We start from the raw sequence: 113761 nt of genomic DNA, 5'->3' as shown, positions 1-113761 counted from the left end.
GGCCGCCGTGCTGGTCTTCATCGGCGGCAAGATCTTCCTGGTCAACATCATCGGCAAGATCCCGGCGGGCATTTCGCTCGGCGTCACGCTCGGCCTGATCGCCGCCGGCATCGTCGCCTCGCTGATCCTGACCGCAGAAAAGCGGCAGGCCGGCGGTCAGGCCGGATCGGGACAGCCCGGCTGAGGGCATACGGCGTCGCGCGGCAGTAACAATACTGCCGCGCTTTCGCCCCATTCCTCCGTCAGGCTGTCCGCATGACCAAGGACATGTCCGGATTACCGCCTGGCCCCAGCCGCGAGCCCGCCAGCATCGCACGCGACCTGTCGCGCCTGCGGCGCCATGGCCGCACCGAGGGCCTGACCCTGCAGCAGGCCACCCAGATACTGGCCCACCGTTCGACGCCGCTGCTGCTGCTGTTCCTCGGCCTGCTCGGTCTGCTGCCGTCGCCCGGCCTGCCGCTGGGCACCGTCACCGGCAGTCTGGTGATCTGCGTCGCGCTTGGCATGCTGCTTCGGCCCGGCAGGCCCCTGATCCCCGGCACGCTGGGCCGCCGCCGGCTGCCGCCCGGCCTGCTGCACAAGCTGATGACCTTCGCGATTCCCTTCGTGCGCCGGCTGGAACGTTATTTCCGGCCGCGCCTGACCTGGCTGGTCAGCGGTTTCGGCCTCGTGCTGGCGGTTTTGGGCATCGTCCTGCAGGGGCTTTGGCTCGCCATGCCCCTGCCGTTCGGCAACCTGCCCTTTGCGCTCGGCATCGTGCTGATCTCGCTGGGCCTGCTCACCGGCGACGGGCTCGGCGCACTGGTCGGCCATGCCGTCGGCCTGGCCGGCGCGGCCGGCTTCGTCGTGCTCGGAATCGGCGCCGTGAATGCCGGCGCTTCGCTCACCAGCCTGCTGCCCTGGTACTAGACCGGCCTGGCCCGCTCGGCGATGGCGCGCGCATCCACGCCCTTGGGCAGGGTGCCGAAAGCCTGGCCCCAGTCGCCGTCCAGCCGGCTGGCGCAGAAGGCATCGGCCACCGCCGGCGCTGAATGACGCACCAGCAGGGCGGCCTGCAATGTCACCATCATCCGTTCCACCACGCGGCGGGCACGATGCTCGATCTCCTGCAGGTCGGCGAATTCCGCCTGCACGCCGGCAATCGCCGCATCCAGCCGGCGGTCGCCGCCGCGGGCCGAATTCAGCTCGGCGAAATAGGCGTCCAGCCCGTCCTGGTTCTTCTGCAGGGCGCGCAGCACGTCCAGGCACATCACGTTGCCCGAACCTTCCCAGATCGAGTTGAGCGGGATTTCCTTGTACAGCATGCCGAGCGGCCCCTCGTCGACATAGCCGTTGCCGCCATGCACCTCCATGGCTTCCACCACGGCATTGGGCGCGCGCTTGCACACCCAGTATTTCACCGCCGGCGTGCACAGGCGGCGGAAGGCGGCTTCCTGCGGGTCGCTGTCGGCACGGTCGAAGGCGCGGGCCAGCCGCATGGCCAAGGCCGTCGCGGCTTCCGATTCCACCGCCAGGTCGGCCACCACATTGGTCATCAAAGGCTGGTCGATCAGGTGGCGCTGGAAGGCGCGGCGATGGAACACGTGATGCAACGCCTGACTGACCGCGCCGCGCAGCAGGCCGGCCGAGCCCAGCGCGCAGTCCAGCCGCGTATAGGTGCCCATCTCGATGATGGTGGGCACGCCGCGGCCTTCCTCGCCCAGCAGCCAGCCATGGGCATTATGGAATTCCACTTCCGACGAGGCATTCGACTTGTTGCCCACCTTTTCCTTCAGGCGCTGGATGTGGATGGCGTTCTTCGATCCATCCGGCAGCCAGCGCGGCACGAAAAAGCAGCTTAATCCCCCCGGCGATTGCGCCAGCACCAGATGGGCATCGATCTGCGGGCAAGAGAAAAACCATTTATGCCCGCTGATGATGTATTCCGCGCCTGGCCCGCCCGCACCGACCGGCGCCGCCTTGGTGGTGTTGGCGCGCACATCCGAACCACCCTGTTTTTCGGTCATGCCCATGCCGATCAGCGCGTTGGTCTTCTGCGCCACCGGCTTGTTGGCCGGATCGTATTGCCGCGAATAGATCTTGGGCAGCCATTCGGCGGCAATCGTCGCGTCGCGCTTGATCGCCGGCACGCAGCCATAGGTCATCGTGGTGGGGCATTGGCTGCCCGGTTCGATCTGGGCATGCATGATATAGGCGGCCGCGCGCGCCACATGGGCACCCGCCTTCGGCTCGGCCCAGGGCGCGGAATGCAGGCCTTCGCCGATGATCAGGCTCATGATGCCGTGCCATGCCGGATGGAATTCCACCTCGTCGCGGCGATGGCCGAAGCGGTCGAACAGTTTCAGCTGCGGCGGAAACTTATGCGCCAGCCGGCCCATCTCGATGGTTTCGGCAGCGCCCAGCCGGCTGCCATAAACGGTGAGGCGGTCCTTCGCCCAGGCGGCCCCATTGCGCTCGGCGGCTTCCATCAGGGCGTGGTCGCTGGTGAAGAGGTTGTAGTTCTCCAGAGCTGGCGGCTGGTTCAGCACCTCATGGGTCTCGTAGGCGGCGGCAGTCATGGCGTTTCCTTTCATTCTTATAATTTTCGGCCAGGCATCGGTCCCAAGGCCTGCACGCAGAACAGCGCCAGGCCATGGATCAGCTTCTCCTGGTCGGTTTTCTTTGCCTGCGGCGCCAGCGGGCCGATCAGGGCCTCGTTCAGCGCGCCGACGATGGCCGAGGCGGTCAGCAGTGCATCCTGCTCGGCGATCTCGCCCGCCCTCATGCCATCCTCGATGATGCCGACGAAGATATCGCGATAGGGCAGGCGATAGCGCAGGCGTTCAGCCTCGATCAGCGGATCGACCGGTTCGGCCAGCAGGGCATAGGCCAGCCGGCGGCCTTTCAGGGCGCGGCGGGCAAACACCTCCACCACGCGGGCCAGCCGCTGGCGCGCCGGGCCGGGCTGGCTGGCGGCCTCGGCGCAGACATCGATCTCGCGCTGCGAGCCGCGGCGGAAGACTTCGTCGAACAGCTCGGCCTTGGAGGGGAAATAGCGATACAGCGCGCCGGTGCTCAGGCCGGCCTCGGCGGCAATCGCCGGAATCCCGGCGCCGCCATAACCTTCCTTCGCGACCAGCTTCAGGGCAGCCACAACGATGCGTTCGCGTGTTTCCGCCAGACGCGCCACTACGGTCTCGGTGCGGCGATAGGCCATGCCGTGTTCCTTCCTGCAAAGAAGTGAAACATTTTTCACTTCTTTGAGCAATACCGAAACATCAGAACTTCATCGCCAGATTGAGCCGGGCCTGGGTGAGGAACGGGTCGGCCACGCCATCGGTGGCCTCCTGGCTGAGGCTGTAGCCGGCCATCAGGGTCATGGCGCGGCTGGCGAGCGCCGCCGGCGTCCAGTGCAGTTGCAGGTCCAGGCTTTGTCGGTTGCCGGCAATCGGCAGTGCGCTTCCGGTGCTGAAATCCCGTTTTTCGCTCAGGCCGAATTCGTGGCTGGCCGTGAGCGTAAGATCCTGTCCAAGCGGCACGCCCACCATCAGGCCAAGGATGTTGAGGTCTTTTTCCTGTTGGTAGCCATATTCGGTACGTCGCTGTAGCGAGCTACCCAGGCGCCAGCCGCTGGCGAAATGGCGAGCCAGGGCGATGCGGTGGCGTTCGCTGCTGCTGTCGGCCGCCGGGTTGCCGGGATGGAACTGCGCGTCAAAGCCGGACGACAGCGTCAGCGTCAGATCCTGGGTCAGCGTGGTTGATATCTGGTTGTCGATGCCCACGCGCCGACTGGCGCTGCCGGCCAGCTCGCCCCAGTTGACGGCGGCGGCGGGGTTCACCCTGAAACGGATGCCGTATTCCTCGTAGGCCAGGCCGAGACGGCTGTCGATGGATCTGGCCTGCGGGTCTTCACCATGCTCGTCCTGGCTGACGCTGCTGACATTGCTGAGATGCAGGCCGCCGAAGATCGGCAGGTCATGATCGGCCGTGATGCTGCCCGGTTGCAGGGCAGCCAGCTCTTCGCTGTAGATCCGCAGTTTCAGGTCGCCATCCGGGTCGCGGTCGTAGAAGGGTTGCGGGTTGTCTGCGCGCGCGATGTCGCCCGGCGCGAAGATCGGCCGACGTTCCAGCAGGCGCAGGCCGGCATCGGGATCGAAACGGAGCGGAGAAAAGGCTTCCTGTGTCCCGGCGGGCGATGTCGGCTCGATACTGCAATAGGCCGGCGCTGCCGCGCTGAGGAAAAGCGGGCAGTCGGGCAGGGCAGTTTGCGCCCATGCATCGCCGGCGGCGAAACCGAACAGCAGCACGAGGATGCCGGATCTGCGGGCCAGGACGATGTCCCCTTGTCTTCCGAGGGTTCCGATCATGCAGAGACCTGTGGCAAGATTGCGGCATGCAGCAGCTCATCGCGACAGGCCCATGAAACTGGTCTTCATCTATGGCAAGCCGGCCACCGGCAAACTCACCGTCGCCCGCGAGCTGGCGGCGCTGACCGGGTACAAGCTGTTTCACAACCACATGACGGTGGACTTGCTGCTGCCGGTTTTCGAATTCGGCAGCCCGCCATTCGTCGAGCTGCGCGAGAAAATCTGGCTGTCTGTCTTCGAGCAGGCCGCCAAGGCCAGGCTGCCGGGCCTGATCTTCACCTTCGCCCCGGAGACCACGGTGCGCAAGAATTTCGTCGACCGTGCCATCGACATTGTGGCCGGCGCCGGCAGTCGGGTGCATTTTGTGGAACTGACCTGCCCGATGAAGGAAGTCTACCGCCGCATCGACAACAAATCCCGGCGCAATACCGGCAAGCTCACCTCGCATGAGGAATACGAGAAGCTGGAGGCCGCCAATGTTTTCAGCACCGCCCATATGCCGAAGGCGGACGTAACCATCGACACCGCCAAGCTCAAACCGGCGGAATCGGCCCTGCAGATCGCCAAGGCGCTGGGCCTGCCGCGCGTGACAGCCTGAAAACTACAGCAGCAGCCTGAACGTCCCTTCCGCCACGCTCTGCCCGTTCACCAGGATTTCGACCTTGTGTTCGCCGGCGTAATAGCGGCGCGTGGTGATGGGCTTGAGCGAATGCGTTTTTTCCAGCGTCACGGTTTCGCCCGGGCCGAGCATAGGCTTGGCCAGCTTGAACACCTTGGCCTGCAATCCGCCGCGGGCGTTGCGCCAGTGGATGGCGTAATCCACCGACAGCTTCGCTGGCTTCTTTCCGTCATGGCGCAGGCCGATATGGAAGCTCAGCCGGTCGCCCACGCGGTAGCGCGCCTTGGCGATGGCGAAATCCAGGGCCGTGACGGGCGCCCGGTGATCAAAACCCAGCAGGGCCAGGGCCCGGCGGTCGCCTTTTTTCACCAGGCTGCGCAGACCATGGCGCACCGCATCGGCCGTGCCGTCGCGGTCTTCGGCCTGCCAGCGGCGTGTCGTGGTGATCACGGCATCGGGGTTGTCCTTGGCGATGTCGTTCAGGTTGTTGGCCACCGAGCGGCGCACGGAGTCGTGCGCATCGGCGCGCAGGCTCTCGATGACTTCCAGCACCGGCCTGGGGTCGGCGATGAAACGTTTCAGCCGCAAACCCCAGGGCAGGCGCGGGCGCAGCCCCTCCGAGCATAGCCGCCGCACCGCCCAGTGCGGGTCGTCGGTCCAGCCCCGCACGGTCGTCATGGTCAGGTCGTAATGCCGCTCGATGAAATAACGGATGTCGAATTCCGCACTGAAATGCTTGGTCATCTCGCGCAGGGCGTTCAGCGACAGGCCAGGGTGGTCCAGTCCATAGGCGCCGACAAAATTCAGCAGCGGCAGATGGCGGAATCCGCCCATGCCGTCGATGCCGCCTGTATGGTCATCGCCCGCCAGGCTGTTCAGCAGGATTTCCAGCGCGGCGGGGTAATCCTGCGGCAGATGCTGGCGCAGCGCATCGGCAATGGCCCGCGCCCGCTGCATCAAAGACAGCGGCGGCAGCACGGCCATCACGTGCTTGCGGAAATGATCGGCCGGAAAAGCCGGATGCGCCGCGCTGACGCGCTGCGCGATGCCGGCCACGACGGCGGCGTTGTAGAACTCCTTCAGGGCGTCGGCCATCGGTCGATCCGGTTGATCAGGATGGATAGAGTTCCATATATGTTCCTTGATGGCCTGTCCAGCCGCTTGGGGCTGGCCGGCTAAAATGCGGCAAAACGAGGCAAATTCGCAGAAAACGGAGAGCACACGATGGCCGGCAGCAGCTTCCGCCGCAAACTGTCAGGGAATGCCTGATCACGTCGAAAAACGCCGCAAAAGGGCCGGAATGATATCCATGATATCACTGATATCATTCCGGCCCGGAACGCGCAGATGAATACGCTTGTAGGCTATTCCGCCGCCTGCTTCAGGTCGGCCGCCTTGCCGAAGCCGCCGCCCGAGGGGGTCGAGATCACGAAGACGTCGCCCGGTTTCATCGGCGTCGAGCAGCGTCCTTCCATGGGCTCCTTCGCGCCGGTCGCGGCGCGCTCCACCCATTGCCGGCCGGTCTCGCCATTGCCGCCGCCCTCCAGGCCGAAGGGCGGCACCGTGCGGTGCGAGGAGAGCAGCGTGGCGGTCATGTCGGTGAGGAAGCGCATGCGGCGGATGGTGCCGTCGCCGCCCTTGTGCCGGCCCTTGCCGCCCGAGCCGCGCCGGATGCGGAAGCTTTCCAGCAGCACGGGGAAGCGGAATTCCAGCACTTCCGGGTCGGTCAGGCGCGCGTTGGTCATGTGGGTATGCACGGCATCGCAGCCATCGAAATCCGGCCCCGCGCCGCTGCCGCCGCAGATCGTCTCGTAATACTGGTAGTCGTTGTTGCCGAAGGTGAAGTTGTTCATGGTGCCCTGGGCCGCGGCCATCACGCCCAGTGCGCCGAACAGGGCATCGGTGATGCACTGGCTGGTCTCGACATTGCCTGCCACCGTGGCGGCCGGATAGACCGGATCGAGCATCGAACCCTCGGGGATCACGATCTCCAGCGGCTTGAGGCAGCCGCCGTTGAGCGGGATGTCGGCATCCACCAGGCAGCGGAAGGCATACAGCACGGCCGCCACGCAGACGGCCTTGGGCGCGTTGTAGTTGGTCGGGTGCTGGCCCGAGGTGCCGGTGAAGTCGATCTTCGCCGTGCGGTCCTTGTGGTTGACCGTCACCTTGACCCTGATCTCATAACCGTCGTCCATCGGATAGGTGAACGCACCATCCTTCAGGCGGCTGATCACCCGGCGCACGGACTCCTCGGCATTGTCCTGCACGTGGCGCATGTAGGCGCGCACGACATCCAGGCCGAACTGGTCCACCATCTTGCGCAGTTCCTGCGCGCCCTTCTCGCAGGAGGCGATCTGCGCCTTCAGGTCGGCGATGTTCTGCGCCGGATTGCGCGAGGGATACTTGCCGGATTTCAGGATGGCGATGGTCTCGGCTTCCAGGAACCGGCCGCCATCCACCAGCAGCACGTTATCGAGCAGCACGCCCTCGTCTTCCACCGTCTTGCTGTCGGGCGGCATCGACCCCGGCGTGGTGCCGCCGATATCGGCGTGATGGCCGCGGCTGCCCAGGTAGAACAGCACGTCCTTGCCGGCCTTGTCGAAGACCGGGGTGATGACGGTGACGTCGGGCAGGTGGGTGCCGCCGGCATAGGGCGCGTTCAGCATATACACGTCGCCCGGCTTCATCTGGCCGGCGCGCTTGCGCATGATGGTCTTGATGCTCTCCGACATCGACCCCAGATGCACCGGCATATGTGGCGCGTTGGCGATCAGCTCGCCGTCGAGATCGAAGATGGCGCACGAGAAATCCAGCCGTTCCTTGATGTTCACCGAATAGGCGGTCTTTTCCAGCACGGAACCCATCTGTTCGGCGATCGACATGAACAGGTTGTTGAAAATCTCCAGCATGACCGGATCGACATCGGTGCCGATCGCCTTGCGGGCGGGCAGGGCCTCGATGCGTTTCAGCACCAGGTCGCGGCGCTCGGTCAGGCGGGCCTGCCAGCCCGGTTCGAGCACGATGGTGCTGGTCGGCTCGATCACGATGGCCGGGCCCTTGATCGTCTCGCCCGGCCGCAGGGCGGCGCGGTCGTAAACCGGCGTGTCGCGCCAGGCTCCGGCCATGTAGGCCTTGCGGCTCGCCAGGGTCGGAATTGCCGCCTGATCGCGCGGATCGACGATCCCTTCCACAGCATCCGGCGCGCGTTCGCCCCGGCCCACAACCTCGACGGCGACGGAGGCCGCGATCAGCACCTTCTCCGGGCTGATGAAGCCGAAGCGCTGGCGATGCGCCGCCTCGAAGGCGGCCTTGATCGTGGCCATGTCGCCGAACTCGACCTCAAGGGCAGAGTCCGAGCCGCCATACCGCACATGCAGCTTGCGGATCACCGTGATCTTCTCAGGCGCCACGCCCTGTTTCAGCATGTCGTTGCGCGATTCATCCGCCAGCGCGTCGAGTTCCTTGGCCAGGCCGGGCAGGGCGGCGGGCTCCAGCGTCACCTCGGCCGATTTCTCCTTCAGCACGCGCTGGTCGGCGAGGCCCATGCCATAGGCCGACAGCACGCCGGCCAGCGGATGCAACAGCACTTCCGTCATGCCCAGCGCATCGGCCACCAGGCAGGCATGCTGGCCGCCGGCGCCGCCGAAGCTGGACAGTACGTATTTGGTTACGTCATAGCCGCGCGCCACCGAAATCTTCTTGATCGCGTTGGCCATGTTCTCGACGGCGATGGCGAGAAAGCCCTCGGCCATCTCCTCGATCGAGCGGGTATCGCCACTCTCGGCCTTCACGCGCGCCTGCAGCTCGGCGAATTTCTGCTTCACCACCTCGGCATCCAGCGGCTGGTCGCCATTGGGGCCGAACACGGCGGGGAAGAAATCGGGCTGCAATTTGCCCAGCACCACGTTGCAGTCGGTCACCGCCAAAGGCCCGCCGCGGCGGTAGCAGGCCGGACCGGGATTGGCGCCGGCCGAGTCAGGCCCCACGCGATAGCGCGCGCCGTCGAAATGCAGGATCGAGCCGCCGCCGGCCGCCACGGTGTTGATCATCATCATCGGCGCGCGCATGCGCACGCCGGCCACCATTGTCTCGAAGGCGCGTTCGTATTCGCCGGCATAATGGCTCACATCCGTGGACGTACCGCCCATGTCGAAGCCGATCACCTTGTCGAAACCCGCCCGCGTCGAGGTTTCGACCAGGCCGACCACGCCGCCGGCCGGGCCCGACAGGATGCTGTCCTTGCCCTGGAAGAAATGCGCGTCCGCCAGGCCGCCATTCGACTGCATGAACATCAGCCGCAGGGCCGTATTGGCCGCATCCAGCTCATCGGCCACCTGGTTCACGTAGCGGCGCAGGATCGGCGAGACATAGGCATCCACCACCGTGGTGTCGCCGCGGCTGACGAACTTGATCAGCGGCGAGACCTGATGACTGGCCGAGATCTGTGTGAAGCCCAGTTTGCGCGCCAGTTCGGCCACTTTCGCCTCATGGGCGGTGTAGCGGTAGCCATGCATGAACAGGATCGCCACGCTGCGGATGCCATCGGCATAGGCGGCCTTCAACGCCTTTTCGGCTGCAGCCAGGTCCAGCGGCGTTTCGATGCTGCCGTCGTTGCGCACGCGCTCTGGCACTTCCACCACCCGCTCGTACAGCATTTCGGGCAGCTGGATGTGCAACGCGAAGAGCTTCGGCCGGGTCTGGTAGCCGATGCGGAGCTGGTCGGCGAAGCCCTCGCTGACCAGCAGCAGCACGCGGTCGCCCTTGCGCTCGAGCAGCGCGTTGGTGGCCACCGTGGTGCCCATCTTGACGGCCGCGATCTTGCCCTTGGGCAGCGGATCGCCGGCCTTCAGGCCCAGCAGGTCGCGGATGCCCTGAACGGCGGCGTCCTTGTAGCGCTCTGGATTCTCCGACAGCAGCTTGTGGGTGACGATGCCGCCATCGGGCTTGCGGCCGACGATGTCGGTGAAGGTGCCGCCGCGGTCGATCCAGAATTCCCACTGGCCGGGGGCGGTCGCGGTGGATGCGGGCTGGGTCATGCGGGGCTCCGGAAGGTTTCGGCCAAGACTAGGGCGAGGCCACACGCTTACAAAACGTTGACAAATTGTCAACGTATCCGAGGCGGATCACAGCGAGGCGGCCGCCCGGCTGGCCTGGTCATACATGCCAGACAGGATCCGCATCAGGTCGGCGATCCTGGACAGGTCGGCCTGGCTCTGGGGCTGGCCGATCAGGGCGTAGGCCTCGCCCAGCAGTTCCTCGCGGATCTTGCGGTATTCCATGCATAATGCCCGGCCCCTGGCGGTGGTCGAATAAAAGATCTCCTTGCCGCGCCGTTCGCCGCTGACCAGGCCCAGGCGCACCATCTTCTTAAGACCGTAATTCACCGTGTGGCTGTCCTCGACATTCAGGACCAGACAGAGATCGGCCAGCCGTTTCGGGCGGTCCCGGTGGTTCACGCTGTGCAGCACCATGACGTCCAGGGCGGCAAGGTCGGGCTGGCCCGCCGCCGTCATGCAGCGCACGATCCAGCGCGCAAAGGCATTGCCGCTCATCATCAGGGCGAATTCGAATTCGCTCAGCGCCGTCAGTTTCTCACTGGCCAGATGGGCCGAGGAGACGATGGGGCGGCGGCGCTGCGGCGTTGCGCCGGTGCCGGCTCTGGGCTGTTTTGCGGGTGCTCTGGTTTTCGTCATGGCTTGCCTGTTTGCTGTTCTGCGCTGCCGCAAAGACGGGCATCGCGCGTCGGCTGGAAAGCCCGTGCATACCCCCCTTGCGTCCTGCGCATAACCATATCGGAAAGAAGCGTAGCCCCTGACCGGCTGGGTTTGCTAGGGTCCCCGCCCATGAAGCCCCAGCACCTTGCCCTGATGCTGCTGATCTGCGCCATCTGGGGCTATAATTTCGTCGCCTCGAAGATTGCCGTGACGCAGTTTCCTCCTGTGTTTTTCACGGGGATGCGGTTTCTGGGCCTCGCGCTGCTCATGGCGCCCTGGCTGAAGTGGCAGAAGGGGCAGATGCATCTGGTTTTGCCCGCCGCGCTGTTCATGGGCACCCTGCATTTCGCGCTGATGTTCAACGGTATCGCCCTGGCCGACGATGTGGCGGTGGTGGCCGTGGTGGTGCAACTGGGCGTGCCGGTCTCGACCCTAATGGCGTGGGCGATGCTGGGGGAGCGGGTGCGCTGGAAGCGGGGCGCGGGCATCGCCCTGGCCTTCATGGGAACCATGGTGATCAGTTTCGATCCGAAAGTGATGGGCTACCAGGCTGCGATCCTGTTCTGCATCGGTAGCGTCCTGGCAATGTCCTATGGCCAGATCCTGGTGCGCCGGATCCGCGACGTGGATACATTCTCGATGCAGGCTTGGGTTGGCATGGTCAGCGCGCCGAGCCTGCTACTGATCTCTTTTGTGGCCGAGAACAATCAGGTGGAGAGCGCGCTTGCGGCAGACTGGGTAGGATGGGCTACCGTGGGCTATGCGGTCGTCGGCGTTTCGCTGATTGGCCATGGCGGTGCCTATTTCCTGCTGCGCCGCTATCCGGTCAGCGTGGTCAATCCCGGTTTCACGTTGGCGCCGATTCTTGGCATCCTGTCCGGCATCGTCTTTCTCGACGAGAGCCTGAGCCTGCGCGTGATAGCCGGATCAGCCATGACAATTATCGGCGTGCTGATCGTGACATTGCGCGAGGCCAAGGCGGCGGAAGCACGCGGGCTGACGCCGGCGGAAGCGCCCGACAAGGTCATTGGCAAGGTAGCTGGCGAGTAACGGGTCATGCGTGTGATCGATCACCCTTCGCCGAATTTCGATGAACGCAGCGGGCGGCGGCCTGTCGACATTGTCGTGCTGCACTATACCGGCATGCCGACAGCCGAAGCCGCCTTGCAGCGCTTGTGCGATCCCGAAGCCAAAGTGAGTGCGCATTATCTGATCGACGAGGATGGCGGGATTTATCGTCTCGTATCAGAAGACAAACGCGCCTGGCATGCCGGGGTGTCGTTCTGGCGCGGCATCCGCGACGTCAACGCGCGTTCGATCGGCATCGAGCTGGTCAATCCGGGCCACGAATTCGGCTATCGCGAATTCCCGGTCGCGCAGATCGATGCGCTGCTGGAACTGCTGCGGGATATCGCCACGCGATACGAGGTGATGCCGGGCAATTATGTCGGACATTCCGATATCGCGCCGCAGCGCAAGGAAGATCCGGGCGAGCTGTTCCCCTGGCACCGGCTGGCGGCGGCAGGCTTCGGCCGCTGGCCGGCCTGGGACTTCACCGTGTCGCAGCATGCGCCGGCCCTGCAGCCAGGCGACCGCGGCGGTGCGGTGCTGGAATTGCAGGTGGCGCTGGATCGCATCGGCTATGGCATCGAGGGCAGCGGGGTCTACGATCCGCTCACCGAAGCGGTGGTGCGTGCCTTCCAGCGGCGCTACCGGCAATCCCAGGTCGATGGTGTCAGCGATGCCGAAACCACCAGCCTGATCCATCACATCTCCACGCAGGTCAACATGCGCCGGGCCTGTTCGGACAAGGCTTCTTGATTCATTCGTCTTGACGGCGGGCACGCATGCGCCTACCTGTGCCCGGTGCCAGACGGCTGGACGGCCGCGCCATCTGCCTTTTTGGGCAAGGTGTCGAGGAAAGTCCGGGCTCCACGGAAACACGGTGCCGGGTAACGCCCGGCGGGGGCGACCCCAGGGACAGTGCCACAGAGAGCAGACCGCCATGACGTCTCCGGATCTCATGGCAAGGGTGAAAGGGTGCGGTAAGAGCGCACCGCGCGACCGGTAACGGAAGCGGCACGGCAAACCCCACCGGGAGCAAGACCAAATAGGGATGGCGGCAGGTGCAAGCCTGCGGAGCGGTTTTCGGCTTGCCATCCGGGTCGGTCGCGCGAGGCGTCCGGTAACGGGCGTCCCAGAGGAATGGCCGTCCATCCTGCCCAGGAAGCGATTCTTGGCAGGGGGACAGAACCCGGCTTACAGGCCGTCTGGCACCTTCATTCCGCCGCTAAGACCGCGTTTGTCAGCGGTTCACGCGCAGCAGGAAGGCATCCGGAATCTGCTCCGGGCATTCGGTGAAATGCGGCTCGAAGATCGCCGAGAAGCCCTGCTTGGCCCGGGTGTCGAGGCACCATTTCTTGCCGTCGGTGCCTTTCAGCGACAGACCGCCGCCCTTGATGTCCCACAATTGCGGCAACTGCTCCAGCATCGAGGTGTTGAGCGCGCAGGCCGACACCACCAGCAACTGGCTGCGCGGCTCCATCGCCAGGCAGTAGGCGGGGTTGGCGGCGAAGAAAATCTGATAGCCATCCGGCTGCAGGGGGCGGCTGATGAAAAAGCCCTGGCTCTGGTTGTCGATATTGAATTCGCAGGGCGAGAGCAGGGCGGCGGCCCGAACGCGCTTGGGGTCGTTGTTCACCAGTTGGGCCGTGAAGCACTGGTTGTTGGCGGTGCCGGCGACGATGGCGAAGCGCTTCAGCGCGGGGGCATCGCGGGGCAGGAATTCGTTCACGGCGCCCTGGGCGACGGCCTTGTCGATGGCCGCCAGGCCAGCCAGCAGCATCGAGCATAAGAAGAGAATTGCCCGCATCTAGGCTTTCTTTGGGTTGTGGCACCACGATGGGTGGCCTGCTTGCCGCTGGCGCTCCCTGCATCGATGTGTAAACGGAGCGGCGACGGGAGACAAGCAAAGATCATAAGAATATTAATCGAACAAATCATGATATTTATAGGATCGTATTTCATGCAAGTGCCCGTGATCATTGGCGGGAATCGCCATTCAAAACCGTTAAAATCCATTGACGCCCATATAAACCCATGTTACCCCATCTTATCCCAGGTTATGGCCACCCGAGGGGGGTGTGCGACCAGGGATGCAGCTTTGGGGGCGGCTGAGTGGAGTTATTCCTCTCAACCTTTCGGAACCGGATCGACGCGAAGGGACGGGTGTCCGTGCCGGCGCCGTATCGCGCCCTGCTGTCCCGCAAGCAGCCGGAAGGCGGCCTGATTCTGGGACCGGACATCGCCGCGCCTGCCCTGGTGGCCGGTGGTCGCGACTATCTCGACGGCGTCAATCGCCGCATCGACGAGCTGCCGGACCTGCATCCCGAACGAGAGATGCTGATCGACGGCCTGCTGCCGTTTCTCAGCGAACTGAATCTCGACCAGGAAGGCCGCATCCAGCTCGGGGCGCAATTCCTCGATCATGCCGGCCTGGCCGCTCCGGGCGAGGCGGTATTCGTCGGCCGGCGCCATTCCTTCCAGATCTGGGAGCCCAAGGCCTGGGAAAGCCGCGCCGCCGAGGCGCGCGCCAAGGCAGCCGCGTATCTGCGCGGGGAGGGCAAACCGTGAGTGCGGCGGATGTCTCCCGCACCGCCCCGCAAACCGGCCACGAAAAAGCCGCAAGGACAGCCCATCTTTCGGTGATGTGTGCGGAGGTGGTGTCGGCGTTGAATCCCGGCGCCGGCGATCTGGTAGTGGACGGTACGTTCGGTGCGGGAGGTTACAGTTCTGCCCTTCTGGCGGCAGCGGGGTGCCAGGTGATCGGCATCGATCGCGACCCGAGCGTGCGTGTGCATGCCGACCGGCTCAGTGCGCTGTATCCCGATCGTTTCCGCCTGCTGGAAGGCTGCTTCGGCGACATGGCCGAGCTGCTGGCCGGCATCGGCGTGAAGGCAGTGGACGGCGTGGCGCTGGATATCGGCGTATCGTCGATGCAGCTCGACCAGGCCGAACGCGGCTTTTCCTTCCAGCAGGATGGTCCGCTCGACATGCGCATGGGCGCTGCAGGCGAGACGGCTGCCGATATCGTGAATGGCCGCGACGAAGCCGAGCTGGCCGACATCATCTATCTGTACGGCGAGGAGCGCCGCGCCCGTGCCGTGGCCCGGGCCATCGTTGCGGCCCGCGCCGACGCCCCGATCACCCGCACCCGCCAGTTGGCCGAGATCGTGGCCCGTGTTGTGCGTGCCGCGCCCGGGATCCATCCGGCGACCCGCACCTTCCAGGCTCTGCGCATCGTGGTGAACGATGAGCTGGGCGAACTCAGGCGCGGCCTGGTAGCGGCGGAATCCCTGCTGAAACCCGACGGCCGCCTGGCCGTGGTGTCGTTCCATTCGCTGGAAGATCGCGTGGTCAAGCGCTTCCTCGATCGTCGCAGCGGCAAGCAGGCCGGCGCCTCGCGCCACCTGCCGCAGGCAGCCGGCGCGGCGCGGGCGCCGTCCTTTGCGTTGCTGCACAAGGGCGCGGTCACCGCGGGCGAGGCCGAACTGGCCGGCAATCCGCGCGCCCGTTCGGCCAAGCTGCGCGCCGCAAGGCGCACGGCCGCCGCGCCCTGGCCCGACGATGACATGCGGGAGGCAGCATGAGCCGCGGCCTCTCCCTTATTGCCCTGCTGCTGCTCGCCGCTGTGTCGTTCGGCCTCTATCAGCTGTCCTACGAGGTGCAGCGGCTGGAGGAGGAGCTGATCGAGATGAATCGCGCGCTCAGCCAGGAGCGCGAGACCATCGGCGTGCTGCAGGCCGAATGGAGTTATCTCACCCGCCCGGAATATCTTCAGGACAAGGCCCAGCGCCTGTTGGAGATGCGCCCCGCCACGGCGAAGGATATCGTGGCCATCGAAGCTCTGCCCTGGCGGCAGGAGCGCGGCCAGCCGATGTCGAACGCGCCCGTTCCCGCCCTGCCGCCGATGGCGTCGGCTCCTGCCGCGCCGCCGGCCCAGCCGGCGGCCGCTGCCATTGCGCCGGCGCCGGCCGCGCCGCCGATGCAGGTTGCCGCCAAGCCCGACGCCGCGCCGCCCGCAGCCGCACCGGCCATGAATTTCGACGCCGAGGTTGCCGCCGTGCTAGGCGCCATGCAGCGCCCGGCCGCTGACACGCGGAGGGCCCAGTGATGGCGCTGTTCCGTCGTCAGGCGAAACCCAGGCCGCCATGCACGCCGGCCGACATTCCCGGCAATCCGGCTTTGGTGCGTCTGGAAGGTGCCGCCAAGCAGGCGCTGGAGGCCAGCCGCGGTCGCCTGGTGATTGGCATCGGTCTCTTCTCGCTGGCCTTTATCGTGCTGGCCGGCCGACTGGTGGAACTCACCGTGCTGCGCGGGGCGAGCGAGCCGGCAGTGGCGCGCGGCGTCAACCCGGAGCTGATTGCCAAGACCGCGCTGATGGAGCGTCAGCCCATCGTTGACCGCGGCGGCAATATCCTGGCCACCAATCTGAAGATCGCCTCGCTGTATGCCGATCCGCGCAAGGTGTTGAATCCCGTGGAGGCGGCCACGCGCCTGGCCCAGGCTCTGCCGGAGCTGCCAGCCGGCGAGGTGCAGGCCAAGCTGGCCTCGGGCAAGAGCTTCGTCTGGCTCAAGCGCGGCCTCACGCCGCGCGAACAGTATGAGGTCAACCGTCTCGGCATTCCGGGTTTGTATTTCCACAACGAGCAGCGCCGCGTCTATCCGCAGGGCCCGCTGGCCGTGCATGTGCTGGGCTATACCGATATCGACGGCAAGGGCATTTCCGGTGTCGAGCAGTATTTCGACGAGCAGTTGCGCGATCCATCCCGCACGGGCGATCCGCTGGAGCTGAGCATCGATATCCGCGTGCAGCATGTCGTGCGCGACGAGATCGCGAAGGCGGTCGAGTTCTTCAACGCCATTGGCGGCGGCGGTATTGTGCTCGACGTCCATACAGGCGAGGTGATCGCCATGGTCAGCCTGCCGGATTTCGATCCGGCCGAACCCGGTACTGCCAGCAAGGAATCGCGTTTCAACCGCATCACGCTGGGCGTCTATGAAATGGGTTCGACCATGAAGACGCTGAACACGGCAATGGCGCTGGATTACGGCAGCGTCAAGCTCAGCGGCGGCTATGATGCCACTCATCCGATTCAGATTTCGCGCTTCACCATCAAGGACGATCATCCGAAGAAGCGCTGGCTCAGCGTGCCGGAAATCTTCATGTACTCCTCCAACATCGGCTCGGCCAAGATGGCCGTCGATGTCGGGCCGGAGCGCCAGCGCGAATTCATGCAGCGCATGGGCATGCTGAACAAGCCGGCCATCGAATTGCCCGAAGTGGGCGGGCCGCTGGTGCCGCGCAACTGGAAGACGGTCGAAACCATGACGATCTCCTTCGGTCATGGACTCTCAGTCACGCCGCTGCAACTCGCCTCCGCCACGGCGGCCATCGTCAACGGCGGTGTGCTGCATCCGCCGACCCTGATCAAGCGCCCGCCCGGCATGCCGGCGCCGGGCCGCCAGGTGATCCGGCGCGACGTCAGCGATGTGATGCGCAAGCTGATGCTGCTGGTGGTCGAAGAGGGCACCGGCAAGAAGGCCGATGTCGAAGGTTATCTGGTCGGTGGCAAGACTGGCTCGTCGGAAAAGGTCAACGAGCGCGGCGGCTATAACAAGAAGGCCAACTTCAACACCTTCGTTGCCGGCTTCCCGATGCATAACCCGCGCTACATCGTGCAGGTGATGATCGACGAACCGAAGGGCAACAAGAGCACCTACGGTTTCGCCACCGCCGGCTGGACTGCGGCGCCGGCCGCCGGCCGCATCATCAGCCGCATCGCGCCGCTGCTTGGCGTGCCGCCGGTGGACGAGAGCTCGCCGGCGCTCAAGCAGGCAATGTATGTGCCGGTCCCCGGCCAGCCGATGCCCAATTTCAGCAACCCGAATGTCACTGTCACCGGCCGGACGCAGGAGAAGAAACTTGCGTCTCAGTGATCTCTGCGCCGATCTCAGCCTCGACCCGCGCGCCGCGTCGCTCGACATCGCCGGCCTGACGGCGGACAGTCGCGCCGTGCGCCCGGGCTATGTCTTCGCCGCCCTGAAGGGCACGCAGGCGGATGGCCATCGCTTCATCCCCGACGCGCGCGCCAAGGGTGCCGTGGCGGTGCTGAGCGATCACGTCGATCCGGCCTTCGCCGAGCAGATCGCTTTTGTTACCGATGCCAATCCGCGGCGACGGCTGGCGCTGATGGCTGCCGCGTTTTTCGGTGCGCAACCCCGGCACATCGCTGCCGTCACGGGCACCAATGGCAAGACCTCGGTGGCGAATTTTACCGCGCAGATCTGGCAGCGGTTGGGTCTGAAAAGCGCCAGCCTGGGCACGCTCGGCCTGCATGGCGCCGGCCTGAACGAACCGGTGGCACACACCACGCCGGACCCGGTACGCCTGCATGAACTGCTCGGTATCGCCAGGCAGGCGGGCATCGAGCATCTGGCGCTGGAGGCTTCCAGCCACGGCCTGGACCAGTACCGGCTCGATGGCGTGACGATCGAGGCCGCAGCCTTCACCAATCTGACCCGCGACCACATGGATTATCATCCGACGGTCGAGGCGTATTTCACCGCCAAGCTGCGCCTGTTCGACATGCTGCTGCCCGAAAAGGGCGCGGCGGTGATCAACATGGACAGCGAGTTCGGACGGCAGGTGGAGGAAACCTGCCTGCGGCGCGGGCATCGCGTGATCCGATACGGGCTGCTGGGCAGCGAACTGAAATTGCTCTCCGCCTTGCCGCATGCCGGCGGCCTGCGGATCGAGGCCGAAACCTTCGGCGTACGCCGTTCCGCCGACCTGCCGCTGATCGGCGGGTTCCAGGCCGGCAACGTGCTGGCCGCCTATGGCCTGGTAACCGGCTGCGGGGCGCACCCGGCTGCGGCCTGGGAAACGCTTGCAGGCCTGGAGGGCGTGCCGGGCCGGATGCAGCAGGCCGCCCGTCGCGCCAATGGCGCCAGCGTCTATGTCGATTACGCCCATACGCCTGATGCGTTGGAAACCGTGCTGAAGGCGGCGCGTCCACATGCGGCACGGCGGCTGGTGGTGGTGTTCGGTTGCGGCGGCGACCGCGACCGCGGCAAGCGGCCGCTGATGGGCGAGATCGCGACGCGTCTGGCCGACCGCGTCTATGTCACCGACGACAATCCGCGCAGCGAGCAGCCGGAAGCGATCCGCGCCGCGATCATGGCGACCGCAAAAGGCGCCATGGAAATCGGCGATCGCCGTGCGGCCATCGTTGCCGCCGTGAACGAGCTCGGCAGCGGCGATCTGCTGCTGATTGCCGGCAAGGGGCACGAGCAGGGCCAGATCGTGGGCAAGGAAATGCGCCCCTTCGATGATCTGTCTGTCGCACGCGAAGCCGTGTCTGCGGCAGATGCAGGGTCTGCTTCGGGCAGCGCACCATACGGGGGTAAATATTAATGGAAGCTTTCGCGCTCTGGACCTCCGCCGAAGCCGCCTCCGCCACCCATGGCAACAGCGACGGCTTCTGGACAGCGAGCGGCGTCTCGATCGACAGCCGCAGCGTCGCCTTCGGTGACCTGTTCATCGCGCTGCGCGGCCCGAATTTCGATGGCCATGTCTTTGTCGCCGATGCGCTGGCCAAGGGCGCCGCGGCCGCGATGGTCGACCGCGACCCGGAGACGCTGCAGCCCGGCGCCAACCTGCTGCGCGTGAAGGACACCTTTCAGGCCCTGAACGACCTTGCGGCAGCGGCCCGTCAGCGCTGCGCAGCAAAGGTGATCGGTGTCACCGGCAGCGTCGGCAAGACCTCGACCAAGGAAATGCTTCGCCATGTGCTGGCCGAGCAGGGCGCCACCCATGCCACTACCGGCAACCTGAACAATCATTGGGGCGTACCGCTGACGCTGTCGCGCATGCCGGTTGACAGCCGTTTCGCCGTGATCGAGATGGGCATGAACCATGCCGGCGAGATTCGCCCGCTGTCGCTGCTGTCGCGGCCGCATATCGCCATCATCACGGCAGTCGAGGGCGTGCATCTCGAGAATTTCGCCAGCATCGAGGGCATTGCGGATGCCAAGGCGGAGATCTTCGCCGGCCTGGAGCCGGGTGGCATAGCGGTCATGAATCGCGATAATCCGCATTTCGAACGCGTTGCCGCCGCAGCCATGGCCGCGGGCGCCGCCGAAGTGATCGGTTTCGGCGAGCATCCGCAGGCGCAGGCGAGGCTGATGAAATACGCGCCGCATACCGCCTGCTCCTGCGTCGCGGCGGATATTCTGGGCCATCCGATGACCTTCAAGATCGGTGCGCCTGGCCGGCACTGGGTGCTGAACGCCCTGGCCGTACTGGCGGCCGCCCATCTGGTCGGCGCCGACCTCGCCGAGGCGGGCATGGCGCTGGCCAGCGTGACCGCACCGAAGGGCCGTGGCGAGCGTCATACCATCGACTGGCGCGATGGTGGCCGCATCGACCTCATCGATGACAGTTACAACGCCAGCCCGCCCAGCATGCGCGCCGCCTTCTCCGTGCTTGCGATGGCCAAACCCGGAGCAGCGCGTGGCCGTCGCATTGCCGTGCTGGGCGACATGCTGGAACTCGGCCCCGATGCCGAGGCCGCGCATGCCGGCCTTGCCGCCGACCTGGTGCGCGAACAGATCGACCTGGTTTTTGCCAGCGGGCCGCTGATGCGCGCTCTCTATGATGCCCTGCCCGCGCCAATGCGCGGCCATCATGCTGCCAATTCTGCCGAACTGGTGCAGCCGCTGCGCCGCGCGATCCGCAGCGGCGACGTGCTGCTGGTTAAGGGTTCGCTGGGCAGCCGCATGCGGCTCATCGTTGACGATCTTCTGACCCTGGCGCCGCAGCCGCGCGCCGCCAACGGCTGGTGACAAGGACACCGTAAGAATGCTGTATCACCTGCTGTACCCACTGGCGGACGACTTCAACGTCCTGAACCTGTTCCGCTACATCACCTTCCGCACCGGCGGGGCGATCCTCACCGCCATGGTGCTGTCGTTCGTGATCGGCGAACCGCTGATCAACTGGCTGCGTGCCAAGCAGGGCAAGGGCCAGCCGATCCGCGAGGATGGTCCGGAGGGGCATCTGATCACCAAGCGCGGCACCCCCACCATGGGTGGGTTCCTGATCCTGCTGGGCATCGGGGCCGGGACGCTGCTTTGGGCCGACCTGACCAACCGCTATGTCTGGGTTGTGCTGCTGGTCACTTTCGGTTTCGGCCTGATCGGCTTCTATGACGACTACCTGAAGGTCACCAAGCAGAATCCCAAGGGTGTGCCGGGCAAGCTCAAGCTCGGCCTGCAGGTCGTCATTGCCGGCATCGCCGCCGTATGGATCAACCAGATCGCCGCCGCACCGCTCAATACCAGCCTGACGGTGCCTTTCCTCAAGGACGTGCTGCTCAATCTCGGCTGGTTCATGATCCCGTTCGCCATGTTCGTGATGATCGGCGCTTCCAATGCCGTGAACCTGACCGATGGCCTGGATGGATTGGCGATCGTGCCGGTGATGATCGCGGCCGCAAGTTTCGGTCTGATCTGCTATCTGGTCGGCAATACCGTTTTTGCGAACTACCTGCAGATTCACAACGTTGCAGGCGCCGGCGAACTGGCGGTGTTCTGCGGGGCGCTGGTCGGCGCCGGCATCGGCTTTCTGTGGTTCAACGCCCCGCCCGCGATGGTGTTCATGGGTGACACCGGTTCTCTCAGTCTGGGCGGTGCGCTCGGTACCGTCAGCGTTATCGTGAAGCATGAACTGGTTCTGGCCATCATCGGCGGCCTGTTCGTGCTGGAAACCGTGTCGGTGATGGTGCAGGTGGCGTCCTTCAAGCTGACCGGCAAGCGCGTGTTCCGCATGGCGCCGCTGCATCATCATTTCGAGAAAAAGGGCTGGAAAGAGCCGACCATCGTGATCCGCTTCTGGATCATCGCGGTGATCCTGGCGCTGGCCGGCCTGTCCACCCTGAAGCTGCGGTGATGCTGGCATGATCGCACTCACGCATACTCGCGGTCAGACCTGGGCGGTGTTCGGCCTCGCGCGCAGCGGGCTGGCCACGGCGCAGGCGCTTGTCGCCGGTGGTGCGGAAGTGCGCCTGTGGGACGACAGCGAGGCCTCGCGGGCTGCGGCCGAAGCGGCCGGCTTCCGCGCTACCCCGCTGGACGATGCGGCCCTGACCGGCTGTGCCGGGCTGGCGCTCGCTCCCGGCGTGCCGCTCACCCATCCGGCGCCGCATCAGGTGGTCGCGAATGCCCATCGCGCCGGGGTGCCGGTGCTGGGCGATATCGAACTGCTGCTGCGCGAGTTGAAGCCGGCAGTCTACGGCGTTACCGGCACCAACGGCAAATCCACCACCACGGCCTTGCTGGCGCATGTGCTCTCCAGCGCCGGTCGAAAGGTCGCCCTCGGCGGCAATATCGGCACGCCGGCTCTGGCGCTGCCGCGTTATGCCGCAGGCGAGGGCGTCTATGTGCTGGAGATGTCATCCTATCAGATCGACCTGACGCCGGGCTGGCAGGCGAAGATCGCCATCCTGCTCAACATCACGCCCGATCACCTCGATCGCCATGGCACGTTGCAGAATTATGCCGCCATCAAGGCGCGGATCTTTGTGGGCCAGGGCGGCGGCGATACTGCCGTGATCGGCATCGACGACGATCATTGCCGCGCCATCCATGCTGCGCTGGTGCGCGAGAATACTGCCCGCAGCATCATCCCGGTTTCCATTGAGCGTATCCTGGAGAACGGAGTCAGCGCCGTGGATGGCCGGCTCTACGACAACGGCCGCGAAGTCTTCGCGCTCGATTTTCCGGCCTTGCCCGGTGCCCATAACGGCCAGAACATCGCCTGCGTCTATGCCGCAGCGCGCGCCGCCGGGCTGGATGCGGGCGCGATCCGCGCCGGCATCGCGTCATTCCCCGGCCTCAAGCACCGCCTGCAGCGTGCCGGCGTGGTTGACGGCGTTCCCTGCATCAACGACTCCAAGGCCACCAACGCCGATTCCGCGGCGAAGGCGCTGGCTTCCTTCGAGGCGATCTACTGGATCGCGGGCGGCAAGGCCAAGGAAGGCGGCATCGACAGCCTGCGACCGCTCTTTCCGCGCATCCGCCATGCCAGCCTGATCGGCGACGCGGCCAGGGACTTTGCCGCCACGCTGGGCGATACGGTCTCGCACACGCTGTGCGGCACGCTGGACAGGGCGCTGGACGATGCACTGGCGGCGGCGCGGCGCGAGAGGCTGAAGGGCGCGGTGGTGCTGCTGTCGCCGGCCTGCGCCTCCTTCGATCAGTTCAGGAGCTTCGAGCATCGCGGCGATGAATTCATCCGGCTGGTGGCCGAGCGCGGCGGATCGGTCGAGCAGGGGGCTGCGGCATGATCACCTTCTCGCGCACCGACACGTCGGTACTTGGCCGCTGGTGGTGGACGGTCGACCGTTGGCTGCTGGTCGCCATCGCTGTCCTGATCGCGGTGGGCACGGTACTCACCCTGGCGGCTTCGCCCGCTGTGGCCAACCGCATCGGCCTGGCCAACTTCCATTTCGTGCAGCGTCAGCTCGTCTTCCTCGTGCCGGCGCTGCTGATCATGATCGGCACATCGCTGCTCGATCCCGTCGGCGTGCGTCGCATTGCCACCATCGTCTTCCTCGGCGCGCTCTGCGGCGTAGGCCTTACCTTCTTCATAGGAATGGAGGTGAAGGGCGCCCATCGCTGGATCTCGTTCGGCGGCATCTCGCTGCAGCCTTCGGAATTCGTCAAGCCGGCTTTTGCCGTGGTGGCGGCCTGGCTGTTCTCCGAATGGCGCAAGGGCACCGGTTTTCCCGGCTGGGCGATCTCGACGGGTCTCTGCGCTCTGGTTGTCGGCCTGCTGCTGCTGCAGCCCGATCTGGGCATGGCGGTGGTGGTCTGCGCCGTGTGGTTGGCGCAGTTCTTCATCGCCGGCCTGCCGATCGTGTTCGTACTGGCGCTGGGCGGCCTGGGTTTGGCGGGCATCTTCGGCGCCTATCTGGTCTTCCCGCATGTCGCCAGCCGCATCGACAAGTTCATCGATCCGGCCAACAAGGAGAATTACCAGATCGAACGCGCCATGGAGGCCTTTGCCACCGGCGGTGTCTGGGGGCGCGGGCCGGGCGAGGGCGCGGTGAAAAGCGTGCTCCCCGACGCGCATACCGATTTCATCTTCGCTGTCGCCGGCGAGGAGTTCGGCCTGTTCGCCTGCCTGTTCATCGTCGGTATCTTCGCCTTCATCGTGCTGCGCTGCTTCTCGCGCCTGATGACCGAAAGCAATCTCTTCGTGCTGCTTGCCGCCGCCGGCCTCACCACGCAGTTCGGCCTGCAGGCGGTGATCAATATCGGCGTCAACCTGCATCTGCTGCCCACCAAGGGCATGACCTTGCCTTTCATCTCCTATGGCGGCTCGTCGCTGCTGGCGCTGGCCTTCGCCATGGGCATGCTGCTGGCGCTGACGCGCTGGCGGCCCGATAGCGGAGCGGTGCGATGACGGCGACCTCCGAAACCACGATCCTGTTGGCCGCCGGCGGCACCGGTGGGCATGTCTTCCCGGCCGAGGCGCTGGCCGCCGAGCTGCTGCGCCGCGGCCATCGTGTCGGCCTGGTCACCGACACGCGTGGCAAGGGATTCGGTCAGTCGCTGCCCGAATTGCCGCTGTATCGCATTCCCGCCGGAACGCCGAGCGGCCGCGGCATCATGGGCAAGCTGTTGAGCGTGGTGGAAATCGCACAGGGCGTTTGGGCGGCTTCGGCGCTGCTGGCGCTGACCCGGCCGGCCGCCGTGGTGGGCTTCGGCGGCTATCCCTCGCTGCCGCTGCTGCTGGCCGCACGGCTGAAAAAGATCCCGATCCTGATCCACGAGCAGAATGCCGTGCTGGGGCGCGTCAACCGTCTGGTGGCGAAATGGGCCGCGCGCATTGCCACCTCGTTTCCGGCCACGCATTTCCTGCCGGCCCAGGCGCCCGTTACCGTCACCGGCAATCCGGTGCGGCCGGCGATCCTGGCCGCCGCCGACGTGCCCTATGCTGCGCCGGATCAGGCCCTGCGCCTGCTGGTGATGGGCGGCAGCCAGGGAGCCCGCGTGCTGTCCGACGTGGTACCGGCTGCGCTGGCGCAACTGCCGGCCGAGATGAAGCGCCGCCTGCGCGTGCAGCAGCAATGCCGCCCGGAAGACCTGGAGCGCGTGCGCACCGCCTATGCCGCAGCCGGCATTGCCGCCGAGACGGCCAGTTTCTTCAGCGACGTGGCCGAGCGCCTGACGACCGCGCATCTGGTGATCAGCCGCTCGGGCGCCAGCAGCACGGCCGAGATCGCCGTGATCGGCCGGCCTTCGCTGCTGGTGCCTTATGCCCATGCCACCGACGATCATCAGACCGCCAATGCGCAGGCGCTGGCCCAGGCCGGCGGCGCGCTGGTGATCGCGCAGGACAAGTTCACCATCGAGCGTGCCGCGGCGGCTTTCGCCGAGCTGCTGGCCGATCCGGCGCAGCTTGCCGCCATGGCCGCTCATGCCCGCAGCGTCGGCCGTCCGCTGGCCACCCAGGCGCTGGCCGATCTGGTCGAGCGCGCCATGGCCGAACAGCAGAATGCGCAGCCGAAACCGGCGGCCAAGGATCAGTCCCAGTCAACGAACCTGTCAGTGAAAAGGACCGCGGCATGAGAGCTTTGCCGCTCGATATCGGTATCATCCACTTCGTCGGCATCGGCGGTATCGGCATGTCGGGCATCGCCGAGGTGATGCACAATCTCGGTTACCAGGTGCAGGGCTCCGACCTGTCTGCCAATTATAACGTCAAGCGCCTGCGCGATCTCGGCATCACGGTGTTCGAGGGTCATCGCGAAGAGAATGTCGCCAATGCCGAGGTGCTGGTGATCTCCTCGGCCGTCAAGCCCGACAACCCGGAAGTGAAGGCCGCCCGCGCCCGCCTCATCCCGGTGGTGCGCCGCGCCGAGATGCTGGGCGAACTGATGCGCCTGAAATGGGCTATCGCTATCGCCGGCACCCATGGCAAGACCACAACCACTTCGCTGGTCGCTGCCCTGCTGGAAGCCGCCGGCATGGATCCCACCGTGATCAATGGCGGCATCATCAACGCCTACGGCACCAACGCGCGCCTGGGCGCCGGCGAGTGGATGGTGGTCGAGGCCGATGAAAGCGATGGCACCTTCCTGAAACTGCCGGCTACCATCGCCGTGGTCACCAACATCGACCCCGAGCATCTCGACCATTACGGCACCTTCGACCGCGTGCGCGAGGGCTTCAAGCAGTTCGTCGAAAGCATCCCGTTCTACGGTTTCGCCACGCTGTGCATCGACCATCCGGAAGTGCAGGCCATGATTGGCCGCATCACCGACCGCCGCATCGTCACCTACGGCTTTTCGCCGCAGGCCGATGTGCGCGCCGTGAACGTGCGCTTCGACAACCGGGGCGCCCATTACGACATCCTGATGGCCGATCGTACCCGTGGCGAAAGCGACATCGTGGCCGGCGTGCATCTGCCGATGTTTGGCCGCCACAACGTTCAGAATTCTCTGGTGGTTGCAGCAATAGCCCGCGAGATGGGCTTCGGTGCCGACGTGATCAAGCGCGCATTGAGCGGCTTCCGCGGCGTGAAGCGCCGCTTCACCATCACCGGCGAGGCCGGCGGGATCACCGTGGTGGACGATTACGGTCACCATCCGGTGGAAATCTCGGCCGTGCTGGCCGCCGCCCGGCTGGCGGTGGGCGACCGTCCCGAGGCCAAGGTGATCGCCGTGGTGCAGCCGCATCGCTACACCCGCCTGCGCGACCTGTTCGAGGATTTCTGCGCCTGCTTCAACGATGCCGACACGGTGATCGTGGCCGATGTCTATGCCGCCGGCGAAAGTCCGATCGAGGGCGTCAGCCGCGATGCCCTGGTGGAGGGCCTGCGCAATCGCGGCCATCGCCGCGTGCTGGCATTGCCGTCCCCCGAGCAGCTTGCCGGCATCATCCGGCAGGAAGCCACCGCCGGCGACCTCGTGGTCTGCCTCGGCGCCGGCAGCATCACCACCTGGGCCAATGCCCTGCCGGGTGAATTGCAGGCCCTGCCGGCGAAGGAGCGGGCATGATGGCGGCTGAACAGCTCCGGCATGACGATCTGCTCGCGCGGCTGCCCGCCGTGCGCGGTCGGCTGTCGGCGCAGGCCGGCCTGGCCGATATCACCTGGTTCCGCGTCGGCGGGGCGGCGGATGCAATGTTCCGCCCGGCCGACCGCGACGACCTGATCGCCTTTCTGAGGGCCAAACCCGTCGATGTGCCGGTCACCGTGCTGGGTGTGGGTTCCAACACGCTGGTCCGCGACGGCGGCATCGACGGCGTGGTGATCCGTCTGGGCCGCGATTTCGCCGGCATCACCGCCTGCGACAACAACGAGATCGAAGCCGGCGCCGGTGCGCTGGATGTGAATGTGGCGCAGACCGCGCAGATGCATGGCATTGCCGGCCTGGAATTCCTGCGCGGCATTCCCGGCACCGTGGGCGGCGGTCTGCGCATGAATGCCGGCGCCTACGGCACCGAGTTCAAGGACGTGCTGGTCTGGGCCGAGGCCGTGGACGGGCAGGGTAACCTGCATCGTCTGTCGCCCGCCGAGATGAAATTCGGCTATCGCCATTGCGGCGTACCGGAAGACTGGATTTTCCTGTCCTGCCGACTGAAGGGACGGTCGGGCGACAAGGCCCAGATTCAGGCGCGCATGGACGAGATCCAGGCCGCCCGCGAAGGCAGCCAGCCGATCCGCTCGCGCACCGGCGGCAGCACCTTTGCCAACCCGGAAGGGCACAAGGCCTGGCAGCTGATCGACGCGGCCGGCTGCCGCGGGCTGGTTGTTGGCGACGCCCAGGTCTCCGAGCAGCATTGCAATTTCCTGATCAACCGCGGCAGCGCCACCGCCGCCGATCTGGAAACGCTGGGCGAAACCGTGCGTCGCCGGGTGAAGGAAACCAGCGGCATCGACCTGCGCTGGGAAATCAAGCGCATCGGCAGGACGAAGGAGGCCGCGCATGGCTAGGCATGTCGCGGTATTGATGGGCGGCTGGTCGTCGGAGCGCGAGGTTTCGCTCACCTCCGGCCGGGCCTGCGCCAAGGCCCTGCGCGAGGAAGGCTTCAAGGTCACTGAAGTCGATGTCGGCCGTGATCTGGCCGAGCAGTTGGCCAGGGTCAAACCCGATGTGGCCTTCAACGCGCTGCATGGTCCCTACGGCGAGGACGGCACGGTACAGGGCCTGCTCGAGATCATGGGCATCCCGTATACCCATTCCGGCGTGCTTGCCTCGGCGCTGGCGATGAGCAAGCCGATGGCCAAGGATGTCTGGCGCGCTCATGGCCTGCCGATGGCCGAAGGCCGCGTGGTGCATCGCTCGGCTTTCACCGGCGGCGCCGTGATGCCGCATCCCTATGTGATCAAGCCGCTGAACGAGGGCTCCTCGGTCGGCGTGCATATCGTCATGAACGGCGACAACTACCAGCCGCAGGACGATGCCGGCTGGCATTTCGGCGAGCATGTACTGGTCGAGCGCTACATCCCCGGCCGCGAGATCCAGGTGGCCGTGATGGGCGAGCGCGTGCTGGGGGCCATCGAGATCCGCGCCCATGGCCGCTTCTATGACTACGAAGCCAAGTATACCGATGGCAAGGCCACGCACCTGATGCCCGCGCCGATCCTGAAATCGGCCTACGAGGAGGTCTGTGTCCTGGCCCTGAAGGCGCATCAGGTGCTGGGCTGCCGCGGCGTGACGCGGTCCGACTGGCGTTATGACGATACCGCCGGCGAACCGGGCAAATTTCACCTGCTGGAAATCAACACCCAGCCCGGCATGACGCCGTTGTCGCTGGTGCCGGAGATCGCCGCGCATGCGGGTATTTCGTTCGGCCAGCTCGTGCGCTGGATGGTGGAGGATGCCTCATGCGGTCGCTAGTCGTGCTGCCCGAAGACCGTCCCTGCGCGCCCTGCGAACCCAGCCTGCCGCCGGCGCGGCCCAAAGGCTACTGCCGGCCGCTGCCGCCGGCCCGGCGCAAGCCGAAATCGGTTCTGTGGCGCCGGATCAAGTGGGCCCTGCTGGGTGCTGCCGTGATCGGGCTTTCTGGCGGTGGCGGCTATGCCTGGTTCCGCACCGACCTGCCGGCACAGGCCCGGCTGGCCGTACAGGATTTCGTCGGCGATGCCGGTGCCACCGTCGACATGCGGCTGGGCGAGGTGAATCTGCAGGGACGCGTGCATGCGCCGCTAGAGGCGCTGGCCGCGGCCGTGGGCGTCGAACGCGGCGATCCGATGCTGGCGCTGGACCTGGATGCGATCCGTCGCAATGTCGAGGCGATAGGCTGGGTCAAGCAGGCCACGGTCTGGCGGCAACTGCCCGACACGCTGCATATCGAAATCGTCGAGCGCGAGGCTTTCGCCCGCTGGCAGATCGATGGCCGCGTCTACCTGATCGATGCCCAGGGCAAGGTTCTGGAAGAAGGGGATCGCCCCGATTTCCACCACCTGTTCCTGCTGGTCGGCGCCGGCGCCTCCGACAAGGCGCATGATCTGCTGTCCATGCTGCAGACCGAGCCGAACTTGGCCGGCCGTGTGGTCAATGCCATCCGTATCCGCAGCCGTCGCTGGGACATCGAATTCGATAACGGCACCGTGGCCCGCCTGCCGGAAGAGAATCCGGAGCAGGCCTGGCTGCGCCTGATCGAGCTTGAACGTCAGTACGGCCTGCTGCGCCGCGACATCAAGGCTGTCGATCTGCGGCTCGAAGACCGTCTGACCGTTCAGCTCAACCCGGAAGCCGAATCGCCGGTGCCGCAGGTAGCGCCCGGCAAGAAGCCGGCCGGCAAACGCACATAAGCACGCGAGGGGAAGTAAGCCATGGCTGTATCGCGTAACGGATTGATCGCCGCCCTGGATGTCGGGTCGTCCAAGGTCTGCTGCTTCATCGCCCGCGCCGATGGCGGCACGCTGCGGGTGATCGGCATCGGACACCAGCTTTCGCGCGGCCTGCGCAACGGCAACGTGATCGACATGGACGGCGCCGAACAGTCGATCCGCGCCGCGGTCGAGACCGCCGAGCGCATGTGCGGCGAAACCATCCGCGACGTCTATGTCAGCGTGAATGCCGGCAACCCGCAATCCCACAGCGTCGGCGTCGAGGTCGATCTCGCCGGCCACGAGGTGACCGAACACGACGTTGCCCTGGTCCTGGATCAGGGCCGCCGGCACGAACATCCCGGCGACCGCGAGATCGTCCATTCCATTCCGGTCGGCTACACCATCGACGGTTCACGCGGCATCAAGGATCCGCGCGGCATGGCCTGCGAGCGGCTGGGCGTGAACATGCATGTCATCACCGCCGGCTCCGGCCCGCTGCGCAACCTGGCCACCTGCGTCGCTCGCGGCCACCTGCGCATAGCCGGCCGCATCGTGGCGCCGTTCGCCTCCGGTCTGGCCTGTCTGGTCGAGGACGAGATGGATCTCGGCGTCACCCTGCTGGACATGGGCGGCGGCACGACCAGCCTGGCGGTATTCTATGACGGCCAGCTGGTGCATGTGGATGTCGTGCCGCTGGGCGGCGGCCATGTCACCAACGACATCGCGCGCGGCCTGTCCACCCCGCTGGCCCATGCCGAGCGGCTCAAGACCCTCTATGGCACGGTCCTGCCCAGCCCCTCCGACGACACCGAAACCATCGACGTGCCGCAGGTGGGCGAGACCGACGACCATGCCCACAACCAGGTGCCGCGGTCGATTCTCACCGGCATCATCAAACCGCGTCTGGAAGAGACGCTGGAGCAGGTGCGCGAGCGCCTTGCGCAATCGGGATTCGAGAAGCTGGCCGGGCGCCGGGTCGTGCTGACCGGCGGCGCCAGCCAGTTGCAGGGCGTGCGCGAGCTCGCCGCCCGCATTCTCGACAAACAGGTGCGTCTGGGCCGGCCGATTCGAGTCGGCGGTCTGGCCGAGGCAACCGGCGGTCCGGCCTTCTCGGCCTGCGCCGGTCTTCTCTCTTATGCGCAACAGCAGGCGGCTGAACGCACCATTCGCCTGCCCGAACCCGAGCCCGCACCCAACGGCGCGATTTCACGAATCGGCCGCTGGTTGCGGGCCAATTTCTGACCGCGTGGCCACGATGATGAACACCACATTCAAAACAACCAGCATCCACGCGGTTTTTGCATTGTCGCTTGCATCATGCGGCGACTTTGGTCAAAGCAACAGTTAACCCTGGAGGAGAACATGGGTATCAATCTTACCATGCCGGCCACGCGGGAGCTGAAGCCCCGCATCGTCGTCTTCGGCGTCGGCGGTGCCGGCGGCAACGCCGTCAACAACATGATCGCCGCCCAGCTCGAGGGTGTCGAATTCGTCGCCGCCAATACCGATGCGCAGGCGCTGAACATGTCGCTCACCGAGCGTCGCATCCAGCTTGGCGTCAACCTGACCCAGGGCCTGGGCTGCGGCGCCAAGCCCGATGTGGGTCGTGGCGCGGCGGAAGAATCGCTTGACCAGATCCTGGAGCACATGCAGGGCAGCCACATGGCCTTCGTGGCCGCCGGCATGGGCGGCGGCACCGGCACCGGTGCGGCGCCTGTGATCGCCCGGGCCGCCAAGGAAATGGGCATCCTGACCGTCGGCGTGGTGACCAAGCCGTTCTCGTTCGAGGGCAGCCAGCGCATGAAGCTGGCCGAAGCCGGCATCCGCGAACTGCAGCAGTATGTCGACACCCTGATCATCATCCCGAACCAGAACCTGTTCCGGGTGGCCAACGAGAAGACCACCTTCGCCGATGCCTTCAAGATGGCCGACAACGTCCTGCAGTCGGGTGTGCGCGGCATCACCGACCTGATGGTGATGCCGGGCCTGATCAACCTCGATTTCGCCGATGTCCGCTCGGTGATGAGCGAGATGGGCAAGGCGATGATGGGCACCGGCGAGGCCGACGGCGAACACCGCGCCATCGAGGCGGCCGAGCGCGCCATCGCCAATCCGCTGCTGGACGACATCTCGATGAAGGGCGCCCGTGGCGTGCTGATCAACATCACCGGCGGTCCCGACCTCACCCTGTTCGAGGTGGACGAGGCTGCCAACCGCATCCGCGAGGAAGTCGATCCCGAGGCCAACATCATCGTCGGCTCTACGCTCGACCAGAACATGCAGGGCCGCATGCGGGTCTCGGTGGTCGCCACCGGTATCGATGCCGCCGCGCAGCAGATGCCGCAGCCGCAGGCCAGCCCGTCGCTGCGCCTGGTCACCCCGCCGCAGGCCAAGCCGATCGCCTTCGGCGCCGTGCCGCGGCCAGCTCAGACCGTCGTGCAGGCTCCGGCCGCTGCCATGGCAACCCAGCCGATGACCGCTGGCGCCACCGCGCTGGCCATGCCCGATGCCGCCCCGGCCGTTTCGGATGCCGGCAGCGATCTGCCGGCGCCGGCCGAACTGCCTGAAGTGCAGTTCGCTCCGGTCGCTCAGCCTGTGGCTCAGCCCGCTGCGGCGGTTGCCGCCACGCCGGCAATCGAAGCGGTCGCGATCGAGCCGGCCGCACGGCCCTTCGCCGCTCAGTTGGCCGAAGCCCAGGCTGCTGCGGCGCAATTCGTCCCGCCGGCGGCGCAGCCGCTGCCGGCCCGTGCGCCGGAGGCCCCCCGTCAGCCCGATCCATTCGCTGAAGCCGACATGGTGAACAAGCCGGCGGAGCCGAAGAAGAAGACCAGCCTGTTCGACCGCATCACCGGTGCGGCGCGTGGCCGCTCGGCCGAGGCCGAGATGTCGCCGCTGCGGCAGGCCGAGCCGCAGTTCACCCGTGTCCAGGCGCCGGCCGCGCCGGCCGCGGCCCCGCAGGCGCCGGCCGCGACGGTCACCCGCACCGAGCAGGCTCCGCGCCAGCCCGATCTGGGCCTGGTCACGGCGGCCGAACGCCCTGTGCCGAGCCGTCCGCAGGACGATCTGCTCGACATCCCGGCCTTCCTGCGCCGCCAGGCTAACTGAAGGTTAAAAAACCGAGCTGATACAATGAGTTAAATCGTATCCGCACCGTTACAGTTCGAAACATAGAGTGATTTGTTGTTGCCGGGGGTGGTTGCTACAACCATCCCCGGTTTTATTTCTGCGCGGATCGCCCCGATTCGCCATTTCGGTTCAAGGAGTTCTCTGCGTGCTCACCGCCGGTAAAATTGCCCAGAAGACGCTGAAGAACCGCATCAAGTGCTCGGGCATCGGCCTGCATAGCGGCGCCAAGGTTCACATGGTGCTGAATCCGGCCGCCCCCGATACCGGCGTGGTGTTCCGCCGTACCGATCTGGCCGGCCAGCCGCTGATCCGCGCCCGCTTCGACCAGGTCAGCGATCTGCGCATGTGCACCACGGTCGCCGCCGGCGAAGGCGTGTCGGTCGGCACCGTCGAACATCTGATGGCCGCCTTGGCCGGCATGGGCATCGACAATGTGCTGATCGATATTGACGGTCCCGAAGTGCCGGTGATGGATGGTTCGTCGGCCCCGTTCGTTTTCCTGATCGAATGCGCCGACGTGATCGAGCAGGTCGCCCCACGCCGTTACCTCAAGGTTCTGAAGAGCATCGAGGTGCGCGATGGCAATGCCAGTGCCGCGCTGCACGCCGACGATGGCTTCACCATCGATTTCGAAATCGAATTCTCCAACCAGATGATTGGCCGCCAGAGCGCCGAGTTCCAGCTGGAGCCCGGCCGTTTCAAGGCCGATATCGCTCGGGCGCGTACTTTCGGTTTCGTGCAGGAGGTCGAGCAGCTCCGCGCCATGGGTCTGGCCCGTGGCGGTTCCCTGGAGAATGCCGTGGTGCTCGGCCATGACCGCATCCTGAACGACGACGGCCTGCGTTACGACGACGAATTCGTGCGGCACAAGATCCTCGACGCGCTGGGCGATCTCTATCTGGCCGGCGCACCGATCATCGGCCGCTACGAGGGCCGCCGCTCCGGCCATGCTCTGAACAACAAGCTGCTCAAGACGCTGTTTGCCGACCAGAGCGCTTACGCTTGGACCACCCATGCCAAGGGTCGCGACACCGCCCGCCTGATGCCCGCCGTCGAAACCGGCCTGCGCCAGCGGCCCGCAGTGGCGGCGGAAGCGGCGCTCTGACGCCACCAGCCCGGCTCGAAACAAAAAAGCCCCGCAACCGCGGGGCTTTTTTTATTGGGATGACAGCGGCTGCGCGGCGGATCAGTCGGCTGCGCTGGCGCCGGCGGCGGCCGCTTCTTCTTCGTCCTTGTAGCGGCTGGCGATGCTCTTGATCAGGCCGGCCACGGCGGAACGGATCGTGGTGTCTTCGATGTCGCTGAAATTGCGGACCAGCTCGATGGTGGAGCGGTTCTTGCCGCCATGTTCCATCGGCTTGCTTTCCAGCTTGGCTTCCAGGCCCTCGAAGAAATAGGCCATGTCGACCTGCAGGCGCTGGGCGATCTCGAACAGGCGACCCGCACTGACGCGGTTGGCACCGGTCTCGTATTTCTGGACCTGTTGGTAAGAGATCTTCAGCGAATTCGCGAGTTCTTCCTGGGTCAGGCCGAGTTCGGTGCGGCGGGCGCGGATGCGTTCGCCGACATACTCATCAACACGCGTAGCGATCTTGCCCATCGTCTCACCTCATGGCGGGGCCGGTCGAACCGGCCTTTGATACTCGTACCGGCTGTGCCGGCATTCTTCCTGTCTCACTCGATCATGATTCAGTCCGCCCGGCGGGGCGGGTCAGGGGGGAAGAGACAATTATCCGCACCCTGATTCTACTTTGGCCTATTCTAGCCGTCTTTTGGGCCGGCGCTACTCGCGGCGCGCGATTAAACTCGTACAGAAACTGTCCCATACCGGGTGTTGATACCTCTAATAGGAGAATTTACAGATAGTGGAAATCGTTCAGAAGTATAGGTTGTATTGCACGGGAAAAATCTCAGGAATATTGCATACATACGGGCAGGCGGAGCGGAAGCCTATCCCAAAGGCGTAGCCGGGCAGGGAGTTATCCCGTTGCCGGGCTGCCGAATCAGGCGGCAATCTTGATTTTAAAGGCCCCCCATGCGACAGAATCCGCCCATGCCGATGCTTCGCCGATTGGATTCGTCGCGGGTTGTGCCTTCCGCGCGCCCCGGTCTTGCCGCCCTGGTTCCAGACGGGGGGCGGGACAGGTTCTCTGACGGGGTGCGGAAACCTGGCATGGCGGCCGGGATGCGCTTCTTCCTGCCCCTTCTTTTGATCCTGGCCCTGGCGGCCTGCTCGGCCAAGGATCCGCCCTATGTCGAGCGTCCGGTCGAGGAACTCTATAATTCCGCCATGGATGCCGTGGCAGCCGGCGAATGGGAAGTGGCCGCCCGCGGCTTCGACGAGGTCGAACGCCAGCACCCATACTCGGTTTGGGCCACCAAAGCCCAGCTCATGGCGGCCTATTCCTATTACCAGCGCAACGCCTACACCGATGCGATTTCGGCTGCCGAACGCTTCATCCAGCTGCATCCAGGCAACAAGGAAACCCCGTACGCCTATTATCTGGTGGCGATCTGCCATTACGAGCAGATCACCGATGTCGGCCGCGATCAGAAGGTCACCCAGCAGGCGCTCAATGCGCTTGAAGAGGTGGTGCGCCGCTATCCGAACAGCGAATACGCGCGGGACGCCCGCCTGAAGATCGACCTGACCCGCGACCATCTCGCCGGCAAGGAAATGACGATCGGTCGTTACTACCTGCGTGCCGGCCAGCAGATTGCCGCCATCAACCGTTTCCGCACGGTGATCGAGAAATACCAGACCACCACCCACGTGCCTGAGGCGCTGCATCGCCTTGCCGAGGCCTACATGTCGCTCGGCGTGCTGGATGAGGCGCAGAACGTGGCGGCCGTGCTCGGCTACAACTATCCGGGCAGCGAATGGTACGTCGACACCTTTACGATGGTGACCGGCGAGGCGGTCCCCGATGCCAAGTCGGCCGACGGCGAGAGCAAGGGCTGGTTCAGCCGCACCTGGAAATCGATTTTCTGACGCCATGCTGACCGGCCTGAGCGTCCGCGACATCGTGCTGATCGAGCGGCTCGATCTCGCCTGCGGCGACGGCCTCGGCGTGCTGACCGGCGAGACCGGTGCCGGCAAATCCATCCTTCTCGACGCCCTGGGTCTGGCGCTGGGCCGCCGCGCCGATGCCGGCCTGGTGCGCAATGGCGCATCGCAGGGTGTGGTCTCTGCCGTGTTCGACCTGCCGGCCCGGCATCCCGCCCACGCCATCCTGTCGGAACAGGGCCTCGATGCGGCCGATGAACTGGTGCTGCGCCGCCTGGTCGGCGTCGACGGCAAAAGCCGCGCCTTCGTCAACGACCAGCCGGTCAGCGTGGCCCTGCTGCGCCGGCTGGGCGACACCCTGGTGGAAATCCACGGCCAGAATGACGAACAGGGCCTGACGGACGCCACCATCCATCGCGCCCTGCTCGATGAATATGCCGGGCTGGAAAAGGATGTGGCCGGCCTGCGCGATGCCTATCAGGCCATGCGCGATGCCGAGAAGGCGCTCGCCGATGCCGCGCAGACCGCCGAACAGGCGCGGCGCGAAGAGGATTTCCTGCGCCATGTGGTGAACGAACTGCAGGAGCTGTCGCCCAAACCCGGCGAGGAACAGGAACTGGCGCAGCAGCGCAGCCTGCTGCAGGCGGGCGAGAAACTGGCCGCCGCGATGCAGGAGGCGCAAAGCGCGCTGGAGCAGGGCGGCGGCGTCGATGCGCGGCTGCGGGCCTGCCTGCGTGCGCTGGAGCGGGTTGCTGACAGGGCCGGCGGCAAACTGGATGCCGTTATCGCCCAGGCCGACCAGCTGCTGCTGCAGGCGGGTGAACTGGCCTCGGCGTTGGATCGGACGGCGCGGGAGCTGGATCTCGACCCGCAGCGGCTCGACAAGGTTGAGGAACGGCTGTTTGCCCTGCGCGCCGCTGCCCGCAAGCACAACGTCGCTGTCGACGATCTGGCCGCCATGGCCGACCGCTATGCCGAGCGCCTGGCCCTGATCGACAACCAGGCGGCCAGCCTGGGCAAACTGGAAAAGGCCGCTGCCGCTGCCAAGGCCGCATATCAGGCCAAAGCCGAAGCTATTTCCGCGGCACGCCGCAAGGCAGCCACCAAACTCGACAAGGCCGTGGCGGCGGAACTGGCGCCGTTGAAACTTGGCGCCGCCAAATTCTCTACCTCCGTGGAGGCGCTGCCACCCGAGCAATGGAGCGCCGAGGGCGCCGACCGCGTGCAGTTCCTGGCCAGCACCAACCAGGGCACCGCGCCGGGTTCGCTGGCCAAGATCGCCTCGGGCGGCGAACTCAGCCGTTTCATGCTGGCCTTGCGCGTCGTGCTGGCCGGCCGTGGTTCGGCCGGCACGCTGATCTTCGACGAGGTGGATCGTGGCGTTGGCGGCGCAACCGCCGCTGCCGTGGGCCAGCGTCTGGCCCGCCTGGCCGAACGCGTGCAGGTGCTGGTGGTCACCCATTCGCCGCAGGTGGCGGCCAAAGGCAGCCATCACTGGCGCATCGCCAAGCGCGAGACCGGCCCGGCCAAAAACCGCACCACGCTCACCGAGGTCGCGCCGCTGCAGGCTTCCGAGCGGCGCGAGGAAATCGCCCGCATGCTGGCCGGCGCCACGGTCACCGACGCGGCCAGAGCGGCAGCCGACAGCCTGCTGGCCGGGCAGGAGGCCTGACCATGAGCCGCCAGCGCGCCAAGCCGGTGGCCGAACTGGGGCCGCGCCAGGCCAGGCTGGAACATGCCCGGCTGGAGCAGGAAATCGCCGAACACGACAAGCGCTATCATCAGCAGGATGCGCCGGTCATTTCGGATGCCGATTACGACTCGATGAAGCGTCGCCTACTGGAGATCGAGGCGCAGTTCCCCGATCTTGCGACGCTGGGCGGCGCCTCAAGCCGGGTCGGTGCGGCGCCGGCGGCGGGCTTTGCCAAGGTGCGCCATGCCAGGCCGATGCTGTCGCTCGACAACGCTTTCGCGGAAGAAGATGTGGCCGATTTCCTGGGCCGCATCCGCCGGTTCCTCAATCTGAAGACCAACGATGACCTCACCCTGATCGCCGAACCGAAGATCGACGGCCTGTCGGCCAGCCTGCGCTATGAGAATGGCGAACTGGTGCGGGCGGCGACGCGCGGCGACGGCCAGGAAGGCGAGGATGTCACCGCCAACATCCTGACCCTGAAACATGGCGTGCCACACAAACTTCATGGCAAGGGCTGGCCCGATGTGCTGGAGGTGCGCGGCGAAGTCTATATGACGCGCCACGATTTCCTGAAGTTGAACGAGGCGCAGGAAAAGGCCGGCGCCAAGATTTTCGCCAATCCGCGCAATGCCGCCGCCGGCAGTCTGCGCCAGCTCGATCCGAAGATCAGCGCCCAGCGCCCGCTGCGCTTTTTCGGCTATTACTGGGGCGAGGTATCCGCGCCGCTGGGCAGGACGATGCAGGAGGCCCGCGCGAAACTGGCCGACTGGGGCTTCACGCTGAACGATCCGGTGAAGGCCTGTCACAGCTTCGAGGACCTGATCGCCTATTACAACAAGATCGCCGCCCAGCGCGCCACCATAGCCTTCGATATCGATGGCGTGGTCTACAAGGTGGACCGGCTCGACTGGCAGGAGCGGCTGGGCTTCATCAGCCGCTCGCCGCGCTGGGCCATCGCCCATAAATTCCCGGCCGAGCAGGCGCAGACGATCCTGGAGAATATCGACATCCAGGTGGGACGCACCGGCGCGCTCACCCCGGTGGCCAAGCTCAGGCCCGTGAATGTCGGCGGCGTGTTGGTTTCCAATGCCACGCTGCATAACGAGGACGAGATCGCGCGCAAGGATGTGCGCATCGGCGATACCGTGATCGTGCAGCGCGCCGGCGACGTGATCCCGCAGATCGTAAGCGTGGTGCTGGAGCATCGGCCGAAGGACGCCAGGCCGTTCAAATTCCCCACCCATTGCCCGGTCTGCGGCGCACCGGCCGAACGAGAAACCGATCCGAAATCGGGCGTGGAAGACGTGGTGCGCCGCTGCACCGGCAGCATCAGCTGCCCGGCCCAGGCGGTGGAAAGCCTGCGCCATTTCGTGTCGCGCAATGCCTTCGATATCGAGGGGCTGGGCGAGAAGCAGATCGCCGCCTTTTTCGAATGGGGTTGGTTGAAGGAACCGGCCGACATCTTCCGCCTGCACCGTCATGCGCATGACCTGCAGCGCAAGGAAGGCTTCGGTGAGACATCCGTGGCCAAGCTGATGGCCGCCATCGAACAGCGCCGGGTGATCGGCTTCGACCGTTTCGTGCATGCACTCGGCATTCGCCATGTCGGGCAGGAACGCGCCCGCCTGGTGGCGATGCATTACGGCACGCCGCAGGCCTGGCTGGAAGCGATGGACGCGGCGAGGGAACGCGAGGGCGAGGCCTGGGGCGATCTCAACAGCATCGACAAGATGGGCGACGTGGTGGCCGATGCCATCGTCACCTTCGCCACCCGCCGCCACAGCCGCGCGGTGATCGACCATCTGCTGGCCGAATTGCGCGAGGTTATGCCGCCGGAAAAGCCGGCGCAGGATTCCCCCGTGGCCGGCAAGACCGTGGTGTTCACCGGTTCGCTGGAACGATTCACCCGCGACGAGGCCAAGGCGCGCGCCCTCTCGCTTGGCGCCAAGGTGGCCGGTTCGGTCTCGAAGAAGACCGATTACGTGGTGGCCGGTCCTGGTGCCGGCAGCAAGCTGGCAGAGGCGCAGAAGCACGGTGTGACGGTGCTGACCGAGGACGAGTGGCTCAGGCTGATCGGCGGCTGACCATGCTGGTGCAGCAGGCGATCCCTGCGGTCGATGCCGTTCCCGGCGCCACGGCGATCGCGCTGGATTTCGAAACCGCCAGCCAGAGTCCCGGCAGCATCTGTTCGGTCGGTCTGGCCTGGATCGCGGATGGGCAGGTGGCGCGCACCGCCCATTGCCTGGTCCGGCCACACGATATGCGCTTCGATCCCTGGCATGTCAGCATCCATGGCATCCAGCCGCATGACGTGGAATTCGAGCCGGAATTCCCGTCGGTGTGGGAGGAACTGCTGCCGCATCTGGAGGCCACGCCGCTGCTGCTCGCTCATAACGCGCCGTTCGATATCGGCGTGTTGCGCGCGGCGCTGAAGCATTACGACCTTGCGCAGCCGACGCTCTCTTATCTGTGCACGGTGAAAATCGCCCGTGCCGCCTGGCCCGACCTGCCGAACCACAAGCTGCCCACGGTGGCCGAACACATCGGGTTCGAACTGCGCCATCATGCGGCCGACAGCGACGCGGCGGCCTGCGCCGGCATTGCCCTGCGCGCCATGATGGATGCCGGCAGCAGTGATCTGATGGCCCTGCTGCCGCGGTTCGGGATCAGGCCCGGCCGGCTGGAGCCGGGTTATCACGAAGCCTGTTCGTCAGCGGCGGAACGGCGCACAGCTTTCCGCCGCCATCGTCCGCCGCCCTGGCTGCGCTAGGCGCTCAGCCTTTCTTCATCTCGGCCTCGTAACGGGCCTTGGTTTCGGCATTGGGCGGATAGAGGCCGGGCAGGGGTGTGCCCTTGTCGACCTCGCCCATGATCCAGGTTTCCAGCTTTTCCTGCTCCACGGCCTCGGCCGTCACCTCGGGCACCAGCGCCTGCGGGATCAGAACGGCGCCATCGCCATCCAGCACGATCACGTCGCCGGGAAATACCGCCACGCCGCCACAGCCGATCGGTTCCTGCCAGTTCACGAAGGTGAGGCCGGCTACGCTGGGCGGCGCGGCAACGCCATCGCACCAGACCGGCAGTCCGGTGCCGATCACGCCGGCGCCGTCGCGTACCACGCCATCGGTGACCAGGGCCGCCACGCCCTTCTTTTTCATGCGGGCGCACAGGATGTCGCCGAAGATGCCGGCATCCTTGATACCCATGGCATCCACCACGGCAATGCAGCCTTCCGGCATGTCCTCGATGGCGCCGCGCGTGGAACGCGGCGAGGCCCAGCTTGCGGGCGTGGCGAGGTCCTCGCGGGCCGGCACGAAACGCAGGGTGAAGGCTTCGCCGACGATACGCCTGTCCTGCGGCGTCAGCGGCTTGGCGCCGCGCAGCCAGACGTTACGCAGGCCCTTCTTGAGCAGGACGGTGGTCAGCGTCGCCGTCGTGACCAGTTCCAGGGCCGCCTTGATCCGTGCATCCAGCATCGTCGTCTCTCCTTGCAGGGAACGACAGGCTAGGCAGGGCCGGGCCGGGCTGGCAAGCGGGCGGATGGATTTTTCCAGATCCGCTTGCGCTGAATCAAATCGGCCTTATGCCCCCAACGGGGCAGAGGCCTGTTTCAGCCAGGCGCGCGTCTCGTCGTCCACCAGGGGCGCGATGTCGTGCCATACCAATGCGTGATAGGCATCGACCCAGGCCACTTCGGCGGCGGTCAGCAGACCAAGATCGATCAGGCGGCGGTCGATGGGTGCGCGGGTCAATGTCTCGAAGCCGAGCCAGCGTTTGCCATTCTCCGCTTTCTCGGTCTCTACACGCACGGTGACCAGATTCTCGATGCGGATGCCATAGCCGCCGGTCTTGTAATAGCCCGGTTCGTTCGAAACGATCATGCCGGGCTTCAGCGGCACCGCGCTACCGGCCTTGGCGATGCGCTGCGGACCCTCATGCACCGACAGGAAGCTGCCGACGCCATGGCCGGTGCCATGATCGTAATCCAGCCCGATCTCCCATAACGGCCTGCGCGCCAGCGTGTCGAGCTGCTGGCCGGCGGTACCTTCGGGGAATTTCGCCGTGGCAATGGCGATATGGCCTTTCAGCACGCGGGTGAAGCGGTCGCGCATCTCTTCCGTCGGCGTGCCGATGGCAACCGTGCGGGTAATATCGGTGGTGCCATCGGGATACTGGCCGCCGGAATCGACCAGATAGAGGCTGCCCGGCTCGAGATTGCGGTTGGTGGCCCTGGTGACCCGGTAATGCACGATGGCGCCATTGGGCCCGGCACCCGAGATGGTGCTGAACGACAGGTCGCGCAGGCCGTTATCCAGCCGGCGGAAACTCTGCAGTTTGTCCGCCGCGCCGATCTCGTCAACCATGGTGCCGTTCATCACCTGCCGGTCCAGCCAGGCCAGGAAACGCGTGACGGCTGCACCGTCGCGACGATGGGCGGTGCGGGTGCCGTCCAGTTCAGCAGCCGTCTTGCAGGCTTTCGGCAGCAGGCAGGGATCTTCGGCCCGGATCAGCTTCGCCCCGGCCTGTTCCAGTGTCTGCAGCACGAAGATGCCGCTGGTGGCCGGATCGACCTGCACGGCCTTCTTCGCCCGGCCAAGGGCGGCGAGGGCGGCGGGGAAATCGTCCGGGGCATGCAGGCGAACCTCGCCTAAATGCCGGCGCGCGGCATCGTCCAGCTTGCGGTCGTCGATATAGAGGTCGACCAAGCCGGCGGAGTCCATGATGGCCATCGAGAGCGGCAGCGGCGTATGCGGCACGTCGCTGCCACGGATATTCAGCAGCCATGCGATCGACTCCGGCAGGGTCAGGATCACGGCATCGGCGCCGCGCGCCTTGATGGCGGCGGCGATCTCGGCACGCTTCTCAATCGCGCTGTGCCCGGCCAGTTCGGTCGGCTGTATCATCACCGGGCCCAGCGGTGGCGGCGGCTGGTCGGTCCAGACCGCGTCGATGGGATTGCTGTCGGCCGCGGCCAGTGTTGCCCCCGCTGCCTCGCAGGCGGCGGCGAAACGCTTCACGCCGTCTTCAACATGCAGCCAGGGATCATAAGCGAGGGTCTCGCCGGCCTTCAGGTTGGCCTTCACCCATTCCGCGGGCGGATTGTCGATGCTGTGCAGGCATTCGAACAGGGTGCCGTCCACCTGCTGGGCGAGTTGCAGCGTGTAACGGCCGTCGCTCCAGATCGCCGCCTTGTCCTGCAGCACGATGGCAAGTCCCGCCGATCCGGTGAAGCCGGTGAGCCAGCTCAGGCGCTGGGCGCGCAGGGGCACATATTCGCTCTGGTATTCGTCGGTCAGCGGCACGATTACGCCGGCCAGGCCCCGTCGGGCCAGCTCGGCGCGCAGGTCCGCCAGGCGCGTGGCGATGGCGCCGCGATCCTCGATGGCGGCTGCATACCGCGCGGCCTGACCGGCCACCATGCGTTCAAGTTCGGCATTGCCGAAATCGCCTTTCGCGGCCTCGGGCAGAAGGGCAAGGCCAGGGAATGCGCCGAACACCGCCGGCGCGGCCGCCACGCCTTTCAGCCATGCCGCGAGCGATGCGGGCAGCGAGTCGGGCAGGGCAGGCAGGGCGGTCGGCTGGTGCAGAGTCATGGATTAACCCGTTGCTGAATCTTCGGAATTATGGGGTGGAGAATAGACTTCGTCCAGACAGAGGTATGCAGTTTCTGCAATGCTGCGTAGGCAAACAATCATGGATAAGTCATTGTTTTTTCATATGTGCGGTGCAATATTCCCCTCGTGGACGCGATGCATAGAAGAGCCCGGACCACAGAACGGAGACTACCATGAACACCCTGCGCAACCAGACCGCTTTTGCCCTGCCGGCCAACCTGGCGCCGATGAGCGCCGCCGAGATCGAGGCCTACGCGCGTCGTATCCGCGCCGAAGCCATTGCCAACCTGATCGTTGGCACCTGGACCGCCCTGAAGGGCGCGGTCGCCCGCGTGAAAAGCTACCTCGCCCAGCAGCGCGCGATGGAAGAGCTGAACAATCTCGACGACATCATGCTGCGCGATATCGGCCTCAGCCGCTCGCAGATCCCGGCCGCCGTGGCTGGCCTGATCGAGCGTCCGGCCCCGGTCGCCCATGTGAACGAGAATGTCGCCACCGCCAAGGTGACCCGTCTGGTGCCGCGCGAAGCGGCCTGAGACGGCACAAGTTCCCCCCGCCGGTACCGGGCGAGTATCGCGCCAGCCTCCAAAGTCTCCTCCCCCTGAGCGGAGGCGGCGCACCGGTCACCGACAAGAACGCGCGGTCCAGGGTTTTTCCCTCGGCCGCGCGTTTTTTTATGCATCGGCCCTGCCCATGCCGGCATGCCAAGGCTGCATGGCTGCTTTTCAGGCGGCGCAAGGCCTTCCTGATACGCTGATTAATCAGCAGGCGGAAAAATTAGGCAGCCGGTTATTTTTTGTACATCTTTGAAATTACTAAAAAATTTCATCTTTTCGCTCTTGCAAAATCAATGGTGCGCTGCAATATTTACGGCAGCGATACTGACGTAGTTTCATAAGTTACGCGGGCTCGCTGAGGAACACCCGGGGCGGCTTATCCAACGTGAAGGAGATAGCCATGCAGACCCCGCGCTTGAACAAGATGCCCTCCACCCTCGACAGCTCGGCCTATCACTATCTGGGCCTGACCGATTACGTGCAGTTGGAGCGTGAAGCCCGCCGTGCCCGTGCCCGTCTGATCGCGTCCTATCTGACCCGTGCCTGGAACGGCCTGTTCGGTGCCAAGCCGGCGCCGAGCGAGGCGGTGGATTTCAGCGCCGACGACCTGATTGCCATGGGCGTGCCGCGCAAGGATGTCCGTATCGCCCTGTTCGGCCAGTCGCTCGGCAACCTGATCGCCACCGCTTCGGCCTGGGTCGTGGCTTCGATCCAGCGCGCGGCGGCCGAGGCCGAACTGCGGAACCTGGACGACCGTACCCTGCATGACATGGGGCTCAGCCGCTCGGACATTCCGGCGGCGGTGGCCGGCGACATCTATCGCCCTGGCCAGCCGTCCAACGAGAATGCCGGCGAAGCCAAGGTCCAGGTGCTGAAGCAGAAGGAAGTCGTCGCCGCCTGAGGCGATGCCTGAACGCTGCCTTACGCGCGGCGTTCGAAGACCAGAGTATGCCAGCCTTCGCGCGGGATGCGCCGCGCAAGGCTCAAGCCGGTCGCGCGATAGCGGGCGACGATCAGCCGCTCCTCGCGCGCCAGCAGGCCGGACAGCACGAGATGCCCTCCCTGCGCCACCAGGTGGCTCAGGCCCGTTGCCATGCGGCAGAGCGGCTCGGCCAAGATATTCGCCACTACCAGGTCATAGGGGCCTTCGGCCTTCAAGCGCGGATCATCCGGCCGGCTTGCGGTCAACGCCGTGATTCGGCTGGTCAGGCCGTTCAGGCGGATATTATCGCGCGTCACGGCAACGGCCACCGGATCGATATCGGCGGCCAGCACCCGCTGCGTGCCGGCTTTCGCCGCCGCCATCGCCAGCACGCCCGACCCGGTGCCCATGTCGAGCATGCGTCGCGGCGCATGGACGCGGCACAGGTCGTCGATGGCCTGCAGGCAGCCATAGGTGGAGGGAGCGCGCCCGGTGCCGAAGGCCAGCCCGGCATCCAGCAGCAGGCTTAGACTGCCCGGCGGCACCGCATCGGCGTCATGGGCGCCATGGAGGAAAAACCGCCCGGCGCGGATCGGCGCATTCAGTTTGTTGGTGTGGCGCACCCAGTCCTGTGCGGGCAGGTGCGCGAAACGGATGGCGGCGGGAATGCCCAGCGCTGCGGCGATTTCACCCAGCCGTTTGCGCCACAGTTTCTGGTCCGGCGGCGCATCGAACAGCACCTGCACGCGCCAGTCGGGGCTGACCGCCACGCCGGGCTTCAGCACTTCATAGGACGTGACCGCCAGAGCCTCGTCGCCCAGCATCTCCTCGGCGGCGGCCACCAGGTCGACCGGCACATCCAGTTCGACCGACCAGAATTCAGGGGAGAGCGGCATGTTCAGGCTTTCTCGCCTCAGGCTTTCTCGACAAAGGAGGCGATCACGCGTTTCTCGCCGGCCTTCTCGAAACCGATCAGCAGCTTGTTGCCCTCGATGGCGCGGATTTTGCCGTAGCCGAATTTCAGATGGAACACGCGGTCGCCGAGATTGAACGCGGCATCGTCGGGGCTGCGCTGCACGATATCGTCATCCTCGACACGGCGGGCGCGGCCCTCGATCAGGCCGCTTTTGCTGCGCGGGTATTGCGGCGAAAAATCCCAGCTCGTGCCCTGGTATCCACTGTTGCCGGCCGCGCTCTCGCTGAAGCCGCCGCCGATATAGCCGGTGCGCTGGTTGCCGCGATACAGGCCCGGCTGCGCCCGCACCTCCACATGCTCGGCCGGCAACTCGTCGAGAAACCGCGAGGGGATCGCTGATGTCCACTGGTTATAGATGCGGCGGTTGGCGGCAAAGGTGACATGCGCGCGCTTGCGCGCCCGGGTCAGGCCCACATAGGCCAGCCGGCGTTCTTCCTCCAGGCCCGCCGTGCCGTTGCTTTCCAGCGAACGACGGCTGGGGAACAGCTCCTCTTCCCAGCCAGGCAGGAAGACGTAATCGAATTCCAGCCCCTTCGCGGCATGCAGGGTCATCAGGCTGACCATCTCGGCGTCTTCGGTATTCTCGGTATCCATCACCAGCGCGACGTGATCCAGGAACCCGGCGAAATTCTCGAACTCACTGAGGGCACCGATCAGTTCCTTCAGGTTTTCCAGCCGCCCCGGCGCTTCTGGCGACTTGTCGTCCTGCCACATCTGCATGTAGCCGGATTCCTCCAGGATGATCTCGGCCACCTCCATATGCGGCAGTTCGGCAGCCTGGCCACGCCAGCGTTCGAAATCGCCCATCAGTTTCTTCAGCGTGTTGCGCTGCTTGGGTTTGATCTCGTCGGTCTGCAGCAGCTCATGCAGTGCGGCCGTCAGCGATTTGCCGGCGGCCCGCGCCGCCTTGTGCAGCATCTGCAGCGTGCTTTCGCCCAAGCCGCGCTTGGGCACATTGACGATACGCTCGAAGGCCAAGTCGTCGTCGGGCTGCATCAGCACGCGGAAATAGGCGATGGCATCGCGGATTTCGCGGCGCTCGTAAAAGCGCAGGCCGCCCACCACGCGGTACTTCACGCCGATGGTGAGGAAGCGTTCCTCGAAGGCCCGGGTCTGGTGGCCGGCGCGCACCAGGATGGCGATCTCGTTGGGTGAAATCTTCTCGCGCTCCAGCGCTTCGATTTCCTCGCCCACCAGCCGGGCTTCCTCGTCGCCGTCCCACACGCCCTGCACGATGACTTTCTCGCCCTCGTTCAGGTCGGTCCACAGCGTCTTGCCCAGCCGGCTTTCGTTATGGGCGATCAGGCCGGATGCCGCGCCCAGGATATGCGGCGTGGAGCGGTAGTTGCGTTCCAGCCGCACAATCCTGGCGCCGGGGAAGTCCTGCTCGAAGCGCAGGATGTTGCCCACCTCGGCGCCGCGCCAGCCATAGATAGACTGGTCGTCGTCGCCCACGCAGCAGATGTTGCGATGCGTCTGCGCCAACAGGCGCAGCCACAGATACTGCGCCACATTGGTGTCCTGGTATTCGTCCACCAGGATATAGCGGAACTGGTGCTGGTATTTCTGCAGCACCTGCGCATGCTCGCGGAACAGAGTCAGGTTATGCAGCAGCAGGTCGCCGAAATCGCAGGCATTGAGTTGCAGCAGGCGCTCGCAATACTGGCGATACAGGCCGGCGCCCTTGCCCTCGGCGAAGCCACTTTCGCTGTCGGGGACCTTCTTCGGTCCGAGGCCGCGGTCTTTCCAGCGGTCGAACTGCGCTTTCAACAGGCGGGGCGGCACCTGCTTCTCATCCAGGCCCTCGGCCTCGATCAGCTGCTTGATCAGGCGCAACTGGTCGTCGTCGTCCAGGATGGTGAAATTCGGTTTCAGGCCGACCAGTTCGGCATGGCGGCGCAGGATGCGGTTGGCGATGCCGTGAAAGGTGCCTAGCCACAGGCCGTCGACGGCGTTGCCGACCAGCTTCTCCACGCGCTCGCGCATCTCGCGCGCGGCCTTGTTGGTGAAGGTGACGGCCAGGATCTGGCTCGGCCAGGCCAGCCGCCGGTAGAGAATATGCGCCAGCCGCGACACCAGCACGCGGGTCTTGCCGGTGCCGGCGCCGGCCAGCACCAGTAGCGGGCCGTCGAGCTGGTTCACCGCCGCGCTCTGCGCCTCGTTCAGCCGCGTCAGCCAGTCCGGCGGCGGCAGGTTTGCTGCCATCGCCGGGTCTGCGGGAGGACTATTTTCCGGCTCGAATCCGGACAGGTCGAAGGGGTCGGCGGACATGGGGTCTACATAGCCCAATGGGGCAGGGCTGGCCACCCGCACAACGATGCCAGGCGGCGCCTGCCGATTGCCCCGCTGGCGCCAACGCGTTACCTCTATTGGCATTCCAAGGAGAAAACGCCCATGGCACCCGTCGCCGCCCAGCCCCGACTGACCCCCGCCGCCACCGAAATGGCGCTTGCCGCGCTCAAGCAGTTGCTCGGCGACCGGCTCACCACGGCCCAGGCGGTGCGCGACCAGCATGGCCGCGACGAATCCTGGAACCCGCCATTCCCGCCCGACGCCGTGGCCTTCCCGCATTCCACCGAGGAAGTCTCGGAAATCGTGAAGATCTGCGCCGCCCATGGCCTGCCGATCATTCCCTATGGCGCCGGCACCTCGCTGGAGGGCCATGTCACCGCCCTGCAGGGCGGCATCAGCATCGACCTGATGCAGATGAACAAGGTGCTGCAGGTGAATGCCGAAGACCTCGATGTAGTCTGTCAGCCCGGTGTCACCCGCAAACAGCTCAACGAATACCTGCGCGATACCGGCCTGTTCTTTCCGATCGATCCCGGCGCCAATGCCTCGATCGGTGGCATGGTTTCCACGCGCGCCAGCGGCACCAACGCTGTGCGCTACGGCACCATGCGCGAGAATGTGCTGGCGCTGACCGTGGTGATGGCCGATGGCCGCATCATCCGCACCTCCAAGCGGGCCAAGAAGTCGGCCGCCGGCTATGATCTCACCCGGCTGTTCACCGGCTCGGAGGGCACTTTGGGCATCATTACCGAGATCACGCTGAAGCTGTATGGCATCCCCGAGGCGATGTCGTCGGCGATCTGCTCGTTCGCCACGCTGGAAGGTGCGGTGAACACCGTGATCCAGACCATCCAGGCCGGCATTCCAGTGGCGCGGATCGAACTGCTCGACGACGTGCAGGTCGATGCCATCAACCGATATTCCAAGCTCGACATGCCGGTGCAGAACCTGCTGATGCTGGAGTTCCACGGCACCGAGGCTGCCGTCGCCGAGCAGGCCGAGATGGTGCAGTCCATCGCCTCCGACCATGGCGGCAACAATTTCCAGTGGACCACCAAGCCTGAGGAACGCGCCAGGCTGTGGCAGGCCCGTCATGACGCGGCCTATGCCTCCAAGGCCCTGCGCAAGGGTTGCGAGGTCTGGGCCACCGATGTCTGCGTGCCGATCTCGCGTCTGGCCGAATGCATTCTCGAAACCAAGGAAGATGTGGTGAAGACCGGCCTGACGGCGCCCCTGGTTGGCCATGTCGGCGACGGCAACTTCCATCTCGCCATTGTGCTCGACCGCAACAATCCGGCCGAGATCGAGACCATCGAGGCCTTCAACGAACGCCTAGTGCATCGCGCCCTGCGCATGGATGGCACCTGCACCGGCGAACATGGTATCGGCCGCGGCAAGATGAAATATCTCACCGCCGAACATGGCGAGGCGGTGGCCGTGATGCGCGCCATCAAGAAGGCGCTCGATCCCGACAACCTGATGAACCCCGGGAAGATATTTAGCATCTGAAGCAAATCCGGGCAAAATACTGGCCAGCTTGGCTTTTCCGGCTATTGCCGGGTGCGATCCATGCCCCTTTCGGCCTACGCCTTTGGTGCCGCTGGAAAACCCGCCCCCGCCGACCTATGCTGGAATGCTGAAAACCCGTAAGTCTACAAGCAGTTAGGACACGACAATGAGTGCGCGGAAATGGTCCCCCGATAGCTGGCGCGGCAAGCCGATCAAGCAGGTGCCGGATTATCCCGATGCGGCTGCCCTGGCGGCGGCCGAGGAGAAGCTGTCGAAATATCCGCCGCTGGTCTTTGCCGGTGAGGCGCGCAATCTGACCGCCAGCCTGGCCAAGGTGGCCGAGGGCCGCGCCTTCCTGTTGCAGGGTGGCGACTGCGCCGAAAGCTTTGCCGAGTTCAGCGCCAACAATATCCGCGACACCTTCCGCGTGCTGCTGCAGATGGCCGTGGTGCTCACCTTCGGCGCCGCCCTGCCAGTCGTGAAGGTCGGGCGGCTTGCCGGCCAGTTCGCCAAGCCGCGTTCGGCACCGACCGAGAAGCGCGGCGATGTGGAACTGCCCAGCTATCGCGGCGATATCATCAATGGCATGGACTTCGATGCTGCCGGGCGCCAGCCCGATCCGGGTCGTCTGCTGCAGGCCTACAGTCAGGCGGCGGCAACGCTGAATCTGCTGCGCGCCTTTGCTTCGGGTGGTTATGCCGATCTGCATCGTGTGCATGGCTGGAATCTCGGCTTCGTGGCGAAAAGCCCGGAAGCTGAGCGCTGGCAGGACGTGGCGGCGCGTATCACCGAGGCGCTGGATTTCATGGAAGCCTGTGGCATCAGCCCGGAACGCACGCCGGAAATGCGCACGGTGGATTTCTATACCAGCCACGAGGCCCTGCTGCTTGGTTACGAGCAGGCGATGACCCGCGTGGATTCCACCTCGGGCGAGTGGGTCGACACCTCGGCGCATATGCTGTGGATCGGCGACCGTACACGCCAGCCCGACGGCGCGCATGTCGAATTCCTGCGCGGCGTGCTGAACCCGCTGGGTCTGAAATGCGGTCCCACCACCGATCCGGACGAGTTGATCCGCCTGATCGACATTCTCAATCCGCAGAACAAGCCCGGCCGCCTGACGCTGATCGCCCGCATGGGACACGACAAGGTGCAGAAACACCTGCCGCAGCTTGTGCGCAAGGTGACGCAGGAAGGCCGCAGCGTGATCTGGTCCTGCGATCCGATGCATGGCAACACGCTCACCTCGGCATCAGGTTACAAGACTCGTCCGTTCGACCGTATCCTGTCGGAAGTGCGGCAGTTCTTCGAAGTGCATCTGGCCGAGGGCACCCATGCCGGCGGCATCCATCTTGAACTGACCGGCCAGGACGTCACCGAATGCATGGGCGGCGCCCAGGCCATTGGCGACGACGACCTGTCCAGCCGCTATCACACCCATTGCGATCCGCGGCTCAATGCCTCGCAGTCTCTGGAGTTGGCTTTCCTGATCGCCGAGATGCTCAAGCTCGAACGCATGAACCGTGGCAGCCAGCGCCATGCAGCCCAAGCCTGAGAATGGCAAGTCCGTAACGCCGCTCGTGCCGCCTGCCCAGGCGGCCGAGCTGGAGCGGCAGATCGCGGCGCATACCGACGCCTATTTCAAGAAGACCAAGGAAATCGTCCAGCGCCACGGCGACAAGACGGTCACCTATGCCGTTTTCATGCGCCGTCCGGTGATCTTCTGTCCGCGCCTGATGGTGGAGTGGATCGAGAAGGTGGCTGCCGGGCGTGGCGTCAGCATCAGGATCGATCTGCTGCACGAGGAAGGCACCTGGGTCGGTGCCGGCGAGCCGCTGCTCTATATCACCGGCCCGATGTCGCAGATCGTCGACCTTGAGACGATCTATCTGCAGAAGCTGGGCCCGGCCTGCGTCGCCGCCTACAATGCCTATTCGATGTGCTGCGACATGCCGAATGCGCGGTTCCTGGCGATGGATGCACGCCATTGCGCCGGCGCCGAGATGGCCGAACTGATGGCCTATGCCGCCAGCGTGGGCGGCCGGGCGGCGCGGCGCGATGTGGGGGCGGCCGGCTTCATCGGCAACGCCACCGACGCCACCGCGCATTACTTCGGCAACGACAAGGGTTTCGGCACCATGCCGCATGCCCTGATCGGCTATGCCGGTTCGACCTTGCGCGCCGCCGAACTCTATGCCGAGACCTTCACCGGCGAACAGCTTACCGTGCTGGTGGATTATTACGGCCAGGAAGTGACCGATGCGCTGGCGGTGTGCAACCGCTTCCCCGATGCCGCCAACGAGGGCCGGCTGGCGGTGCGGCTCGACACCCATGGCGGCCGCTATATCGAGGGGCTGGATCCGCAGGCCTCGTATGCCGTGCTGGAACGCCACGTGCCCAACGCGATCCGGCAATATCGCACCGAGCAGGAATTGCGCTGGCTGGTCGGCACCGGCGTATCGGCCGCCGCCATCTATCACATGCGTGCCGCCCTCGATCGCGCCGGCTTCATGAATGTGAAGATCGTAGCCTCTTCGGGGTTCAACGCCGCCAAGTGCAAGGTGATGGCCAGCGTCGCCGCCCCGATCGACATTGTCGGTACCGGCTCCTACCTGCCCGATAGCTGGACGGAAACATACGCGACTGCCGATATCGTCGCCTATGACGGCAAGCCGAGCGTCAAGGTCGGCCGCGAATTCCTGCTGCGCAAATAGGCATGGCACAGGCAATGAAAAAGCCGGGCATTGCCCGGCTTTTTTTGTTTCAGAAGCCGCGTTATTCCGCCTTCACGTTGGCGGTCTTGATCACCTCGGCCCAGCGCTTGATGTCATCCTGCAGGAAGGCGGCAAAGGCCTTGGCGTCGCGCACGTTCACCGTCATGCCCTGCTTGAAGAAGGTTTCGCGCACGGCGTCCTTCTTCATCACGTCCAGCACCAGCGCGCGGTAACGCGCCAGGGCAGCATCCGGCACGGCGGCCGGGGCGAACATGCCCAGCCAGGCATCGGCCTCCACGCCCTTCACGCCGGCCTCGGCCACGGTGGGCAGGTTGGGCAGGTGCGGCGCGCGGTTCGGCGAGGCCACGGCGATGGCGCGCAGCTTGCCGGCCTGGATCTGCGCCAGCACGGTGGGCGTGGTGGCGAAGCTGCAATCCACATGGCCGCCCAGCAGGTCGTTCAGCAGCGGTGCCGAACCCTTGTAGGGCACATGGGTGAGGTCAACACCGGCCTTGGCCTTGAACAGTTCCAGCGTCAGGTGCGAGGCCGAACCCTGGCCGGTCGAACCGCAATTGATCTTGCCCGGCTGTTTTTTCGCCAGCGCCAGCAGGTCGGCCACCGACTGCACCGGCAGGTCGTTCTTCACCACCAGAATATGCTGCAGGTCGGCCAGCAGCGCGATGGGGGCGAAATCCTTCACCGGGTGATAGCCGCCGCCATCGGGCAGCAGCGAGATGTTGGTGGCGTGCGTCTGGTTGGTGGTGGCGATCAGCACGCTGCCATCCGCCGGGCCCTGGGCCACGCGGCGCGAGCCGATGGCGCCGGCGCCGCCGGGCACGTTCTCAACCACCACGGTCTGGCCCAGCGGGCCGGCGATCTCCTGCGCCACCAGGCGGGCCAGGCTGTCGGTCGGGCCGCCAGCCGGGTAGGGGACGACCACGATGACCGGCTTGCCCGGGTTCCAGGCCTGGGCGAAGGACAGGCCGGGCAGCAGGCCGGCCATAGCCGTGGTGCCGGCCAGGCCAAGGAAATGACGACGATGGAGCATGGCAGTTTTCTCCCGCGAGACGGTTTCTGGTTGGAACGCTTGAGGCGCGAGATTACAGCGTCTCGGGGGCGATCCGCACCAGTTGCTTGCCGAAATTCTTGCCCTTCAGCAGGCCGATGAAGGCAGACGGCGCGCTGCGCAGCCCCTCGGCGATGTCCTCGCGGTATTTCAGCTTGCCCTGCCTGATCCAGCCGGCCATTTCGGTGATCGCGCCGGGCCAGTGCCCCATATGCTCGGAGATGATGAAGCCCTGCACCAGGGCCCGGTTCACCAGTACGTGGCGCATGCCGGTGAAGGGGTATGGCTGGCCGTTATACTGGGCGATCAGGCCGCAGATGGCCACGCGCGAGAAGCTGTTCAGGCGGCCGAACACCATCTCCATGATCTCGCCGCCGACATTCTCGAAATAAACGTCGACGCGGTCGGGCGTCGCGGCCTTGAAGGCCGCCTGCATGTCCGGCGACTTGTAGTCGATGCAGGCGTCAAAACCGAGTTCGTTCACCACGTAATCGCATTTCTCCTTGCCGCCGGCGATACCGACTGCCCGGCAGCCCATGATCTTGGCGATCTGGCCGACCACCGAGCCGACGGCGCCCGAGGCGGCCGAGACCACCACGGTTTCGCCTGGCTTGGGTTTGCCGATCTGGGTCAGGCCGTAATGCGCCGTGCAGCCCGGCATGCCCAGCACGCCCAGCGAGGTGGAGATCGGCGCCACCTTGGGATCCAGCACGCGCAGTTCGTTGGCCTTGGCCACGGCATAGGCCTGCCAGCCCAGCATGCCGTTCACGTAGGTGCCGACGGGCAGCGCCCCCACGTTGCTCTCGATCACCTGGCCCACCGTGCCGCCGCCCATCATGTCGCCGGGCTTGAGATGCGCCGCATAGGAGCGCACCGGGTCCATGCGGCCGCGCATGTAGGGGTCAAGCGAAAGGTAGATGTTGCGCACCAGCACCTGGTCGGGGCCGGGTTTCGGGATGTCGCGCTCGACGATTTCGAAGTCGTTCTCCGTCACCCAGCCCTGGGGGTGCTGTTTCATCAGGACTTGAGTATTTTTCCCGGCCATTTGGCCCTCCCTTTCCCGTTTGCGGGGCTATCTAACGTGCCGCCGGGCACTGTAAACTGGTGCCGGTCATGAGATAAACCTGCCGTAGGGTTAACTCAGGCCTTTCATTTCCGGTTTCAAACGCTTTTGACAATGCCCGCCGCCCCCGACCGCCTCAAGATCGCCATGGCCCAGATCAGCCCCGTGATGGGCGATATCGCCGGCAACTGCCGGCTGATCGCGGCTGCCCGCACCCGTGCTGCCGCGGCCGGCGCCAGCCTTGTGGTCTACCCCGAATTGTGCGTGGTGGGTTATCCGCCGGAAGACCTGGTGCTGCGCCCCTCGGTGCAGGAGGCCTGCGAAGCCGCCGTGCGCGACCTGGCGGCCCAGACGGCCGATGGCGGCCCGGCCATGCTGGTGGGTGCGCCCTGGCGCGAGGGCGAGAAACTGCACAATGCCGCCCTGCTGCTGGATGGCGGCACCATCGCGGCCATCCGCTTCAAGCATGAACTTCCCAATTACGGCGTGTTTGACGAAAAGCGTGTGTTCAGCCCCGGCCCGCTGCCCGGCCCGGTACCGTTCCGCGGCGTGCGGCTCGGCGTGATGGTCTGCGAGGACATGTGGCTGCCCGATGTGGCCGAATGCCTGGCCGAGACCGGCGCCGAGATGCTGGTCGTGCCCAATGGCTCGCCCTTTGAGGCCGGCAAGTGGGATACCCGCCTCAATCTCGGCGTTGCCCGCGTGGTCGAAACCGGTTTGCCGCTGCTGTATGTGAATTATGTCGGCGGCCAGGACGAGCTGGTCTTCGACGGTGGCGGTTTCGTGCTGAATGCCGACCGGCGCATGGCTCTGCGCCAGCCGGAATTCGTCGAGCATCTGCAGATCACCGAATGGCGGCGCGGCAATGAGGGCTGGCGCTGCGAGCCCGGTCCGGTGGCCGAACCGCTGGATCGCCTCAGCGCGATCTATCAGGCCATGGTGGTGGGCCTGCGCGACTATGTGACACGCAACCGTTTTCCCGGCGTGGTGCTGGGGCTTTCCGGCGGCATCGATTCCGCGCTGTCTGCGGCCGTGGCGGTGGACGCGCTGGGCGCCGACAAGGTCCGCTGCGTGATGATGCCGTCGCGCTACACCTCGCAGCGTAGCCTCGATGATGCCGCTGCCTGCGCTGCGGCGCTGGGAATCAGGTACGACACGATCCCGATCGAACCTGCCGTGCAGGCCTTTGCCGGCATGCTGGCGCCGATTTTCGCGGGCCGGGCGGCCGACGCGACGGAGGAGAACATCCAGGCCCGCGTGCGCGGCGTTACCGTGATGGCGATCAGCAACAAGTTCGGCCACATGGTGCTCACCACCGGCAACAAGTCGGAAATGTCCGTGGGCTACGCCACGCTCTATGGCGACATGTGCGGCGGATATTCCGTGCTGAAGGATGTCTACAAGACGACGGTCTTCGCACTCTCGCGCTGGCGCAATGCCCATGTGCCGGCCGGTGGCCTAGGGCCCGCCGGCGAGGTGATTCCGGACAGCATCATCGTGCGCCCGCCCACCGCCGAGCTGCGCGAGAACCAGCTCGATCAGGACAGCCTGCCGCCCTACGAGCAGCTTGATGCCATCCTGGAAATGCTGATCGAAAAGGAAATGCCGGTGCGCGACATCGTGGCGGCCGGCCAGCCCGAGGATGTCGTGCGCCGCATCCAGCACATGCTCTATGTGGCGGAATACAAGCGCCGCCAAGCTCCGCCGGGCGTGAAGATCACTGCGCGCAATTTCGGCCGCGACCGCCGCTATCCGATCACCAACGCCTTCCGGGATATCTCCAAATGAGTGCCGTTGCCGTTCGTTTCGCGCCGAGCCCCACCGGCCGGCTGCATGTCGGCAATGCGCGCGCCGCCCTGCTGAACTGGCTCTATGCCCGCAGGCATGGCGGCACATTCCTGCTGCGGCTGGACGACACCGACGTGGGCCGTTCGACCGCGGAATTCGCCGCCGGTATCGAGGCCGACCTGCGCTGGCTTGGCCTGGATTGGGACCGTTTCGCAAAGCAGTCCGACCGTTTCGCGCTTTACCGCGCCGCCACCGAGAAGCTGAAGGCCGCCGGCCGGCTCTATGCCTGCTACGAGACGGCCGAGGAACTGGAACTGCGCCGCAAGATCCAGCTCAGCCAGAAGAAGCCGCCGGTCTACGACCGCGCCGCGCTGAAGCTCACGGATGCCGACCGCGCGAAGCTGGAGTCCGAGGGCCGCAAGCCGCATTGGCGGTTCCGGCTCGAGCCCGGGATTGTTGCCTGGGACGACCTGATCCACGGTCATACCGAGATCGACATGGCGAGCTTGAGCGATCCGGTGCTGGTGCGCTCCGATGGCTATCCACTGTATACGCTCTCATCCGTGGTCGATGACGGGGAGTTCGGCATCAGTCATGTGATCCGGGGTGAAGACCACGTCACCAACACGGCAGCACAGATCCAGCTGTTTCGGGCGCTGGACTATGCCGTGCCGACCTTCGGGCATTTCTCCTGGCTGCTGGATGCCGAGGGCGCCGGCCTGTCGAAGCGCATCGGCTCGCTCTCGCTGGCCGACCTGCGCGAACAGGGTTACGAGCCGATGGCGCTGAACTCGCTGCTGGCGCGGCTGGGATCGGCCGATCCGGTCGAGCCGCATTTCACGCCGGCCGAACTGGTGGCCGGTTTTGATCTCGGCCGCTTCAGTCGCGCGCCGGCCCGGCTCGACCCGCATGAACTGGATCTGCTGAATGCCCGCATCCTGCATGTCACGCCGTTTGCAGCCGTGCGCGATCGCCTGCCCGCAGGGGCCACCGAGGCCTTCTGGCTCGCCATCCGCGGCAATATCGGCAGGCTGGCTGAAGCCGCCGAATGGTGGCCGGTGGTGTCGGGCACGATCAGCCCTGTCATCGAGGATGCCGCGCTGGTACAGGCCGCCATCGAGACTCTGCCGCCCGAGCCCTGGGACAGCATGACCTGGAAGGCCTGGAGCCAGGCGGTGTCGGCAAAAACCGGCGCCAAGGGCAAGGCCTTGTTCCACCCTCTGCGTTTGGCCTTGACCGGACGCGACAAGGGGCCCGAAATGGCGCCCTTGCTGCCCCTGATCGGGCGGGAGCGGGTGTTGTCCCGCCTGCAGGGCATTTAGGCGTTAGGCGTGAGCATCATGGCGAAGGACCGCGTATATCTGTTCGATACCACCCTGCGCGACGGGGCGCAGACCCAGGGCGTCGACTTTTCCGTCGAGGACAAGCGCCTGATTGCGCGCGCGCTCGACAGGCTGGGCGTGGCCTATATCGAAGGCGGCTGGCCCGGTGCGAACCCGACCGATAGCGAGTTCTTCGCCGAGAAGCCGGCGCTGAAGCGCGCGAAATTCGTTGCCTTCGGCATGACCAAGCGGCCGGGCCGCTCGGCCGCCAACGATCCGGGCCTCGCCGCCATTCTGGAGGCCAAGGCCGATGCCGCCTGCCTGGTGGGCAAGAGCTGGGATTTCCAGGTCGATGTAGCACTCGGCATCAGCAAGGCCGAGAATGTCGAGTTGATCGCCGACAGCATCGCCGCGGCACATAAGCGTTTCGGCGAGGCGATGTTCGATGCCGAACATTTCTTCGACGGCTACAAGGCCAATCCCGATTTTGCCACGCAATGCGTGAAGGCGGCGCTGGAGGCCGGCGCGCGCTGGGCCGTGTTGTGCGACACCAACGGCGGCACCATGCCCGACGAGGTGGAGCGCATCGTCGGCGAACTGGTGGCGAAGCTCGGCTCGGGCGACCGGCTTGGCATCCACACCCATAACGACACCGAGAATGCCGTGGCCAATTCGCTGATGGCCGTGAAGGCCGGCGTGCGCCAGGTGCAGGGCACGCTGAACGGCCTGGGCGAACGCTGCGGCAATGCCAACCTGATCGCCCTGATTCCCTCGCTGATGCTCAAGCCCTGGTTCCGCGACCATGTCGATATCGGCATGAGCGATCAGGACCTGACGCACCTGACCGCCACCTCGCGCACGCTGGACGAATTGCTTAACCGCGCGCCGAACCGCCATGCCGCCTATGTGGGTGCCTCGGCCTTTGCCCATAAGGGCGGGCTGCATGTCTCGGCGGTGATGAAGGACCCGCGCACCTACGAGCATGTGCCGCCGGAAAGCGTGGGCAATACCCGCAAGATCCTGATCTCGGATCAGGCCGGCCGCTCCAACCTGCTGGTGCGGCTGACCGAGGCCGGCATCAAATACGATCCGAACGACAGCCGGCTGAACCTGCTACTGGAGGATGTGAAGCAGCGCGAGGCGGAAGGCTATTCCTACGATGGCGCCGAGGCGAGCTTCGAGGTTCTGGCCCGCCGCGCGCTCGGCCAGATGCCGGAATTCTTCCGCATCCGCAGTTTCCGCGTGATGGTCGAGCGCCGCTTCAACGCCAGGGGCGAACTGGTCACGGTATCGGAAGCTACCGTGAAGCTGAACGTCGATGGCGAGACGCTGTTCTCGGTGGCCGAAGGCAACGGCCCGGTCAACGCGCTGGACCACGCCCTGCGCAAGGACCTCGGCCGTTACCAGGCCTATATCGACGACCTGCGGCTGGTGGATTTCAAGGTGCGTATCCTGAACGGCGGCACCGAGGCCACCACGCGCGTGATGATCGAAAGCGCCGACGGGCAGGGCAATCGCTGGTTCACCGTGGGTGTGTCGCCCAACATCATCGACGCGGCCTTCGTGGCGCTGATGGACTCGATCCAGTGGAAGCTGCTGCGCGACGGCGCCCAGCCCTCGAAGTAATCCGATGAGCGGCACCAACCGACCCAAACTCGGCAAATATGCCCCGCCGGGGCCGCTGCGTCGCGGCCCGGTGATCGTGCTGGTCGAGCCGCAGCTTGGCGAGAATATTGGCGCCGCCGCGCGCGCCATGCTCAATTGCGGCATCACCGAGCTGCGGCTGGTCAATCCGCGCGACGGCTGGCCCAATCCAGCCGCCTATGTGCTGGCCAGCAAGGCGGATCCGGTGCTGGATGCAGTCAGCGTGTTCAAAACCACCGCCGAGGCCGTGGCCGACCTGCACCGCGTCTATGCCACCACGGCGCGTCATCGCGACATGATGAAAGAGGTTGTCACGCCGCGCGAGGCCGCCCGCCGCATGCGGGCTGAGGAGGCCGATGGATATCGCGTCGGCATCCTGTTCGGGCGCGAGCGCACCGGGCTGGATAACGAGGATGTGGCGCTGGCCCATGTCGGCATCACGGTGCCGCTCAATCCGGGCTTTTCCTCGCTCAACCTGGCCCAGGCCGTCCTGCTGCTCGGTTACGAATGGTTCACCGCCAATGACGACACGCCGCCCAGCCGCATGGAAACCGTGCGCGGCGGCTTCGCCACGCAGGATGAACTGCAGGGCCTGTTCGACCATCTGACGTCTGAACTCGATCAATCCGGCTTTTTCCACAATGTCGAGGCCAAGCGCGGCACCATCCTGCGCAACCTGCGCAGCGTGCTGCAGCGCGTGCCGCTGGCCAGCCAGGAAGTGAACACCTTCCGCGGCATGCTGAAGGCGATTGCCCAGGGGCGGCCGCGTCGCGCTGCCTATTCGCAGCGGAACAGGAAACCGCCAGCCGACTGAAGGAGGAAGCCATGACCCAGGCCGTACCGACCCAGCAGGTGGATGACGAGCGCGTGCGCGTCACGCGGTGGGATTTCGCCCCCGGCGCCGCCACGGGTTTCCATGTGCATGAATACCCCTATGTGGTGACCTATCTCACCGACGCGAAGCTCAGGATCGTCGACCCACAGGGGGCGGAAAGCTTCGTCGAGATGAAGGCCGGCGGCAGCTATTCGCGGCCCAAGGGCGTGGCGCATGACGTGATCAACGCGGGTGCCGCGCCGATGGCTTTCGTCGAAGTCGAGATCAAGCCGGCGGCTAATTCGTAGCCGCCGTCCCCGGGCTTGTCCCGGGGATCCACGTATTAAAAGAACTCGTGGATGCTCGGGCCAGGCCCGAGCATGACAGTATGAGGTGCAGAAGGCTTAAGCCTTCTTCCCCAGCCCGATGCTCCGCCCGGCCTGGGCCGGCTGCGGCAACCTGCCATGGCCGTCCATCATGCGCGTGAACAACATCTGGTGTTCGGGCGGGAAGGGGCAGGAGCGGCGCGTGGCCAGGTCCACATGCACCAGCACCTGTTCCGAGGTAGCGGCGAGATAGCCTTTCGAAGCGTGGTGCATTTCCATGAAATAGTGGATCCGCTTGGCGTCATGGCCCAGAAGCTGGAAGGTGAAGCGCAGCTCGTCGCCTTCCACCACCTCCTGCAGGTAGCAGACATGGGTCTCCAGCACGAAGGTCGACAGGTTCGTGCGCTGCACATAGCTCCAGTCGAGATCGAAGGGCTTGAAGAATTCGTCCAGCGCCTGGTCGAAGATCACGTTGTAATAGCCCACATTCATATGCCCGTTGGCATCGATATGTTCGGGCTTCACCCGCATGCCTGTCAGTTGCAGGGGTTGCGTGAAATCCAAGACGGCTTGAGAAGAATTCATGGTTTTTCCCTTGTCGTTTCCGTTTCTCCCGGTAGCCTTTCCTTCCATGACATGGGACCCGACGCAATACCTGAAATTCGCCGGCGAACGCCTGCGGCCCGCCGTGGACCTGCTGGCGCGCATCCCGCTGGTGGCGCCGGCCAGCGTGGTCGATCTGGGCTGCGGCGCGGGGAATTTGAGCCCGCTGATCCAGCAGCGCTGGCCGCAGGCCACGCTCACCGGCGTGGATTCATCCGCCGCCATGCTGGAAAAGGCGCGGCAGGATTATCCCGCCGCGACATTCGTGCAGGCGGACATCGCAACATGGCGGCCGGACAGCCCCGTTGACCTGCTCTATTCCAACGCCGCCCTGCATTGGCTGCCCGATCACGACAGGCTGATCCCCGGCCTGCTGGATTGCCTGAAGCCCGGCGGCTGGCTGGCGATCCAGATGCCGCGCAATTTCGGTGCGCCCTCGCATATGTGCATCGTCGACGCCATCGAACTGGGGCCGTGGCGGCCGAAGCTGGAGCCGCATTTGCGCCGGCGCCCGGTGGCCGAACCGCAGACCTACTGGCGTCTGCTGCACGAGCGCACGGCAAGTTTAGAGATCTGGGAAACCGAATACATGCAGGTGCTCTCGGGCGCCAATCCGGTGGCCGAATACACCAAGGGCACCTGGCTGAAGCAGTTCCTCGACCGGCTGGAGGAACCCGAGCGCAGCGCGTTTGAGGCCGACTACCGCCAGCGCGTGGCGGCGGCCTATCCGAAGGAAGAGGACGGCCGCACGCTGTTTCCCTTCCGCCGCCTGTTCATCTTAGGCCAGAAGCCGCTTTAGTCCGAACCGCGCTTCAGGCCCAGCAGGCGGAACACGGCCGGGGCGGCGATCACCACCACGGCGATGCGGAAGACATGCATCGACGACACGATGGCCACCTCGACGCCCAGGCCCAGCGCCACCAGGCTCATTTCCGCCATGCCACCGGGCGACAGCACGAGGATCAGGGCCTCGCGGTTGATGCCGGCCTTCTCGGCAAAGGCGAGGGTGAGGCCCAGTGCCAGCGCGAGCATGATCAGCGTGGCGAAGGCGGCCCAGGCGGCGATGCGGCCCACTTCGCGCAGTGGCGTGCCGACAAAACGGCAGCCCAGCGCCGCGCCCATCACCACCTGGGCGGCGGCCACCAGTTCGGGCGGTGGCGAGGCGCTGGACCAGCCGAGCAGGTGCACGGCTGCCGAAACCAGCATGGGCCCGACCAGAACGGCGGCGGGAATCCGCAGCAGCCTGGCAAGGAACCAGCCGGTCGCGCCGCAGGCGATCAGCAGCGCGCCTTCCAGCGGCAGCATCTGCCACAGATGCGCGCCCTGGGCCATCGGCGGCACGTCGAGCTGCTCGACGAAGCGGAAATAGACCGGCACGGTCATCACCACCAGGAAGACGCGCAGGGCATGGGTGAGGATGATGCTGCGGCCGTCGCCGCCATAATGCTCGCCCACCAGGGTCATTTCCTGCAGGCCGCCCGGCGTGGCCGAGAAATAGCTGGTCACCGGATCGAGGCCGGCGAAGCGGCGGAAGATTACATAGCATAGTGCGGTGGCCACCGGCACATAGACCAGCATCAGCACGACCAGGCCGAGCCATTCGCGCGCGCGTTCGATCATGTCTGGCTTGAAGGCGCTGCCCAGCATCACGCCGATCACCACGATCATGGCGGCGCGCAGATAGGGATGCACGCGCAGCGGCAGGCGTCGATTCAGTCCGCTCAATACGGCAATACCAACAAACACCATGCTGCCCAGCATCCAGGCCAGCGGCATGCGTAAGTAAAGGAAGACCGCGCCACCGGCGGCGCCGATCAGCAGCGCCGGCAGATAGGAGGCGAAGCCGCGCGCCGCACTCACGCCGCGATATAGCGGCCCAGCCGCACGGCGGTCTGACCGGGCTTGAGGCGCTTGGTCGGCATGATCAGCACGCAATCGTCATAAGGCGTGCGGATCGGTTTGTTGCCGTCATGGGCGATCACCGTGCCGGCGGCCGGAATCGATTCCAGTCCGGTGAAGGCCTGTTCGAAACGGAAGCTCTCGGTCTCGATGGTGACGGCGTCGGTCACTTCGACGAAACGCTGCGGCGGCGGCGCGCCCCGCACGCCGTGATGGGCCAGATAGCCCTCATCGGCCATGCCGGTATGGTACAAGAAGCGCAGCATGGTCTCGATCGCCACGCCACGGCTCGATTGCTCCCAATGCTGGCCGCATTCCACCAGCAATGCGTTCCTCTCGCTGCCCGGGTCGCCAAAGCCGCCATAGTCGCGCATGCGCAGGCCGGCCTTGTGGCCCTGGTCGGCCACCACGGTTGCGGGCACGCCGATCTCGGCGGCGAAGCGGCGGCCCTTGGTCAGCGGGCCAGACAGCATCAGCGGCGGCGAGGGCTGCTGCATGGAATGCAGGTCCAGCAGCAGGTCGACCTCGGCAATCAGCGGTTCGATTTCGCGCGCGCGGTCCAGTTCGATGGAACGGCGCGGGTCGTCCAGCGCATCCGCGCCCCAGACGCGGTTCATGTCCTCGTCGATGAAGCGCGAGGCAGTCGGCTCGTTCGGATCGAAGCGCAGATAGGCGGCGACGTTGCAGAAGATCAGGGTCAGCCGGCCGCGGGCGGGGCGGAACTTGTCGCGCAGCAGCAGGTCGAGCGCATGAGCGCCGCAGACCTCGTTGCCATGCACCAGCGCGGTGATTGCCGCATGCGGCCCGGGCAGGCCGGAATCGAAGCTGTGGGCATAGGGAATGCCGGTATTGCCTTCGCGGTACTGGGTGATCGGAATCGGCAGCAGGGGATTGGGCGGCAGGGCTAACATCGGTCCGGGCTGATGAGGAATCGAAACTGTCTGTGAAAGCCATTTATAGCCCCATATCGCCGTCCCAGCCCAGCCGCGCGCGCGGGTTGAGGCCGCGGTTGAGGAAAATTCACCACCCGGCTAGGATGCGGCCATGTCGTCGATCACCTTTTCCAGCGGTGCCGCCATCGCCCTCGATGGCCTGCGTCAGGCCGATCAGGCCATGCAGGTCGCGCTCAAGGCCGTGGGCAGCGGCAGCCTGGACCCGAATGTGATGGCCCAGGCCGCCTCGATCCTTCAGGGCGCCCAGGGCCAGCAGGGCGCCAATGCGATCGCCCTGCGCGCCAGCCTGGCGCAGCAAAGCTACTTCATCGACATCCTGGCCTAGGCCGGCACGCCGCGCCGCATCGCCACGCGGTTGGCCATGTCCAGCCCGGCGGCGCGCTGGCGTTCGATCACCAGGCGCAGATCGGGCCCGACTTCGCCAGCAGACATCGGCGCGAAGCCCAGCCTTGCGTAATAGGGCGCGTTCCACGGCACTTGGCGGAAGGTGGTGAGCGTCAGGGCCGGCAGGCCGCGCCTGCGCGCCATGGCATCCGCCGCCTCGAACAGTCTTGCCGCCAGCCGGTGTCCGGCATGATCGGGATGCACGTCCAGCTCCTGCACATAGAGGCAGCCATCGAGTTCGGCCGCGAGCAGGAAGCCGGCCGGGCGATCATCGCCATCCACGGCCACGGCCAGCATGTCCTCGGCTGCCGCCGCGCGGAATTCCTCCGCCGCCGTGGGTTCGCCGGCTGCCAGGGCGGGATACCCGACGCTGCTGAAGGCCTGGGCGGCGGCGCGCTCGATCTCGCGCAGCAGGTCGGCTTCGTCGGGACGGGCGGAACGGATGCGATAGATCATGCTTCACCATAGCAAAATGGCCGGGGCTAGCCCCGGCCATCGTGTCAATCGCGGATATGCCCGTCGATCAGGCGAAGGCGTCTTCCCAGCTCCCCTGGGTCGAGGCCTTGGAATATTCGGTGGCGCGGTTCTCGAAGAAGTTGGTGTGTTCCACGCCGTTCAGGATCGCGTCCAGCCACGGCAGGGGGTTCTTCTCAATGCGGTACATCGGCTGCAGCTTCAGCTGCATCAGGCGCCGGTCGGCGGTCCAGCGGATGTAATCCTTCACGTCCTGCGCGGTCAGGCCCTGCACGCCATCGATCTCGAAGGCGAGGTCGATGAAGGCGTCCTCATGATCGACGATGGTGGAGCAGGCCACGTAAAGGTCGCGCTGGAACTCGTCGGTCCAGACTTCCGGGTTCTCTTCCAGGAAGGTGTGGAACAGCTTGATGATCGAGTTGGTGTGCAGCGTCTCGTCGCGCACGCTCCACGACACGATCTGGCCCATGCCCTTCATCTTGTTCCAGCGCGGGAAGTTCATCAGGATGGCGAAGCTGGCGAAAAGCTGCAGCCCTTCCGTGAAGGCGCCGAACACCGCCAGCGTCTTGGCGATATCGGCCTTGGTGTCCACGCCGAACTGCTGCATGTAGTCGTATTTGTCCTTCATTTCCTTGTAGCGGAGGAAGGCGGAATATTCCTCTTCCGGCATGCCGATGGTGTCGAGCAGGTGCGAATAGGCCGCGATATGCACCGTCTCGATGTTCGAGAAGGCCGACAGCATCATCTGAACTTCCGTGGGCTTGAACACCCGCGAATAGTTCTTCATGTAGCAGTTGTTCACTTCCACGTCGGCCTGGGTGAAGAAGCGGAAGATCTGCGTCAGCAGGTTTTTCTCGCCCGGCGTCAGCTTCTTCTGCCAGTCCTTCACGTCGTCGGCCAGCGGCACTTCCTCGGGCAGCCAGTGCAGGCGCTGCTGGGTCATCCAGGCCTCGTAGGCCCACGGATACTGAAAGGGCTTGTAGACCGGTTTGGCATCCAGAAGCGACATCGAATCCCCCATTACGGCAGCGAACGGCAGGGTAGGAATATTGCAACATCTTGTGGTCGGGACAAGGGGTTTGTCCCTATATGTTGCGCCTCCACATGGCCATGGGCTGTGGATATCCGCCAGTTCGCCGCGGTCTGTGGATTATTTGCCGGCGCTGGCCTGCAGGCCGGCGGCCAGGCCGCGCAGTTCGGTGCGCAGGCGCGCCAGATCCTGCAGGCCGAGGGGCAGCAGGCAGGCCATGTCGCGCTGCATGGCGGCCACGGCCGCCTCCAGGGCGCGGCCCTTGGCGGTAAGGCTGATGGTGACCTGGCGCTCGTCATCCGCGGCGCGGCTGCGGGCCACCAGCCCGGCCTGTTCCATGCGCTTGAGCATGGGCGTGAGCGTGCCGGAATCCAGATGCAGGCGTTCGCCCAGGCTTTTGACTGTATGCGGTCCGGCCTCTGCCCGCTGCTGTTCCCACAGCACCAGCATCGCCAGGTATTGCGGATAGGTCAGGCCCAGCGGCTCCAGCCGGTCGCGATACAGCCGCGTCATCGCATTCGACGCGGCATACAGCGCGAAGCAGAGCTGATGATCGAGCGTGATCGATTCGTCGGCTGACATGACGGGACCAAGGATAGGCGGCGCCGGATTGGGCGGCAATCCGGCGCCGCGATGGTGGTTCAGGCGCGGTTCAGACCGTGGTTTCCAGCGCCACGTCGATATTGCCCTTGGTGGCCTTGGAATACGGGCAGACCTGGTGGGCGGCGGCGACCAGCGCCTCGGCCTGGGCCTTGTCCATGCCGGGCAGGGCGACGGCGATCTTGGCGTTCAGACCGAAGCTGGTCTCGTCCTTGCCGATGCCGATGGTCACGCTCACCGTGTTGCCCTGGGGCAGGGCGATCTTCTGGTTGCGGGCCACCAGGCCCAGCGCGCCCTGGAAGCAGGCGGCATAGCCCGAGGCGAAGAAGGTTTCCGGGTTGGCGGCATTGCCGGGCCCGCCCAGTTCCTTGGGCATGGCCAGGGTCATGTCGATGATGCCGTCGGCCGAGGTGACCTTGCCGGCGCGGCCGCCGGTTGCGGTGGTGCTGTAAAGCGGGGTGATGGACATGGGCAGCTCCTGTGGTTCAACGGCCGGGTGGCGCGTCGTGAAAAAATAAATAGTGCACAATTTAATTTTAGGCAATTAAAAATGGCGTGATGAAAGTCACGCCCGGGTCAGTCGATATCGCGAGCCCTATATTAATTGCGAATAATTCGCACTCGTAATAAATTGCGCCGGCAAGCAGAAGGGCGAACGGCGTTGTGTCTCCGAAGGATTTGAAACGGTTGTTCCTGGCCTACCGGGCGGAGATCCAGGCCTATCTGGTGCGCCAGTTGCAGGATATCGAAACCGCTGCCGACCTGACGCAGGAAACCTTCCTGCGCTTCGCCCAGCAGCCGGCGACCAGCACGGTGCTGCAGGAGCGCGCCTATCTGTACCGGACTGCCCGGAATCTGGCGATCGATCACATGCGGATGAAACGGCGACAGCAGACCCAGGCCGTGTCGCATGACGGCATGGCCGCCATTCCCGAAAACCGGCCATCACCGGAAGATGCGGCCGACGCGAAGGAACGCTTGATCCTGTTACGCGGCTTTGTCGAGCAGTTGCCGGCCCGCACGCGACAGGCTTTCATCCTGATCCGCATCGAGGGGCATTCCTACGCCGATGCCGCGTTGCTGATGGGCGTATCGATCAGCTCCGTCCAGAAACACATGCACCAGGCAATGGATTATCTGACAAAAAAGCTGCGGCATTAGCCGGGCGCATTTAAGACCTACTACTTCCCGCCGCTCAGACGTCTTATAGGTAGCCCCCGTTCCAGCAGACCAGCCAAGCAGCCCCGTGACGAGCAACGACGACAGGACCGACCGGATCGAGAGCGAAGCGATCGAATGGCTTGCCATGCAGGCGGCCGGTCCGCTCGATCCGGCCGATGCGCTGGTATTTGAAAGCTGGCTGCGGCGCGGCCCGCGCCATCGTGCGGCTTATGAAAACATGCGCCGGACCTGGGATGCCTTGGCCGTGCTGCAGCAGGAACCGGGCGACCTGCTGCGGCATACCGCCGATTTCCATGAGAATGGGCTGCATGGGAAGCCGCGCCTCGCATCGGCATCGGCATCGGCATCGGCATCGGTATCGCCCACGCGACGCTGGCTGGCGCCGGCTTTTGCGATTGCGGCCTGCCTGCTGTTGTTGATCGGTCTGACGACCTTCTGGACCGGTAATCCCGTCATCGCGCTGGTCGCCGATCACCGCACGGCACCCGGTGAAATCCGCCGTATCACGCTGCCCGATGGCAGCCGTCTGGACCTTGGCCCGGCCAGCGCGGTGAGGCTGCATTTCAGCACTGTCGAACGTCGGGTCGAGCTTCTCGGCGGCAGCGCCTATTTCAGCACAGTGCCCGCGGCCGCTGCGGCAGATCGCCCCTTCATCGTCGATACCGGCCGGCTGTCGGCTCGTGCCCTGGGCACGCAATTCCTGGTCGAGCGCCTCGCCGATAGCGATAGCGTGGCCGTGGTCGAACACAGCGTCGCGGTGACGCGGTCGGACGGCGATCACCGCATGACGGTGCTGTCGTCCGGGCAGGCCCTGCGCTACCGCCGCGACCGACGGTCGGAGCCCGCCATGGTCAATGTCGATCCGCTGGAGATCGCGCCGTGGCGGGGCGGCAATCTTGTTTTCCACCAGGTGCCGCTGCGTGACGTGGTGGCCGAACTCAACCGTTATCGCCGCAGCCGGATCCTGCTGGCGAACGACCACCTGTCCGCGCGCGTCGTCTCGGGCGTGTTCCGCATCGGCGATCCTGATGGAGCCCTGAAGGTGATCGCACAGGAACTGGGCCTGCAGGTTGTCACGCTGCCGTTCATTGTCGTCGTTCATAGCTGAGGCGGGGCGGTAAAAAGCCGCCGCACATGAAAGCTCTTGGGCGGCGGGGCCCTGCCGATCCCAACGCCTGCATAAATATTTTTATCAAAATCCTCCGGTGACGCGTCCTATTGGGATCAGGCGCGAATGATTGTCGTTTGCGTAATATCTGGTTGCGTTACTTCAGGGGGATTTCAAGCATGAATGCGACATTGGCGCTGCGGCCTGCAGGGCGGTGCTTCGGCGGTCGTCGTCTGTTCAGTCTTTCGGTCAGCGCGCTGGCTCTGGCCGCAGGTCTCGGTTTCACCACGACCGCAGCGCGGGCGCAGGTCCAAAGTCCGGCCGCACCGGCAGCAGCGCAGCAGCGTTTGACATTCGACATTCCGGCCCAGGATCTCAGCCGGGCCGTGCTTGCGCTGGCAAACCGCGCGTCACTGCAGATCCTGTTCGATGGCAGCCGGCTGCAATCCCTGCGCAGCACGGCGGTCAGTGGCAGCATGACGCCGCAGGAGGCCCTCGACCGGCTGCTGAACGGCACCGGCATGGGCTATCGCTTCACCGGCCCGGCCACCGTCACCTTGTACGAACTGCCGCGCGGCGGCGATGCGGCGGTCCTGCCGCCGGTAACAGTGGAAGCACGCAGCGGCCAGGCAGAAACCGCCACGGATTCGATCGCCGGCTATGTGGCTGCGCGGGCACGGACCGGCACCAAGACCGATACGCCGCTGATGGAAACATCGCAGTCGATTTCGGTCATTCCACGCGACCAGATCGCCGATCAGAATGCACAGACCCTGAACCAGGTGCTGCGCTATACCGCGGGCGTCACGCCGGAGACGCGTGGCGCGGTGGCCACGCGCTATGACATGTTCACCATCCGCGGTTTCGATGCCCATCGCTACTGGAACGGCCTGAAGCAGCAGGACCTATACTATATCGCGCCGCAACTCGATCCTTATCTGCTGGAGCGCGCAGAAGTCCTCAAGGGTCCGAATTCCACGCTCTACGGCCAGGCAGCGGCTGGCGGCCTTGTCAATCAGGTGAGCAAGCGCCCGCTTGATGTGCCGCTGAATGAAGTGGGCATTGAGTATGGCACCAACAATCACTACCGTCTGACCTCCGACTTCTCCAACAAGGTGGATGCCGAAGGCAACCTGCTCTACCGCATGACCATGGTTGGCCTCACCGAAGACGGCCAGATCAACATGACGGAAAACCAGCGTGTCGCGCTTGCGCCGTCGCTGGCCTGGCGGCCCGATGAAGATACCAGCCTGACGCTATTCGGCCTCTATCAGGTCGATCCGAAGGGTAATTCCTATGGCGGTATTCCGCCGCAGGGCACGGTGTTAAGCAGCCCCTTCGGTAAACTGCCGATGGACTTCTACGACGGTGATCCGAATTTCGAGAAGTTCGTCCGTCACCAGACCGCACTGGGTTACGAATTCGACAAGCGACTGAGTGATGTGTGGAGCATCCGCTCGAATGCTCGCTCGCAGCGCACCACGATGGCCTATGACAGCGTGTATGCGAATGGCGTGCAGGCTGATGGCCGCACCCTTAATCGCGGCACCGCGACTTCGCGCGAAGCCTCGACGTTCAACGCGATCGACAACCAGGTCGAGGCGCGGTTTGATACGGGCCCGGTCAAGCATACGGCGCTTGGCGGCGTGGATTACCAGACCATGCGTGGCCATTATGCCGCCGGCTTCGGGACCGCGCCGACCCTGGATATCTTTAATCCGGTCTATGGGCAGACGGCGATCACCGTTCCGACCCGCAATCGCACCAATATCGATGCCGAACAGTATGGCCTGTATCTGCAGGATCAGTTGAAACTGGGTGGCTTCGTGCTCACGTTGGGCGGACGGCATGATACCGCAGAACAGGTTGCCACGACCGCCAATACCGGAGCGCAGGAAAAGCGGCGGGACCAGGCCTGGACCAGTAAGGTCGGCCTGCTTTATGCGTTCGAGAACGGTATCTCGCCGTATATCAGCTACTCCGAGGCCTTCACGCCACTGGGTGGTACCGACCGTCTTGGCAAGCCGTTCAAGCCGGAAGAGGGCAAGCAGTATGAGCTGGGCGTGAAATACCAGCCGCCGGGCACGAACAGCATCTTTACCGCTGCGGTGTTCGAGGTGACGCGCACCAACGTGAAGACGCCCGATCCGGTGAATACGAACTACTCGATCCAGACGGGTGAGGCGCGATCGCAGGGCTTTGAATTCGAGGCGCGTCACAGCTTGTCCAAGCAGATCGACCTGATTGGCGCCTATAGCTATATCGATGCTGAGGTAACGAAAGATACCAATGCAGCGGCCGTGGGCCGGACACTCGGCGCCGTACCGGAGCATCAGGCTGCTGCCTGGGTCATGTATCACATGCCGCGCGAAACCCAGTTCAAGGGGCTGAGCATCGGCGGCGGCGTCCGCTATGTGGGTGATACCCGAAACCCGGACAATTCGATCACGGTGCCAGACTTCACCCTTGTCGATGCGGCGGTGACCTACGATCTTGGCGCGCTGTCGGACCGGTTTGCCGGTGTCGATCTCGCGCTGAACGTGAAAAACCTGTTCGACAAGGAGTATGTCGCGTCCTGCTACTACGGCACCTGGTGCGCTTATGGGTACGAGCGCACGATAACCGCCGGGTTGCGATATCGCTGGTAGCCCGATGCCGCCAAAATGCGGCATCCCGGTTCACGAGTGCGGTCGGCGCGGGCCTGAGCGGCCCTGCGCCGGCTGTTTCGTTCATGCGCCCCTCTGGAGAAAAGGCCGGACGCGCCCTATTTGAAGCATGACGCCGTGCGCCTGCACGGGGGGAACAGTCAACGCCCGGCCTGGATCGCGTCCCGGCTTTGCCGAGAGACCCGGAGGAGGTGCGTCATGGTTCATATCAGTCATCACCCCCATCGCGAGCCCCAGCACGATTCCGAGGCGCGGCGCTGGCAGGACTGGGCGAATATGGCGCTCGGTATCCTGCTGGCCGTCTCGCCATGGCTTTTGGGCTATAGCGGCCTCGATGGCGCGACGATGAATGCCGTCATCGTGGGGCTGCTGGTCTTTGCGCTGTCGGCGCTGGCGCTCACGCTGCTCGACCGCTGGGAGGCCTATATCAGCGCCGCGCTCGGCCTGTGGGCCGCCGCCGCGCCCTGGCTGATCGGCTTTGCCGCCTACGACGCGGCGATGATCGTCCACCTGGCGGCCGGCACGGGCGTCGTGCTGATCGCCGCCATCGAAATCTGGCAGGGCAGCCACAGCCCGTGAGAAAAAACGGCCCGGCTGTTCGGCCGGGCCAGGGGCGGGCGGTCATGCCCACCTGGGGAACGCCACGATGGCTCAGGCGGCGAGGCTGTCTTCCGCGTCGTCGAGTAGCGCCAGGGAAAGCACCCATTCGTCATAGCTGATGCCGCTGCGCCTCATCATGCCATCCAGATGTTCGCGGCTGGCGGCAACACCCTGTTCCCTGCTGCTGGTGTTGTGCTCGATCAGCCGCAGTTCGCGATAGGCTTCCTCGGCGGCTGCGATGCTGCGGCTGGAAACGGCGCGGCGGAAGCACTGGTATCCGTCGATGCGGCGCTGGGCATCGTAATGCGGCGTCAGATGCGACAGCGTCCAGTAATACTCGCCGCTGCAGGCCATGTTCTTCACATAGGCGAAGACTTCCTCGCCGTCGCGGATGCGCTGCCAGATCAGCTGGAATACGGCCGCCGGCATGTCTGGATGCCGCAGCATGCTGTGCGGCTGGCCGATCAGTGCCTTCTCGTCGCAGGCCTGCGCCTGACAGAAACAAGCATTGGCGTAGGTGATGCCGCCCTTGAGGTCGGCATGGGTGACCAGCAACTGGTCGGCGGGAATGCTGCGTGCGCGATTGACGGGGGTAACGGAGGTCATGGCGGCGTCCTTCTTCTTGACGCCCCATCAAACGGCCGCTGCCGCCGAATGTGAAATTAACAGTGTGTAAGACGGTCTAAAGATTTGGCAACCGTCATGCGTTACGGCCATGAAACGCACATGAAAAAGCCCGGCTTATGCCGGGCTTTTCGCATCGCGTCGCTGCTATGCCAGGGTCACTGGCAGGCGAGGCACTCGTCGTAATCGACCGCCTCGCGCGGGCCGCCGCCGACCGCCGCCGCCGCTGCCAGCGGCAATTCCGGCTCATTCATTGCCGGGGCGCGCTGCGGACGCTCGCCTTCGTTGATCTTGCCGACCAGCGGGATCGAGACGACATTGGTCGTCACTTCGGCGGCCGACTTGCCCGATACGGTTTCGGCGCGCTGGATCGAGAGCGAGCGGCAGTAATACAGGCTCTTCACGCCCTTCTTCCAGGCCTGGAAGTGGATCTGGTGCAGATCGCGCTTATGCACGTTGGCAGGCAGGAAGATGTTCAGGCTCTGCGCCTGGCAGATATAGGGCGTACGGTCGGCCGCCAGGTCGATCAGCCAGCGCTGGTCGATCTCGAAGGCGGTCTTGAACACGGCCTTCTCGTCATCCGACAGGAAGTCGAGATGTTGCACCGAGCCGCCGCTGGTGGTGATCGACGACCAGGTCTCGTCGTCGTTCTTCTCATACTGCTCCAGCGTCTTTTCCAGGTAGCGATTGCGCACCGAGAAGGAGCCCGACAGGGTCTTGTGCGTGAAGGCATTGGCCACGTTCGGTTCGATGCCGGGCGAGGCGCCGCCGGCGATGATCGAGATCGACGCGGTCGGTGCGATGGCGATCTTGTGCGAGAAGCGCTCCATGATGCCGTATTCGGCGGCATCGGGGCAGGGGCCGCGCTCTTCCGCCAGCTTGCGCGAGGCGGCGTCGGCATGTTCCTTCACATGCTTGAAGATGGTGCGGTTCCACACCTTGGCCATCACGCTCTCCCACGGCACGCCATTGGCCTGCAGGAAGGAGTGGAAGCCCATCACGCCCAGGCCGACCGAACGCTCGCGCTGCGCGGCATAGCGCGCCTTGGCCATGCTGTCGGGGGCCTTGTCGATGAAGTCCTGCAGCACGTTGTCGAGGAAGCGCAGGCAATCCTCGATGAACAGCGGGTGTTCCTTCCACTCATGGAAGTATTCCAGGTTCAGCGAGGAAAGGCAGCAGACGGCAGTGCGCTGCTGGCCATGCTGGTCGATGCCGGTCGGCAGCGTGATCTCGCTGCACAGGTTCGAGGTCTTGACGCGCAGGCCGGCCAGCTTGTGATGCTCCGGCAGGGCGCGGTTCACATGGTCGATATAGACGATGTAGGGCTCGCCGGTCTCGATGCGGGCGGTGAGGATGCGGATCCACAGCGCGCGGGCCGACACGGTGCGCTGCACGGTGCCGTCATGCGGGCTGACCAGCGCCCACTGCTCGTCATTCTCCACGGCGCGCATGAAGGCATCCGAGATCAGGATGCCGTTATGCAGGTTCAGCGCCTTGCGGTTCGGATCGCCGCCGGTGGGGCGGCGGATCTCGATGAATTCCTCGATCTCCGGATGGTCGATCGGCAGGTAGCAGGCGGCCGAGCCGCGGCGCAGCGAGCCCTGGCTGATGGCGAGGGTCAGGCTGTCCATCACGCGGATGAAAGGGATGATGCCCGAGGTCTTGCCGTTCTGACCCACCTTCTCGCCGATCGAGCGCAGGTTGCCCCAGTAGCTGCCGATGCCGCCGCCGCGGGCCGCCAGCCAGACATTCTCGTTCCACAGGCCGACGATGCCGTCCAGGCTGTCGTTGGCCTCGTTCAGGAAGCACGAGATCGGCAGGCCGCGGCTGGTGCCGCCATTCGACAGCACCGGGGTCGCCGGCATGAACCAGAGCTTGGAGATGTAGCTGTACATCCGCTGGGCATGGGCGGTGTCGTCGGCATAATGGCTGGCGACGCGGGCGAACAGGTCCTGATAGGACTCGCCCGGCAGCAGGTAGCGGTCATCGAGGGTGGCCTTGCCGAAATCGGTCAGCAGGCGGTCGCGGCTGCGGTCGACGTCGATGCGGATGCCGCGTTCGGTTTGCAGAGTGTTCAGCACGGATGGCTTCCCCTCGTTCTTGCGGCCAGACTCCCACATTCGTGGCGCCACATTTTGTGGCTGGCTGGACCGGTCCGTTTCAAAAATCCCAGTATCCCGTCCGCTGGCGACTGTCTGGCGGCTGCGCACCCCGTTTTGCACCTTCGAAAACCCCGGAAAACAGCCCGGCAACCGGAATCCGAAGACGGCGCAGCGTCGACACGAAACAGCTTCAGCGAACACAAGATATGGTACTGACCGTTAAGGGAGCGTCAATACGATGTGTGACATCGGCCTGTAAAAAATTGCCTTGACGGATTCAGCATAGCGTGAACCCCCTGATTTTATGCCGTGTCGCTGACGTTCGCTGCGTTGCAAAAAGTGCCCTGTGGATAGCGTGGATAACTATTTTGGCCACCCTGTGCGCAAGCCGCTGTTAACCATTGTCCCTCTATCTGTTGTGCTACCGGCGCGGGATTTACGCCCTTAGCCGCTCTTTGTGCCCGCGGCATTTGGTGTTTCAATGCGGGCCTTAACGCGATCCGACCGGCCGGATGACAATCTGGCCAGGCGGGGGAGGTTGCGATGACGCTGATTAAACATCCGCGCGCCGATATGGCCGCCAATGCCGCCAAGGCGGCCAGCCAGGCGGCCGTCGACCGGGCCGAGGCGGAGGCCGCCGAACTGATCGGTATGCCGGCGCTGGAACGTCGCCGCCGCATCATGGTCGCGGCGGGTGCGACGATCAGCCTGCTCTGGCTCGGCATCTGCGCCCTCTACATCCAGAATTCCATCGGCTGGCAGAATCTGTGGCACGCGCTGCCGCATGAATTCGGCGCCTTCGTCGCCGGCATGGCGGCACCGCTCGCCTTCCTGTGGCTGCTGCTGCTCAACCTGTGGCGCGGCAGCGCGATCAGGCGCCAGGCCGCCGCCCTGCATCAGGTGCTGCTCGACCTGACCTACCCGACGCCCGAGGCCGAGCGCCGCGTTTCCGCCCTGGCCGGCGCACTGCGTCGCCAGGCCCGCGAGATGGAAGAGGCCGCGCAGTCGGCCACCGACCGGATCGCCGCGCTGGGCGAGACCATGGCCAGCCAGCAGCAGGTGCTGATCAATGCCGCCGCCGGCGCGGGCGAGCAGGTCGCGCTGCAGGCCAAGCAGATCACCGGCAGCCTGAGCCAGTCGTCGCAGGGCCTGCTGGCCGCCGCCGAACAGGTCAATCGCGACCTGGATGCCACCGTGAAGGGGCTGGCCGGCCGCTTCGAGGAGCAGAGCCGCGCGCTGGTCGAGGTCGCCGACAAGGTCGGCACCGAGATGAACGCCAAGGTTTCCGGCATCGGTCAGACCGTGTCGACGCAGGCCCAGGTGTTGCTGCAGGCTGCCGATGTGATCGTGCGCGAAGTGGAAACCGCGCGCGGCATCTTCCAGGCCAAGGCGTCCGAGATTTCCCGTATCACCTCGGCGATCCAGTTCCAGAACGAGCGCGTTGAGGAACTCTCGCGCCGCCATGGCGAACTGATGGACCAGGCGGTGCAGCGCGCGGCCGAGGTGGCGCAGCAGATCGCCGCCCAGCTCGAGCAGAAGATCGTGGCGCTGGAGCAGGCCGTGACGCGGGCCGGCGGCGAGGCCGGGCGCATCGGCATGAGTTTTGCCGAAGCCGCCCAGACCATCACCACCGCCGCCGAAGTCACCGTCGCCCGCGCCACTGCCGCCGGCGAAAGCTTCGGCCGCGAAAGCCTGCTGTTCAGCAATGCCAGCCAGAAGGTGATCGACAGCGCCGAGGCCGCGGGCACCGTGCTGCGCGAGCGTGTACGCGAGATCGAACAGGCCACCGGCACCACCATCGGCCGCATCCGCGATATCGGCGAGACCGTGCGTTCGGAAGTGGGCGCGCTGGACGAGCAGGGTGCCCGCGTGGCCGAGCGGCTGCGTGTCGCGTCCGACGAGATGCGCGGTCGCACCAATGCCCTGGAGCAGGCCGGCGCTTCCGCCACCCGCCAGGCCGATGCCTTCGCCGAAGCGGCTACCCAGGCCGAGCAGCGCCTGAAGCTGACCGGCGACCTGGTCCGCCATCAGGCCGACCAGCTTGGCACGGCGGCCGAACTGGCCGACCAGCGCCTGGCCCAGGCCGGCGATGCCCTGCGCCGCGAAGGCGTCAACATGACCAGCACGCTGCAGCAGATCACCGACCGCGCCATGCGCGCCGGCGACGAGTTGAAGCAGCGCGCCGATATCCTGGATGAAACCTCGGGCCGCGCCCTGAGCAAGATCGGCGAGGCCGATGCCACCATCAAGGCCCGTGTCGAAAGCCTCGGCCAGGCCGGCCGCGAGGCGCTCGCCATGGCAGCCCAGGTGCAAGAGACCATGACCCAGGCCAATGCCCTGCTGGCCCAGGCGACTCAGCGCACCGACGACCAGATTTCGGCCGTCGGCGGCCAGTTGCGCCAGCATGCCGAACAGTTCGTCACCACCATCGACGGCGTCACCCGGCGCATCACCGAAACCGGCGACAGCGTGCGCGACCAGATCGACGGCCTCGACCAGGCCGCCGCCCGCACCGCGCAGCGCCTGCGCTCGGCCGGCGAAAGCGCCGGCCAGGATGCCGTGCAGCTGCAGGCCGCTGCCGAACGCGCCTCGCAGCGTCTGCACCAGGTGAGCGAGACCGCACAGACCCAGGCCCACGCCCTCAGCGCCGCCGCCGAACGCGCGGCGATGGAATCGCAGCTTGCCGGCAGCACCGCGCAGGCTCGCGCCAAGGATCTGCAGGACCTGTCGCTCGGCGTCGCCGAGGCGATGGCGCAACTGGCCGAAAAGGCCACGGCGCAGACCGCGGCCCTGCTGGCGATGAGCGAGAAGGCGCAGGCCGAGGCCAACAGCCTGAATGCCGCCGCCGAGAAGGCAACCGGCAGCATCAATGCCGCCGGCGACACCGCGCGCATCCGCTCGGTCGAGCTGGGCGAAGCGGCGCAGGGCGTGGTCGACCGTACGCTGGAACTGCGCAGCACGATCCACGAGCAGGCCGGCGCGCTCACCGCGCTCAGCACCGAACTAACCCGCCAGGCCGAGAGCATCCGCGAGAATTTCCGCGGCCGCGTGCAGGAACTGGCCGAAGCCTCCGATGCCGCCATTCTCAAGACGGCGAATATCGGCGACAGCTTCCGCCGCCAGGCCCAGGAGGTTTCGCGCGTGTCCGACGAGGCCGTCAGCCGCATCGAGCAGGTCGGCACCACCTTCGACGCCCGCGCCCGCGAGATCAATCTCGCGGTCGGCAATGCCTCGGGCCGCATTGACGATGCCTCGGAGGTGCTGCGCAACCGCACCCGCGAGCTGGCCAACATCGTGGAAGACGCGATGAAGCAGACCGACCGCATGAGCGACGGTTTCCGCCGCCAGGCCGACGAGGTCGATACCCGCGCCGGCCGGCTGTCGGAAAAGGTCACCGAGATCGGCGAGCGTCTGGCCCGCACCGGCAACGAGTTCAGTGCCGTTACCGACCGCGCCACCGCGCGTGCCGCGGAAACCGCCGACATCCTGGGCCAGCGCGCCAAGGACCTGGCCTCGGCCGCGGCCCGCGCCGCCAGCGAGGCGGCATCCGCCGAAGCCAGCCTCAAGGCCGATGCCAAGGCGCTGGCCGAAGCGGCCCGCACCGCCAGCGTCGAGGCCGAAGCCTTGCGCAAGGCCACCCAGGCCCTGCGCGGCGAGCAGTTCCTCAAGACCGCGGCCTTCATCACCGGCCACCTCAACTCGATGGCCATCGACATCACCCGCCTGCTCAACCGCGACCTGTCGGAAGAGCTGTGGCGGCGCTACTACAAGGGCGAGCGCGGCCTGTTCACCCGCAAGCTGATCGACCAGCGCGACCTTGACAAGATTCGCGGCAAATACCAGGAAGACGGCGAGTTCCGCGACTTCACCGACCGCTACATCGCCGAATTCGAGCGTGTGCTGGCCGGCGCCAAGGGCGTGGAACACGAGGAGCTGCTCACCTCGGCCTTCGTCACCGCCGATATCGGCAAGGTCTACCTGCTGCTGCGCGAGGCGGTTGGCAAGGCACGCCAGTAAGAGAATTCAGTAACGGCACATGGACAAGACATCCTTGCAGGACTGGATCGGCGGCTCGGAAACGGCCGCCGATCTCATTTCAGCCGAACGCTGCATCGCGCTGGCGCGTGCGCTGGACCGCGCAGAGAGCGGGCTGGTCGCGGGCGCGCCGCTGCCGCCGCTGCGGCACTGGCTGTATTTCTGGTCGATGGCCTCGCGCGCCCGGCTGGGCCGCGACGGGCATCCCGCCCTGGGCGAATTCCTGCCCGATGTCGGCCGCGTCTGGAACGGCGCGCAGACAAGGCGCATGTGGGCCGGCAGCCGTATCGACTTCCATCACCCCATACCGCTCGGCCGGCCGGCGCGGCGCATCTCCACCATCGAGGATGTGGTCGAGAAGCATGGCCGCAGCGGCCGGCTCGCCTTCGTCACCGTGCGGCACGAGATCTATTACGGCACCGCGCTCTGCATCACCGACCGGCACGACATCGTCTACCGCGAGGAAAAGCCCGGCGCGGTGCTGCCGCCGCCCGAACCGGCACCGACCGACCAGCAATGGGACGAGGGCTTCGTCGCCGATCCGGTTTTGCTGTTCCGCTATTCCGCGCTCACCTTCAACGGCCACCGCATCCATTACGACCGCGACTATGCGCGTGGCGTGGAAGGCTACGATGGGCTGGTGGTGCATGGCCCGCTGCTGGCCACGCTGCTGGTGGATTTAGCCGGCGATGCGATGCCGGATCGGGCCTTGCGCGGTTTCAGCTTCCGCGGCCGCCGCCCGGTGATCGACAGCCGGCGCTTCAGCCTCTGCGGCAAACTGGACGGCGAGGATGTGCTGAAACTCTGGATCGCCGATAGCGATGGTGCGCTGGCGATGACGGCCGAGGCGGTGCTCGGTTAACAGCCATTCATAAGTCGCCAGGGCCGGGCTTGTCCCGGCCATGACGACTTCTTTATCAAACGATGGACTATTGCGTCGGCGCCACGATCTTGCGCCCGCGCCGCCTTGGTGCGGTGAGCTTGGCGACATCGAGGATGTCGTCGAGCTGGTGTTCGGTCAGCCAGCCTTTCTCCACCACCAGTTCGCGCACGGTGCGGCCGGTCTTGAGCGATTCCTTGGCCACGGCCGCCGATTTCTCGTAGCCAATATAGGGGTTCAGCGCGGTGACGATGCCCACGCTGGCCTCCACATGGCGCTTGGCCTGTTCGACATTGGCCTGGATGCCGCTGACGCATTTCTCGGACAGCGTGCGTGCGGCGCGGGACAGAAGCTGCATGGAGGAGAGCGTGTTGTAGACGATCAGCGGCTCCATCACGTTGAGCTGCAACTGCCCGGCCTCGGCGGCCATGGTGATCGCCATGTCCTTGCCGATCACCTGGAAACAGACCTGGTTCACCACCTCGGGAATCACCGGGTTGACCTTGCCCGGCATGATCGACGAGCCCGGCTGCATCGGCGGCAGCGAGATTTCGCCCAGGCCGCCGCGCGGGCCCGACGAGAGCAGCCGCAGATCGTTGGCGATCTTGGAAAGCTTCACGGCGATGCGTTTCAGCATGCCGGAATAGAGCACGAAGGCGCCCATGTCCCAGCTCGCCTCGATCAGGTTGGCAGCCCGCACCATCTCGATGCCGCTGATTCGCGCCAGTTCGTCGATGGCCAGGTTGGAATATTCCGGCTCGGTGTTGATGCCGGTGCCCACCGCGGTGCCGCCCAGATTGATCTCGCGGAACAGCTTCACGATCTCGTCGCCACGCGCCACGTCTTCCTTGATGTTGATGGCGAAGGCCTCGAATTCCTGGCCCAGCGTCATCGGCACGGCATCCTGCAGCTGGGTGCGGCCCAGCTTGATGATGTCGGCGAATTCCACGCCGCGCTGGCGGAACTCGTAGGCCAGGCCGTCCAGCGCCTTCATCAGCTCGGCATGGCTCAGGATCACGCTTAAGCGCACGGCCGAGGGATAGACGTCATTGGTCGACTGCGACAGGTTGACGTCGTCGTTGGGATGCAGGTGGCTGTATTCGCCCTTATGAAACCCCATCAGTTCCAGGCCGCGATTGGCGATCACCTCGTTGACGTTCATGTTGGTGGAGGTGCCGGCGCCGCCCTGGAACACGTCGATGGTGAACCATTCATGCAGCTTGCCGTCGATCAGTTCGTCGCAGGCCTGGGCAATGGCCTTGTATTTCTCCGGCTCCAGATAGCCCAGTTTCTTGTTGGCCGAGGCGCAGGCCTTCTTCACCATGCCGAAGGCGCGGATCAGGTTGGGGTAGTGGTTGATGCCGATGCCGGAGATGTGGAAGTTGTTGAGCGCGCGCTGGGTCTGGATGCCGAAATAGGCGGCGGCCGGGATTTCCATGTCGCCCAGGCTGTCATGTTCCAGACGGGTTGACGTATCGCTGCTCATCGCTGCTGCCCCATGGCTGTTGTGGAAGCCGCATTCTGCGCTTCCCTCGCGTCAATGCGAAGGCTTTCGGCGATGATATTTCGTTGAAATGCCTATGGTTTTACATGCAAACAATCGATTGGCAGCGATCACGTCCGCTTATGGCTAGACGGTTCTTTGCGCCTTGTCCTTCGCATTGGTGGCTGCGATGTTGTCGCGGATTTCCTGCCATTCGGCATCGTTCAATTCGGTCAGGCCGCCGAAACCGCCGGCGGTGTTGAGCCATTGCGCGCCATCGATGGCGATCACCTCGCCGCTGACATAACCCACCTCGTCGCTGAGCAGGAAGGCGGCCAGGTTGGCCAACTCCGACATCCTGCCCACGCGCCGCATCGGAATGGCGCCGATCATCTGCTTCTCCAGCTTTTCCGTGGGCGCCAGGCGCTTGGTCATGCCTTCGGTGGGGAAGGGGCCGGGCGCGATGGCGTTGAGCCGGATGCCCTTCGGTCCCCATTCCACGGCCAGCGATTGTGTCATCGCGGCGATGCCGGCCTTCGACATGGCCGACGGCACCACGAAAGCCGAGCCGGTCCAGACCCAGGTGGTGACGATGGAAACGATGCTGCCGCCGCGCTTCTCGGCGATCCAGCGTTTGCCCACGGCCTGCGTCACATAGAAGCTGCCATGCAGCACGATATTGGCGATGGCATCGAAGCCGCGCGGGCTCAGATCCTCGCTGCGGGCGATGAAATTGCCGGCGGCATTGTTCACCAGGCCATCCAGCGGGCCATGCTGCTGCCAGATCGCCTGCACCATCTCGTCCACCGCCTGGGCCACGCGGATGTCGCAGGGATGGCAGAAGATTTTGCCGCCGGTGGCTGCCGCCAGTTCCTGTGCGGCTTCCTGCAGCACGCCCTCGCGCCGGCCGCAGATATGCAGTTCGGCGCCCAGTTCCATCAGGCGGCGGGCCATGGCCTTGCCCAGGCCGGTGCCGCCGCCGGTGATCAGAATACGCTTGCCCTGGAACAGGTCGTTGCGGAACATGTCGCCTCCCTTGCTTGTCGTTGCCGTTCAGATTAGCCAAAGGGTCGGAATCACGCCATCGGGAGAGGACGCTCAAATCATGGACCTTCAGTTAGCCGGCAAGGTTGCCATCGTCACCGGAGCCAGTCGCGGCATCGGCCGGGCCATCGCCGAACTGCTTGCCGCCGAGGGCATGAAGCTGGTGCTGGCGGCGCGTTCGGCAGACCAGCTCAAGCAGCTTGCCGGCAGCCTGAAGACCGAATGCCTGGTGCAGGCGGTCGACCTGCGCGATCCCGCCGTGCCCGCCCGGGTGGTTGCCGCGGCGGCAGAGCATTTCGGCGGCATCGACCTGGTGGTGAACAATGCCGGCGCCACCAAGCGCGGCGATTTCCTGACATTGAGCGACGAGGACTGGGCCGACGGTTACGCCATGAAGTTTTTCGGCGCCATGCGCCTCAGTCGCGCGGCCTGGCCGCATCTGATGCAGCGCCAGGGCGCCATCGTGAATATCGTCGGCGTCGGCGGTCGCACCGGCGCGGCCGAATTCGCCATCGGCGGCTCGGTGAATGCCGCCTGCCTCAATCTCACCAAGGTCCTGGCGGATCGAGGCGTGACCGACGGCGTGCGCGTGAACGCGATCAATCCCGGCACCATCGCCACCGAGCGTCTGCAGGTGCGCATCCGCAGCTTCGCGCAGGAGAAGGGTGTGAGCGAGGCCGAGGCGGCCCGGCAGATGCCCAAGGCGATGGGTGTGGCACGATTCGGCGAACCCGTAGAAATTGCTCGGGCGGTCGCTTTTCTCGCCTCTCCGCTTTCCGGCTACCTGCAGGGCGCGATTCTCGATGTTGATGGTGGCCTGACCCGCACCCTTTGAGACGCCGCAAGCCACTGTCCGCTTGCTTTTTTGCGCAGGCGATGCCACTCCCACCCCATGATGCGTAGACAGAATGTCTCTGCCGCGACGGGGCGTGAGCGGGTCAGGTTGAACGGGATGAGGCGCGGCCTGCTGGCCTTCGCCCTGATTCTGCTGGCAGCCGTGTCGGGCCGGGCGGCCGAACCCCTGCCGCCGCCGCAGGGCGAGGTGCTGCTCACCATCACCGGCCAGATCGGTCGCAGCAATGCCGCCGGCGGCGAGGCCCGCTTCGACCGCGCCATGCTGGAACGGATCGGCCTGACCGAGGTGGTGACCTCCACCCCCTGGCACCCCAAGGTGATGCGCTTCGAAGGCGTGCTGCTGCGCGCGCTGCTTTCCACCGTGCAGGCGCGCGGCGGCAGCCTGCTGGCCGTTGCGCATAACGATTACACCGCGCGCCTTCCGCTGCAGGATGCCGAACGCTACGACGTGATCCTTGCCTTGCGCGCCGATGGCCGCGATCTCACGCTGCGCGATATGGGGCCGCTTTTCATTATCTATCCCTATGACAGCGACCGTGCGCTCAAGGCCGACGGAATCTACGCACGATCCGTCTGGCAGTTGCGCCGGCTCGAGGTGCGGTGATGCCGCGCCGCTTTCTGCCGTACCAGATTCAAAACCGGCCGGAGGCGCTGGCGGGTGCCGGCCGTCGCTTCGTGTTGGTGCTGGTGGCCACGGTCGTCGGCCTGTCCCTTGTGTTGGCGGCCTATTTCTATGTGCAGCAGCGCGAATACAACCGCTTCTCCTTCCAGAACATCGTCTGGGAAGGCGCCCAGTTCCGCAACGAGCATCAGGCGTTCCGTGCCGCCTTGCTGGAATACCTGAACGGCACGAGTGGGGCGGGCGTAGAAGAAGTGCGCCGGCGTTACGATATCCTGCGCAGCCGGCTCGACCTGCTGCAGACCGGGCGCGCCTCGGCCACCTACATGGCCGATCCCGATCTGAGCATATTGTTGACGCGGATCGATCCCATCGTGCGTGGCTGGGAAGGCCGGCTGGCCGAGCTTTTTGCTGGCAGCCATGCCGCCGGCGATGCGGTGGCGGTTGCGATGCGTGAGCTCGACGCGGATTTTAGTGCCTTCGCCGCCGGCGTGAATGCCATAGGCATCAGGCGGGTGGATGATGCGCGCGAAAGGCTGGGGCGGCTGTATAACGTGATGATCGCCGCCGGCGTTGCCACATGGCTGCTGGTGATCGGATTCGGTTATGCGCTGATGCGGCAGCTTCGTGCCAGCGAGGCGGCCCATGCCGAGATGCGCGCCATGACGGCCGATCTCGAGAATGCGCGCCGCCAGGCGGAAGAGGCCAGCCGCACGAAATCCAACTTCCTGGCCACCATGAGCCACGAACTGCGCACCCCGCTGAATGCCATCCTTGGCTTCACCGACATCATGCGGCAGGGCATTTTCGGCCCGGTGGGGAATGCGCGCTACGAGGATTATCTCAACGGCATCATGAAAAGCGGCCAGCATCTGCTGGCGCTGATCAACGACGTGCTCGACATGTCGCGCATCGAGGCCGGCCGCCTGGAACTGGCGGAGAGCCAGTTCGATATCCGCCAGGCGATCGACCACGCGCTCGACATGGTGACCGTAACCGCCCAGGGCAAGGGCGTGGCGCTCGATCGTGCCCTGCCGGCAATCCTGCCGCCCCTGCAGGCCGACGAGCGGCTGGTGCGGCAGATGCTGCTGAACCTGCTCAGCAATGCCATCAAGTTCACGCCCGAGGGCGGCCGGGTGGAGATCGCCGCGGCCCTGCTGGGCGAAGGCGACATGGCGGTCCGCGTGCGCGACAGCGGCATCGGCATGAGCGATCGTCAGCTACAGAAGGTGTTCGAACCGTTTTCGCAGGGCGATTCCATGCGGGCACGCGAGGCCGGCGGCAGCGGTCTCGGCCTGCCGATCACCAAGCGGCTGGTCGAACTGCATGGCGGCCGCATCCATCTCGCCAGCCGGAAAAGCAGCGGCACCACGGCAACCCTGGTCTTTCCGGCGGAACGCGTCGGCGCTGCCGACAGTACCGCGTGATGCCGGGCCGCCGGTTGCACCCGATGCGTGCGGCCCCGCATGTCCTGCTGCTGCTGTTTCTGGCTGCCTGTGCGCCACGGCTGCAGCCAGCTGGGGATACTGTGGCATCGCCCCGGCTGACGGACGATGCGACGGGCTGGCAGGCCGGCGATGGCCGTGCCTTGCCGTTGCGGGCATGGCTGCCGCCGCAGCCGAAGGCCGTCGTGCTGGCGCTGCACGGCTTCAACGATTACAGCAATGCCTTCACCGAGGCAGCGGAATGGTGGGCGGCGCGGGGCATAGCCATCTATGCGCCGGACCAGCGCGGCTTCGGCAATGCGCCCTATCGCGGCCTGTGGCCGGGCGAGGATCGGCTGGCCGAGGACCTCGCGGAACTGAGCGCGCTGCTGCGCCAGCGTCATCCCGGGCTTCCGCTCTACTGGCTGGGCGAGAGCATGGGCGGCGCGGTCGTGCTGCATGCGCTGGAGCGCGTCGCCGCGCGGCCCGATGGCGCCATTCTGGTGGCGCCGGCGGTGTGGGGGCGCGAGAGCATGCCGCTGCTGTATCGCGTGGCGTTATGGACGACCAGTTATACCATTCCCTGGAAGACCTTCACCGGCCGCGGCCTGAAGGTGCAGGCCTCCGACAACATCGAGATGCTGCGCCGCCTGTCGCGCGATCCGCTGTTCATCAAGGCAACCCGCGTCGACGCCATTCACGGCCTGGTTAACCTGATGGACGCGGCGGCCGCGGCCCGGCCGGAAAAGCTGCCCGTGCTTCTGATGTACGGTCTGAGGGACGAGATCATCCCCAGGCCACCGGTCGAACGTTTCGTCGAGCGCCTGAAATCCCGGCCGGATATCGACATGCGTATTCTTGTGTATCGCAACGGTTGGCATATGCTGTTGCGAGACCTGCAGGCTGAAACGGTCTGGCGCGACACGGCGGCATGGATCGCCGATCCGGCCGCGGTCCTGCCGTCGGGAGAGGAACGTCGGGCATTGCCGTTATTCAGGCCGGGGGACGGCCAAGCGGGGGCTGGCGAATGACGCGTGCGGCGTTTGTGGAAATGGCCTGGGCGGCCGTGGGGATTGTGCCGTGCCTGGCGGCGGTCTTGTGGCTGATCGATGCCGAACATGGGCTGGCGCTCACCTCGCTGGGCAGCACCGCGATCCTGCTGTTCTGCTTTCCCACCCATGAGGGGGCCCGGCCGGCGGCTGTGCTGGTGTCGCATCTGTTGGGTGCGGCCATCGGCATCGCCCTGCTGCAGGCCCTCGGCAGCAACATCTGGACCATGGGGGCCGGGGTCGCGCTGATCGCCGTGGTCATGCGGCTGTTCAACATCATGCACCCGCCGGCCGGCGCCAATCCGCTGATCGTGCTGAATCTCAAAAGCGGCTGGCTGTTTCTGGCCTATCCGCTGCTGCCGGCGCTGCTGATCATGCTGGCGGCGGTATTCCTCTGGAGCCGCCTGCGCCCGGGCCCGCGCTGGCCCCTGCGCTGGATCTGAGCGGCGCTATCGCGACGGCGGCAGGGCCGCCCGGGCATCCTCGACCGACAGATCCTGCAGGCTCGGCCGCTGCAGCAGTCTGACCCATTCGCCGCGCGGCGATACCTTGCGCGGGTCGGATTCATGGGAATACAGCACCAGCGACGGGCAGCCGCTGGCGGCAATGATGTGCATCGGCCCGGTATCGTTGCCGATCGCCAGTGCGGCGTGGCGGCCCAGCGCGGCCAGGTCGGCGATCGAGGTCTGCTCGCACAGGTCGATGGCGGCGGGACAGCCGGCCTTGATCGTGTCGATTTCCGCACGCTCGGCGGCGCGGCCGATGAGCACGGGCGTCAGGCCTTCGTCCAGCAGGCGCCTGCCCAGCGCGGCGAACCGCTCGGCCGGCCAGCGCTTCGCCGGCCGGTGCGGCGCGCCGCCCGGCACCAGCAGTACGCAACGGGCCGGCAGGCGGAAGTGCGCGATGTCGGACTGCAAGAAGTCGAGATCGGGCAGGCCCGGGTCGGGAATGCCCACCAGCGCCAGTTGGCGCCGCCGCAATTCGGTGATGTGCATCGGCTCGGTGGGATCGGGAATGTGATAGGCGCAGCCCGGCACATTGCCCACCCATTCCGGCCGCGCACCGGCCAGACGGAGCAGGCGGTAATACCATTTCGTGCGCTGGCTGCCCTGCAGGTCGTAGACCCGGGTGAAACCGGCATCGCGGATGCGGCCGATCAACTGCCAGGTGACGCCGACATGCCACAGCTTGGGCCGCGTATCGATCCAGATGTCGTCGGCCAGTCCGGAGCGCCGAACCAGGTCGGCATAGGGCGCCGTGGTCAGCAGCACGATATGCTCGCCGGGATGATGCCGGCGGATCGCGCGCAGCAGCGGCAGGGACAGGATCATGTCTCCCAGCGCGGAATGCTTGATAACCAGGATAGCCATGGTCAGGCAGTCCCGGTTTCGCCGGCTCGGGTATGAGCGATACCAGCAATGGCGGCCGTCATTGACAATGATGCCCACAGCAGGATGGCGGGCCAGTTGCTGAAAAAGCTCTGGCTGGCCGTCAGCGGGAACAGCAACAGGATGAAGCAGCCGGCGACCAGTGCACCGATGATGCGGTCAGGGATGCTGCCTTTCAGCAGGGCAAGGCACGACGCGGCCAGGCAGCCGAGGAAGGTGACGAAGCCGAGGAAGCCCAGGATGCCGGTTTCCGCCAGCCATTCGATATAGATGTTGTGCGGATGCGGATGGCAGCCGTCTTTCAGCGCGTCGCCCATCATGATCTGGCAGGCGATCTGGAAATTCTTCATGCCCACGCCGGTGATGGGGTATTCCTGCCAGGCATGCAGGCCGGCTGAAAATAGCTGGCCATAGGGGGAATTCCAGAAATCGCTGAAAACCTCGAGAGTATCGTGCACTCGACTTAGAATTCGTTCGCTGGCGAACACGATGCCGACCATCACGCCGATGGCGATGCCGGTCACCAGCAGACCGTAGAAGCGGTAACGCGACGGCGCACACAGGATGATCAGGCCGATGCTGGCGAGTAAGGCGATCAATGTCAGCAGTGATGCGGCTCGCTCGCCGGTCAGCAGGATGAATCCGAGCGCCAGGCCTGCGGCGATAAAGGCAAAGACAATGCGGCGTGTCGCGGGATGTTGCGTCTGCGCGAGCAGCAGGGCGGTGCCAGCCAGCAGCGGAAAACCGATGCGGGCGACGAACATGCCGATATTCGGCCGGTCAAGCGGACCGGTCAGTCGCAGGCCGGAAATCGGCCGTCCGGTCAGCGAGACGCCGCGGATCAACTGGATCAGGCCGTCGAGGATGGCAAAGCCCACTGTCGCGCCCCAAGCGGCGACGATCAGTTTCACATCGCGCGGCGACTGTACCAGCCATGTGGTGATGGCGGCGAACAGCACGACGAAGCGCAGCCAGAGCAGGCTGCGGCTGAAGGAGGTGGCGGGGTCGATCGCCAGCGGCGAGACCAGCAGATTGAGGACCAGCCAGAGTGCCAGCAAGACCAGCACCGGCGGATAGAGTGCGACACGCCATTCCCGTCGCACGGTCACCACGGCCAGGTAACTGATCCCGATCACCGCGGTCACCACTTCGGCGCCGCCGCGCCAGAACAGCAGCATGGCGGGCAGAATGGCAAACAGCCAGAGGTTTGCCTGGCGCAGTCGCGCGGTCCAGTCATGACCGGGGGCGAGACGAGGCGGGAGCATAATGGCGCTCACTATCATTTCAATCCAAGGACCTGCGTATGCCGGGCATCCCGCGGAAGGCTGCGGCGGCATGATCGAGATGGCGTGGTGGTATATCAAGGCCGCTCTTGCCGGCCAGATAAACGGCCAGGGCAGCAACGCCGTTGATTTGCAGACCGCTTCTGCGCGCGGCCTTCCAGATGATGGACGCGCAGATCGTGGCGATGCGGCGGCGATCCTGCGGAACCAGGGCCTCGGCATCGTGGAGCAGATTGTAATAGGCGAAGAAGCGATCGTGATGCTGCTGGCGCTTGTCGGCAGACAGATGCGAGGCGGCCCGTGGCGCCCATGTCACGCTGGCCTGCAGGTCGATCAGACGGCGTGCCTTCAGCGCCAGTCGCAGCGGTAGCGCTTCGTCCTGTATGAACAGGCGCTCGTCGCAGCCACCGGCGGCGCGGAAGAGGGTGGTCTCGACCAGCCAGGCCATGCGCACGAAGCCGCGGCCGTTCAGGATGGTGGCCAGCGGCCGGTCGCTCACCGCAAAGGCCGGCGCGGCACCGATGGCAGGCGGCTGCAGGTCGGTCGCCGCCTGGTCGGAATGCTTCACCTTTCCATGCACCATGTCGGCCTGGTGCTGCTGCATCAGACGCAGCATTGTCATCGCCGCGTCGGGCGCAATCAATTCGTCGGCGTCGATTAGGCACAGGCAGCGCCCGCGCGCCTGCGCCACGCCCTGGTTCAGGCGCCGACTGGGGCCGGCATTCGAGTCATTGCGCAGGATAGTCGCCATCGGCAGCGCACCGGCTCCGGCCTGCAGGATATCCGCCGAGCCGTCCTGCGAGGCATCGTCGACGAAGATGTATTCGGCTGCCACTTCCAGCCGCTGGGCCGCCAATGCAGCCAGGCTGTGCGGCAGGATGTCGGCCTTGTTGTAGACCGGGATCACAAAACTGATTTCAGGCTGGCCGGGCATGCAAAGCCGCAGGTCGGAGAATGGACTGTATGGTCGCGATTAAAGGCTTTCGCCTCGGTTTACAAGCACGGGGCCAGGCGCGGCGGTCAGACGACCAGGTTGATCGATTCGGCGGGTGGGCGCCGCTGGGTCTTGCCAAAGCCGTCATAGGTGATCGGCGCGCCATGGAACTGGCGCACCGGCGCCTCGCGCTCGGCCTTGGCCTTGTCCGGACCGCCGATCTCGCCGCGCACCTCCAGCAGCTTCTGCAGCATGACCTCGGCGCCGGGCAACTGTCCGGCGCTCATGATTTCCGCGCGCGATTTCGGCTGACCGCCGGTTTGCAGCGTCACGGTGCCGCGCTCGGCGGGCAGGGAGGGGATGATGGCGGTGACATCCGACATGCTGTTAAGGTTACCAGAACGCTTATCCACAGCAAGGCGTTGTGGTTAATACAGACATTTCAATGCCTTGCCTGGCATTGCCGGAGGGCGGACCGGGAAATGGGGTGGCAAAATTGGCCATGTGGGGCCCGGCGGCATAGTTGATATCCTGTGGCCTCGGTCATGCGGACAATCCGGGGGCGGTCGTGTCGTCTCGTCGTCTGTTGCAGCGCAGAACCATTTTGGGCGCCGGCCTTGCCGGTCTGGCGCTGGGGCTTCCGACGACACTGTACGGCCAGCGCCGGGCGGTCGACATGGCCCTCGTTCTGGCGGCCGATTGTTCGGGCAGCGTGCATGGCGAGCACTACACCCTGCAGCAGCGCGGTTACGGCGATGCCTTTCGCGATCCCAAGGTGATCAAGGCCATACGCTCCGGCATTCATGGGGCAATCGCCGCCTGCTATTTCCAGTGGTCGGGCTATCGGCTGCAGACCCAGCAGATTCCCTGGACAATCCTGCAAACCGATGCCGAGATCGCGGCATTTGCCCTGGCGCTGGAGCGCACGGAACGGGTGATCTTCAGCGGCGGAACATCGCCCGCCGGCGCGATCGAATTCGGTCAGGCGCTGCTGGCGCGGACCGAGGTCGAAGTGGCGCGGCGTGTCATCGACGTCTCCGGCGACGGCCGCAGCAACAACGGACCCGTGCCGGATGCAGTGCGGGATCGCGCCGTAGCCGCGGGGATCGTGATCAACGGGCTGCCGATCCTGCACCTTGAACCCGATATCGACGACTATTACCGCGACCATGTGATCGGCGGGCCGGGGGCCTTCATGATTCCGGCCCGCGATTTCGAGGATTTTGCCGCGGCAATCCGGCGCAAGCTGGTGCTTGAGATCGCAGGCGTCGGCGCGGTGCTGCCATCCTGACGGCGCAACAATCCGTCTGCGGCCGGAGCAATGCGGGCGGGTGGCGCATGCGGATTATGTGCGCTGCAGCAGGCGGTGGGATCGCAAAATTCACGCTGGGATAAGTTCCGGTTCACTCTGAGGCAAGATGGACGGCGGGAACGGCGCTACTTCTTTTCCGGATTTCCCACCGCCCAGCGGCAGGAAAGAGAAACGCCTTGCCCGGATCTATTCCGGAGCTGGCGATCAACGGGAGGAGTAAGCATGAAAAAGCGATTGCACGTGCTTTCGGCCATTCTGGCCGCCGGCCTGCTCACGGTTGCTGCCGCTGCGGCGATGGCCCAGGACAAGATCAAGATCGGTTACGCGATTTCCAAGACCGGGCCGAATGCGGGCGGCGCCAACATCACGCAGATCCCGAACTATCAGCTCTGGTTCAAGGAACTGAACGACAAGGGCGGCCTGCTGATCGGCGGCAAGCGCGTGCCCATCGAGGTGGTCGAGTACGATGACCGCTCGAATTCCGAAGAAGCCGTGCGCGCCGTCGAGCGCCTGATCACCCAGGACAAGGTCGACCTGCTGCTGCCGCCCTGGGGCACGGGCCTCAACCTGGCGGTCGGCCCGGTCTTCAACAAGTACGGCTATCCGCAGATCACCTTCAGCGCGGTGACCGACCGTGCGCCGGAACTGGTCAAGCGCTGGCCGAACAGCTTCTGGTTCCTCGGCACCAGCGTGCAGTATATCGACGCCCTGGTCGAATTGCTGACCAAGGAACAGAAGGCCGGCAAGATCAACGCCAACGTGGCGATGATCAGCATCGCCGACGGCTTCGGCATCGACCTGTCGAAGGCTGCCCGCGCGGGTCTGGAGAAGGCCGGCTTCAAGCTGGTCTATGACAAGAGCTATCCCATCGGCACCCAGGACATGGCGCCGATGATCGGCGAAGCCCAGCGTTCGGGCGCCGATACCTTCATTGCCTTCAGCTATCCGCTCGACACGGTGGCGATCAACGATCAGGCCAAGATCGCCAATTACGCGCCGAAGGTGATGTTCACCGGCGTCGGTACGGCTTTCCCGCTGTTCCCGCAGCGCTTCGGCGAGAATGTCGAAGGCATCATGACGCTGGGCGGCTGGTTCCCCAACAACCCGGGCACCATGGAATACCGCAAGAAGCATGTTGCCATGCATAACCGCGATCCCGACTACTGGGGCAGCCAGCTCGGCTATGTCTCGCTGCAGATGCTGGAGCAGGCGGTCGAGCGCGTTGGCAAGATCGACCGTGCGGCGATCATCAAGGAACTGCAGACCGGAACCTTCGATACCGTGCTGGGCAAGATCAAGCTGGTCGACAACATGCCGCCGAAGGGCTTCTACCCCTATATCGGCCAGTGGCAGAAGGGCTTCTTCACCGGCGTTGCGCCGGCGGGCCCGGGCATCAGCCCGATGATCATCCCGAAGCCGGCCTGGAAGCAGTAAGCCCGCGTTCCGCGGCGGGCGGAACCGCCCGCCCCGGTTTGTTATGAAGGTAACCGTTGATGTTTGTCGAAGCCCTGCTCTCCGGCGTCACGCTGGGCGGCATGTATGCGCTGATCGCCATGGGGCTCACGCTTCAGTATGGCGTGGCGCGGATCATGAACCTGTCCTACGGCGAATTGTTGATCGCCGCGGCCTTCGCCGCCTTCTGGTTCTTCACCGCCGCTGGCCTGCCGCCGCTGGTCGGCATGCTTGTGATCGTGCCGGCGGCCACGCTGATCACCTATGCGATCTACCGCATCCTGCTGGTGCCGCTGGTGCGCCGCGCCAAGACGCGCGACGCGCTCGAGGTCGACAGCATTCTCGCCACCTTCGGGCTGCTGTTCGTGGTGCAGGGCGTCATGCTCGTGCTGTTCGGCGGCGCCTATTACAGCTATTCCTTCCTCGCCGTGCCGGTGCAGGTTTTCGGCGCGACCATCGCGGCCAACCGCCTGCTGGCCCTGGGTTTCGCCGCCGTGATCGGCCTGGCGCTCTATTGGGGCCTGACCCGCACCCGGGCCGGCACCGCGGTGCGTGCCGTGGCGGTCGATCCCGTCTCGGCCCAGCTTGTCGCCATCGACGTGCGCGCCACCGCCGCGATTGCCTTCGCGCTGGGCGGCGCCCTGATCGCGGCCAGCGGCGTGCTGACCTCGATGTTCCTCACCTTCAATGCCAATATCGGCGTGGTCTTCACCATGAAGGCGCTGATCGTCGTGATCATGGGCGGCGTGGGCAACATGCTGGGCGCGCTAGTTGCCGGCCTGATCCTCGGCCTGACCGAAACCTTCGTCGCCACCTGGATCGATCCCGGCCTCACGCTGGCGGCCACCTACACGATCTTCCTGCTGATCCTGCTGGTGCGGCCGCAGGGCCTGTTCGGCGGAGCCGGCCGATGAACCGCCGGATTCTGCTGGGCCTGCCGCTGGCCCTGATCGCGCTGGCCGTGCTGGCCATGGTGCCGTTCTTTGCCGATGGCTATGGCCTGTCGCTGGCGATCAGCATCCTGAACTACACCGTGCTGGCCACGGCCTGGGCGCTGTTCTCCGGCCCCACGCGCTATGTCTCGCTCGCCACCGTCGCCTTCTTCGGCATCGGCGCCTATACGGTGGCGGTGTTCGGCGAGGTGCTGGCCTGGCCGTTGGTGCTGCTGATCGCGCTGGTCATCGGCCTGGTCGTCGCACTGGTGGTCGGCCTGTCCACCCTGCGTCTTTCGGGCGTCTATTTCGTCATCTTCACCTTCGGGCTGGCCGAACTGATCCGCCAGCTCGTCACCTGGTACGAAGTCAACATCACCCGCACGCTCGGACGGTATGTCTTCATCGACATCACCACCGAGCAGATCTATTGGCAGCTCCTCGGCCTGGCCGTGCTGGTTTTCCTATGCGGCATGCTGATCCGGCGCTCGCGGCTGGGCCTGGCCCTGCAGGTGATCGGCGACGACGAAACCGTGGCGCGTCATGTCGGCATCAACACCACCACGGCCAAGGTGGCGCTGTTTGCCCTCAGCGCCGTGTTCATGACGCTCTCGGGTGCCGTGATGGCGCCGCGCTGGACCTATATCGACCCGGCCATCGCCTTCAATCCGGTCACCTCCTTCCAGGTGCTGATCATGGCCCTGCTGGGCGGCGTGCATCGTCTCTATGGTCCGGTGCTGGGCGTGGTGCCGCTGGCGCTGCTGTTCGAATACCTGCTGGCCAACTTCCCGAACCACTTCAGCATCCTGATCGGCCTGGCCTTCATGCTGATCGTCTATGCCATTCCGCGCGGCATTGTCGGCCTGCTGGAGCAGGGCAGGGGCGCCATACGGGGCTTTGGCGGGGAGAAGCGGCCATGAGCGCACCCGCCTTGCTGCAGGTTTCCGGCCTGACCCGGCGCTTCGGCGGCCTCGTCGCCGTCGACGGCGTGGAATTCGCCGTGAAGGATGGCGAGATTCTCGGCCTGCTCGGACCGAACGGCTCGGGCAAGACCACCGTGCTGAACATGATCTCGGGCGCGCTGGCGCCGAATGCGGGCACGATCGCGCTGCGCGGCGCCGCCATCCATGGCCTTGCGCCGCACCGGATCGCCCGCCTGGGCGTGGCCCGCACCTTCCAGCTCGTCCGCGTGCTCGCCTCCCTGTCGTGCCGCGAGAATGTGCTGGCCGGCCTCGCGTTCGGCACCCGGCATCTGTGGGGGAACGCCGCCGCGCGCGAGGCCGAGGATATCCTTGCCCGCGTCGGACTGGCCGGTCGTGCCGACACGATGACGACCGAGCTGACCTATATCGACCAGAAACGGCTGGAACTGGCCCGTGCGCTGGCGCTGAAGCCGCAGCTCCTGCTGTTGGATGAATGGCTGGCCGGCCTCAATCCCACCGAACTGCTGCAGGGCATCGACCTGATCCACTCGCTGCGTTCGGAAGGCATCGCCATCCTGATGGTCGAGCATGTGATGGATGCCATCCGCTCGCTCTGCGACCGCTGCGTGGTGATGAATGCCGGCCGCAAGATCGCCGACGGCACGCCTGCCGCCGTGCTGGCCGATCCGGAAGTCGTACGCGCCTATCTGGGGGATGCCGATGCTTGAGATCGCCGGCCTCTCGGTATCCTATGGCAAGCACCGCGCCCTCGATAACGTGGGCCTGAGTGTCGCCGCGCGCGAGATCGTGGTGATCCTCGGCGCCAATGGCAGCGGCAAGACCTCGCTGCTGCGCGCCATCGGCGGCCTGCAGCCTACGGCGGCCGACACCCGCATCACGCTGGCCGGGCAGGACCTGCGCCGCTTGGGCGCGCACCAGATCGTCGAGGCCGGCCTGGCCCTGGTGCCCGAAGGCCGCGGCATCTTCGGCGAACTGACCGTGCGCGAAAATCTGCAGCTTGGCGCCTTCGCCAAACGGGCGCGCGCCAAGGAGAGCGAGAATCTGCAACGGGTGCTGACGCTGTTTCCCCGCCTGGCCGAGCGCATGAACCAGGCCGCCCGCACCATGAGCGGCGGCGAACAGCAGATGGTGGCCATCGGCCGCGCCCTGATGTCGGCGCCCGACATCCTGCTGCTGGACGAGCCCTCGCTGGGCCTGTCGCCGCTGATGTGCGGCGAACTGTTTGGCGCGCTGGAACGCGTGCGCGGGTCCGGCATCGGCGTGCTGCTGGTGGAGCAGAATGCCAAGCGCAGCCTCGCCATCGCCGACCGCGGCTACCTGATCGAAAACGGCCGCATCGTGGGCCAGGGCAGTGCTGCTGCACTGCGCGACGATCCCGCGGTGCAGCGTGCCTATCTGGGCGTCGCCGCCGACAGACATTGAAAACAGGGAGAGCAAGCATGTTCACCATCGATCTGCTGATTGACGGCAAGGATGTCGCCGCCGTCGGCGGCCGCACCTTCGAGCGCCATAACCCGCTGACCGGCGCCGTGGCCAGCCGCGCGGCGGCTGCCGATGTGGCCGATGCCATCAAGGCAGCCGATGCGGCGGCTAAGGCGTTTCCGGCCTGGTCGGCACTGGGCCCGAATGCGCGTCGCGCGCATCTGCTGAAGGCAGCCGACGCGCTGGCGGCGCGGGCCAAGGATTTCATCGCCCGCATGGCCGAGGAGACCGGGGCCACGGCGGCCTGGGCCGGCTTCAACGTGCATCTGGCCTCCGGCATGCTGCGCGAGGCGGCGGCGATGACCACCCAGATCGGCGGCGAGGTGATTCCCTCTGACAAGCCGGGCTGCGTGGCGATGGCGGTGCGCCAGCCGGTCGGCGTCATCCTCGGCATCGCGCCGTGGAACGCGCCGGTGATCCTTGCTACCCGCGCGCTGGCGATGCCGCTGGCCTGCGGCAATACCGTGGTGCTGAAGGCATCCGAAATCTGCCCCGGCACGCATCGCCTGATCGCCGAGGCATTGGCCGATGCCGGCCTGCCGCCCGGCGTGGTGAATGTGGTGACCAATGCGCCGGCCGATGCCGCGAAAGTGGTCGAGGCCCTGATCGCCCATCCGGCGGTGCGGCGCATCAACTTCACCGGCTCCACGAAAGTGGGGCGCATCATCGCCGAGACGGCGGCGCGGTATCTCAAGCCGGTGCTGCTGGAACTGGGCGGCAAGGCGCCGTTCCTGGTGCTGGAGGATGCCGATCTGGACGAGGCGGTGAAGGCCGCCGCCTTCGGCGCCTTCATGAACCAGGGCCAGATCTGCATGTCGACCGAGCGCATCGTGGTCGACCAGAAAGTGGGAGACGCCTTCGTCGCCAAATTCGCCGCCAAGGCGCAGACGCTGGTGGCCGGCGACCCACGTCAGGGCAATACGCCGCTGGGTGCCGTGGTCAGCCGCGAGGCAGCCGAGAAGGTGGTGCATCTGATCGACGACGCCGTGGCCAAGGGTGCCAAGCTGGTGGCCGGCGGCAAGGCCGATGGCGCCATCATGTCGGCCAGCGTGCTCGATCATGTCACGCCCGAGATGAAGATCTATCACGAGGAATCCTTCGGTCCGGTCACCTGTGTGGTGCGGGCGCGCGACGAGGAGGATGCCATCCGCATCGCCAACGACACCGAATACGGCCTGGCGGCCGCCGTGTTCAGCCGCGATATCCCGCGTGCCATGGGCGTGGCGCGCCGCATCGAAAGCGGCATCTGCCACATCAACGGCCCGACCGTGCATGACGAGGCGCAGATGCCCTTCGGCGGCACCAAGGCATCCGGCTACGGCCGTTTCGGCGGCAAGGCCGGCATCGAGGAATTCACCGAGCTGCGCTGGATCACCATCGAGACCCAGCCCGGCCATTACCCGATCTGAGCGGGGCGCGGCATGGCATTGCTGGAGGGCAGGGTCTGCATCGTCACCGGCGCGGCCGGCAGCCTAGGGCTGGCCAGCGCCGCCGCCTTCTTGCGCGAAGGTGGCCGCGTCATGCTGGTGGATCTGAAGCAGGACCGGCTGGAGGCGGCGCAGCGTGCGCTGAATGCGCCGGCCGACCGCGTGGCGGTGTATGCCGCCGACGTGGCCGATGCGGCCGCTACGCGGGGCTATATCGATGCCACCGTGGCGCAATGGGGCCGCATCGACGTGCTGTTCTCCAATGCCGGGATCAGTGGCGTGATCAGCCCGATCACCGAGTATCCGGAAGACGTGTTCGACGCGGTGATGGCCGTGAACGTGCGGGCCTCGTTCCTGGCCTGCAAATACGGCCTGCCCAGGATGGCCAAGGGCGGCAGCATCATCATCACCTCCAGCGTGGTGGGCGTTACCAGCGATCCCGGTATCTGCGCCTATGCCACCTCCAAGCATGCCGTGATCGGCCTGATGCGCACGGCGGCCAAGGAAGCGGCGCCGCGCGGCATCCGCGTCAACGTGATCGCGCCGGGGCCGATCGACAACGGTTTCCAGAAGGAGATCGAGGTGGGGCTTTCGGCCGCCATCGGGCGCGACGCCACCAAATTCCTCGATTCCATCATCCCGCTCGGCCGCCATGCCCAGGCCGAGGAAGTCGCGCGTTCGGTGCTGTTCCTGGCCAGCGACCAGAGCAGCTTTTCCACCGGCAGCGTCTTCATGGCCGATGGCGGCATGCATATCTGACCAGCAGAAGCGACCGAAAAACCGGAGGAGCCCCATGCCCGAGTTAGCGACCACCGAATTCTGGAAGGACCTCAAGCCCATCGCCAAGGTGTTTCAGCCCGATGCCCTGCCCGAGGCCTATATCGCCAACGCGCCGACCGATGACGAGAAGCTGTATGTGCCGTTCACCGACACGGTGTCGTCGCGGCCGCTATGGATCTCGCCGTCGCAGAACAAGTGGTGCGACATCCTGATGGCGAAAAGCGCCGGGCTGGTGAACCGGCATTACCATCCCCACGAAGTGTTTGCCTACACCATCTCGGGCAAATGGGGCTATCTGGAGCATGACTGGACGGCGACGGCCGGCGATTTCGTCTACGAGACGCCGGGCGAGGGCCATACCCTGGTGGCTTACGAGCACAAGGATCCGATGAAAGTGTTCTTCATCGTCACCGGCCCGCTGATCTGGCTGGACGAGGCCGGCGAACCCGACGGCTATTTCGACGTGCACCAGTACATCGCCATGTGCAAGGCGCATTACGACAAGATCGGCATCGGCGCCGATTACATCAACACGCTCTATCGCTGAAGCATCAGGGCTGGCGCACGTAGGAACCGGGCGCCGGCTCCAGCGGTTTGCAGCCGGCGGCCGCATTGCCCATCTCTGGCGGTGCGGTGCGGCCACTGCTGTGCTGCGCCAGCCAGTCGAACCAGGCCGGCCACCACGACCCCGATTGCGCCGGCGTGTCATTCAGCCAGCGGTCGGGGTCCACAAAAGGCGCATGCTCGGGATGATGCGCCAGCCGGTAGTGGCGGTTGTTCCGGCCCGGTTCGCTGACGATGCCGGCATTGTGGCCGCCCGAGGTGAGCAGGAAGGTTACGTCGGTGTCGGCCAGCCGCACGATCTTGAACACCGAATGCCAGGGCGCCACATGGTCGAATTCGGTGCCGACGGCGAAGATCGGCACGCGGATATCGGTCAGCGCCACCGCGCGGCCATCCACCTGCAGACGGCCTTCGGCGAAGTCGTTGTTCAGGAACATCTGGCGCAGGTATTCGCTGTGCATGCGATAGGGCATGCGGGTCTGATCAGCGTTCCAGGCCATCAGGTCGATCATGCCGCGGCGTTCGCCGACGATATAATCGTGCATCATCTGCGACCAGATCAGGTCGTTGGAGCGCAGGAGCTGGAAGGCGCCGGCCATCTGCTTGGTATCCAGATAGCCCTGCTGCCACATCATGTCTTCCAGGAAGGTCACCTGGTTCTCGTCGATGAACAGGGTCAGTTCGCCGGCTTCCGAGAAATCGGTCTGCGCCGCCAGCAGGGTCAGGCTGGCCAGGCGGTCGTCGCCGTCGCGCGCCATGGCGGCAGCGGCCACCGACAGCAGCGTGCCGCCCAGGCAATAGCCCACGCCGTGGATTTTCTGTTTCGGGCAGATCGTCGAGACGGCATCGAGTGCCGCCATCACGCCCAGTCTGCGGTAATCGTCGAAAGCGAGTTCGCGGTCGTCGTAATCCGGGTTCTTCCACGAGATCATGAACACGGTATGGCCGCGCTCGACCAGGTGGCGCACCATCGAGTTCTGCGCCGACAGGTCGAGGATGTAGTATTTCATGATCCAGGCAGGCACCAGCAGCACCGGCTCGGCCAATACCGTCTCGGTGGCCGGCGCATACTGGATCACTTCGATCAGGCGGTTGCGGAACACCACCTGGCCCGGCGTTACCGCCACGGTTTCGCCCACGCGGTAATCCTCCGCGCCCACTGGCGGCCGGCCGGCCAGGGTGCGCTGCATATCCTCGATGAAATTGCCGAAGCCGCGCACCAGGTTCATGCCGCCTTCGCTGATCGTGCGCTGCAGGGCCACCGGATTGGTCGGCAGGAAGTTGCTGGGCGAGAAGATGTCGAAGATCTGCCGGGTGGCGAATTCCACCACCTGCTCATGGTGCTTCGACACGCCGCGCACGCCTGTGGTGGCGTTATGCAGCCATTGCTGGCCCAGCAGGAAGGACTGGTAGATGAAATTGAAGGGTGGCTGCTGCCAGGCCGCATCGGCGAAGCGGCGGTCCTGCGGCAGCGGCTTGATGCAGGTGGCGCTCTGGTCCTGGCCCGTCCCGCTGGCGGCATAGAGGGCGAAGCGCAGCAGCTTGCGCAGCGCCTTGTGGCCCAGTTCGGCCTGCTTGCCGGGCGAAAGCGCCAGATGCATCGCCCAATCCAGATAGGCCGCCGGCAGGGCCAGCGGCGAGATGCCGAGCGACAGCTTGGCCAGCGTGGCATTCACCAGCCGGTCGAGCGGCAGCGCGGTGCCATCCTCGGCTTCGGGGGGGCAGGGGGCGGCCGGCAGCGGGGGCGTCGGCTTCGCGGCGGGGAGTCTGGCGTGCATGTCCGGTCCAAAGCGTTGCGTGATGCCGCTACTCTACCAGCCGTTTGTGGTAGGAATTTGATTACGCTCAATAAATCCCTGCTTTACCTGTCGATGCATACAATATGTTGCGGCGCGAAATCGCATTGCAAAATCAATAATTTAGATTGACTCTTCCGATCTGCTGCCGCCATCGTTCGATTGTTGGACAATTGGGCAGCGCGAGCGTGACATTCACCAAACTGGATATCCTGCCGGCCTACAAGCTGGTCTCGCGCCGGATCGAGCAGCATATCCTCGAAGGCCGCCTGCAGCCCGGCGACCGCCTGCCCAGCGAACCGCAGCTCGCCGCCCAGTTCGGCGTGAATCGCGCGACGGTACGCGAGGGCATCCGCCAGCTCGAACAGGAAGGCTTCCTCCAGCGCGCCGCCGGGCGCCGGCTGTTCGTTTCGCTGCCGGGCTACAACGATCTGGCCCCGCGCGCCTCGCGCGCACTGGCGATGCAGAAGGTCAGTTTCCGCGAATTGTGGGATGTCGCCATCCTGCTCGAACCGCCGGCGGCGCGGCGTGCGGCCGAGGTGGCGAGCGAGGCCGATATAGCCGCGCTGGAAGAGAATGTCATCGCCACCGAGGCGGCGGTGGATGCCGGCCGGCCCTTCACCCAGCTCGATACCGAATTCCACGCCATGGTGGCGCGCATCTCGGGTAATCGCGTGCTGGAACTCTCCCGCGAGGCCGTCGGCCTGCTGTTCTACCCCGCGCTTGAGGCGCTGCTGCCGCATCTGCCGCAGGCCGGCCGGCGCAACGTGATCGGCCACCGCAAGGTGCTGGAAGCGATACGCCGCCGCGATGCCGACGAGGCGGAATTGTGGATGCGCAAGCAGATGATCGATTTCCGCCGCGGCTATGAACTGGCCGGGCTGGACATGGATGCGCCCGTCGCCTGGACGGAGCATGCCCGCAGCGGGGAGGCGCCCGACCAGTAGGAAACCGTGACCGCACAGTCCTTGTGTCAGAACCATAAAAATCCACTCAGGAGGAAACGAGCATGATCAAGGGTAAGTACAGATACATTATGGCGGCTGGCGCCCTGCTGGCGGCCGGCTTGGCGGGCGCGTCCGCCCAGGCGCAGCAGACCTTCAAGGTTGGCATTGTCACCTTCCTCTCTGGCCCGGCGGCGGAAAGCTTCGGCGTGCCGGCCTGGAATGGCGGCAAGGTGGTGATCGACGCCCTGAACCGCGGCGAGGGGCCGGCACCCTATAACAAGGTCGGCTTCGGCGGCCTCAAGATCGAGCCGGTGGTGATCGACGAGAATGGCGGCGCCACCAAGCAGGTGCAGGAACTGCGCAACCTGTATCAGCGCGACAATGTCGATTTCGTGATCGGCTATGTCGGCTCCGGCGACTGCCTGGCCGTCGCCCCGGCCGCCGAGGAACTCAAGCGCCTGCTGGTGCTCTACGATTGCGGCACGCCCCGCATCTTCGAGGAAGCCAAGTACGACTATGTCTTCCGCACGGCCGCCCACGGCACGATGGATAACGTCGCGCTGGCGCGCTACCTGAAGAACAGCAATGTGAAGGTCGACAATTTCAGCCTGATCAACCAGGACTATGCTTGGGGGCATGATTCCAAGGCCGATTTCATCGGCGCCATGGCCAACATGTATCCCAATGCCAAGGTGGAAGCCGACCTGCTGCCGAAATTCGGCGCCGGCCAGTATGGCACCGAGGTCTCGGCCCTGATGCGCACCAATTCCAGCGTGGTGCATTCCTCGCTGTGGGGCGGCGATCTTCAGGCCCTGATCCTGCAGGGCGCGCCGCGCGGCCTGTTCAAGAAGAGCGTGGTGGCGCTGTCGGCGGCCGACCACGTGATTCCGCCGCTGGGCGACAAGATGCCCGAAGGCGTGATCATCGGCGCGCGCGGTGCCTATGGTCTGATGGCGCCGAAATCGGCGATCAACGACTGGTTCTGGAAGATCTACCAGGACGCCTACAAGACCTATCCGGTGCAGGCGCCCTACCGCATGGTGCAGTCGATCCTGGGCGTGAAGAACGCCATCGAGAAGGCGATGGAGAAGAATGGCGGCAAGAAGCCGACCAACGAGGAAATCGCCGCCGCCCTGCGCGGCAGCGAATGGGACTCGCCCGGCGGCAGGATCCGCATGGTGAACGGCAACGGCCACCAGGCGATTCAGGATATCGCCATCGGCAAGACCAAGTGGGATGCCGCGTCCAAGTCGATGCAGCTGGTGGATATCCAGCGCTTCCCGGCCGAATGCGTCAATCCGCCGCCGAACATGAAGAGCCAGGACTGGCTGAAGGCCGGCATGCCCGGCGCCAAGTGTAACTGAGCCTGTTGCAGTTCGCGAACCCGGCCGGCGGTGCTCCCGCCGGCCGGATGCGCAAGTCCAAGCCCGGGGCGGATTTGAATGGACCTCCTGCTTACCATCCTGATCGACAGCGCGATCTATGCCTCATGGCTGTTCATCGTCGCGCTGGGTCTGACGCTGATCTTCGGCGTGCTGAAGATTCTCAACATCGCCCATGGCAGCTTCTACGCCATCGGCGCCTATGCCGCGGCCACCATAGTCGGCCTGTTCGCCGCGCAGAATTACGCGCCGGCCTTCTCGCTGATCGCCCTGCTGCTGGCGGCAGTGGCGGTGGCTCTGATCGTCGGGCCGCTGCTTGAACGGCTGCTGCTGCGCCGCTTCTATGGCCGTGACGAGGTGCTGTTGGTGCTGGTCACCTATGCGCTGTTCCTGATCCTGGAGGATGTCGCCAAGCTGGTCTGGGGCGTCAATCCATACTTCGTCACCGAACCCTACGGCCTGTTCGGCGATGTCAGCCTCGGCAGCCTGTTCTATGTCGGCTACGATCTCGCGCTGATCGTCGTGGCGCTGGTCTGCGGCTTCGGCGTGTGGTTCGGCCTCAACCGCACGGTGCTGGGCAAGATCGTGCTGGCCGTGATTCATAACGACGAGATCGCCGCCAGCATGGGCATCAATATCGGCAAGGTCTATCTCGGCGCCTTCACCTTCGGCGTGTTCCTGGCCGCCCTTGGCGGCGCCTTCACTGCGCCGATGATCTCGGTGCAGCCCGGCATCAGCGTCGGCGTCATCATCGTCAGCTTCGCCGTGGTCATCATCGGCGGTCTGGGCAGCATCGGCGGCGCCGCCATCGGCGCGCTGATCGTCGGCTTGGCCCGCTCGGCCGCCGTGCATCTGTGGCCCGAGGCCGAGTTGTTCAGCATCTATGTGGTGATGGCCGCCGTGCTGATCTTCCGCCCCGAAGGCCTGTTCCAACGCGCCGTTGCCCGCAGGATCTGATCCATGAACCCGATGTTGCGTTCCGCTCTGCTGTATGCCGCCGTGCTGGCGGTTCTGCTGCTTGCCGGCCTGGCGCTGCCGAAATGGCTGCTTTTCCTGCTCACCATGGCCGCCGCCCATGGCGTGGTCGGGCTGGGCCTGATCGTGATGATGCGTGGCGGCGTGGTGTCCTTCGGCCAGGGCCTGGTCTTTGCCATCGGCGGCTATTGCGCCGGCCTGGCTTCCACGCGCTACGGCATCACCGATGCCCTGGTTCTGGTCCTGCTGGGCGGCCTGGCCTCCATGCTGGTTGGCGCCGTGGTCGGTCCGCTGCTGGCGCGCTATCGCGGTATCTTCTTCGCCATGCTCACCCTTGCGCTGTCGATGGTGCTCTACGGCGTGGCAGTGAAATCCTCTGGCATCGGCGGATCGGATGGCTTCAATGTGCCGCGGCCGAGCCTGCTGGGTCTGAAGATCGACGAGGTCAACGCCGATTACGTCTTCTTCGCCTTCTCCAGCGTGATCGCCACCATCCTCACCCTGCTGGTGACGATCTACTGCCGCTCCAGCCGCGGCCTGCTGTCGCTGGCGATCCGCGACAACGAGCTGCGCGTGGAATATCTCGGCACCTCGGTGCGGGCCGCGATGGCGATCAATTTCACCATCGCTGCGGCGCTGGGCGGGATGGGCGGCGCGCTCACCGTGATCGCCCTGGGCCATATCGACCCGAATTTCTCCTACTGGACCACCTCGGGCGAGTTCGTCTTCATGGCGATCCTGGCCGGCCATGCCAGCGCGCCGGCCGTCTTCCTGGCGTCGCTGCTGCTTGAACTGGTGCGTTCGTTCTCCAACAAGTATTTCCCTGATACATGGCAGCTCGCGCTCGGCCTGTTCCTGCTGCTGATCATCCTGTTCCTGCCCAAGGGCGTGGGTTCGCTCTGGGCCAAGCCGGCGCGATTGCCTGTGCGCAGCATGGAAAAGGTGCAGCAGGCCGCCGCAAAGCGGACCGATGCGACGGAGGCGGCGCAATGAGCGGCTATGTCCTGGAAGCCGAGCGGCTCGGCAAGAGTTTCGGTGCCGTGGTGGCGGCCGAGGATGTCTCGCTGGCCGTGCCGGCCGGGCAGCGCGTCTGCCTGATCGGCAGCAACGGCGCCGGCAAGACCACCTTCGTCAACATGGTGACCGGCTATCTCAAGCCCACCAGCGGCACGATCCGGCTGGACGGGCAGGACATCACCGGCCTGGGGCCGCGCCAGATCGCCCAGCGCGGCGTCTGCCGCTCCTTCCAGATCCCGCAGCTCTGTCTGGAACTCAGCGCCGCCGAGAATATCCTGGTGGCGCTGACCGTGGCCCGGCGCGGCGCGATCTCGTTCTGGCGCGGCGCCTACGACGCGGATCTGTGCGACGAGGCGGTGGCCATGCTGGAACGTTTTGGCCTGGCCGCCCATGCCGAACGCCCGGTTTCCGAACTGCCCGGCGGCGTGCGCAAGCTGCTCGATATCGCCATGGCGCTGTGCCGCTCGCCGCGCCTGATGCTGCTGGACGAGCCCACCAGCGGCGTCAGCGTCGACGAGAAATTCGGCATGATGGATACCGTGCTGCGCGCCATGGACGGCAGCGGCCTGACCACCCTGTTCGTCGAGCATGACATGGATATCGTCTCGGCCTATTCCGATCGTGTCGTGGCCTTCTACAGCGGTCGGATCATCGCCGATGGCGAGCCGGCGGCGGTGCTGGCCGATACCGATGTGCGCCGTTATGTGACGGGAAGTGCGAAATGACCGAAGCCCTGCTGAGCATTGCCAATCTGCATGTTTCGATCCAGGCGATCGGGGTTTTGCGCGGGTTCTCGCTGGAACTGGCCAGGGGGCAGATGATCGGCCTGATCGGCCGCAACGGCGCGGGCAAGACCACGCTGCTGCGCAGCATCATGGGGCATCTTCCCATCGAGCAGGGCGATATAGGTTTCCTCGGCCAGAGCCTGAAAAAGGTGGAGCGCCACGAGCGGGCCGCGCTCGGGATCGGCTACATGCCTGAAGATCGCCGTCTGGTGCCGGAACTCACCGTGGAAGAGAATATCCTGCTGCCGGTCTGGGTTTCGAAGACCCTGGACCGCAGCGCACGGCTCGATTTCGTCTACAGCGTGCTGCCCGAATTGCTGCCGATGAAGGACCGTCGCGCCCTGCTGCTCAGCGGCGGCCAGCAGAAGCTGGTGGCGCTGGCGCGCGCTCTGGCCGTGGGCACGCGGCTGCTGCTGCTTGATGAACCCTTCGAGGGCGTGGCGCCGGCCCTGTCGGAACGGCTGTCGGATGTGATCGCCGGCCTGCGCGGCACCGATCTTTCGGTGCTGATCGCCCAGTCGGAGCTCAACCACACCCAGAGCCTATTCGACCGCGAATACGTGATCGAACGCGGCGCCAACGCGGCCATGCAGGCCGCGTAGGAGGCGTAGGGATGGCCTGGAGGCTCGATCCGAGCATCACAATCCGCCGCGAGGCGCATTTCGGCGACCGCGTGGTGCGCTGCTTCGCCGACCGCCCGGCCCATGTCTGGGACATCTTCGCCCGCAGTGTCGAAGCGTGGCCCGACAGCGACGCCGTGGTGGCGGGCGAAACGCGGCTGAGCTACCGCGCGCTGGCCGAGGAAGTCGAGCGCATCGCTGCCGGCATGGCGGCGCTGGGGGTCAAGTCTGGCGACCGCGTCGCCCTGCTGGTGGGCAACCGCGTCGAATTCATCACCGTCACGCTGGCCGCGCTGCGGCTGGGCGCCATCGCCGTGCCGCTCGGCACCCGCCTGCAGGGGCCCGAGATCGCCTATATCCTCGATCATGCCGGGGCATCGTTGCTGGTGCACGAGGCCGATCTGGCCGCCCGCCTGCCTTCGAATGCAGAAGCGCCGCATCTGAAACATCGCGTTGCCGTGGGCGGCGACAGCAGGGGCTCGCTGCCGTTTGCCGATCTGCGCGGCACGGCCGCCGCCCCGACCTTCGTCGCGCCGCCCGAGGAAGAAACGGCGGTGATCCTCTACACCTCCGGCACCACCGGTCGCCCGAAAGGTGCCATGTTGTCGCATTTCAACATCGTGCATTCGGCCCTGCATTTTCAATATTGCATGGGGTTGGGGCCGATGGACCGCTCGCTGCTGGCGGTGCCGGCCAGCCATGTCACCGGCCTGATCGCCATCATCGTCACCGCCTGGCAGGGCGGCGGCTGCGTGATCGTGGTGCCGGAATTCAAGGCGCGCGATTTCCTGCCCCTGGCGCAGAAGGAACGCCTGACCCACACCATCATGGTGCCGGCGATGTACAATCTGTGCCTGCTGCAGCCGGATTTCGACCGATACGACCTCTCGTCCTGGCGGATCGGCGGCTATGGCGGCGCACCGATGCCACAGGCCACCATCGCCGCGCTGGCGCAGAAACTGCCGCAGTTGCAGCTCATGAATGCCTACGGCGCCACCGAAACCACCTCGCCCACCACCATCATGCCGCCGCGCTTCACCGCCAGCCATTCGGACTCGGTGGGTCTGGAGGCGCCCTGCGCCGAGGTGATTGTGGTGGATGCGCAGGGCCGCGAATTGCCGCGCGGCGAAAGCGGCGAGATCTGGATCGGCGGGCCGATGGTGGTGCGCGGCTACTGGAACAACCCGCAGGCCACCGCCGAAAACTTCACCGCCGGCTTCTGGCATTCCGGCGATGTCGGCTCCATCGACGCCGATGGCTTCGTGCGGGTCTTCGACCGCGTGAAGGACATGATCAATCGCGGCGGCTACAAGGTCTTCTCCGTCGAGGTGGAGAATGTGCTGAGTGGCCATCCCGGCGTGCTGGAAAGCGCCATCGTGGCCAAGCCCTGTCCGGTGCTGGGCGAACGCGTACATGCCTTCGTCGCGCGCAAGCAGCCCGGCCTGGACGCGGCCGAACTGCAGGCCTTCTGCGCCAAACATCTGGCCGATTACAAGGTGCCGGAAAGCTTCACCCTGCTGGACGAACCCTTGCCGCGCAACGCCAACGGCAAGCTGCTCAAGCGCGTGCTGCGCGACAGCATCGCCGGCTGAACGGCCCGGAGGATTGGCCGGAGGATTGGCCGGAGGATTTGGGATTGCCGCGCGGCCCGATCCGCGCGACTATCCGTGCCAGGATAATCCGCCAAGATAATCCGCCAAAATAAACCGGAGGAAACCGTCATGCCGGGCCTGACCGTCGAGCAACTGGCCGCGCAGATTCCCGATGGCGCCAAGATCGCCGTGCCGCCGGATTACTCCGGCGTGGCGATGGAACTCACCCGCGCCATGATCCGGCGCGGCGTGCGCAACCTGCATCTGGTCTGCGTGCCGGTTTCCGGCCTGCAGGCCGATCTGCTGATCGGCGCCGGCAGCGTGGCCACGCTGGAAACCTCGGCGGTGACGCTCGGCGAATATGGCGGCGCGCCACGCTTTGCCGCCCAGCTGAAGCGCGGTGCGTTCAGGATGATGGATGCCACCTGTCCGGCCGTGCATGCCGCCATCCAGGCCGCCGGCAAGGGCCTGCCGTTCATGCCCCTGCGCGGCCTGCTGGGCAGCGACCTGCTGAAGAACCGGCCCGACTGGCGGGTGATCGACAATCCCTTCGCGGACGGCAACGATCCCATCGTGCTGCTGCCGGCGATCCGGCCCGACATTGCGGTATTCCATGCGCCGTTTGCCGACCGCAACGGCAATGTCTTCATCGGTCGCCGCCGCGAACTGGTGGCCATGGCCCATGCCTCGGCCATGTCGCTGATCACCGTGGAGGAAATCCGCGATATCGACCTGCTGGCCTCGGAGGAAAGCGCGGCCGGCACGCTGACGGCAGCCTATATCGGCGGCATTGCCGTGGCGCCGCGTGGCGCCTGGCCCATCAAGCTGTGGGACATCTACGATTACGACGACGCCCATATGCGGCGTTATCTGGAGCTGGCGCGCAGCGACGAGGGCTTTGCGCATTACCTCGCCGAATTCGTGCAGCCACGCCAGGCGGCGGAGTGAAGACGATGGATTACAGCCGCCAGGAATTGCTGATCGCCACCATCGCCCGCCTGCTGGCCGGCTGCCGCCTGGTCGCCACCGGCGCCTCGTCGCCGATCCCGGGTGCCGGCGCGTTGCTGGCCCGTGCGCAGTCGGCTGGCCGCATGCGGGTGAACGTGCTGGGCAGCATCCGCAACGATTTCCTCTGCGACGGCGGCGTCGAGCTGTTCGACCTGGCCGGGCAGGGGCGGCTGGATGCCTTTTTCCTCGGCGGCGGCCAGATCGACGGCCAGGCCAACATCAATCTTGTTGGCGCGGGCGGCGCGTATCCGCAGACCGACGTGCGCTGGCCCGGTTCGTTCGGTTCCGGCTATCTCTATTATCTCGTGCCGCGCGTGATCCTGTTCCGCGAGGAGCATACCCGCCGCGTGCTGGTGCCGCAGGTGGACTTCATCTCCGCCGCCGGCCCGACGGGCGAGGCGATCTACCGTCCCGGCGGCCCGATCGGCCTGCTTACCAACCTGTGCTGGTTCTCCTTCGATCGCCAGCGCCGGCGCTTCACGCTCGAAAGCGTACATCGCGGCCACAGCGTCGAGGAAGTGCGCGACAATACCGGCTTCGATTTCGACTGCCCGGATGCCGTGCCCGAGACGGCTTCGCCCGACGCGGCGACTCTGCAACTGCTGCGCACGCGCATCGCCGCCGAGATCGCCGAGACCTATCCGCGCTTCGTGGCGCAGGTCTTTCCGGATTCTGTTGCGGCACAATGAAAAACGGCCCGGGGTGACCGGGCCGTCTGATCAGCGGGATCGCCGCGTTCACACCACGCGGAAATTCTTGAACTGCCAGGGATCGCTGCTGTCCACGTCTTCCGGGAACAGCCGGCCGCGTTCCGACAGCGGCGTCCAGTCGGTATAGGCGCCGGCCATCTCGCCCAGATAGGGACGGCAGACATCCATCACCCTGGCATGGTCGATCTCGTCGGCTTCCACCAGTCCGGCCTTCGGATTCTCGATGGCCCAAACCAGGCCGCCCAGCACCGCCACCGTCACCTGCAGGCTGGTGGCGTTGTTGTGCGGGCAGAGCTTGCGCGCATCCTCGATGGTGAGCCGCGAGCCATACCAGTAGGCGCCCTTCTTGTGGCCCATCAGCAGCACGCCCAGCTCATCCATGCCGGTGGTGATCTCGTCCATCATCAGGCGCTTGCTGGGCTGCATGTCCCAGTTCTTGCCGGCGATCTCGTGCAGCGACAGCACGGCGTCGTCGCAGGGATGGTAGGCGTAATGCACGGTCGGCCGGTAGGCCAGCTTCTCGCCGTCCTTGATGGTGTAGTAGTCGGCCATCGAGATCGACTCGTTATGTGTCACCAGGAAGCCGTGCATCGGGCCTTCCAGCGGCGTCCACGAGCGGACTCGCGTGCCGGCGCCCGGCCGCATCAGATAGATCGCGGCGTCGCAGCCGAATTCGTGGCGCTTGCCATCGGCGGGGAAATGCTTCTCGTGGCTGCCCCAGCCGAGCTCGGCCGGCTGGCAGCCCTCGCCGACAAAGCCGTCGATCGACCAGGTGTTGACGAACTCACCGCGCCGCTTGGGCTGGTGCTCGGCCACCTGGGTATCGCGCTCGGCGATATGGATCACTTTCACGCCCAGCGTCTGCGCCAGCTTCGCCCAGCCGGCGCGGTCGGTCGGCGCGTTGGCCGGCAGGCCGGTATCGCGCGCGATATGCAGCAGGGCTTCCTTCACGAAATGCGAGACCAGGCCCGGATTGGCACCATGGGTCAGCACGGCGGTCGGGCCGTTGCGGTATTTGGCGATCAGCGCGCGGGCGGATTCGCGCAGGGCGTAGTTCGAACGCTCCGATGGTGTCTTGCTCGGATCGGTATAGCCGCCGGCCCAGGGTTCGATGCAGGTATCGAGATAGAAGGCGCCGCGCGCCTGCGCCAGTTCGATCAGCGCCACCGATGACACATCCACCGACAGGTTGAGCAGGAAATCGCCCTGGCCCAGCAGGGGGTCCAGCACGGCGCGGTAATTGTCGCGCGTCAGCGGCTGACGCACGAACTTGATGCCGTATTCCCTGGCCACGTCATGGCCGCGTTCTTCCGCCGTCACGATGGTGATCCGCTCGGCCGGCATGTCGATATGGCGCAGGATCAGCGGCAGAACGCCCTGACCGATACTGCCAAAGCCGACCATGATCAGGCGGCCGGAAAACGACACATGCTTCATTTCTTTCTCCGTCAGACGAAATAGGATGATGCCTTAGAAAAAGGTCCAGTTGATGAAGGTCAGCACGATCTCGAACACGATCAGCAGCACGATGGCGGCTTCCAGCCGCAGGCTGCGCTGGGCGTCGATCAGGTCGGTCAGCGCGCGGGTGGAATTCTGGATCACGTCCAGTTTGTCGGCCAGCGTGGCGGCGCGGTCGGTCAGTTCGTATTCGTCCTGCAGGCGCTTGAACAGGCGCTCCAGCTCGGGCCGGTCCCACAGGATGTCGGGTTTGTCTTCCACCGCCACGCGGCCGGCCACGCGGTGCTCGACCTGCAGCGCCCCGCCGATCAGCTTCAGCAGCTGCTGGCGGTTGCCGGGCAGGCGGCCCTCGCGGGCTAGGCCGCGCGCCAGCGGGTCGATCACGTCGAATACCGAGCTGACCTGACGTTCGTTCGAGGCCAGTGCCACGCTTTTGGCCATGGCGTCGGCGATCACCAGGAAACGCTCGGGCGTCAGTTCGCGCAGCTGGATCGGGCCGCCGGGCGGAATGCTGTCATCGCCTTCGGGGCTGAGCGTGACCGTGGCCACCTCGTCCTCGATGGTGGCGAAGGCGCCGCTGACGCGCGGCGCGATCTTGCGCAGCAGGTCGTCTTCCTCCACCGGCGACAGGCCGGCCAGCACGGCGGCGCCATAGCGGAACAGCGCCACCATGCCCTGCTCGCCGACGCGGAAGGCGAAAGGCGCGGTCGAGATCGCGTCCGAGCGTTCCAGTCCGGCCACGTCCAGGCGTTCGCCAAGCAGAAGCGCCCGGACGGTCAGGCGACCCGGCGCTGATGGGATGGGAACGGGGGCAGGGGTGTCGGTCACGGGCGGCTGATGGCAGGCAGGCTGAAAGGGTGGCGCGATGCGACTCCGCCGGCAGGGCCAGACGCAGCAGCGTGGCGCGGCATATATCGGTTTTCCCGCGCTGGCAATATTATAATACCGTGAAAGCGGGGCGGCCGGCGGAAGTTATCCACAAGGTGCCGCTCGGACGCCCCCCTGACACGCCTGGGGCCTGCGACGGCCGGTGTCGCCGGCCCTAGCGCGCCCGCGCGTAGCCCAGCACCGTCTGCACGCCGCTCTCGTCGCCGAAAGGCAGCAGCAGGCGCTGGTAGCGGAACAGGATCATCCGCTCGATGGCGCCCACGCGGCGGTAATGCGGCAGCCTGTGCCCGATCACGCGGGCATAGGCCGGTTCGGCATAGCGGCGATAGATGAAATTCTGCTCGTCGATATACGTGCCTTCCACGTTCCAGCCCAGTCGGGCCAGCAGCGCGTCGCCGACGAAGCTGTAGCGCAGCCGGGGCTTCGGCGGCTCGACATCGACGATGAAGATGTTGCGGCCAAAGCCGCTGTCCGTGCGGCGCAGTTCCAGTTCCTGCAGGAAGCTGCGTGGCGGCATGGTCAGGCTGCCGCGGGCCTCGTTCCAGATGTCGTAGAGCGCGCGCATGTCCGGCGTCGCCTCGGCGGCGAAGGCCAGGCCTTCCTCGCTGCGCAGCCATTCCCGCGCCCGGTAGCCCGGATCGCTGTGCAGCGTGCCGATGATCTTCTCGTAAAGCTGGTCGGGGGCCACCGGCTTGGCCAGGAAGGCGGCCAGGCCGGCCTCGCGGGCCTGCGCCACGGTCTTTTCCGTGGCGTCCCAGCTCAGCACCACCACCGGCAGGTCAGGCTGCATGGCGGTCAGTCTCTGCGCCAGGACCAGGCCATCGACACCCGGCAGATGCAGTTCGGTCAGCGCCAGGTCGAGCGGACCCGCGCAGGCCGCCTGCAGGTCCAGCGCCTCCGCCGCATCGGCGGCGAACAGCAGGTTGCGCAGGCCCATGTCGAGCAGCAGGCGGCGCAACAGGTTGCGCGTGTGGCGGTCGGGATCGACCACCATCACGGTCAGGTCGCGCGGCAGGGTATCTGGCAGCGGCTTCATGGCCGGGAATCGGTCAGGTGTCGGTCGGGCAATGTTCACGGAGTGTTATACGACATCGCCGCGTCTGTAGATGTCCCGGCGCCGAAAAAAAGCGGGGAAATGGCATTCGGCGCCAGGCAGTGTCCGCGCTGCGGGTCTGCTGGCCAGTCCGATCAAATCGGCAGGCCGGTCAAATCACGAATAAGTGGCTGCTGCGCGCCCGTGCCAGGCGATAAGATCGCCGCGCCAGGTTACCCGAAATGATCACCCGCCAGGCAGGTGCCCGCAGCCGGTTGCATGGCGGACCAGGAGGATGCGATGCCGAAGCTGAACGTGAATGGCGTGACCCGCGAATTCCAGGCCGAAGAGGATACCCCGCTGCTCTGGGTGCTGCGCGAGCAGCTTCAGCTCACCGGCACGAAATACGGCTGCGGCATTGCCCAGTGCGGCGCCTGCACGGTGCATGTGGATGGCCAGGCGGTACGCGCCTGCTCGGTGCCGGCCTCGGCCTATGACGAGAAGAACCGGATCGTCACCATCGAAGGCCTGTCGCGCGACGGTTCGCATCCGGTGCAGAAAGCCTGGGCGGCGCTCGACGTGCCGCAATGCGGCTACTGCCAGGTCGGCATGATCATGGCCGCGGCCGCGCTGCTGCGGCAGAAGCCCAAGCCGACCGACGCCGACATCGATGCCGAGATGACCAACATCTGCCGCTGCGGCACCTACAACCGCGTGCGCGCGGCCATCCATATGGCGGCCGGCAACGGTTCGGCCGGCCGCGGCTGACAGGGAAGGGAGGACCGATCATGACTGCCATCTCCGTTTCCCCCATTTCCGTTTCCCGGCGCGGTTTCCTGTCCGGCTCGGCCGCCGCCGTCGGCGGCCTCACCGTCGGCTTCCACATTCCCTTCGGCACGGCGCAGGCGCAGGGCGCCGCGCCCGAGATCAATGCCTGGGTGGTGGTGAAGCCCGACGACACCGTGGTGATCCGCATCGCCCGCTCCGAGATGGGGCAGGGCACGCTGACCGGCCTGGCCCAGCTTGTGGCCGAGGAACTCGACTGCGACTGGTCGAAGGTCACCACCGAATACCCCACGCCGGGGCAGAATCTGGCGCGCAACCGCGCCTGGGGCAATTTCTCCACCGGCGGCAGCCGCGGCATCCGCGAGTCGCATGACTATGTGCGCAAGGGCGGCGCGGCGGCGCGCATCATGCTGGTGCAGGCGGCGGCGGAGCAGTGGAAGGTGCCGGCGGGCGAATGCAGCGCGGCCAACAGCGTGATCACACACAGGCCCACCGGCCGCACGGTCAGCTACGGCAAGGTGGCCGATGCCGCGGCCAGGCTGACGCCGCCAGCCGACGTGCCGCTGAAGGACCCGAAGGACTGGAAGATCGCCGGCAAGCCGCTGAAGCGGCTGGACACGGCCGAG

Annotated in this window: 102 protein-coding genes and 1 other RNA gene (2 of these 103 running past the window's edge); 70 read left to right on the top strand and 33 right to left on the bottom strand. The window is 65.6% G+C overall.

Going from position 1 to position 113761, the window contains the following annotated elements; genetic code table 11:
* Together ACK4FK_RS00770 and ACK4FK_RS00765 are read left to right on the top strand one after the other, a co-directional pair.
* On the top strand, positions 1 to 184 hold the final stretch of the coding sequence (locus ACK4FK_RS00770; protein WP_409739750.1) for a TerC family protein. Its footprint begins 839 nt before the window's first position; only the last 184 of its 1023 coding nucleotides appear in the window; its start codon lies beyond the left edge, outside the window; it ends in the stop codon at positions 182 to 184.
* A gap of 71 nt (positions 185 to 255) precedes the next feature.
* Positions 256 to 909 carry an exopolysaccharide biosynthesis protein gene (locus ACK4FK_RS00765; protein WP_409739748.1) on the top strand — a complete coding sequence of 218 codons (654 nt, stop codon included), beginning with the start codon at positions 256 to 258 and terminating at the stop codon, positions 907 to 909.
* Here ACK4FK_RS00765 and ACK4FK_RS00760 read toward each other — a convergent pair.
* From ACK4FK_RS00760 to ACK4FK_RS00750, 3 genes are all read right to left on the bottom strand, one after another.
* On the bottom strand, positions 906 to 2558 hold the full coding sequence (locus ACK4FK_RS00760; RefSeq protein ID WP_409739746.1) for an isovaleryl-CoA dehydrogenase: 1653 nt from the start codon (positions 2556 to 2558) through the stop codon (positions 906 to 908). The genes ACK4FK_RS00765 and ACK4FK_RS00760 overlap by 4 nt on opposite strands.
* A gap of 17 nt (positions 2559 to 2575) precedes the next feature.
* Positions 2576 to 3196 (bottom strand): TetR/AcrR family transcriptional regulator, encoded by a 621-nt coding sequence (locus ACK4FK_RS00755; RefSeq protein ID WP_409739744.1) that lies wholly within the window; start codon positions 3194 to 3196, stop codon positions 2576 to 2578.
* Between the two features lie 61 nt (positions 3197 to 3257).
* Positions 3258 to 4346, bottom strand: a complete 1089-nt coding sequence (locus ACK4FK_RS00750; RefSeq protein ID WP_409739742.1) for a hypothetical protein — start codon at positions 4344 to 4346, stop codon at positions 3258 to 3260.
* 52 nt (positions 4347 to 4398) lie between these two features.
* On the opposite strand from ACK4FK_RS00750, the gene ACK4FK_RS00745 reads away from it, so the two are divergent.
* Positions 4399 to 4944 (top strand): AAA family ATPase, encoded by a 546-nt coding sequence (locus ACK4FK_RS00745; protein WP_409739740.1) that lies wholly within the window; start codon positions 4399 to 4401, stop codon positions 4942 to 4944.
* 3 nt (positions 4945 to 4947) lie between these two features.
* Here the strand turns inward: ACK4FK_RS00745 and ACK4FK_RS00740 are convergent, their stop codons facing one another.
* The 3 genes from ACK4FK_RS00740 to ACK4FK_RS00730 all read right to left on the bottom strand — a co-directional run bounded on the left by ACK4FK_RS00740 (position 4948) and on the right by ACK4FK_RS00730 (position 10658).
* Positions 4948 to 6060, bottom strand: a complete 1113-nt coding sequence (locus ACK4FK_RS00740; RefSeq protein WP_409739738.1) for a hypothetical protein — start codon at positions 6058 to 6060, stop codon at positions 4948 to 4950.
* 269 nt (positions 6061 to 6329) lie between these two features.
* Positions 6330 to 10001, bottom strand: coding sequence for a hydantoinase B/oxoprolinase family protein (locus tag ACK4FK_RS00735; protein ID WP_409739736.1), 3672 nt, complete (start codon positions 9999 to 10001; stop codon positions 6330 to 6332).
* 87 nt (positions 10002 to 10088) lie between these two features.
* The gene (locus tag ACK4FK_RS00730) at positions 10089 to 10658 is read right to left on the bottom strand and encodes a winged helix DNA-binding protein (RefSeq protein ID WP_409739733.1); all 570 of its coding nucleotides are present in this window, start codon (positions 10656 to 10658) and stop codon (positions 10089 to 10091) included.
* Between the two features lie 150 nt (positions 10659 to 10808).
* Here ACK4FK_RS00730 and ACK4FK_RS00725 point away from each other — a divergent pair, with 150 nt between their 5' ends.
* The 3 genes from ACK4FK_RS00725 to rnpB all read left to right on the top strand — a co-directional run bounded on the left by ACK4FK_RS00725 (position 10809) and on the right by rnpB (position 12957).
* Complete coding sequence (locus ACK4FK_RS00725; RefSeq protein ID WP_409739731.1) at positions 10809 to 11729, top strand: DMT family transporter; 921 nt, start codon at positions 10809 to 10811, stop codon at positions 11727 to 11729.
* A gap of 6 nt (positions 11730 to 11735) precedes the next feature.
* Positions 11736 to 12500, top strand: coding sequence for an N-acetylmuramoyl-L-alanine amidase (locus tag ACK4FK_RS00720; protein ID WP_409739729.1), 765 nt, complete (start codon positions 11736 to 11738; stop codon positions 12498 to 12500).
* Positions 12501 to 12548: 48 nt separating this feature from the next.
* Positions 12549 to 12957: RNase P RNA component class A (gene rnpB / locus ACK4FK_RS00715), an RNA gene on the top strand.
* Between the two features lie 27 nt (positions 12958 to 12984).
* On the opposite strand, the gene ACK4FK_RS00710 is transcribed toward rnpB, so the two are convergent.
* The gene (locus tag ACK4FK_RS00710; protein WP_409739726.1) at positions 12985 to 13551 is read right to left on the bottom strand and encodes a hypothetical protein; all 567 of its coding nucleotides are present in this window, start codon (positions 13549 to 13551) and stop codon (positions 12985 to 12987) included.
* Between the two features lie 356 nt (positions 13552 to 13907).
* Between ACK4FK_RS00710 and ACK4FK_RS00705 the strand changes: the two genes are divergently transcribed.
* The 17 genes from ACK4FK_RS00705 (at position 13908) to lpxC (ending at position 33820) form a co-directional block, all read left to right on the top strand.
* Positions 13908 to 14312 carry a division/cell wall cluster transcriptional repressor MraZ gene (locus ACK4FK_RS00705; RefSeq protein WP_409739723.1) on the top strand — a complete coding sequence of 135 codons (405 nt, stop codon included), beginning with the start codon at positions 13908 to 13910 and terminating at the stop codon, positions 14310 to 14312.
* Entirely contained in the window at positions 14309 to 15328 is a 1020-nt protein-coding gene (gene rsmH / locus ACK4FK_RS00700) for a 16S rRNA (cytosine(1402)-N(4))-methyltransferase RsmH (RefSeq protein WP_409739720.1), read from the top strand. The genes ACK4FK_RS00705 and rsmH overlap by 4 nt, the downstream gene beginning before the upstream one ends.
* Positions 15325 to 15852: a hypothetical protein gene (locus ACK4FK_RS00695; protein WP_409739717.1), complete on the top strand. Its 528-nt coding sequence runs from the start codon at positions 15325 to 15327 to the stop codon at positions 15850 to 15852. Before rsmH ends, ACK4FK_RS00695 begins: the two co-directional genes overlap by 4 nt.
* Complete coding sequence (locus ACK4FK_RS00690) at positions 15852 to 17678, top strand: peptidoglycan D,D-transpeptidase FtsI family protein (protein WP_409739714.1); 1827 nt, start codon at positions 15852 to 15854, stop codon at positions 17676 to 17678. The genes ACK4FK_RS00695 and ACK4FK_RS00690 overlap by 1 nt, the downstream gene beginning before the upstream one ends.
* Entirely contained in the window at positions 17665 to 19155 is a 1491-nt protein-coding gene (locus ACK4FK_RS00685) for a UDP-N-acetylmuramoyl-L-alanyl-D-glutamate--2,6-diaminopimelate ligase (protein WP_409739712.1), read from the top strand. Before ACK4FK_RS00690 ends, ACK4FK_RS00685 begins: the two co-directional genes overlap by 14 nt.
* Positions 19155 to 20585, top strand: coding sequence for a UDP-N-acetylmuramoylalanyl-D-glutamyl-2,6-diaminopimelate--D-alanyl-D-alanine ligase (locus tag ACK4FK_RS00680; protein WP_409739709.1), 1431 nt, complete (start codon positions 19155 to 19157; stop codon positions 20583 to 20585). Before ACK4FK_RS00685 ends, ACK4FK_RS00680 begins: the two co-directional genes overlap by 1 nt.
* A gap of 16 nt (positions 20586 to 20601) precedes the next feature.
* A complete protein-coding gene (mraY, locus tag ACK4FK_RS00675; RefSeq protein ID WP_409739706.1) occupies positions 20602 to 21690 on the top strand; it encodes a phospho-N-acetylmuramoyl-pentapeptide-transferase in 1089 nt (362 codons plus the stop codon).
* A 7-nt stretch (positions 21691 to 21697) separates the two neighbouring features.
* Positions 21698 to 23086 (top strand): UDP-N-acetylmuramoyl-L-alanine--D-glutamate ligase, encoded by a 1389-nt coding sequence (gene murD, locus ACK4FK_RS00670; RefSeq protein WP_409739704.1) that lies wholly within the window; start codon positions 21698 to 21700, stop codon positions 23084 to 23086.
* Positions 23083 to 24207, top strand: a complete 1125-nt coding sequence (gene ftsW, locus ACK4FK_RS00665; RefSeq protein WP_409739702.1) for a putative lipid II flippase FtsW — start codon at positions 23083 to 23085, stop codon at positions 24205 to 24207. The genes murD and ftsW overlap by 4 nt, the downstream gene beginning before the upstream one ends.
* Entirely contained in the window at positions 24204 to 25376 is a 1173-nt protein-coding gene (gene murG, locus ACK4FK_RS00660) for an undecaprenyldiphospho-muramoylpentapeptide beta-N-acetylglucosaminyltransferase (protein WP_409739699.1), read from the top strand. Before ftsW ends, murG begins: the two co-directional genes overlap by 4 nt.
* Positions 25373 to 26806, top strand: a complete 1434-nt coding sequence (murC, locus tag ACK4FK_RS00655) for a UDP-N-acetylmuramate--L-alanine ligase (protein WP_409739696.1) — start codon at positions 25373 to 25375, stop codon at positions 26804 to 26806. Before murG ends, murC begins: the two co-directional genes overlap by 4 nt.
* Positions 26803 to 27744, top strand: a complete 942-nt coding sequence (murB, locus tag ACK4FK_RS00650; RefSeq protein ID WP_409739693.1) for a UDP-N-acetylmuramate dehydrogenase — start codon at positions 26803 to 26805, stop codon at positions 27742 to 27744. The genes murC and murB overlap by 4 nt, the downstream gene beginning before the upstream one ends.
* Positions 27737 to 28651 carry a D-alanine--D-alanine ligase gene (locus ACK4FK_RS00645; protein WP_409739690.1) on the top strand — a complete coding sequence of 305 codons (915 nt, stop codon included), beginning with the start codon at positions 27737 to 27739 and terminating at the stop codon, positions 28649 to 28651. The genes murB and ACK4FK_RS00645 overlap by 8 nt, the downstream gene beginning before the upstream one ends.
* Positions 28639 to 29568 carry a cell division protein FtsQ/DivIB gene (locus tag ACK4FK_RS00640; RefSeq protein WP_409739688.1) on the top strand — a complete coding sequence of 310 codons (930 nt, stop codon included), beginning with the start codon at positions 28639 to 28641 and terminating at the stop codon, positions 29566 to 29568. Before ACK4FK_RS00645 ends, ACK4FK_RS00640 begins: the two co-directional genes overlap by 13 nt.
* Before the next feature lie 21 nt (positions 29569 to 29589).
* Positions 29590 to 30831, top strand: coding sequence for a cell division protein FtsA (ftsA, locus tag ACK4FK_RS00635; protein WP_409739685.1), 1242 nt, complete (start codon positions 29590 to 29592; stop codon positions 30829 to 30831).
* A gap of 120 nt (positions 30832 to 30951) precedes the next feature.
* A complete protein-coding gene (gene ftsZ / locus ACK4FK_RS00630) occupies positions 30952 to 32694 on the top strand; it encodes a cell division protein FtsZ (protein ID WP_409739682.1) in 1743 nt (580 codons plus the stop codon).
* 166 nt (positions 32695 to 32860) lie between these two features.
* Positions 32861 to 33820 carry a UDP-3-O-acyl-N-acetylglucosamine deacetylase gene (lpxC, locus tag ACK4FK_RS00625; RefSeq protein ID WP_409739679.1) on the top strand — a complete coding sequence of 320 codons (960 nt, stop codon included), beginning with the start codon at positions 32861 to 32863 and terminating at the stop codon, positions 33818 to 33820.
* 81 nt (positions 33821 to 33901) lie between these two features.
* Here lpxC and ACK4FK_RS00620 read toward each other — a convergent pair whose 3' ends face one another.
* Positions 33902 to 34315 carry a helix-turn-helix domain-containing protein gene (locus ACK4FK_RS00620; protein WP_409739676.1) on the bottom strand — a complete coding sequence of 138 codons (414 nt, stop codon included), beginning with the start codon at positions 34313 to 34315 and terminating at the stop codon, positions 33902 to 33904.
* A 573-nt stretch (positions 34316 to 34888) separates the two neighbouring features.
* On the opposite strand from ACK4FK_RS00620, the gene ACK4FK_RS00615 reads away from it, so the two are divergent.
* From ACK4FK_RS00615 to ACK4FK_RS00600, 4 genes are read left to right on the top strand one after another with little or no spacing between them, the layout of a single operon-like run.
* On the top strand, positions 34889 to 35707 hold the full coding sequence (locus ACK4FK_RS00615) for an outer membrane protein assembly factor BamD (RefSeq protein WP_409739674.1): 819 nt from the start codon (positions 34889 to 34891) through the stop codon (positions 35705 to 35707).
* A gap of 4 nt (positions 35708 to 35711) precedes the next feature.
* Positions 35712 to 37394 carry a DNA repair protein RecN gene (recN, locus tag ACK4FK_RS00610; RefSeq protein WP_409739671.1) on the top strand — a complete coding sequence of 561 codons (1683 nt, stop codon included), beginning with the start codon at positions 35712 to 35714 and terminating at the stop codon, positions 37392 to 37394.
* A 2-nt stretch (positions 37395 to 37396) separates the two neighbouring features.
* Positions 37397 to 39502 carry an NAD-dependent DNA ligase LigA gene (gene ligA / locus ACK4FK_RS00605; RefSeq protein WP_409739668.1) on the top strand — a complete coding sequence of 702 codons (2106 nt, stop codon included), beginning with the start codon at positions 37397 to 37399 and terminating at the stop codon, positions 39500 to 39502.
* Positions 39478 to 40188 carry a 3'-5' exonuclease gene (locus ACK4FK_RS00600; RefSeq protein ID WP_409739665.1) on the top strand — a complete coding sequence of 237 codons (711 nt, stop codon included), beginning with the start codon at positions 39478 to 39480 and terminating at the stop codon, positions 40186 to 40188. The genes ligA and ACK4FK_RS00600 overlap by 25 nt, the downstream gene beginning before the upstream one ends.
* A 4-nt stretch (positions 40189 to 40192) precedes the next feature.
* On the opposite strand, the gene ACK4FK_RS00595 is transcribed toward ACK4FK_RS00600, so the two are convergent.
* Together ACK4FK_RS00595 and ACK4FK_RS00590 are read right to left on the bottom strand one after the other, a co-directional pair.
* The gene (locus ACK4FK_RS00595; protein ID WP_409739663.1) at positions 40193 to 40894 is read right to left on the bottom strand and encodes a ribonuclease activity regulator RraA; all 702 of its coding nucleotides are present in this window, start codon (positions 40892 to 40894) and stop codon (positions 40193 to 40195) included.
* Positions 40895 to 40999: 105 nt separating this feature from the next.
* Positions 41000 to 43012, bottom strand: a complete 2013-nt coding sequence (locus tag ACK4FK_RS00590; RefSeq protein ID WP_409739660.1) for a M24 family metallopeptidase — start codon at positions 43010 to 43012, stop codon at positions 41000 to 41002.
* A 194-nt stretch (positions 43013 to 43206) separates the two neighbouring features.
* On the opposite strand from ACK4FK_RS00590, the gene ACK4FK_RS00585 reads away from it, so the two are divergent.
* Positions 43207 to 43569, top strand: coding sequence for a DUF1127 domain-containing protein (locus ACK4FK_RS00585; RefSeq protein ID WP_409739657.1), 363 nt, complete (start codon positions 43207 to 43209; stop codon positions 43567 to 43569).
* Between the two features lie 421 nt (positions 43570 to 43990).
* Complete coding sequence (locus ACK4FK_RS00580; protein WP_409739654.1) at positions 43991 to 44491, top strand: DUF1127 domain-containing protein; 501 nt, start codon at positions 43991 to 43993, stop codon at positions 44489 to 44491.
* 20 nt (positions 44492 to 44511) lie between these two features.
* Here ACK4FK_RS00580 and ACK4FK_RS00575 read toward each other — a convergent pair whose 3' ends face one another.
* Positions 44512 to 45408 (bottom strand): 50S ribosomal protein L11 methyltransferase, encoded by an 897-nt coding sequence (locus tag ACK4FK_RS00575; protein ID WP_409739652.1) that lies wholly within the window; start codon positions 45406 to 45408, stop codon positions 44512 to 44514.
* 17 nt (positions 45409 to 45425) lie between these two features.
* Positions 45426 to 47759, bottom strand: a complete 2334-nt coding sequence (locus tag ACK4FK_RS00570) for an ATP-dependent helicase (RefSeq protein WP_409739650.1) — start codon at positions 47757 to 47759, stop codon at positions 45426 to 45428.
* Between the two features lie 123 nt (positions 47760 to 47882).
* Here ACK4FK_RS00570 and ACK4FK_RS00565 point away from each other — a divergent pair, with 123 nt between their 5' ends.
* From ACK4FK_RS00565 to ACK4FK_RS00555, 3 genes are all read left to right on the top strand, one after another.
* Positions 47883 to 49289, top strand: coding sequence for an FAD-binding oxidoreductase (locus ACK4FK_RS00565; RefSeq protein ID WP_409739647.1), 1407 nt, complete (start codon positions 47883 to 47885; stop codon positions 49287 to 49289).
* Positions 49290 to 49455: 166 nt separating this feature from the next.
* Positions 49456 to 50844, top strand: a complete 1389-nt coding sequence (locus ACK4FK_RS00560; protein ID WP_409739645.1) for a class II 3-deoxy-7-phosphoheptulonate synthase — start codon at positions 49456 to 49458, stop codon at positions 50842 to 50844.
* Complete coding sequence (locus ACK4FK_RS00555; protein WP_409739642.1) at positions 50828 to 52003, top strand: nicotinate phosphoribosyltransferase; 1176 nt, start codon at positions 50828 to 50830, stop codon at positions 52001 to 52003. Before ACK4FK_RS00560 ends, ACK4FK_RS00555 begins: the two co-directional genes overlap by 17 nt.
* Before the next feature lie 61 nt (positions 52004 to 52064).
* On the opposite strand, the gene ACK4FK_RS00550 is transcribed toward ACK4FK_RS00555, so the two are convergent.
* Entirely contained in the window at positions 52065 to 53051 is a 987-nt protein-coding gene (locus ACK4FK_RS00550; protein WP_409739640.1) for a Bug family tripartite tricarboxylate transporter substrate binding protein, read from the bottom strand.
* A gap of 52 nt (positions 53052 to 53103) precedes the next feature.
* Positions 53104 to 54087 (bottom strand): NADP-dependent oxidoreductase, encoded by a 984-nt coding sequence (locus tag ACK4FK_RS00545; protein ID WP_409739637.1) that lies wholly within the window; start codon positions 54085 to 54087, stop codon positions 53104 to 53106.
* Between the two features lie 159 nt (positions 54088 to 54246).
* Between ACK4FK_RS00545 and ACK4FK_RS00540 the strand changes: the two genes are divergently transcribed.
* The 5 genes from ACK4FK_RS00540 to ACK4FK_RS00520 are packed head-to-tail and all read left to right on the top strand — an operon-like array spanning position 54247 to position 60008.
* Positions 54247 to 55920: an NAD+ synthase gene (locus ACK4FK_RS00540; RefSeq protein ID WP_409739634.1), complete on the top strand. Its 1674-nt coding sequence runs from the start codon at positions 54247 to 54249 to the stop codon at positions 55918 to 55920.
* Positions 55917 to 57242, top strand: coding sequence for a glutamate--tRNA ligase (gene gltX / locus ACK4FK_RS00535; protein WP_409739632.1), 1326 nt, complete (start codon positions 55917 to 55919; stop codon positions 57240 to 57242). Before ACK4FK_RS00540 ends, gltX begins: the two co-directional genes overlap by 4 nt.
* A gap of 18 nt (positions 57243 to 57260) precedes the next feature.
* Complete coding sequence (gene cimA, locus ACK4FK_RS00530; RefSeq protein WP_409739629.1) at positions 57261 to 58868, top strand: citramalate synthase; 1608 nt, start codon at positions 57261 to 57263, stop codon at positions 58866 to 58868.
* Between the two features lie 4 nt (positions 58869 to 58872).
* Positions 58873 to 59700 carry an RNA methyltransferase gene (locus ACK4FK_RS00525; RefSeq protein ID WP_409739627.1) on the top strand — a complete coding sequence of 276 codons (828 nt, stop codon included), beginning with the start codon at positions 58873 to 58875 and terminating at the stop codon, positions 59698 to 59700.
* 11 nt (positions 59701 to 59711) lie between these two features.
* Positions 59712 to 60008, top strand: coding sequence for a cupin domain-containing protein (locus ACK4FK_RS00520; protein ID WP_409739624.1), 297 nt, complete (start codon positions 59712 to 59714; stop codon positions 60006 to 60008).
* 96 nt (positions 60009 to 60104) lie between these two features.
* Here the strand turns inward: ACK4FK_RS00520 and ACK4FK_RS00515 are convergent, their stop codons facing one another.
* Positions 60105 to 60611: a thioesterase family protein gene (locus ACK4FK_RS00515; protein ID WP_409739621.1), complete on the bottom strand. Its 507-nt coding sequence runs from the start codon at positions 60609 to 60611 to the stop codon at positions 60105 to 60107.
* 46 nt (positions 60612 to 60657) lie between these two features.
* On the opposite strand from ACK4FK_RS00515, the gene ACK4FK_RS00510 reads away from it, so the two are divergent.
* A complete protein-coding gene (locus ACK4FK_RS00510; RefSeq protein ID WP_409739619.1) occupies positions 60658 to 61428 on the top strand; it encodes a methyltransferase domain-containing protein in 771 nt (256 codons plus the stop codon).
* Here the strand turns inward: ACK4FK_RS00510 and ACK4FK_RS00505 are convergent.
* The gene (locus ACK4FK_RS00505; protein ID WP_409739617.1) at positions 61425 to 62489 is read right to left on the bottom strand and encodes an AbrB family transcriptional regulator; all 1065 of its coding nucleotides are present in this window, start codon (positions 62487 to 62489) and stop codon (positions 61425 to 61427) included. The genes ACK4FK_RS00510 and ACK4FK_RS00505 overlap by 4 nt on opposite strands.
* A complete protein-coding gene (locus ACK4FK_RS00500; protein ID WP_409739615.1) occupies positions 62486 to 63439 on the bottom strand; it encodes a M14 family metallopeptidase in 954 nt (317 codons plus the stop codon). The genes ACK4FK_RS00505 and ACK4FK_RS00500 overlap by 4 nt, the downstream gene beginning before the upstream one ends.
* A 133-nt stretch (positions 63440 to 63572) precedes the next feature.
* On the opposite strand from ACK4FK_RS00500, the gene ACK4FK_RS00495 reads away from it, so the two are divergent.
* Positions 63573 to 63806 carry a hypothetical protein gene (locus ACK4FK_RS00495; protein WP_409739614.1) on the top strand — a complete coding sequence of 78 codons (234 nt, stop codon included), beginning with the start codon at positions 63573 to 63575 and terminating at the stop codon, positions 63804 to 63806.
* Here the strand turns inward: ACK4FK_RS00495 and ACK4FK_RS00490 are convergent.
* From ACK4FK_RS00490 to ACK4FK_RS00475, 4 genes are all read right to left on the bottom strand, one after another.
* Positions 63803 to 64321, bottom strand: coding sequence for a GNAT family N-acetyltransferase (locus ACK4FK_RS00490; protein WP_409739611.1), 519 nt, complete (start codon positions 64319 to 64321; stop codon positions 63803 to 63805). The genes ACK4FK_RS00495 and ACK4FK_RS00490 overlap by 4 nt on opposite strands.
* 67 nt (positions 64322 to 64388) lie before the next feature.
* Positions 64389 to 65348, bottom strand: a complete 960-nt coding sequence (locus ACK4FK_RS00485) for a ribonucleotide-diphosphate reductase subunit beta (protein ID WP_409739608.1) — start codon at positions 65346 to 65348, stop codon at positions 64389 to 64391.
* 141 nt (positions 65349 to 65489) lie between these two features.
* Entirely contained in the window at positions 65490 to 65951 is a 462-nt protein-coding gene (locus ACK4FK_RS00480) for a MarR family winged helix-turn-helix transcriptional regulator (RefSeq protein ID WP_409739606.1), read from the bottom strand.
* 70 nt (positions 65952 to 66021) lie between these two features.
* Entirely contained in the window at positions 66022 to 66438 is a 417-nt protein-coding gene (locus tag ACK4FK_RS00475) for an organic hydroperoxide resistance protein (protein WP_409739603.1), read from the bottom strand.
* Between the two features lie 218 nt (positions 66439 to 66656).
* Between ACK4FK_RS00475 and ACK4FK_RS00470 the strand changes: the two genes are divergently transcribed.
* From ACK4FK_RS00470 to ACK4FK_RS00455, 4 genes are all read left to right on the top strand, one after another.
* Positions 66657 to 67130, top strand: coding sequence for an RNA polymerase sigma factor (locus tag ACK4FK_RS00470; RefSeq protein ID WP_409739600.1), 474 nt, complete (start codon positions 66657 to 66659; stop codon positions 67128 to 67130).
* Between the two features lie 85 nt (positions 67131 to 67215).
* Positions 67216 to 68259, top strand: coding sequence for a FecR family protein (locus ACK4FK_RS00465; RefSeq protein WP_409739597.1), 1044 nt, complete (start codon positions 67216 to 67218; stop codon positions 68257 to 68259).
* Between the two features lie 179 nt (positions 68260 to 68438).
* On the top strand, positions 68439 to 70907 hold the full coding sequence (locus ACK4FK_RS00460) for a TonB-dependent siderophore receptor (protein ID WP_409739595.1): 2469 nt from the start codon (positions 68439 to 68441) through the stop codon (positions 70905 to 70907).
* A 216-nt stretch (positions 70908 to 71123) separates the two neighbouring features.
* The gene (locus ACK4FK_RS00455) at positions 71124 to 71504 is read left to right on the top strand and encodes an SPW repeat protein (RefSeq protein ID WP_409739592.1); all 381 of its coding nucleotides are present in this window, start codon (positions 71124 to 71126) and stop codon (positions 71502 to 71504) included.
* 72 nt (positions 71505 to 71576) lie between these two features.
* On the opposite strand, the gene ACK4FK_RS00450 is transcribed toward ACK4FK_RS00455, so the two are convergent.
* Entirely contained in the window at positions 71577 to 72131 is a 555-nt protein-coding gene (locus ACK4FK_RS00450) for a PAS domain-containing protein (protein ID WP_409739589.1), read from the bottom strand.
* A gap of 176 nt (positions 72132 to 72307) precedes the next feature.
* On the bottom strand, positions 72308 to 74269 hold the full coding sequence (locus tag ACK4FK_RS00445) for a ribonucleoside-diphosphate reductase subunit alpha (protein ID WP_409739586.1): 1962 nt from the start codon (positions 74267 to 74269) through the stop codon (positions 72308 to 72310).
* Positions 74270 to 74794: 525 nt separating this feature from the next.
* Between ACK4FK_RS00445 and ACK4FK_RS00440 the strand changes: the two genes are divergently transcribed.
* Positions 74795 to 78268, top strand: coding sequence for a hypothetical protein (locus ACK4FK_RS00440; RefSeq protein WP_409739583.1), 3474 nt, complete (start codon positions 74795 to 74797; stop codon positions 78266 to 78268).
* 19 nt (positions 78269 to 78287) lie between these two features.
* Positions 78288 to 79148, top strand: coding sequence for an acyl-CoA dehydrogenase (locus ACK4FK_RS00435; RefSeq protein WP_409739582.1), 861 nt, complete (start codon positions 78288 to 78290; stop codon positions 79146 to 79148).
* A gap of 67 nt (positions 79149 to 79215) precedes the next feature.
* Here the strand turns inward: ACK4FK_RS00435 and ACK4FK_RS00430 are convergent, their stop codons facing one another.
* Both ACK4FK_RS00430 and ACK4FK_RS00425 read right to left on the bottom strand, forming a co-directional pair.
* Complete coding sequence (locus ACK4FK_RS00430; protein WP_409739579.1) at positions 79216 to 80652, bottom strand: aspartate ammonia-lyase; 1437 nt, start codon at positions 80650 to 80652, stop codon at positions 79216 to 79218.
* 144 nt (positions 80653 to 80796) lie between these two features.
* Complete coding sequence (locus tag ACK4FK_RS00425) at positions 80797 to 81675, bottom strand: SDR family oxidoreductase (RefSeq protein ID WP_409739577.1); 879 nt, start codon at positions 81673 to 81675, stop codon at positions 80797 to 80799.
* Positions 81676 to 81754: 79 nt separating this feature from the next.
* On the opposite strand from ACK4FK_RS00425, the gene ACK4FK_RS00420 reads away from it, so the two are divergent.
* The 5 genes from ACK4FK_RS00420 (at position 81755) to ACK4FK_RS00400 (ending at position 86083) form a co-directional block, all read left to right on the top strand.
* Entirely contained in the window at positions 81755 to 82528 is a 774-nt protein-coding gene (locus tag ACK4FK_RS00420; RefSeq protein ID WP_409739574.1) for an SDR family oxidoreductase, read from the top strand.
* Between the two features lie 117 nt (positions 82529 to 82645).
* Positions 82646 to 83152: a molybdopterin-dependent oxidoreductase gene (locus ACK4FK_RS00415; protein ID WP_409739571.1), complete on the top strand. Its 507-nt coding sequence runs from the start codon at positions 82646 to 82648 to the stop codon at positions 83150 to 83152.
* Positions 83152 to 84594: a sensor histidine kinase gene (locus ACK4FK_RS00410; protein ID WP_409739568.1), complete on the top strand. Its 1443-nt coding sequence runs from the start codon at positions 83152 to 83154 to the stop codon at positions 84592 to 84594. The genes ACK4FK_RS00415 and ACK4FK_RS00410 overlap by 1 nt, the downstream gene beginning before the upstream one ends.
* Before the next feature lie 23 nt (positions 84595 to 84617).
* Entirely contained in the window at positions 84618 to 85622 is a 1005-nt protein-coding gene (locus ACK4FK_RS00405; protein WP_409739566.1) for a lysophospholipase, read from the top strand.
* Positions 85619 to 86083, top strand: a complete 465-nt coding sequence (locus ACK4FK_RS00400; RefSeq protein ID WP_409739563.1) for an HPP family protein — start codon at positions 85619 to 85621, stop codon at positions 86081 to 86083. The genes ACK4FK_RS00405 and ACK4FK_RS00400 overlap by 4 nt, the downstream gene beginning before the upstream one ends.
* A gap of 6 nt (positions 86084 to 86089) precedes the next feature.
* On the opposite strand, the gene ACK4FK_RS00395 is transcribed toward ACK4FK_RS00400, so the two are convergent.
* The 4 genes from ACK4FK_RS00395 to ACK4FK_RS00380 form a co-directional block, all read right to left on the bottom strand.
* Positions 86090 to 87010, bottom strand: a complete 921-nt coding sequence (locus ACK4FK_RS00395) for a glycosyltransferase family 9 protein (RefSeq protein WP_409739560.1) — start codon at positions 87008 to 87010, stop codon at positions 86090 to 86092.
* 2 nt (positions 87011 to 87012) lie between these two features.
* Complete coding sequence (locus ACK4FK_RS00390; protein ID WP_409739557.1) at positions 87013 to 88293, bottom strand: O-antigen ligase family protein; 1281 nt, start codon at positions 88291 to 88293, stop codon at positions 87013 to 87015.
* Positions 88294 to 88312: 19 nt separating this feature from the next.
* Positions 88313 to 89245, bottom strand: a complete 933-nt coding sequence (locus ACK4FK_RS00385; RefSeq protein ID WP_409739554.1) for a glycosyltransferase family 2 protein — start codon at positions 89243 to 89245, stop codon at positions 88313 to 88315.
* Positions 89246 to 89331: 86 nt separating this feature from the next.
* On the bottom strand, positions 89332 to 89628 hold the full coding sequence (locus ACK4FK_RS00380; RefSeq protein ID WP_409739552.1) for a hypothetical protein: 297 nt from the start codon (positions 89626 to 89628) through the stop codon (positions 89332 to 89334).
* A 185-nt stretch (positions 89629 to 89813) separates the two neighbouring features.
* Between ACK4FK_RS00380 and ACK4FK_RS00375 the strand changes: the two genes are divergently transcribed.
* The 9 genes from ACK4FK_RS00375 to ACK4FK_RS00335 all read left to right on the top strand — a co-directional run bounded on the left by ACK4FK_RS00375 (position 89814) and on the right by ACK4FK_RS00335 (position 98121).
* Positions 89814 to 90536: a DUF1194 domain-containing protein gene (locus tag ACK4FK_RS00375; protein ID WP_409739549.1), complete on the top strand. Its 723-nt coding sequence runs from the start codon at positions 89814 to 89816 to the stop codon at positions 90534 to 90536.
* Positions 90537 to 90779: 243 nt separating this feature from the next.
* Positions 90780 to 91991, top strand: a complete 1212-nt coding sequence (locus ACK4FK_RS00370) for an amino acid ABC transporter substrate-binding protein (RefSeq protein WP_409739546.1) — start codon at positions 90780 to 90782, stop codon at positions 91989 to 91991.
* 59 nt (positions 91992 to 92050) lie between these two features.
* Positions 92051 to 92923, top strand: coding sequence for a branched-chain amino acid ABC transporter permease (locus tag ACK4FK_RS00365; RefSeq protein WP_409739544.1), 873 nt, complete (start codon positions 92051 to 92053; stop codon positions 92921 to 92923).
* Positions 92920 to 93861: a branched-chain amino acid ABC transporter permease gene (locus tag ACK4FK_RS00360; protein WP_409739541.1), complete on the top strand. Its 942-nt coding sequence runs from the start codon at positions 92920 to 92922 to the stop codon at positions 93859 to 93861. Before ACK4FK_RS00365 ends, ACK4FK_RS00360 begins: the two co-directional genes overlap by 4 nt.
* Positions 93858 to 94592: an ABC transporter ATP-binding protein gene (locus tag ACK4FK_RS00355; RefSeq protein WP_409739538.1), complete on the top strand. Its 735-nt coding sequence runs from the start codon at positions 93858 to 93860 to the stop codon at positions 94590 to 94592. Before ACK4FK_RS00360 ends, ACK4FK_RS00355 begins: the two co-directional genes overlap by 4 nt.
* Positions 94585 to 95307 (top strand): ABC transporter ATP-binding protein, encoded by a 723-nt coding sequence (locus tag ACK4FK_RS00350; protein WP_409739535.1) that lies wholly within the window; start codon positions 94585 to 94587, stop codon positions 95305 to 95307. Before ACK4FK_RS00355 ends, ACK4FK_RS00350 begins: the two co-directional genes overlap by 8 nt.
* Positions 95308 to 95324: 17 nt before the next feature.
* Positions 95325 to 96776 (top strand): aldehyde dehydrogenase, encoded by a 1452-nt coding sequence (locus ACK4FK_RS00345; RefSeq protein ID WP_409739532.1) that lies wholly within the window; start codon positions 95325 to 95327, stop codon positions 96774 to 96776.
* Positions 96777 to 96788: 12 nt separating this feature from the next.
* On the top strand, positions 96789 to 97553 hold the full coding sequence (locus tag ACK4FK_RS00340) for an SDR family NAD(P)-dependent oxidoreductase (RefSeq protein ID WP_409739529.1): 765 nt from the start codon (positions 96789 to 96791) through the stop codon (positions 97551 to 97553).
* A 34-nt stretch (positions 97554 to 97587) separates the two neighbouring features.
* On the top strand, positions 97588 to 98121 hold the full coding sequence (locus ACK4FK_RS00335; RefSeq protein WP_409739527.1) for a 2,4'-dihydroxyacetophenone dioxygenase family protein: 534 nt from the start codon (positions 97588 to 97590) through the stop codon (positions 98119 to 98121).
* 4 nt (positions 98122 to 98125) lie between these two features.
* On the opposite strand, the gene ACK4FK_RS00330 is transcribed toward ACK4FK_RS00335, so the two are convergent.
* Positions 98126 to 99916 (bottom strand): PHA/PHB synthase family protein, encoded by a 1791-nt coding sequence (locus ACK4FK_RS00330; RefSeq protein WP_409739525.1) that lies wholly within the window; start codon positions 99914 to 99916, stop codon positions 98126 to 98128.
* 206 nt (positions 99917 to 100122) lie between these two features.
* Between ACK4FK_RS00330 and ACK4FK_RS00325 the strand changes: the two genes are divergently transcribed.
* The 9 genes from ACK4FK_RS00325 (at position 100123) to ACK4FK_RS00285 (ending at position 108949) form a co-directional block, all read left to right on the top strand.
* Positions 100123 to 100881 carry a FadR/GntR family transcriptional regulator gene (locus tag ACK4FK_RS00325; RefSeq protein WP_409739522.1) on the top strand — a complete coding sequence of 253 codons (759 nt, stop codon included), beginning with the start codon at positions 100123 to 100125 and terminating at the stop codon, positions 100879 to 100881.
* Between the two features lie 62 nt (positions 100882 to 100943).
* Complete coding sequence (locus ACK4FK_RS00320; RefSeq protein ID WP_409739519.1) at positions 100944 to 102245, top strand: ABC transporter substrate-binding protein; 1302 nt, start codon at positions 100944 to 100946, stop codon at positions 102243 to 102245.
* Between the two features lie 78 nt (positions 102246 to 102323).
* Positions 102324 to 103220, top strand: coding sequence for a branched-chain amino acid ABC transporter permease (locus tag ACK4FK_RS00315; RefSeq protein WP_409739516.1), 897 nt, complete (start codon positions 102324 to 102326; stop codon positions 103218 to 103220).
* 3 nt (positions 103221 to 103223) lie between these two features.
* Positions 103224 to 104231, top strand: coding sequence for a branched-chain amino acid ABC transporter permease (locus ACK4FK_RS00310; RefSeq protein WP_409739513.1), 1008 nt, complete (start codon positions 103224 to 103226; stop codon positions 104229 to 104231).
* Positions 104228 to 104980, top strand: a complete 753-nt coding sequence (locus tag ACK4FK_RS00305; RefSeq protein WP_409739510.1) for an ABC transporter ATP-binding protein — start codon at positions 104228 to 104230, stop codon at positions 104978 to 104980. The genes ACK4FK_RS00310 and ACK4FK_RS00305 overlap by 4 nt, the downstream gene beginning before the upstream one ends.
* The gene (locus ACK4FK_RS00300; RefSeq protein ID WP_409739508.1) at positions 104977 to 105642 is read left to right on the top strand and encodes an ABC transporter ATP-binding protein; all 666 of its coding nucleotides are present in this window, start codon (positions 104977 to 104979) and stop codon (positions 105640 to 105642) included. Before ACK4FK_RS00305 ends, ACK4FK_RS00300 begins: the two co-directional genes overlap by 4 nt.
* A gap of 11 nt (positions 105643 to 105653) precedes the next feature.
* The gene (locus ACK4FK_RS00295) at positions 105654 to 107252 is read left to right on the top strand and encodes a class I adenylate-forming enzyme family protein (RefSeq protein WP_409739506.1); all 1599 of its coding nucleotides are present in this window, start codon (positions 105654 to 105656) and stop codon (positions 107250 to 107252) included.
* A gap of 129 nt (positions 107253 to 107381) precedes the next feature.
* The gene (locus tag ACK4FK_RS00290; RefSeq protein WP_409739504.1) at positions 107382 to 108200 is read left to right on the top strand and encodes a CoA transferase subunit A; all 819 of its coding nucleotides are present in this window, start codon (positions 107382 to 107384) and stop codon (positions 108198 to 108200) included.
* Between the two features lie 5 nt (positions 108201 to 108205).
* The gene (locus tag ACK4FK_RS00285; protein WP_409739501.1) at positions 108206 to 108949 is read left to right on the top strand and encodes a CoA-transferase; all 744 of its coding nucleotides are present in this window, start codon (positions 108206 to 108208) and stop codon (positions 108947 to 108949) included.
* Positions 108950 to 108997: 48 nt separating this feature from the next.
* Here ACK4FK_RS00285 and ACK4FK_RS00280 read toward each other — a convergent pair whose 3' ends face one another.
* From ACK4FK_RS00280 to ACK4FK_RS00270, 3 genes are all read right to left on the bottom strand, one after another.
* Positions 108998 to 110407, bottom strand: coding sequence for a homospermidine synthase (locus tag ACK4FK_RS00280; RefSeq protein WP_409739498.1), 1410 nt, complete (start codon positions 110405 to 110407; stop codon positions 108998 to 109000).
* Positions 110408 to 110440: 33 nt separating this feature from the next.
* Entirely contained in the window at positions 110441 to 111256 is an 816-nt protein-coding gene (locus ACK4FK_RS00275; RefSeq protein ID WP_409739496.1) for an RMD1 family protein, read from the bottom strand.
* Positions 111257 to 111470: 214 nt separating this feature from the next.
* Positions 111471 to 112352, bottom strand: coding sequence for a response regulator (locus ACK4FK_RS00270; protein ID WP_409739493.1), 882 nt, complete (start codon positions 112350 to 112352; stop codon positions 111471 to 111473).
* A 297-nt stretch (positions 112353 to 112649) separates the two neighbouring features.
* Here ACK4FK_RS00270 and ACK4FK_RS00265 point away from each other — a divergent pair, with 297 nt between their 5' ends.
* Positions 112650 to 113117: a (2Fe-2S)-binding protein gene (locus ACK4FK_RS00265; RefSeq protein WP_409740632.1), complete on the top strand. Its 468-nt coding sequence runs from the start codon at positions 112650 to 112652 to the stop codon at positions 113115 to 113117.
* 20 nt (positions 113118 to 113137) lie between these two features.
* On the top strand, positions 113138 to 113761 hold the start of the coding sequence (locus ACK4FK_RS00260; RefSeq protein ID WP_409739491.1) for a molybdopterin cofactor-binding domain-containing protein. The gene runs 1563 nt beyond the window's last position; 624 of the gene's 2187 nt are visible here — the first part of the coding sequence; the start codon lies at positions 113138 to 113140; the stop codon falls past the right edge of the window.

This window comes from Ferrovibrio sp. (assembly GCF_046297895.1).
Lineage (GTDB): Bacteria > Pseudomonadota > Alphaproteobacteria > Ferrovibrionales > Ferrovibrionaceae > Ferrovibrio.
Note: the sequence above shows the minus strand (reverse complement) of the source record. Positions and strands in the feature narration are given on the sequence as shown.

Bases quoted from the DNA above. Each gene is read 5' to 3' on its own strand.
- ACK4FK_RS00765 (WP_409739748.1), top strand. From the start codon at position 256: ATGACCAAGGACATGTCCGGATTACCGCCTGGCCCCAGCCGCGAGCCC.
- ACK4FK_RS00760 (WP_409739746.1), bottom strand. From the start codon at position 2,558: ATGACTGCCGCCGCCTACGAGACCCATGAGGTGCTGAACCAGCCGCCA.
- ACK4FK_RS00755 (WP_409739744.1), bottom strand. From the start codon at position 3,196: ATGGCCTATCGCCGCACCGAGACCGTAGTGGCGCGTCTGGCGGAAACA.
- ACK4FK_RS00750 (WP_409739742.1), bottom strand. From the start codon at position 4,346: ATGATCGGAACCCTCGGAAGACAAGGGGACATCGTCCTGGCCCGCAGA.
- ACK4FK_RS00745 (WP_409739740.1), top strand. From the start codon at position 4,399: ATGAAACTGGTCTTCATCTATGGCAAGCCGGCCACCGGCAAACTCACC.
- ACK4FK_RS00740 (WP_409739738.1), bottom strand. From the start codon at position 6,060: ATGGCCGACGCCCTGAAGGAGTTCTACAACGCCGCCGTCGTGGCCGGC.
- ACK4FK_RS00735 (WP_409739736.1), bottom strand. From the start codon at position 10,001: ATGACCCAGCCCGCATCCACCGCGACCGCCCCCGGCCAGTGGGAATTC.
- ACK4FK_RS00730 (WP_409739733.1), bottom strand. From the start codon at position 10,658: ATGACGAAAACCAGAGCACCCGCAAAACAGCCCAGAGCCGGCACCGGC.
- ACK4FK_RS00725 (WP_409739731.1), top strand. From the start codon at position 10,809: ATGAAGCCCCAGCACCTTGCCCTGATGCTGCTGATCTGCGCCATCTGG.
- ACK4FK_RS00720 (WP_409739729.1), top strand. From the start codon at position 11,736: ATGCGTGTGATCGATCACCCTTCGCCGAATTTCGATGAACGCAGCGGG.
- ACK4FK_RS00710 (WP_409739726.1), bottom strand. From the start codon at position 13,551: ATGCGGGCAATTCTCTTCTTATGCTCGATGCTGCTGGCTGGCCTGGCG.
- ACK4FK_RS00695 (WP_409739717.1), top strand. From the start codon at position 15,325: ATGAGCCGCGGCCTCTCCCTTATTGCCCTGCTGCTGCTCGCCGCTGTG.
- ACK4FK_RS00690 (WP_409739714.1), top strand. From the start codon at position 15,852: ATGGCGCTGTTCCGTCGTCAGGCGAAACCCAGGCCGCCATGCACGCCG.
- ACK4FK_RS00680 (WP_409739709.1), top strand. From the start codon at position 19,155: ATGGAAGCTTTCGCGCTCTGGACCTCCGCCGAAGCCGCCTCCGCCACC.
- mraY (WP_409739706.1), top strand. From the start codon at position 20,602: ATGCTGTATCACCTGCTGTACCCACTGGCGGACGACTTCAACGTCCTG.
- murD (WP_409739704.1), top strand. From the start codon at position 21,698: ATGATCGCACTCACGCATACTCGCGGTCAGACCTGGGCGGTGTTCGGC.
- ftsW (WP_409739702.1), top strand. From the start codon at position 23,083: ATGATCACCTTCTCGCGCACCGACACGTCGGTACTTGGCCGCTGGTGG.
- murG (WP_409739699.1), top strand. From the start codon at position 24,204: ATGACGGCGACCTCCGAAACCACGATCCTGTTGGCCGCCGGCGGCACC.
- murC (WP_409739696.1), top strand. From the start codon at position 25,373: ATGAGAGCTTTGCCGCTCGATATCGGTATCATCCACTTCGTCGGCATC.
- murB (WP_409739693.1), top strand. From the start codon at position 26,803: ATGATGGCGGCTGAACAGCTCCGGCATGACGATCTGCTCGCGCGGCTG.
- ACK4FK_RS00645 (WP_409739690.1), top strand. From the start codon at position 27,737: ATGGCTAGGCATGTCGCGGTATTGATGGGCGGCTGGTCGTCGGAGCGC.
- ACK4FK_RS00640 (WP_409739688.1), top strand. From the start codon at position 28,639: ATGCGGTCGCTAGTCGTGCTGCCCGAAGACCGTCCCTGCGCGCCCTGC.
- ftsA (WP_409739685.1), top strand. From the start codon at position 29,590: ATGGCTGTATCGCGTAACGGATTGATCGCCGCCCTGGATGTCGGGTCG.
- ftsZ (WP_409739682.1), top strand. From the start codon at position 30,952: ATGGGTATCAATCTTACCATGCCGGCCACGCGGGAGCTGAAGCCCCGC.
- ACK4FK_RS00620 (WP_409739676.1), bottom strand. From the start codon at position 34,315: ATGGGCAAGATCGCTACGCGTGTTGATGAGTATGTCGGCGAACGCATC.
- ACK4FK_RS00615 (WP_409739674.1), top strand. From the start codon at position 34,889: ATGGCGGCCGGGATGCGCTTCTTCCTGCCCCTTCTTTTGATCCTGGCC.
- recN (WP_409739671.1), top strand. From the start codon at position 35,712: ATGCTGACCGGCCTGAGCGTCCGCGACATCGTGCTGATCGAGCGGCTC.
- ligA (WP_409739668.1), top strand. From the start codon at position 37,397: ATGAGCCGCCAGCGCGCCAAGCCGGTGGCCGAACTGGGGCCGCGCCAG.
- ACK4FK_RS00595 (WP_409739663.1), bottom strand. From the start codon at position 40,894: ATGCTGGATGCACGGATCAAGGCGGCCCTGGAACTGGTCACGACGGCG.
- ACK4FK_RS00590 (WP_409739660.1), bottom strand. From the start codon at position 43,012: ATGACTCTGCACCAGCCGACCGCCCTGCCTGCCCTGCCCGACTCGCTG.
- ACK4FK_RS00585 (WP_409739657.1), top strand. From the start codon at position 43,207: ATGAACACCCTGCGCAACCAGACCGCTTTTGCCCTGCCGGCCAACCTG.
- ACK4FK_RS00580 (WP_409739654.1), top strand. From the start codon at position 43,991: ATGCAGACCCCGCGCTTGAACAAGATGCCCTCCACCCTCGACAGCTCG.
- ACK4FK_RS00575 (WP_409739652.1), bottom strand. From the start codon at position 45,408: ATGCCGCTCTCCCCTGAATTCTGGTCGGTCGAACTGGATGTGCCGGTC.
- ACK4FK_RS00570 (WP_409739650.1), bottom strand. From the start codon at position 47,759: ATGTCCGCCGACCCCTTCGACCTGTCCGGATTCGAGCCGGAAAATAGT.
- ACK4FK_RS00565 (WP_409739647.1), top strand. From the start codon at position 47,883: ATGGCACCCGTCGCCGCCCAGCCCCGACTGACCCCCGCCGCCACCGAA.
- ACK4FK_RS00560 (WP_409739645.1), top strand. From the start codon at position 49,456: ATGAGTGCGCGGAAATGGTCCCCCGATAGCTGGCGCGGCAAGCCGATC.
- ACK4FK_RS00555 (WP_409739642.1), top strand. From the start codon at position 50,828: ATGCAGCCCAAGCCTGAGAATGGCAAGTCCGTAACGCCGCTCGTGCCG.
- ACK4FK_RS00550 (WP_409739640.1), bottom strand. From the start codon at position 53,051: ATGCTCCATCGTCGTCATTTCCTTGGCCTGGCCGGCACCACGGCTATG.
- ACK4FK_RS00545 (WP_409739637.1), bottom strand. From the start codon at position 54,087: ATGAAACAGCACCCCCAGGGCTGGGTGACGGAGAACGACTTCGAAATC.
- ACK4FK_RS00540 (WP_409739634.1), top strand. From the start codon at position 54,247: ATGCCCGCCGCCCCCGACCGCCTCAAGATCGCCATGGCCCAGATCAGC.
- gltX (WP_409739632.1), top strand. From the start codon at position 55,917: ATGAGTGCCGTTGCCGTTCGTTTCGCGCCGAGCCCCACCGGCCGGCTG.
- cimA (WP_409739629.1), top strand. From the start codon at position 57,261: ATGGCGAAGGACCGCGTATATCTGTTCGATACCACCCTGCGCGACGGG.
- ACK4FK_RS00525 (WP_409739627.1), top strand. From the start codon at position 58,873: ATGAGCGGCACCAACCGACCCAAACTCGGCAAATATGCCCCGCCGGGG.
- ACK4FK_RS00520 (WP_409739624.1), top strand. From the start codon at position 59,712: ATGACCCAGGCCGTACCGACCCAGCAGGTGGATGACGAGCGCGTGCGC.
- ACK4FK_RS00515 (WP_409739621.1), bottom strand. From the start codon at position 60,611: ATGAATTCTTCTCAAGCCGTCTTGGATTTCACGCAACCCCTGCAACTG.
- ACK4FK_RS00510 (WP_409739619.1), top strand. From the start codon at position 60,658: ATGACATGGGACCCGACGCAATACCTGAAATTCGCCGGCGAACGCCTG.
- ACK4FK_RS00500 (WP_409739615.1), bottom strand. From the start codon at position 63,439: ATGTTAGCCCTGCCGCCCAATCCCCTGCTGCCGATTCCGATCACCCAG.
- ACK4FK_RS00495 (WP_409739614.1), top strand. From the start codon at position 63,573: ATGTCGTCGATCACCTTTTCCAGCGGTGCCGCCATCGCCCTCGATGGC.
- ACK4FK_RS00490 (WP_409739611.1), bottom strand. From the start codon at position 64,321: ATGATCTATCGCATCCGTTCCGCCCGTCCCGACGAAGCCGACCTGCTG.
- ACK4FK_RS00485 (WP_409739608.1), bottom strand. From the start codon at position 65,348: ATGTCGCTTCTGGATGCCAAACCGGTCTACAAGCCCTTTCAGTATCCG.
- ACK4FK_RS00480 (WP_409739606.1), bottom strand. From the start codon at position 65,951: ATGTCAGCCGACGAATCGATCACGCTCGATCATCAGCTCTGCTTCGCG.
- ACK4FK_RS00475 (WP_409739603.1), bottom strand. From the start codon at position 66,438: ATGTCCATCACCCCGCTTTACAGCACCACCGCAACCGGCGGCCGCGCC.
- ACK4FK_RS00460 (WP_409739595.1), top strand. From the start codon at position 68,439: ATGAATGCGACATTGGCGCTGCGGCCTGCAGGGCGGTGCTTCGGCGGT.
- ACK4FK_RS00455 (WP_409739592.1), top strand. From the start codon at position 71,124: ATGGTTCATATCAGTCATCACCCCCATCGCGAGCCCCAGCACGATTCC.
- ACK4FK_RS00450 (WP_409739589.1), bottom strand. From the start codon at position 72,131: ATGACCTCCGTTACCCCCGTCAATCGCGCACGCAGCATTCCCGCCGAC.
- ACK4FK_RS00445 (WP_409739586.1), bottom strand. From the start codon at position 74,269: ATGTGGGAGTCTGGCCGCAAGAACGAGGGGAAGCCATCCGTGCTGAAC.
- ACK4FK_RS00440 (WP_409739583.1), top strand. From the start codon at position 74,795: ATGACGCTGATTAAACATCCGCGCGCCGATATGGCCGCCAATGCCGCC.
- ACK4FK_RS00435 (WP_409739582.1), top strand. From the start codon at position 78,288: ATGGACAAGACATCCTTGCAGGACTGGATCGGCGGCTCGGAAACGGCC.
- ACK4FK_RS00430 (WP_409739579.1), bottom strand. From the start codon at position 80,652: ATGAGCAGCGATACGTCAACCCGTCTGGAACATGACAGCCTGGGCGAC.
- ACK4FK_RS00425 (WP_409739577.1), bottom strand. From the start codon at position 81,675: ATGTTCCGCAACGACCTGTTCCAGGGCAAGCGTATTCTGATCACCGGC.
- ACK4FK_RS00420 (WP_409739574.1), top strand. From the start codon at position 81,755: ATGGACCTTCAGTTAGCCGGCAAGGTTGCCATCGTCACCGGAGCCAGT.
- ACK4FK_RS00415 (WP_409739571.1), top strand. From the start codon at position 82,646: ATGAGGCGCGGCCTGCTGGCCTTCGCCCTGATTCTGCTGGCAGCCGTG.
- ACK4FK_RS00410 (WP_409739568.1), top strand. From the start codon at position 83,152: ATGCCGCGCCGCTTTCTGCCGTACCAGATTCAAAACCGGCCGGAGGCG.
- ACK4FK_RS00405 (WP_409739566.1), top strand. From the start codon at position 84,618: ATGCGTGCGGCCCCGCATGTCCTGCTGCTGCTGTTTCTGGCTGCCTGT.
- ACK4FK_RS00400 (WP_409739563.1), top strand. From the start codon at position 85,619: ATGACGCGTGCGGCGTTTGTGGAAATGGCCTGGGCGGCCGTGGGGATT.
- ACK4FK_RS00395 (WP_409739560.1), bottom strand. From the start codon at position 87,010: ATGGCTATCCTGGTTATCAAGCATTCCGCGCTGGGAGACATGATCCTG.
- ACK4FK_RS00390 (WP_409739557.1), bottom strand. From the start codon at position 88,293: ATGCTCCCGCCTCGTCTCGCCCCCGGTCATGACTGGACCGCGCGACTG.
- ACK4FK_RS00385 (WP_409739554.1), bottom strand. From the start codon at position 89,245: ATGCCCGGCCAGCCTGAAATCAGTTTTGTGATCCCGGTCTACAACAAG.
- ACK4FK_RS00380 (WP_409739552.1), bottom strand. From the start codon at position 89,628: ATGTCGGATGTCACCGCCATCATCCCCTCCCTGCCCGCCGAGCGCGGC.
- ACK4FK_RS00370 (WP_409739546.1), top strand. From the start codon at position 90,780: ATGAAAAAGCGATTGCACGTGCTTTCGGCCATTCTGGCCGCCGGCCTG.
- ACK4FK_RS00365 (WP_409739544.1), top strand. From the start codon at position 92,051: ATGTTTGTCGAAGCCCTGCTCTCCGGCGTCACGCTGGGCGGCATGTAT.
- ACK4FK_RS00360 (WP_409739541.1), top strand. From the start codon at position 92,920: ATGAACCGCCGGATTCTGCTGGGCCTGCCGCTGGCCCTGATCGCGCTG.
- ACK4FK_RS00355 (WP_409739538.1), top strand. From the start codon at position 93,858: ATGAGCGCACCCGCCTTGCTGCAGGTTTCCGGCCTGACCCGGCGCTTC.
- ACK4FK_RS00350 (WP_409739535.1), top strand. From the start codon at position 94,585: ATGCTTGAGATCGCCGGCCTCTCGGTATCCTATGGCAAGCACCGCGCC.
- ACK4FK_RS00345 (WP_409739532.1), top strand. From the start codon at position 95,325: ATGTTCACCATCGATCTGCTGATTGACGGCAAGGATGTCGCCGCCGTC.
- ACK4FK_RS00340 (WP_409739529.1), top strand. From the start codon at position 96,789: ATGGCATTGCTGGAGGGCAGGGTCTGCATCGTCACCGGCGCGGCCGGC.
- ACK4FK_RS00335 (WP_409739527.1), top strand. From the start codon at position 97,588: ATGCCCGAGTTAGCGACCACCGAATTCTGGAAGGACCTCAAGCCCATC.
- ACK4FK_RS00330 (WP_409739525.1), bottom strand. From the start codon at position 99,916: ATGCACGCCAGACTCCCCGCCGCGAAGCCGACGCCCCCGCTGCCGGCC.
- ACK4FK_RS00320 (WP_409739519.1), top strand. From the start codon at position 100,944: ATGATCAAGGGTAAGTACAGATACATTATGGCGGCTGGCGCCCTGCTG.
- ACK4FK_RS00315 (WP_409739516.1), top strand. From the start codon at position 102,324: ATGGACCTCCTGCTTACCATCCTGATCGACAGCGCGATCTATGCCTCA.
- ACK4FK_RS00310 (WP_409739513.1), top strand. From the start codon at position 103,224: ATGAACCCGATGTTGCGTTCCGCTCTGCTGTATGCCGCCGTGCTGGCG.
- ACK4FK_RS00305 (WP_409739510.1), top strand. From the start codon at position 104,228: ATGAGCGGCTATGTCCTGGAAGCCGAGCGGCTCGGCAAGAGTTTCGGT.
- ACK4FK_RS00300 (WP_409739508.1), top strand. From the start codon at position 104,977: ATGACCGAAGCCCTGCTGAGCATTGCCAATCTGCATGTTTCGATCCAG.
- ACK4FK_RS00295 (WP_409739506.1), top strand. From the start codon at position 105,654: ATGGCCTGGAGGCTCGATCCGAGCATCACAATCCGCCGCGAGGCGCAT.
- ACK4FK_RS00290 (WP_409739504.1), top strand. From the start codon at position 107,382: ATGCCGGGCCTGACCGTCGAGCAACTGGCCGCGCAGATTCCCGATGGC.
- ACK4FK_RS00285 (WP_409739501.1), top strand. From the start codon at position 108,206: ATGGATTACAGCCGCCAGGAATTGCTGATCGCCACCATCGCCCGCCTG.
- ACK4FK_RS00280 (WP_409739498.1), bottom strand. From the start codon at position 110,407: ATGAAGCATGTGTCGTTTTCCGGCCGCCTGATCATGGTCGGCTTTGGC.
- ACK4FK_RS00270 (WP_409739493.1), bottom strand. From the start codon at position 112,352: ATGAAGCCGCTGCCAGATACCCTGCCGCGCGACCTGACCGTGATGGTG.
- ACK4FK_RS00265 (WP_409740632.1), top strand. From the start codon at position 112,650: ATGCCGAAGCTGAACGTGAATGGCGTGACCCGCGAATTCCAGGCCGAA.